Here is a 114,937-nt window from a genome sequence, read left to right as displayed (position 1 = left end):
GAAAATGCAGAACCCCTTAAAGTTTCTGAAAAGGACATAATCGAAAACAAGAAAAACTTAAAATTCCAGCCGCTAGAGTCAGGACAGCTACCTCGATCTATTGACAGTGCAGATTTATCAGCAGTACCAGGAAACTTCGCATTAGCTGCAGATATGGACTTATTAAGTGCATTAGCGCTTGAGAATATGCTTGATCCATATCGAAATTTAGTGGCTGTAAAGGCTAATAATGATGATTCACAGCTAGCTAAGGATATTTTATCAGTGGTAGAATCTGATGAATTCGAAAAAATAATCGATGAAGAATTTGTCGGCTTCGGCAAGCCTGAATGGATGAAATAATAAGAAAAAATGTCCTCAGTTCTCTCTTTGTTTTATGTATAAATACTAAGGCTGTATATCCCTTAGATTAAACAACTAATTCGTAAACAATACAAAACCATAGAAGGAGCATGGCGGGTGTAAGGTTAGACATACAGAATATATAAAGATAACACTTCCCACTTTATTAATGTTTTTAACAGCAAATAGAAATGAGTGATGAAAATGACTGTTTTTTCAGTTCATGGTGCTCCAAGTGAATATATTTTGAAAGATAACGCTTTAGATTTATTGGAAGCTAAGCTGCTGGAACGCAATCTCTACAGAGTTCTTGTGGTTCGTGGCAAAAAGTCCTGGGAGGCAGTAAAGCCGTATTGGCCGCAAATGGCAGAGGTAGAATTGGAAGAATATACGTACGGAGGCGAGTGCTCATTTGCCGAAATCGAGGCGGTTACTAAGCTGGTCAAGCATCATTCATTGGATGCGGTAATAGGTGTCGGAGGCGGAAAGATACTCGATCTTGTTAAGGCGGTTTGCGATGCGACTGAAAGGCAGTCCATTCTCATTCCGACATTGGCATCTAATTGTTCGCCATGGACGCCTTTAAGCGTTATATATGATGATTCCGGAGCTTTCATTCGTTATGATATATATCCGGTTTGTACCAGTCTGGTGCTAGTGGAGCCGCAAATTTTAGTTGATGCTCCAATAGAAATGTTAATTGCCGGTATTGGAGATACTCTTGCGAAATGGTACGAAGCGGATGTACAGATGGCTGTAATTGATAATAAGACTGTTCCACTGCAAATTGCTCATTTTGCTGCAAGAGAATGTAAGGATTTATTGCTAAAATTCGCCCGTGGAGCTGTTGAAGCTGCAAAGGCTGGGGAAGTAAATGATGATTTCGTCAAAGTAGTGGAAACGATTATTATGTTTGGTGGCATGGTTGGGGGCTATGGTGATTATTACGGTCGAATTGCTGGCGCTCATTCGATTCACAATGGTTTAACGGTACTTGAAGAAACTCATCACGCCTTGCATGGTGATAAGGTGGCATATGGCATTTTAGTTCAGCTAGTGCTGGAAGACAAATGGACAGAAATTGAAGAGCTTCGACTGTTTTATGAGGAGTTGGGCCTTCCATTATCCTTAACAGATTTAGGTGTGGAAGATATAACGGAAGCGCTGATTGCTGAGGTTGCTGAAAAAGCAACAGTTACGGGTGAGTCGATTCATGTAATGTCAATTGGATTGGTTACAGCTGAGAGGGTAGTGGAAGCAATTCAGAAGTTGGAGCAATTTGTTTGTGAGAGTGAGAAATCTTGCTAAAGTTGTTTACATAAACGGTCATCATCCACTCTAGGAATTAGAAGGTGTTTTAGGATTAGTTGAATGTGCAGGTTTCTTAGTAGACAGTTAAAAAGCTGTCTACTTTTTTTATTAGTCGTTAGCAATAATGTTTATGAAAACAGCCTTATCTTTACATGTAAATAAAGTTGTTTTTTCCTAATTAAAATGCTTATCTGGCTGCATAGTTTATTACCAAAATTATAAACTTGTTTATTTGTATAAATGAACCCTAAAATGGATAGGGAAATTTACTATTAAACGAAGGAAGTTGATTATGGAATTCACCAAGTATGCGAGTAAGAAACACACCGTACAGCAAATTGCAGAAGATCTGCTACATGTTACTCAACAGGCAGCTATTGCTTCATATCCCTGGATAGGAAAGGGAAATAAGATTGAAGCAGATGGTGCAGGGACAAGGGCTATGAGGCATCATTTAAATACAATCGATATGTGTGGAAGAGTCGTAATTGGTGAAGGAGAAATGGATGAAGCGCCAATGCTTTATATCAATGAAATGCTGGGAAATGGGAACGGTCCGGCAATTGATATAGCTGTTGATCCGGTGGAAGGTACTACGTTAATGTCTAAAGGGAAAAATCATTCAATGGCTGTGTTGGCTGCTGCGAAAAGTGGAAGCATGCTTCATGCTCCTGATATGTATATGAAAAAGATCGCAGTTGGGCCAAATGCAAAAGGATGTATTAATATAAATGCCTCCTTAAAAGAGAATATGCAATCAGTTGCGAAGGCCCTTGGAAAAGATGTAAGAGAATTGACCATTATGATTCAGGACCGCGACAGGCATAGTACTTTAATGGCACAGGTTCTCGAACTGGGAGCGAAGTTGAAGTTATTCTCTGATGTTGATATAACGGGCGCTATAGCAACTGGAATCGATGGAATGGATATTGATATGCTTGTCGGTACAGGCGGAGCTCCAGAGGGTGTCATCACTGCAACTGCACTAAAATGTCTGGGAGGAGATTTTCAGGGGCAGCTAGTTCCTATGAATCAGGAAGAATATAACCGATGTGTACAAATGGGTATTGAAAATCCAACTAAAATTTTCGAGCTGGATGAAATTATTCGTACAGATGATTGTTTATTTTCTGCAACGGCAATCACCGACGGTATGTTTTTGAATGGAGTCAGGAAGTTACCAAGCGGGAAAATGAGTACCCACTCCTTGTTACTGGTAGGCGCAAATACAAGAAATACAAAATTTATCCATACACACCACCATTAATGCTTTCTAAAAATAAAATCCTATAAAAGCAGTGATGATATGCTTTTATAGGATTTTTTTATTTCAAGGTTGATCAATACTTTCAAATCTTAATCCCGAATTAAATTAATCCTTTGCAAGAATCATTTTTGAGAGTAAAAAGGTAAAAGGAATCGCAATAATAGTAGCGATTATAGGTGCTATATTATCATGTATGGAAAGCAACTGGACTAAAATATAAATGGCAAGCGTGGACACTAAGATATTAACGACATAGGTTAATGGGAATTGAAGGAATTTTTTTAAAGTTGGTTTCGTTCGATAGGTAAAATAGGAATTCAGATAAAAGGAGCCAATCATACTGATAAAAAAACCAAGTAAATGGGCAGTCATATAGTTCATCTGAAACACTTCTTTAAAAAGTAAATACAAAATATAATAGTTGATTGTATTTACAATGCCAACCATATTAAATTTCCAAAATTCCTTTTCAAATAAAATCATCGAGTACAACCAGCTTTCTTCGCTTTTTTTCTAGGTTCTCTTATTATACTCAATTTAACAGTCAGCTAAAATATTCCATAAAAATGGATAAGGGTTATTAGTGATAGATGCGAAGTAAATGACTGATTACTATATGGATATAAAAAGAAGTAAGACCGGAAATGGTCATTCGCGGTCTTACTTAGTTACTGGTTAAATAGATGAAACTCTTTCCACCAATCCATTCCAATATCCCGATAAAAATTTAATTTTGTTAAGTTATAGGAGTTAGGTTGATTCAGTAAATATTTTTGAAACTCATCAGCTTGCTTTTTTTGTTCCTCCGTAACAGAACGATGGTTATCGAGTAATACGTGACCTAGTTGATGCAATAAATGGGAGTGGACATTTTTTATCGCATCTTTAGGTGTGTACTTAGCGGCATAGTGCAGGGACTTAAGATAATGGCTTGCTGATTTTTCAAAATCATTAAGTAAGTAATTCATCTTCCCGATTGATTCATGAACACGCATTTTATCCATGTCTGTTTTAGCCAGTGATAAGGCTGCTTCATATGTATCTCTAGCTTTTTGCAGGTTATTCACTTTTATATATTGATCAGCCAAAAGGATTGTAGCAGGAAACACCATTTTACTGACCCTCTTTGGCATTTTACCCGAGATGGATTGCAGGGCGGTTTCTAAAAGCTTAATAATTGTATCCGTTTCTGTGTTTTCATCAGCATTAAGTGCTTTATATAAAAGTTCTTCAGTTGGGTTGGTATGGTGAAACTTATTCAAGATACTCATATAGCATCACCTTTCAGAAAATTTATTATATTAATATAATTATAACATGTTATTCCTGTTTTCATCTTTCCTAATTTAATTAAAAATGCGAACTTCATTGTGCTGGAATGTAAGAAACACGATTTTAAAATAGCTATACTTAGAGCCATATGAATCGTTTCACAGCCAAACCGACAAGCAGGATAAGTTAGACACGATTCAATCTATTAACAAGGATACTGAAAAAAGAAAGGATACTGATAAAGAGTAAGGAATTAATGGAGATTACTCTACCCATTGCTATAGAACGGGTTTGCTCAAGAATAATGACAGGTAAAATTACGGAAGTTATAACACCTCCTATGTGGGAGAGGAGTTGTCCCGAAAATAAGGACTTAAAAACGTGATTGTAAAGGGATTGAAGTGCGTATTTTTTGGAAGCAATTTATGGATTAGAGACTATGAAAATATTCCCTTTACTTTAAATTACCATATAATTCAAATGAATAGGGGATAAAACAAAAAAAGCCCAATAGACTTTTCTATTGGGCTACTAATTTGCTATTCTTCTATTTTCCACCAAACATATCGAAAAGACCTTTTGCTACACTGCCTTCATCGCTTGACCCGCCTCTAGACGGCATAGCGGAAAACACTCTGCTTGCAAGGCGGCTGAAGGGGAGTGATTGAACCCAGACTGTTCCAGGACCCTGCAATGTAGCAAAAAACAGACCCTCTCCGCCAAATAACGCGGTTTTAATACCTTTGGCAAATTCAATATCGTAATCGACATTTCTGGTCATTGCAACGATACAGCCGGTATCTACTCGTATTTTTTCTCCTGGAGCTAATACTTTTTGATGTAATGTCCCTCCGGCATGCACGAAAGCCATCCCATCACCCTCGAGTTTTTGCATGATAAATCCCTCACCGCCAAAAAAGCCAGCCCCAATTTTTTTCTGGAATTCTATACCTACTGATACACCCTTCGCAGCTGCTAAAAAGGAGTCCTTCTGGCAGATTACCTTTCCATCCAATTCACTTAAATCCAAAGGAACGATCTTTCCCGGATATGGAGAAGCAAAAGATACATGCTTTTTTTGAGTTCCTTCATTTGTAAAGGTGGTCATAAATAAACTTTCTCCAGTCAGGACTCTTTTTCCGGCACTGAATAATTTGCCCATCATTCCAGATTGGGAAGAAGAACCGTCACCGAAAATGGTTTCCATTTGAATCTGCTCATCCATCATCATTAAGCTTCCGGCCTCGGCCACGACTGTTTCTTTCGGATCTAATTCCACTTCTACAAATTGCATATCGTCTCCGTATATCTTGTAATCAATTTCATGGTTGTTCATTGCCAAACACCTCCAAATTGATAAATCTCTTCAGTTAAAGTGTAATCCAAAACAATTGAGGATGCGAGTTTGGTATACAATCAATTATTGCTTTTTTTCGCCCTTTTTTGTCCAGGGAACCACCAATTCCATTTGCCCAGCAATTTCATTAGAGAAGGAACAAGGACCATACGGACAAGGGTGGCATCTATAAAAATAGCTAAGGCCACACCAACCCCGATTTGCTTTACCGGTACAATATCTGTAAAAGCAAAGGCACCTGTAACAGCAATCATTATGGCGGCTGCCGAGGTGATAATTTTGCTTGTTGTAGTTAAGCCTTCAAGGGTAGCTTTATCGTTATCTCCAGTTTCGAGATAAATCTCTTGGATACGGGAGATTAAGAAAACTTCATAATCCATACTTAATCCAAAAACAATTGCAAAGGTTAAGATAGGTATCATTAGTGCAATTGGGTTAGGATCAACTCCTAAATTCCCGTGCTGGAAAATCCATACAATGATACCAAAGGCAGCTCCAAGGGAAAGGATATTCATCAGAATAGCTTTCACCGGAATGAGTACAGACCGGAATGCAACTAATAAAATCAAATAAGTAGCCCCGATAATCAGTAATAAACCTTTTGGGACCTGCTCCAGGATTTCATCAAAAATTTCTTGTGTGAATTTTGCCTGACCGCCAATAGTGTGAGTCAGCTCTGGATGTATGTCTTGATTCTCAGCCTCTCGAACCCAATCTTTTGCTTTCGCGGTTTTGTATGCTGCATCGAGTTTAACCGTTATGTGGGTTGTATCTTCGTTCACTAGCTTTTCGAGGACAGGAGCCATTTTTTCTCTAGCCGCATCAGATTGTAAGGTTTGATATAACTCTTCAGCGGAGTTTGTGTTTGTATACGTAAATATTGAATCAACTTGATCGACAAGCTCATCTTCCTTAAGCTCATTTATAAATGCTTCTATGTTCTCAAGGGATTCCTTTGATAATATGTCCTCTTGATTTTTTGTTTCTAAAACAATCGGTACGTTTGACTGATTGCTTGGAAGGAAAGAGTCTTCAAATTTTTCATATGCAATTCTTGTTTGACTGTCAGCCGGCAAAGAATCAGCATTAGGTATTTCTAAATCAATATTGCGAATAGGGGTGGCTGCAATCATTAAAATGAGTAAAGCGGCTAAGGCCATAATTATAGGGCGTTTCATTACGAAGTTTGCGAAACTTCTCCATTTACTGTCCGAGTTTTCTTTAGTTTTTAGAATCATAGCTTTGTTAATGTTTTTACCGATAATGCCTAATAAGGCCGGCAGGAAGGTAAGGGCAGAAATGACAGAAATGAAAACAGCGACTATACCGCCGACAGCTATACTTCGGAATATATCAATATTAATGAAAAACATCCCTGCAAGACCAAGAACAACACAGGTTCCAGAAAAAGCAATTGCTTTCCCGGCAGTTTTGTTTGTAATGCTCACGGCTTTACTGACTTCATGATGCTGCAGTTCTTCTCTGAATCGATGGATGTAGAGAAGGGCAAAATCAATGCTGACTGCTAACCCAATCATGGGAACAACATTTAAAACAAACACGGAAAGATTAATACTCTGACCAATAAAATAAATAATCCCCATCGAGGATACAACGGCTACAATCCCGGTCATCAGGGGAATGGAAGCAGCAACCAATCCTCCAAAAGCTAATAACAATACAATCATGGCGATTGGAATCCCAATCATTTCGGCATTTTTTAAATCAGTTTGAGATGCTTTGCTCATATCTTCTTCAATGACATGGCTACCAGTCAGAGAAGCGGATATATCCTGGCCAGCAATCTCTTGGTTTAAAGCTTTAATATAATCTGCAGGTTCTTGTGTGTCTTCGTCAAAAGAGATAGAGGCATAGGCAATCTCCTTTTTATATTGTAAATCATTTTCTAAGGGGGATTCTACTGAGCTAAACCCGTCGATTTTTTTCACATCATTCAATACTGAGTTTATCTTTTGTTTAAAATCCTTTTCCTCTAAATTATCCTTATTTTCAAATAAAATGATATAAGGTGAGGCTGATTGACCGAACCGATCCTCTAATAGCTCATTTGTTTTATCATAGGAGGACTCTTCCATCTCAAAGCCGCTGCCTTGCAGAATACCAGGCATTTTTAGAGCGAAGAATCCCATTACCAATGTGAAAATAATCCAAATCACTAAGATTATTTTACGATATGTATACATCATTCAATAAACCTCCTCTTTTAGCTCTATGTGCCACAATTCTCTATACCCATGTATACAAGATATATCCTCCCGCTATATAACATTTTAAACTTTAAAAGCAGTTTATCATAGGTTTTACCCGGTAAGTATAATGAAATAATTATCACTATAAATATGAAAAGATAGTGTATTTAGAAGCTAAGTGGGGAAATACTAAAACAACAGTTACATAACAAACTTAGGAGGAGACATTATGAAGAAATTATCATTAATCATGTGTATGTGCGTTTTAACAGTATTTGCAGCAGGGTGCAATAATAATGATGATGCACAAAAAGATAATCAAGCAAATGACAATCAAACAACAGAAAATAACAATGCGAATGATACAGCGACAGACAATAACAACGCAAACAATCAAGCAACAGACAATAATACGGGTACTAATACAAATGATTCAGCTTATTCTTTTAGAGATTTTGATCTTGAAGTGAAATACGAAAATAATAAGGATTATGAGGTTAGCTACGAAAATGATAACGATGGAGTAGAAGCTTCGATTGAAGATGATCGAAATAATGAGCGAGTAAATGGTAATGATGCAGTTGACCGCTTAAATCCTATATTTAAAAAATTAGATATTGATTCTAATACATCACAGGATGATGTTATATCCAAAGTTATTTCAGCATTTGAATTAGATGATAATTATCAGGCGATTGATATAGATATTTCATTTAATGACGGAACAGAAAAAGAATATAGAAATAATAAGTAATTGATATACGCAATCAGAGCATCCCTTAAGATTAAAAGGGGATGCTTTGTTTTTATGTAGATTTTATTTTTTATTATTTAGGGTGTAAGAAATGCTTTTTCCAATCAGTTGGGATAAGTAAGGGGGTTAATTGTCTTTTTAGAGAACGAAAGAGCAAAGGCTATTATAAAAAAAGGGAGTATGACAGTCAGACTAAGGTAATCTTTTTATGAATAGTTAATTTCCCATTGCACAGCTTTGAATGTTAGGTATAAGATGTAAGAGGCAAAACTATCTTCAGGAGGAGTTGAGATTATTGAGTAGCTACGATTCGAGTGACCCAGACACGAGCTTGCCTGAGGAAACCAACAGTGCTTTTTATAAAAGGTGGGGAAAGATAATCGTCATTCCATTAAAAAGAGTTGTTGCTTCCTCATAATGAGAGGAGGTTAAATCAATGTTAGAATATTATATCTCAGATACAGATAGTAAATTACAGAAAATTGATGAACTAAAAAAAGGGTGCTGGGTCAATATGGTTGCGCCAAGTGAAGCTGAAATCAAGTTAATTTCGGATCGTTTGGATATACCGGAAGATTTCATTAAAGACCCATTGGATGATGAAGAACGGTCTCGGCTTGAAAGAGAAGATAATCATATATTGATCATTGTAGACTTTCCATACATTACGTATGATGATGGGGGATTCCCGCTTTATGAAACTCTTCCAATTGGTCTGATTGTAACAGACGAATGCTTTATTACAATCTCACTCATTGAAAATCCCATTATTACTGATTTTGTGAGTAAGAAAATGAAGGGATTTTTTACGTATAAAAAGACAAGATTTGCTCTTCAAATTCTGTTTAATATCTCTAGCTATTATTTAAGATATTTAAAACAGATCAATCGTAAAACAGATGATATCGAAAAAGAATTACACCAGTCTATGAAAAATGAAGAGCTTTATGCATTTCTTTCATTAGAAAAGAGTTTGGTGTATTTTACGACGTCGCTAAAATCCAATAAAATCGTATTACAAAAACTTTTGCGGTTAAATCACTTGAAGATGTATGAAGAGGATAAGGATCTTTTAGAAGATGTTATTATTGAAAACACGCAGGCGATTGAGATGGCTGAGACGTATCATTCCATTTTGACGAGTATGATGAACACATTTGCTTCAGTTATTTCGAATAACCTGAATATCGTGATGAAATTCTTAACTTCCATAACGATTATTTTATCATTCCCGACTATTGTAGCAAGCATATATGGGATGAATGTTAATTTACCTTTTCAAAATAACCCGTATGCGTTTATAGGTGTTATTTGTGTTGCCCTATTGTTATCATCCATTACAACTATAATATTTTGGAAAAAGAGATACTTTTGAAGATAGCAAAAGCTATCTCTTTTTTTTGGGTAAGCTAAATATGTTGAGTCTCTTTCGTGAAAAAGATAAAATATTGTTTTGTGTTCACAATTGATATGTTTCCGAAATCAGTTTTATACAGTTTGATTAAACAGTGGCATAACATTTTTTTTGCACCAACGTATGGAATCCATTTCATATAGGTGTAATAAGTATGGGGTGAATTTTCTTGGAACTTAGAGAGTCAATGGCAAAAAGGGTAGCCTGGATTAGTATTTGGAGCAATATAATTCTTACAGTTGGAAAAATCGTAATCGGAATAATCGCAAGCAGTGATGCGTTATTCGCAGATGGGATACACTCGGCAGCGGATGTTTTTGCGGCGGTCATCGTATTATTGGTACTTAAAGTTTCAAATAAACCTGCGGATCTTGAGCATCCATACGGACACGGCAAAGCTGAAGTAATTGTTTCCGGGGTAATTGGAATCTTATTATTATTAGTATCCCTTTATATTGTGTATGAAGGTGTAGCTGGATTTTTCCATCCTATTGAAACTCCAAGCATGATTGCCTTCTGGATTGCTTTATTTTCTTATGTAACGAAAGAATGCTTATTCCGTTATTCCATGAATGTCGGCAAACGGGTAAACAGTAAAGCGATTGAAGCGGTAGCATATGATCACCAGGCAGATATAGTGGCATCGCTGGCTGCAGCAATAGGTATACTTTTATCTTATCTTGGGGATAAATTAGGAATTACCTTTCTCTTATATGGGGATAAAGTCGCGAGTATATTTGTAGCCTATTTGATTTTTAAAATTGCAAGGGAAATGCTGACAGAAGCCTTCCATATTCTAATCGAACGCAATGTACAGCCGGAAATGATGGAGCAATTTGAGGCTGTTATCCTTAGTTTTGAGGAAGTCAGACGTATTGACCGAATAAGGGCAAGAGAACATGGTCACTACATAATAATGGATATTCGTATCTCCATTGACCAGGATAAAACAATTAAAGAAGGTCATGACCTATCAAGAGAGATTAAGAATTCTCTAAAGGAGAAATTTGACCATATTGAAGAAGTGCTCATTCATTTAAATCCATACTTTCCAGAATAAACGAAGGCCAATTTACATGTTAATTGTAAATTGGCCTTTTTTCGTTCTGTTTTACCGAAATTTTAGTTATCCACGTTCAAGATTTAATTAACATTAACAAACCGGACAGCCATCTAACACCTGTCCGGTTTGTTTCTTATATGGATGTATATTGAAAGACAAAATTGAGCGTAAATAATAGAGCAATAATATAAAGTGGTACTGAAACATCGCGTTTTTTTCCTAAAAATAGCTTAATTAATGGATAGGCTATGAATCCTATAGCCATTCCATTGGCAATGCTGAATGTTAATGGAATTAAAACAATCACCAATAAAGCAGGGAAACTCTCAGTTAAGTCATTCAGATCAATTTCCGTTATATTTTGAATCATTAATGCCCCAATTAAAATCAAAATAGGGGATATAGCTGCATTTGGAATGATTTTAATTATAGGTAATAAAAATAATGAAGCAAAAAAGAACAAGCCTGTAGTGACAGCTGTTAATCCTGTTCGTCCGCCTGCTGTAATCCCTGCTGCTGTTTCCACAGTGGCAACAGTCGGGCTTGACCCGAATATACCGCATGACAGGACAGATAGAGCGTTAGCTTTAAGGGCTTTATTATTTTTCTCGGGTTGTTTTATAGATACAGTATGTGCATGAATTAACCCAATATTTTCAAAGGTCACAACCATGGCCATTGAAAAAGAAGTTAACAGAAAACCGATTGAGAAGATATTGGTAAATGACATGGCTCCAAAAACTTCTCCATACGAGTTAAATGATGGTTGAGTCCATTCAAACCCATCAAGGTTTACCACTCCAAGAAAGATGGCCAGGATGGTGATGATAGCGACACTGATTAGGAGATTTCCAGGAATATTACGAGTAAATAGAATAAAGGTAATTATAAGACCAAGAATGGTTAACAAGGTTTCCGCATTTGTTAAGTCACCAAGAGCAACAATAGTTTCAGGTGAGGAAACGATAATTCCGCTTTGCTCAAACCCTATAAACATTAATAAAATTCCAATCCCAACTGTAATTCCTGCTTTTAAGGAATGCGGGATTGCTTCAGTAATTTTTTTAGCTAACGGTGTGAACGCAATAAGCATGAAAAGTACACCTGAAAGAAAAACAATTCCAAGTGCTTCCTGCCAGCTATAGTTACCATTGATAACGATTGTATATGTGAACATTGCGTTAATTCCCATGCCCGGGACGACGATGATGGGAGTATTACTCCAAAGTCCCATAATCATGCAACCGAATACACAGGTAAGTATAGTTCCAATCATAGCTGCGTCATATGGTATTCCGGCTTCTGATAGGATTTTGGAATTGACAATTACGATATAAACAATGGTGATAAAAGAAATAAAGCCAGCGAGGATTTCACGTTTTATGGTAGTACCGTGCGCATCCAATTTAAATAATTTTTCCATGATGTGTCGTTCTCCTTTTTAAAAAGCTACCTTCCCATGCTATCATTGTGTGTAATATATGAAAAATATTTATTTTGTATGATAAGTATATCTTTTTGATATAACGGAAATGAGGACAGGATATGGATATAAAACAGTTACGCTATTTTGTAGCCATTGCAGAAGAAAAACAAATTACTAGAGCGGCAAAACGATTGCATATGGCTCAGCCGCCGCTCAGTCAACAATTAAAGAGAATGGAAGATGAATTAGAAGTTGTCCTTTTTAATAGGAAAGGAAACACTCTTGAATTAACTCAGGCAGGAGCCTCTCTCTATCAAAAAGCAGTGGATATCATTAGAGTATTTGAAGAAATGATAACTGAAACGAAAGAAATGGTGGAAGGATTAAGTGGTAATCTCCGCATTGGAGTAAATACATTTTCTGATTATCAATTAGCAGGTTATCTAAATGACTTTCATCAAAAATATCCTAATGTTTATTACACCGTTTATCAAGGGAATTCAGTGGAATTGACGAAAATGATTAAGGAGGGGCTGCTTGACATTGGATATGTCATCTTTCCAATTGAGTCTCATGAGGTGAATATACTGCCCATTAAAACAGAGCCATTTGTTTATTTAACAAATGAAAAAATAGAGAGCTCTGAAACAATCGTTTCTTTAAAAAGCATTAGTAAAAAACCATTAATTCTACCAAGCAATGAAGGATTAGGAATCTACAAAATGATTGTCAGTGAATTCTCAAGGCTGCACATAAAACCGTTAGTGAAAAGCGAATGCTCAGACATCAAGCTATTACTTCAATTGGTAAAGCAGGGATTTGGGGTCACTGTTGTACCGGAATCAGTTGTAAAGACATATGATACACACCAATTATACAGTTATCAGCTTCAAGAAAAAGATTTAACATCTACGGTGGGTGTTATTTGGTCCAAAGAAAGATATCTGGCAAAGACAGTGGAAAATTTCCTGAGTATGATTAAACAAAGAACAGCGGGAAGTCCAGTTACTGAATCAAGTGATAATAACCAGTATTGATAAAGGTATTCTCTTTTTTTATAATTTTTAAAAAAACCAATTCGTTCAACTGTGTATTCCAACAAGGAGTGGTAAAATAGTAACGAATGGGAATGATGTTTTAAAGGAGCTGAAAGAATGAATTTTGAACAAAAATTAAACAAATATGCAGAATTGGTTGTTAAAGTGGGAGTCAATATTCAAGAAGGGCAAATTTTGGTAATCTCATCCTCAATTGAATCAGCATCGTTTACACGCCAAGTTGTTAAAAAAGCTTATGAAGCCGGTGCAAAGCATGTATACGTGGATTGGGCTGATGAAGAGGTTAGCAGAATCAAATATGAATTGGCTCCAGATGAAGCCTTTAATGAATTTCCGCAATGGATAGTGGCTCAACGAGAGGAGTTGGTAGAAAAAGGTGGTGCTTTCCTATCAATTGTTTCTCAGAGTCCTGACCTATTAAAAGGAATCGATCCGAATCGAATTGCTAGCTTTCAAAAAGCGGCAGGCACTGCATTAAATAAATTTAGACAAGCTACACAATCTGATAAAGTGAGCTGGTGTGTAACAGCTGCTGCAGGGAAGGCCTGGGCTGACAAGATTTTCCCTGATTCCGAAAACAGTGTGGAATTACTTTGGGATGCGATTTTTAAAGCAGTCCGAGTAGATAGTGAGGATCCAGTTGCTGCTTGGAAGGAACACGATGAAACCCTGCGTACAAAAGCAGACTATTTAAATTCAAAAAAATATAAAGTTCTTCATTATAAAGCGCCAGGAACAGATTTATCCATTGAGCTGTCTGATAAACATATATGGTGCGGAGCCGGTAGTGTGAATTCAAAAGGTATATCGTTTATGGCTAATATGCCAACAGAGGAAGTCTTTACGGTTCCTTATAAAGAAGGCGTGAATGGAACTGTTACAAGCACGAAGCCTTTAAGCTATGGCGGAAATGTCATTAACAATTTCACGTTAACATTTGAAAAAGGAAAAGTTGTAGATGTAAAGGCAGAAACAGGTGAGAATGTTCTTAAGAATCTTCTTGACTCTGATGAAGGATCTCGCTATCTTGGTGAAGTTGCCCTAGTACCTCATCAGTCACCAATCTCTGATACAAATATTTTATTCTATAATACTCTCTTTGATGAAAATGCATCCAATCACTTGGCTATTGGCTCAGGCTATGCTTTTTGTCTTGAAGGAGGCAAAGAGATGAATGAAGATCAATTAGCGAATGATGGTGTCAATATAAGTATTAATCATGTTGATTTTATGATTGGTTCTGCTGAAATGGACATTGATGGAGAATTGGCGGATGGAACAAAAGAACCTATTTTCCGAAAAGGGAATTGGGCGTTCTAAACAAAGCTGGAGATAGAGCCGGAACATAAAAGTTCCGGTTTATTTGTATTAGTTCTTTTCTAATAGTATATTGCTGATATCTCAATAAAAAAAGACAGCTTTTGTGCTGTCATTACTTTGTTTGAAGCCCCTAGCTAGCATACTAAAAAATATATTAAATTTTATTTAAGATTTTTTTCAATTCGGTCAAGACGTTGTTTAGTCTCCTGTATATCTGTTTCTATCAGCTTTAGTTTTTGCTCAACCATTTTACTGTTAGTTAGATAACGCTTAAAAATCTTAACAATATATATAATAGCGATAATAATTAAAATCATTACCGCCAATAGAAAAAAAGGTAAAACATTCGTAAAGATATCTACAAAATTCGATGTTTCCACCTCTGGCTTTACTGTTTCCACTATAGTGTCACTCCTTTACATAGTATTTTTCTATAAGTCCATTAATTCTACATTAAACATTGTTATGGATTAACCTCACTTCAACCTGAGTTACTCTTTCTATGATCCCAAAGGGTTAAAATTTCTTTCTCAATTTCCTGCGTAATATCATATGCACCTTTAGATTTGTTAGAACATATTACGGCTGTGATTGACATCTTAGGATAAAATGCCGAATGGAAACTAACTCCCGGGTCATAACTCATAATATGATATTTGAAAATCTCATCATTATGTTTCTCTATCCATACTCCGTAATAGCTGGTGAATTGTTATACCCTTTTCAAAGTTCGGGAATTGAATATTAAGACAATCTTCTAATTTCATCTCCCATTTCTGTGTTTTGGTTCTTATGGTTGTTTATGCTTAGTGAAAAAGCTGAACAAAGCAAAAATATGAATGCTAACCCAACTCCAACTAACATTGAATATCCGAAAATGTTTTTTAGCGCCATACCACCTGCGATACTTGCAACAAATAGCAACAGAAACATCACTGTGTAGTTCTTCAATTTAAACACCGCCTTACCAATATTATACAACAATCAGTAGGAAAACAGATTTTTATAAAAAGTATGACATCTAATGTATTAAAACATTATATTAATGGGAATGTTTTTTCTAACGAATAAATACGATATAATGGGGAATAACCGAATATGAGGAGAGGAGGATACAATTGAAATCAAAATTACATTTTTGGACATTGGAAATCTTGTTACTGTTATTGATTATATTCGTAAGTACAAAAATTTCCTTCTTATTTAATCCGATTGGGATCTTCATATCTACGCTTTTTTTCCCAATTTTGATTTCAGGATTTCTGTTTTATTTATTAAATCCACTTTTAAAATTTATGATAAAGCGGAAAGTACCAAAAATCATTGGAATCTTGATCGTATACATAGCCCTGATTGGTTTATTTATATTTGGTGGAGCAACAGTTGGGCCAATCGTTTCGAATCAAATAACAGATATAGTCGAGAATACGCCTAAAATCATTGATGATATTGGAAGAATCATTGAGGATGCATCTGATTCCCCTTTGGTTAATTATGTAATTCAACAGGATATAGTTAAAATAGACGAACTGAAGGACAGATTGCTTGAATTCACAACCACTGTGACAAAGAATATAACGACTGGAGTCTCGGTCGTCTTCTCCTTTATCACAAATCTGACATTAATTATCATAACAGTTCCGTTCATCCTGTTTTATATGTTGAAGGATGGGAATAAACTTCCCAATGCAATCATGAGATTTTTACCATCTTCTTTTAGGAAAGAAGGAATGGTTATTATTCAGGAAACCTCTGAGACATTGGCAAGCTATATACAGGGACAAATTATTGTCTGTATTTTTGTCGGTACGTGTTGTTTTATCGGTTTCTTAATACTGGATTTACCATATGCACTGACGCTGGGATTAGTAATTGCAATTACAAACATTATTCCTTATGTAGGCCCGTTTATTGGGGCTGCACCGGCAGTGGTAGTCGGTCTATTCCAATCGCCGCTAACAGCTATTTTGGTCATCTTAGTGATTGTAATAGTTCAACAAATTGATGGTAATCTGATTTCTCCGTTGATTATTGGGAAATCACTTAATATTCATCCATTGACCATTATCTTGATATTATTGGTTGCAGGAAGTTTAGCTGGTATAATGGGGATGATATTAGCCGTGCCGACCTATGCTGTTGTAAAAACGATCACCAAAAATATTGTAAGGCTCTATAGATTGTATAAGACGAAAACGACTGTTATAACCGAGTAATGATTGAGCAGGACCTGTTAAGGTTCTGCTTAATTTTGTTTTCCTGAAGTAAATAAGCTAGCTCGAAAGGATCTTGTAGCTAATCAGGAAAAGAGGCATACATTATAAAAACCGCTTCTCTAAGGAAATTAAATTCCAATTTGGAGAAGCGGTTTGTTGGTTGGTGTTCTATAAATAATTTAAATATTAAGAGAAGAGGACATTATCTTCTTCAGCGACGTTTTTTTGTGGTATACCGATTATCTGATATTCTTTAACCTTTTGCTTAATTTCAACATAATGGATATGATGGTCTTCCATATCGATGATGGTTACTTCATATCCTTCGAGGTCAATCGTATCCCCCAACTTGGCATCATAATTTTCGGTTAGAACCCATCCGCCGATTGTATCAATATCTGAGTCATCCAAATTAGTTCCAAGCAAGTCATTAATTTCACTGATAAGTACTTTTGAATCAACGATATAGGAGCCGTCTGGATTTTTACGAATCTCAGGTATCTCGTCAGCATCGAATTCGTCGCGGATTTCTCCAACAATTTCTTCAACTATATCTTCAATAGTGACTAAACCTGAAGTTCCGCCATACTCATCCATCAGAACAGCCATGTGAATGCGTTCAGTTTGCATCTTGACTAATAAGTCATGAATCGGCATGGTATCTAAGACACGGATTATCGGCCTAATGTAGGGATCAAGAGTGACAGTTGTCACCTGTTTATGCTGGACGATATCTGTCAGTATTTCTTTTACATTTACTAATCCAATGATGTGATCCTTATCTCCATCAATAATAGGATAACGAGTGAATTTCTCAGCATGAAATACATCAATAAATTCCTTTACGAGGTCATCTTTTGATAAGGAAATCATTTCTGTTCGTGGTACCATAATTTCTTTTGCAATTCGGTTATCAAATTCAAATATATTGTTCACATATTTAAACTCAGATTGATTAATTTCGCCGCTCTTCAAACTCTCAGACAAAATAATTTGCAGTTCTTCTTCTGTATGTGCAATCTCATATTTTGATGCGGGTTCAACTCCGACTGATTTGGCAATCAGCCTTGCTGACCCGTTAAGAGCCCATATAAAAGGATACATGATTTTATAGAAAGTCATAAGTGGCTTTGAAGTAAGAAGAGCAATTGATTCCGCTTTTTGAATGGCAACAGTCTTTGGTGCCAATTCACCAATGACTACGTGAATAAATGTAATTAACATAAAAGAGAGAATGATGGTCAGTGTTTTGGCAACAGCATCCGGTAATGTCAAGAATGATATTACTGGAGATATGATAGTGGCAAAGGTTTCTTCTCCGATCCAGCCAAGTGCCAGTGCTGTCATCGTTATGCCAAGCTGACAGGCAGACAAGTATTCATCCAGATTTGTGATGATTTTTTTTGTACTTATTGCCTTTTTATTTCCTTCTTCAAGTAATTGATCTATCCGTGAAGAACGAATTTTAACAATTGCGAACTCCGATGCAACAAAAAATGCGGTTAATGCAATCAAAATGGCTATAAAAACCAAATTCCATATGTCCAATAAATTTCCTTTAACCGTTTATGACGGTCAAGGAGTCACCTCCTGTAGTAATAAGCTGCTATCAGCTAAATGGTTTAAATATAAAAGATCGACTATATGAATGTTTTTGGTCATCAACTTCCCATGTGAATCACCCCTTGGATTATAAAAGAGAAGTATTTGAAAAAGAGTTATTACTATCCATTATATTAAATTTATAAATGAATAGCATTTGTTTTTATTCCTAATTTAATAATTTGACTATATTTTCAATAAATATGAAATTTGGGACTATCTTTTTTTCAGCAATTTAGTAAAATTTAAGTTGTGGAATTATTTACATAAGTAACATAATTATAGTGTTATTTACATAAAATCAGTTAGTAAATAAAACAGATATAAATGTCAAATAAAATGCTTGTATTTTGGTTTGAGGGATTAATATAAGGGTATATTTGTATGGATTAGTATAAATTAGAGGTGGAGATAGTGTGTATGGATATCGTATCTAAATTTAAGGTGCAGGGAATTATCATTGAAAAGACAAAATCACGTAATGAAATATTTTCAAATGTATTTATTTCAGGGTTCTCTGATTTGGGTCATGAATTAATGGCTGAGGAAGCATCTGAGTCCAAGAAGGAAGTAGAACTAAAAAGTCATTAATCAATCTCATACATACATATTAGTTAAAAATACGATCATTTCACAGAAGACGCATGTATGCGTCTTTTTTTGCTGTTGTATGAGGATATGCAGAAAAGACGGAAATATAAAAATTTATATTTATGTGATCAAGGGACAAAACGAGAAAAACAGGCCCTCACTCAAGCTAAGAGCAAGATTGTACACACCTCCCTGTAATTCTTTCCATTGTCATCTTAGGAATAATCTACTATTATTATATAGAAATAAGAAAAACCATTCTAATTTGTGGGGTGTTTTTTCGTTAAATTCTCCTTTTATGTGGAGTATAGTAGATTTTTTCTAATAGATAATTGAAGGAGGACATCTATGAACCTTACAGTTAAAATTATATTAGGATTGTTTTTTGGTGCGATTGTTGGATTGATGCTTAACATTTTTTCACCTCAATCATTTGAAATCTTAAATGCTTTAGTATTTTCACCAATCGGCAGTCTGTTCATTAACGCTATTACCATGCTGGTTGTTCCTATTGTACTTATCTCAATTACTCTAGGTACGGCGGGTTTAGGGGATCCTAAAAAACTCGGCAGAATTGGTGGTAAAACCATTCTTTATTTTCTTTCAACGACTGCATTTGCTATCACAATTGGTATATTCCTGGCCTTAGTCATTAAACCAGGGAACGGAGGTAATTTTGATATTGCCTCAGCTGAATATACAGCCACTACAGCCCCTTCTATAACTGAAACTCTCATTAATATCATTCCAAAGAATCCAATTCAGGCAATGGCGGATGGAAATATGCTTCAGGTAATTGTAATGTCTATTTTCTTTGGGATCGCAATTACGGCTCTTGGAGAAAAAACAAAAGGTATTATCAACCTTTTGGAGCAAGGTAATGAAGTACTGATGTATTTAGTTAACCTAATTATGAAGGCAGCACCTTATGCAACATTTGCCTTAATAGCAACTGCTGTCGGAAGCCAAGGTCTTCCGGCTATTAAAAATATGGGTCTTTATATGATCGTAGTTCTTTTGGCATTATTGGCTCATACAATTGTCATATACGGGGGAGCGATTGCAATATTCGCGAAACGTAATCCAATAGAGTTTTTCAAAAAGTTTTTCCCAGCTATGACAGTCGGGTTTAGTACTTCGTCGAGCAGTGCAACTTTGCCGGTAGCTATGGAGCTTACACAAAAAGAGCTGAATGTACCAAAAAGTATCAGCAGCTTTGTGCAGCCGCTTGGCGCTACCATTAATATGGATGGAACTGCTATTATGCAAGGGGTTGCTACTGTATTTATTGCCCAGGCATATAGTGTGGACCTTACAATGACGCAATTAATTACTGTCATCCTGACAGCTGTTCTTGCAAGTATTGGAACAGCAGGTGTGCCGGGTGTAGGATTAATCATGTTGACTATGGTTCTTGGCCAGGTTGGCCTTCCAGTTGAGGGTGTAGGTTTGATCCTCGGTATTGATCGCTTACTTGATATGACGAGAACAGCAGTTAATATTACTGGAGATGCATCTTGTGCTGTAATTATTGCCGAATCTGAAAAGAAACGTGAAGAAAAAGAAGATAAAGCAGATACAATAAAAATAGAAGAAATGACTGCTTAGTTAGATTTGGATTAATAATACTTGCTAATGTATGGAAAAATTAGTACGATGTAAGAAATGAATAGTATTCCACAAGGGGAGCCTATGGCTGAGAGTGAACGATCGAGTTCTGACCCTTCGAACCTGTTAGTTAGCACTAGCGTAGGAATGTGGCTGAATGAATGTAATGTAAGCAATGCGAGCCATTTTTGTGCGAGCATTGCTTTTTTGCATTTTTGGATGCCCGATCAAGATGGAGGTTACGATTCAGGAGCTCTTGATTAGAAAGGGGAAGTAAGATGAGAAACAAACGATTATTATTTATGGTGGAGATTGCTGTTTTTTCTGCTTTGGCATTTATTTTTGATTTGTTGGCCACTGTTGTATCTTTTAGTTTATGGCCGCAGGGTGGCAGCGTGTCAATCGCTATGGTACCTGTTTTTTTAATGGCTTATCGATGGGGTGTTAAAGGTGGCGTAACCACAGGATTACTGTTGGGTTTGCTACAAATTCTATCAGGAACTGCTTATATCATGCATCCTGTACAAGGTTTTCTCGATTATATTGTCGCTTATACGGTTGTTGGCTTAGCTGGGATTGTATTTAAATATGCAGATAGAGAACGAATTGGCAAAAAGGATATTAAAACATCAGGTATTATTGTTTTAGGAATACTACTGGGAAGTACGATGCGTTTTTTTGCACACTTTATTGCTGGAATGGTTTTCTTTGGAACTGGCGCAGCAGATGGCCAATCAGTCGCAGTTTTCTCGTTGTTTTATAATTTATCCTATATGCTGCCAAGTGTTGTTGTAAGCGGAATGGTAATGATGCTATTATTTGCAGCAGCACCACGGGTTATCTTGCGGAAATCTGTACATCATTCCTAAAAAGATTAATAATTTGAATTTAGGGCTCTCGACATAGTCGAAAGTCTTTTTGAGTTTTTCTCATTCCATGTACTTGAACCCGACCCATCTTGGCTTCGCTCCTGAAAGAGTTATAGTTCTATCGTCCTTTTTAATTAATAGAAAGCAGTTTTTTGTAAAAAGAAGAAGAGAAAATAAAAAAATTAGTAAATTTATACATAATAATACCTATCTTCCATTTATTTCTATTATAATGATAGTAGTGAACATTAAATTTGGAGTATAAATATTATATTTTATATTGATGGGAAGTGGGATGATTATGAGTAAGGATGAAATTATTCGTCTAATATCTGAACGTATGCGATTAATCCGTGTGGAAGTTGATTATACACAAGACAAGATGGCTGAAATAATCGGTATTTCTAAAAAAACATTGGTACAAATTGAAAAAGAGCGTAATGAAGCAAGCTGGACTACTGTCGTGGCTGTCGTTTCATTATTTCGTGAAACATTAACAGTGCAGACTTTATTTGGCGGGGACCCTCTCGAGGTCATTGAAACGGTTTCAAGAGAAAGAATTGATTACAGGAAAGAAAAAATGCTTGGCGGTAAGGTATGGTGGAAAGATATTCTTAATGATGGCGGGTATGTTCTGCAGCAAAATATGATTAGTGAGCACTATCGTATTTTAGATGGGGATCAGTATCGAATCTATAGTTCATTAAACGAGAATGATGCACATAATAAATATAAAGAATTGGTTAATAAAGTGTTGCAATAATACTCTGATATTGAGAGATTCCTGTTGAACGTACGTGTGTATGAAGTTGCCTGGAATGTCTCTTTTTTTAGTTTGATAATTTTTTTAGATTTGGATTTTCTAGCAAAATAAATGGCCTCCTTTTGCTCTCTATGAGGCAGGAGGCCTTATATAGTTAAGGAACAATTAATTATTTTGCCACTAACACAGGACATGAGGCATTTTTAATGATTTTTTCAGAGATATTGCCGAGAAACAATTTACGAAGACCGGTAGTGCTGCTATTGCCGACAATAATTAAATCGACTCCCTCTTTTTCAGCATATTGAAGAATCATATCATCAATTGTCCCTTCAAGTACTACAAAATGTGAATGGATAAGATTATTACCTTCCAAGCTGTTTACATAGCGTTCAATTTCCTCAAGTCGATTGTTATTCGCAGAGTTATTGTTTATTAAAGAATTAGTTTCTGGTACGATTGCCTGCCCCTGGCTGGAGTCTGCGTAAAATGTGCTGTTGGTTGAGGCTACAAATGTATTCTCAGGAATTAATCCTTCATTATTTTCTTCATAAACATAAACTACTGATAATAAGGAGTTCTCTTTACTCTTACAAAAATTTAATCCCATTGATAAACCCAATTTAGCCGAATCTGAGCCGTCGAACGCCACCAATATATGGTTAAACATATAACTCAGTCCCTTCATTTTATTTGCACTCGTTATTATTTATCCTTTATTTGACTTTTGGAAACATCAGGCAAGGGAACCTGTCAATCCAATATCCTATATAGTGACCTTATGCCTTAAAAGAGTAGGTATATTATCTTTTTTGATAATTTGGAAAATTAGTCTTAATTTGTTGTGAAATAGGGTCAAATCAAGATTACCTATTAAGAAGTTCGAAAAATAGATAAATATGCCAAAAGACCAATGGTCATACCAGCAAATATCTTGTATTCTTGTATTATAGAAAAAAGAGGTGATGAGGATGTTAGATGAAAAACAACCCCAGGATATTCACCCAATTATTAAAAAATGCTTAACTCACTTGGATGTTTTGGGAGCAGATGTAAAATTAAAGCAAATTGTTTATATGTATATGGAAACATTGCATAAAGAAATTGGAAACTCGAATAATGAGATTAACAAGTGAAAGATATAGGTAAACCTAAAACAACTGTCTATCAGTTGTTTTTTATTTTTTGTGTATAATATGTAACAATGGATAGAAATTTAGTTGATTTTTAGAGAGGATGAGAATTGGATGGGTTATAAGTTTTTAAAAATATTTGACCATTCTCGTTTAGTACACATTCTTCTGCTTGGTCTATCGTTCATAGCCCTTATCATAAGTTCATTCCTTTATCTGCTCTTAAATCAGGAAGTTGATTTGTCTCATCTGAAAACTGAGCTTATGCAGCCAACCATCATTTATGATATGGATGGAGAAGAGGCTAGTAAAATTTCAGCAAATAAGACAGAAGGGGTTTCAATTAATCAGACTCCAGAGCATGTGATTGATGCTGTTATATCAATAGAAGACCGACGTTTTTATGAACATAGTGGGATTGATTATATAGGGATTATTCGAGCAGCATATGAGAATTTCACTGCAGGAACTGTTGTTCAGGGTGGAAGTACTATCACGCAGCAACTGGCAAAAATAACACTTTTAACGCCTGAACAAACCTTGAAGAGAAAGCTGAAGGAGGTTTCGATAGCCAGCCAGATTGAACGTGAATACTCAAAAGATGAAATCATGGAGATGTATTTAAATCAAATTTATTTTGGGCATGGCGCTTGGGGAATTCAAAATGCCAGCAAAGTATATTTTGGAAAAGAAATCGAAAAGGTCAATCTATCTGAGGCCGCTTTGTTAGCTGGTTTAATACATGCTCCCTCTGTTCTGGATCCTTATAAAAACTTTGAGGCGGCAAAAAAAAGGCAAGAAGTAGTGTTGGTTCAGATGGAAAATAGTGGGTTTATTACGAGTGAAGAGAGGGAATCAGCAGCTGAAGAAGAAATAAGTTTCACAGAGTTAAGCGATCCCTTAAAAGGAATGTTTCCCTACTATGTTGACCAGGTGATTATGGAAGCTGACAAAACATATGGAATAAAGCAGGACGAGTTGTTAACAGGTGGATATAAAATATACACAGAACTAGATCAAGGTATGCAGGAAGATATGGAAGAAGTATATAAACAAGCTGATTTGTTTGCAAAAGGTTCAAATGCAGATGAATTAGTACAAAGCAGTGCCGTTTTGCTTGATCCAAAGACTGGCGGTGTCAGAGCCCTTATTGGGGGAAGGGGAGAGCATGTTTTTCTTGGATATAACAGAGCGACACAATTAAAAGCCCAGCCAGGTTCAGTGATGAAGCCGCTCGCAGTTTATACACCTGCCCTTGAAAAAGGATATAAACCTACAGATTTGATTAAAGATACGGAGATGGAATTTGCAGGAGGTTATTCACCGAAGAATTATAATGATCAGTATGAAGGAGAAGTTCCGATGTTCGAGGCTGTGTATAAATCGAAAAATATCCCTGCAGTCTGGCTTTTGAATGAAATAGGCATACAAGCTGGAATGGATTATGCAGAGAAATTTGGCATTAAACTTGGAAAGAATGACCGAACACTGAGTCTTGCTTTAGGTGGGCTAAACAAGGGAGTATCTCCACTGCAGATGGCTTCAGCCTATTCTGTATTTGCAAATGGAGGTGTACGTCAGGAAGCACACCTTATCCGGAAGATTGTAGATGCGAGCGGCAAAGAAGTTGCTGTCTTTAAAGGGAAAAAAATTAAAGTAACGACCAAGGAAGTAGCAAAAAATATGACTGCCATGCTAAAGGGTGTGGTTGATCATGAAGGTGGAACTGGAACAAATGCAAAGGTTGAAAATAGAGATATCGCTGGAAAAACAGGTTCAACTCAGGTAGATAATGTGTCTAGACAGGACGCGGTAAAGGACCAATGGTTTGTCGGTTATTCTCCCAACCTCGTTGGTGCCGTGTGGATGGGCTATGATAAAACAACAGCCAATCAGTATCTTTACAAAGATAAAATAAGCGGTGCAAATATTGTTTTTCAGGAAATCATGACAAAAGCCTTACAAAATGTCGAAAATCAAACATTTGATGTTCCAACAATAGATGATATGGAAAAGGAAGTAGAAAAGAACCGTTTTAAAAACTATTGGATTGAGCAAAAGGAAAAGATTCAGAAAAACTTTGATGAATGGATCAATCGCTGGAAAAATTAATTAAAAAATAAGTTGCCTTCCATATTCAATAGGAATGAAAAAAGCCCATTTGAAATCGTAAATTTTACGGTCTCAAATGGGCTTTTCTACTATGCTGTAATTAAGACATAGAGGGTGTTAACTCAGTATTTTCTGTCAGACATATTGTTTCGATTTGCTCAATTGCCCCTTGAGCATTTTCGCCTTTAACAAGGACTTTAACATGTGCATCCGTACCTAATGTTAGGAAAAAAGCTGTTAAAGAAGAAATATCCTTTACGTTAATTTCTTGTGTATTCCTTACCAATTTGATTGTTCCATTAAAGTTTTTCGCATATTGTGCTATACACATTAATTGTGGAAGTGTTATTTGTTTTTGAATGGAAAGTTCAGAAGAACCGATTTCATATTTTTGCATTTTGTCTCACCTTTTCCTCTGTTATTGAGCTAATTTATATACTATTTACCCTGTGTTAAATTAATTAAACAAAATATAGATAACGTGGGAAATTAATGATGGATTGGAATCAACATGAGTGATAGTCATAGAATTGTAAAATATTTTCATTTTTTAACCGGTCAGCCCAGAGTTAAATGTGCTATTTTTATCATTATAAGGATATGAGGAGGTAGGGAAAATGATTGATTACACTGTAACGCTTGCTATAGCTAGTATCATGACTTTAGGCTTTTTTATCGGGCACATGCTTTGGGATACGTAAACCTAATATCTCCTAAAAGCTAACAGTCAAGGGGGCTAGATTTAAGCGCTATCATTTGACCATCTGCTATAATAGAGAGTATGTTCTTAATAGTAAGATAATACTTTATAGGGGATGATGAAGGTGGAATATCGGATTGAAAAAGATACGATGGGAGAAGTGCGTGTTCCAGCTGATAGCTATTGGGGGGCTCAAACAGAGCGTAGCCGCAACAATTTTAAAATTGGACAAGAATTAATGCCAATTGAGATTGTATATGCCTTTGCCCACCTAAAAAAAGCAGCTGCTTATTCCAATTTTGATTTAGGTAATTTATCGGAAGAAAAAAAGAATGCGATATCATACGTATGTGATGAGATTATCGCAGGAAATTTAAATAGTCAATTTCCTCTAAAAGTTTGGCAAACTGGAAGTGGAACCCAAAGCAATATGAATGTGAATGAAGTAGTAGCACGTAAAGGGAATGAATGGCTGGAGAATAATGGGTTTGAAGCAACGCTGCACCCTAATGATGATGTAAACATGTCTCAAAGCTCCAATGATACATACCCAACGGCTTTACATATTGCAGCTTATGAAACTATACATAAAAATGTTTTGCCTGAAATTATTGCTTTTAGGAAAGTACTTCAAGAAAAAGAGCAGGAGTTTATGGGAATTGTTAAAATTGGACGTACTCACCTGCAGGATGCTACACCATTAACACTTGGCCAGGAAATAAGCGGATGGAGATTCAGTTTTGAACGTTCAGAACAGATGATTAGGGAAAGTGCCGAGAAGCTGCTTAGCCTTGCGATAGGAGGTACTGCTGTTGGTACAGGCATTAATGCCCATCTCGAATTTGGGGATAAAACAGCGGGATATATATCTGAACAAACCGGTTATAACTTCATTTCTTCACCAAACAAATTTCATGCATTGACCAGCCATGATGAGATTGTTTATGCGCATGGTGCATTAAAAGCTTTGGCTATGGATGCGATGAAGGTGGCCAATGATATACGCTGGTTGGCAAGCGGCCCTCGCAGTGGTATTGGGGAGATTACCATTCCTGCAAATGAACCTGGGAGTTCGATTATGCCTGGTAAAGTAAATCCGACGCAAAGTGAAGCTTTAACAATGGTAGCTGTTCAAGTATTGGGAAATGATACATCCATTGGATTTGCTGCAAGCCAGGGGAATTTCGAATTAAATGTATTTAAACCCGTGATTGCTTATAATTTCCTGCAATCATCCAGATTATTGTCAGATTCGCTTAAATCCTTCAGGGTTAATTGCCTGGTTGGACTTGAGGCTAATATTGAAAGCATTCAAAAAAATGTAGAGTCCTCCCTTATGCTCGTAACGGCACTAAACCCGCATATAGGCTATGAGAAAGCAGCTGAAATTGCTAAGCTTGCCTTTAAAGATAACAGTACGTTAAAAGAAACAGCCTTGAAATTGGGTTATTTAACTGAGGAAGAATTTGATCAATGGGTAAATCCAAAAGATATGGTCAAACAAAAATCCTAAAAACATTCGTAACCCCCTTCCGAATTGTTCGGAAGGGGGTTTTAGCCATTTTATATGAAATTTTTAATTAAGATTGAGATCTGCCGCTGATTTGTTGTTCACCCATACGAACAAGTCTTTTTGTGATTTCCCCTCCAACAGATCCGTTTGCGCGAGCTGTTGTTTCAGCACCAAGTTGTACTCCAAACTCAGTAGATATTTCGTATTTCATTTGATTGATTGCTTCTGCTGCACCTGGAGCAACCAATTGATTAGAGTTATTGTTTGAGCTGTTTTGAGCCATGATGTTAATCTCCTTTAAAAAAATGATTTATTTGGCTGGGTCAGTCGGATTTGAACCGACATACAGGAGATTATCGTATGAAATCTCCTAAGCCCTAAACGGCTTGACCCATTGATGTGAGTGCGTCTTTCTACTAGCTAGTATGGAAGGTCACACTTTAATTTATACATAGATATAAAAAGGTAAAAGCTGGAGTTGATAATATTCGTAAGGGTGTACAAGCAGGAAAATATTATCTGGATTCCATGAACATAAAAAATCTCATGGGTGAAACGCTAAGGAAAAGAAAAGGTTTGGAGAGGATAATATGGAATGTCCTTTATGTAATGGTCTAACTTCTATAGAATACTTATGTAAAAATTGTGATATAAATATGGAGGACTTTGGGAAGGTAATGGATTACTATGACGACTATAGTGCATACCTGGAGACCAATATACAAAAACAAACGGACGGAGATCCTCAATCGGTAAGACAAAATATATGCAAACATCTTTTATCCTGCAGTCAATGTGGAAACGACGAGGTAGTATCTATTCACGAAATGTATATTTGAGAATAATTATAATTCCTGAAAACTGAATTAAAGCCATATCAGGAAACAAAAAAGCCAAAATCCCGAGAGATTTGGCTTTGAGTTTTTATAATTAATTATGGGCGAATTCTTAACTCAGTGTCTTTATCAAAGAAGTGTGCTTTGTTGATATCTAATCCTAATTTAATGGTATCCATTGGACTGATATCAGAACGGGAATCGATACGTGCTACGATGGATTGACCTTCAATTTGAGTATAGAGCATCGTTTCAGCACCCATTAATTCTGCCACTTCAATTATGCAGCTGACTGTAGTTTCTGGGGATGCATCCATGAATATAGGTTCATCATGGATATCCTCAGGACGAATACCAAGGACAACGTCTTTACCTATATAGCCTTGTTTGCGCAAATAGCTTAATTTACCTTCAGGTACGGCAATGCGAGTGCTGCCGGTTACAAAATATCCATCTTCTAATTTCCCATTAATAAAGTTCATGGCAGGAGATCCGATAAATCCACCTACAAAGATGTTTTCTGGATTTTCATAAACGTCTTTCGGTGCACCGACTTGTTGGATGAAGCCGTCTTTCATAACTACCAGACGAGTAGCCATTGTCATTGCTTCTGTTTGGTCATGTGTTACATAAATTGTAGTTGTATTTAATCTTTGATGAAGCTTAGCGATTTCAGCACGCATTTGTACGCGCAATTTAGCATCCAGGTTAGACAAAGGCTCATCCATAAGGAAAACTTTTGCGTCACGAACGATAGCACGGCCCAATGCAACACGCTGACGTTGACCGCCGGAAAGAGCTTTTGGTTTACGATTTAAATATTCCTCGAGACCGAGAATACGTGCAGCATCTTTAACGCGGCGATCGATTTCAGCTTTATCAAATTTACGAAGCTTTAGTCCAAAAGCCATATTATCATATACACTCATATGAGGATATAATGCATAGTTTTGGAAAACCATTGCAATATCACGGTCTTTTGGAGGTACATCATTCACGCGTTTATCATCAATATAGAAGTCACCTTTAGAGATTTCTTCTAATCCGGCGATCATACGTAAGGTTGTGGATTTACCACATCCAGATGGACCTACGAAAACGATAAACTCTTTATCTTTTATGTGTAAATTAAAATCGGTTACTGCAGTTACCTTATTATCATAAACTTTATAAATATTTTCTAATTTTAACTGAGCCATCTTGAAATGTCCTCCTTGATAACTATGTAATAATGAAACCCTTTTCACAAATAATTTTACTAGTCTAATAGTTAAAAATATATGTTCAATTTGCACAAATATAATGATTATGAAATGGGCTGGTTGCACTTATAGTTAATTTGTATTCTCCAGTAACCGGATAGCTAAATAGGCACATAAGCTGTCTTCGAATTTTCGAACATCGAGATTGGTAATTTCATAAAATTTATCAAGACGATATTTTAGACTGTTACGGTGAAGAAAAAGCTGTTTTGCAGCAACAGTAGCATTGGCATTAGCTTTAATGTAAATCATAATAGTTTGGAGTAGATCTTTTTCATTTTCTAAAGTGCCGAGTAGATTTTTAGCTAGAGTTATACATAAAGTTTGATTTTTACCTAGTAATAAAAGATCCAAAAAAGCTGAAGAAAAAGTAATGACTTTATCTTTTGAGTTATACAGACGTATGGTTTTAAAGCAAGTATCTTCTGAAGAAAAATACGTTATGATTTCATTCGAAAGCGGATAATTATTTCCTATAAATAAACGGAAATGTGCGTATAAATCGCTTTCAAGGGTATGAATGACAGCATTAAAATCTTGATTTGTGAGCAAAGTGGATTTGGTGTTTTCTATAATGACTCCGCTAGATGGGTCCTTCCAGCAAATGACCGGGTCATGAAAAAAGCCATTTATAGCATCGGAGAAGTCTGTAATATTAATATCATTGTTTGGAAGATTATAATGAATAAAGCGGTATGACCCATCTTCAATTTTCGGCAATGGTGCAGAATCCTGTTGGTATAATAATTTGTGCCAATGCATTTGCTGGGCAGATCTATTAAGTTCTTCAGTATGAAGCAAAAAGGGTTCTAAAAAAATATTTAATAGAGCCAATTGATCAGATGATACAGACCTTTTTGGAATACCGATATATTGATTCGCATTTTCTATGTACCAATAATAGGATTGATCCTCCAACGGATATGAAACACGGATTGCGTTGGGAAAGAGTATAAGTAAGTCAGTGTTCATGAGTAATCCTCCAAATATTTTGTATCATAGTCTATTGATTATCATATACATGATAAAGCATCAATTCGTGTACTCTGGATTCTAATTCTGGTTTAGCATAGTCAGATGGCTGTGTTTCAATCCAAGTAATAGAACCATCTTTATGGTAAACTCCTTTATACCGTTTTTTTTCAAAGTAGAAGGAAAACTTCCAACCAGGTATTTTTTCTGTTTCATATAATGATTTCCATTCAAAATGATTAATCAATAGATTGCACCTCAAATCTAAATTTAATAGCAATAATCATAATTATACACTTTAAATAAGCATTTATATCCAATTACAACCTCGTATAAGGAAAGCTAGCATCAAAATCTTTGAAAAATGGACACCGATGGTTGCAATTTAATAGTAGAAAAGACTAAACTATTTCTTACAAACAGGAAGTTTTAAAAAGGAGTTACTTATGGGTACATTTATAACGATTATCACAGTGGTTGTAGTAGGGGCTTTAATAGGCGGTATTACAAACGCCTTGGCCATAAAAATGCTATTCCACCCCTACGAGGCTATTTATATCTTTGGTAAACGCTTGCCATTTACGCCTGGGTTAATACCGAAAAGACGAGACGAATTGGCTGAGCAGATGGGGAAGATGGTTGTAGAACACTTAATCACTCCAGAGAGTATTAAAAATAAACTGCTTACTGGTACTGTCAAAGTGGAAGCTAAGAGAATTGGAGAAAATATATTAGATAAAACAATTTTTTCTGAGATCTCTATAGAAAAGGCGCTTGAAAAAGCTGGGTTGGCTGACATTCCGGATTTAATCGTAAGAAAAATTGAATCGCATTCAACAAATTGGTTAGAGGATTGGTATTTGCAGCATAAAAATAAACCTATAGCAACCTTTATACCAGCAAGTGTTGAGGAGAAAATAGAGAACAAAATACCGGATGTATCTCATTATATCTTGGATAAGGGAATCGCTTTTTTTGCCAGCAATCAAGGTAAGGAAAGACTTCAAAAAATGGCAGATGATTTCATGAGGGAACGGGGAAAACTCGGTGGAATTATGCAGATGCTATTAGGAAATGTAAATCTTGGCGAGAAACTTCAGCCGGAGATTATTAAATTTCTCTCAAATCCTGGGACTAGGGATACGCTGACACAACTCCTGCATAGTGAGTGGCATAAAATAAAACATAAGCAGATTTCAGACGTGGAGGAATTCTATTCATTGGATGAAATGAGAAGTTTACTCCATAAAGGAATTATAACCGGCTATAAAAAAGTGGATTTATCTAATCTGACACTTAATCAGATAACTGGTGAATGGAATGAGACCATCAAGGGAAGATTGCTGCCAAATGTTATTGAAGAGGTTGCAGCGATTTTAATTGAAAAAGTACCAAGCATAATGGAAAAATTGAAACTAAAGGAAATTGTCCGTGATCAGGTTGCTTCTTTTCCGGTGGCTCGTCTGGAAGAAATGGTACTGTCTATCACAAAAAGTGAATTGAAAATGATTACGTATTTAGGAGCCCTATTAGGAGGCTTGATTGGAGTTTTCCAGGGAATCTTTATGATTTTGATGAATTAAAACCATTCCAGTAAACATACAATGGATGTATAATGCTTTCGATAATGGTATAGTAAGAGAGACTTCAGTGTAATAGAAAACAGGAGGTATATGATGTCAGTTAATTTATATGATTTAGCGTATACAGTAGAAAAAGGAATACGTGAAAGTGCAGAATACCAAGAACTAAAGAATCAATACAATGCGATAATGGCTGATGAGCAAGCAAGAACGATGTTTAACAATTTCAGAGATATTCAGCTAAATCTTCAGCAAAAACAAATGATGGGTCAGGAAATTACTGAAGAAGAAGTAATGCAGGCTCAAAAAACTGTTGCGCTTGTGCAACAACATGAAGCGATTTCTAAATTAATGGATGCTGAACAAAAAATGAGCGTCATCCTTACAGATCTCAATCGTATTATCACAAAACCATTGGAAGACTTGTACGGAACACAATCCTAAGCATATATGGAACCGATTAGTGTCGAAGCTTCTCTGCCAGTTAGATTTATTTAATTGGTGAAGGGAAGTTCAGGGCGCTAAATCGGTTCTTTTTTCTTTATAACTGTTCTATTTCTGCCAAAATCCTCATACAGAATGTATATGGGCATCATGAAAGGTGGATTGGACATCATGGTATATAAACTGTTAATGATTAATATGGATGGTGCACTATTATCTTCAAAAGGAAAACTCCACACTCATACAAGAGAATCAATTGAATACGTTGCTAAAAAGGGAGTAGAAGTAGCTCTGATGACCTCTGAAAATTATGACTATACACAAAGAACCGGAAAAGCTCTTAGATGTAATCCGCATATTATTGCGCATCAGGGTGGCTTTATTTTGGAGAATCTTCATAATCCTATTTTTGTTAAGCGAATACCTGAGAACACTACCCTCGATATCATTCGTTTTTTAGAAAAATTAAGCGGGCACATCCGTTTAATTCATGAGGATATGACAATCGGAAATAGAATGGATCTTCCAACACCGCTCTTTGCAAGAATCAAATGGACGCCGGGAGAGACCAATATATATGCCCAGCAATTTGTAGATTCTCTAGATGAGTATTTACGCACCCATCCGATGTCTCCATTGCAAATTGATATATATATAGATAAGAAACAGGACAGAATAGATGCAAAGTCTGGTCTTGAAGCGATGTTTGAAAACGTAATGATCCAGGAGAGTCATCCGAATAAACTTGTGATTTTACCAGAACAAGTCACAAAAGAGAAGGCTTTTAACTACTTATTAAAAAACAGGGGTATAGCAGCAAATGAAGTGGTCTTAATTGGCAGTGATCAAGATGAATCGGAGCTGGTAAGAAATGTGGGACTTGGTGTAGCTGTGGCAAATGCTGATGCAGCGGTAAAGCGCTCAGCCAAATGGATTACCCGCAGTAATGATGAACTGGGTGTGGCCTATCTCATTAAAGAGGTATTCAGAAGACAGCATCCAATTGGCTTCTTAAAAAAGATGAATATCAAAACTGACTAAATAGGTGTTGAAGGTGTTTTTTACCACCTACCAAAAGGATGGCTCCTCTGGGGTTATCCTTTTTTATTGGGCTTCGGTAATAAATATTGTCGGTTTAGGGTTTCGTTATGATGATAAAGGTGCTATGGAGGGCTGAAACAGTTTTCTTGGCAATTAAATTAATTTTGTGTACTTAATTCTTGGCAAGAGATGTAGGATATTCAGCCCAACGAGGATGAATCCAGCCGAATTGAGCATAGATTCAGCTTAACTTCGTAATAATCCGGCCGATTCAGCTGAAAATCCAGCCAAACTCCGTAATAATCCAACCGATTCAAACAATAATCCAGCCAAACGCCTAAATGGGGCCATTCCTTTACTCTTTTGATGGAATCCAGCTTCGGCTTCTAGGAACTCAAGTCATCAGTAAATACTCAGCGGAGGCCTGCAGGATTTAGTTCACAATGATCTTTCTACGCGATGTGGTGCTTCTTAGTCTTTGCTCAATAGGACCCTTCCTCTCAGTACTCTTCTTATGCTTGTCGCTCCTGGACAGTCTCCTAAGCTTTTTTATTGGCTGAATAGCTTCATTCCCAAATAGTCATGATAAGGAAGAGATGGTTTATTTGTGATTGACCGCTGTCTTGATGTTCAGTAAACTGATATGGATTGAATTTTTGAAAAGGGGATAGGCATGCGTATTTTAATAAATGGGATTGAGGATGAAAGGCTGTATCGGCCCTTATCTTTAATTGCGGACTTATTTTTTGAAGAGGCAACACTGCTTAATAGCGATGAATCACCATCGGATTTATCAATTACATTAAAACAAGAAATGATTAATCATACATTATATACAAAAGCGATACTAGAGGATTCTACATCTAATAAAGTACATGAATCCACATTTGAAAGAGATGTCTTGAATCAGGCGGATGAAAAGGCTCTTTTTAAGCAAAAAAAGCATTCCTATTCTTATGTTTTTTTAAAGGTTTTGGAACAACATACAGGAATGATTCAGAAGTGGGGATTGTTGACAGGTGTTCGTCCCACAAAATTGTGGCATCAATATGTGAAAAAGAATATAGATGCATCTGTTGCCAAGAGAGAGTTGAGCGCCTCCTACTCCATTACAGACGAGAAATTAAATTTACTGGAGGAAATTGCTGACCGTCAATTAGAAGTCATTCCAGATTTATATGATTTGAAAAGGGAAGTGAGCATTTATATAGGAATTCCTTTCTGCCCTACTAAATGCGCCTATTGTACATTCCCCGCTTATGCAATTAATGGACGTCAGGGAAATGTAACATCATTTCTGGGTGGACTGCATTATGAAATGCGAGAAATCGGTAAATGGCTGAAGGACAATCATATAAAAATTACTACTATTTACTTTGGCGGCGGTACACCTACGAGTATATCAGCTGAAGAAATGGACATTCTTTACGAGGAACTATATGAATCATTCCCTGATATTAAAAATGTACGGGAAATTACGGTGGAAGCAGGTCGGCCGGATACGATTACACCGGAAAAATTGAAGGTCTTAAAAAAATGGAATATTGATCGAATCAGTATTAATCCACAGTCCTATACACAGGAAACATTGAAGGCGATTGGGCGACATCACACGGTAGAGGAAACAATTGAAAAATATAAACTGGCTAAAGAGGCCGGTATGAATAATGTGAATATGGATTTAATTATAGGGCTTCCGGGTGAAGGTGTCCCTGAATTAAAGAATAGTTTACACGAAACAGAAAAATTGATGCCGGAATCATTGACTGTTCATACGTTATCCTTTAAACGGGCTTCTGAGATGACGAGAAATAAAATGCGCTATAAGGTTGCGGATCGTACGGAAGTAGAACAAATGATGAATGAAGTTGAAAAGTGGACTGCAGCCCATGGATACCATCCATACTATTTATACAGGCAAAAGAATATACTGGGTAACCTGGAGAATGTCGGATATTCATTACCTGGAATGGAGAGCTTGTATAATATCCTGATTATGGAGGAGCAGCAAACGATCATAGGACTTGGATGTGGGGCAGCAAGTAAATTCATTGATCCTGATACTGGAAAAATCACGCACTTTGCCAACCCAAAAGATCCAAAATCCTATAATGATAGTTATGAGCATTATACAACTAAAAAAATTGATTACTTAAAAGAATTATTTTTGCGCTGAAATTAACAAACCGAGTTCTTGTTTGGATGAAGAACTCGGTTATTTTTTCTTCTAATATACAAATAATTCTAATAAATTACACCTTTTTTGTGTTAAAACGCTTACATAAACCTTTATAATAAATATATATCAAATTTGAAAGGGGATTTTGCCAGTGAAACCTGCCTCTATTATCAAGAGCGTGCTTGTGGAAAAGGAAGGCACTGTAGCTACCGTGTCATTAAACCGTCCTGAAGTATTAAATGCTCTTAATAAAGAGATGCTTGTTGAATTAAACAAGGAATTAAAAGCATTGAGTCTTGATGAGGAAATTACAATTATTATTCTTAAAGGAAATGGCAACGGATTTTGCTCAGGCGGCGATATAAAATCGATGTTTAATTTAGGCAGTGAAAAAGATTTTTATGGAATAATGGATTGTATTAACGAACTAGCCATGGCCATGTATACGATGCCAAAATTAACAATTGCAGCAGTTCACGGGGCAGCAGCGGGACTTGGATTCAGCCTTGCCTTGGCCACTGACTGCATTATTGCAGAGCAGGAGAGTAAATTAGCCATGAATTTCATTGGGATCGGCTTGATTCCTGATGGCGGAGGGCACTTCTTTCTAGAACGAAGACTGGGAGAATTGAAAGCTCAGGAAGTAATCTGGGAAGGTAAAGTGATGAGCGCTGAGCAGGCATCAGAAATTGGATTGGTTGATCTGGTAACAACGAATAGCCTTGAGGATGAGGTTCAGAAAAAGGTAAAAGAATGGCAGGCAAAACCAATTTTGTCTATGATCCGGACGAAGAAAATTCTTGCTGAAACAAATCGTCCTAAGCTATTGAAGATGCTTGAATTGGAGAAATACTCGCAATATGTAATGAGACAAACAGAGGATCATGAAGAAGGTATCAAGGCGTTTGTTGAGAAAAGGAAGCCTAATTTTAAAGGGAAATAAAAAGGTTTGTATGATTCCGTTATAAACGGATCATACAAACCTTTTCTTATCTATGGAATAATAGTAGCTTGCCAAGCGGTGAGGTGAACCGATGTGTCTTTTCTTCGTATTCTTTTTCAGCTAAAAGCTTTTGTCCAAGTTCTTTTGCGCTTTCATCATTCTCTGCCTGAATCGATTCTTCTAAAATCTTTTCACCATCTGCTTCAAACACGGTTAATTTATAGATTTTCATCTTTATTCCTCCTAAATTCAGCTGATCAGCAGTTGATATTATTTTCGCATAAGAAGACAAAATTTGTAAAGTTTAGAATTACCTTTCAATTATCTGGGCGGATAGATTAGAATATATATAGACATAAAAATTGATAAAAGGGGGAAATGCTTTTGACTTTACTGGTAAATAACGTAGTAAAACAATTTGGAGAATTTACAGCAGTAAATCATCTTTCACTTGATGTGGGAGAGGGAACGATGTTTGGTATGCTCGGGGCAAACGGGGCTGGTAAGACTACTACTTTCAGAATGATTCTTGGTTTATTGGACCCTACAGAAGGGAGCATTAGTTGGAAGGGAAGGAAAATTGACTATTCCACAAGCTCGACGATAGGTTATCTTCCTGAAGAGTGATACCAGATACCCGAAATTGGTAAATTATACCAGTATAATGTTTTAGACATACAATCCTCTTTAAACCAACCTTTATCTCTAAGAAATACTACTTCAATATAATAACCTCAAAATCGCCTAAATTATCCCAAACGCTATAAGTATATTATATAACGCTAAGAGCGTTTTGTAAAATAATAGATAATTATACTATATTTGTATAGAAACTAGGTATGCTGAGATAATATAAGGTTCTCCAACAAAACAAGCATTTTATATTTTAGTATAGAAATCAGGTATACCAAAATAATGTGTAATTTTACATCAGAACAAGAGTTTTATATTTTACTATAACGATTCGCGTGAAAAACACGCTCTTTTATGAGAAGGTAGTGCATACTCTTTCTCTTTTTATTTTTACCCCCCCCCATATGGGTATGATTGTGAGGTGATTATATATGGGAAAATATATTATAGGGACAGACGGCGAACTCTACCATTACGGTGTCAAAGGTATGAAATGGGGTGTTCGTAGATACCAGCGAAAAGACGGTACGCTGACCAAAGCGGGAAAGAAACGTATTACAGAAACGGTTGCTGCTAGACATCGTTTGTTTGCCGACCGGCAGGGAATTAAGCAAAAAGAATCAACAAAACATAGAGATGCCCTACCGAGAGATGCTACCGGTATAGAGAAAACGATGCAGCGGGAACGCGAAAAATTACTGAAAGATCGAGAAACGTTGAAAAAAGCCGGTTATATATTCAAAAAGAACCTTGACTCAGATGAGCGAGAACATAACAACGACCTGCTCGCTTATTTACTGCCGCAGCAGCCGGGAGTAAAAGAGGCGCGTCGCAAACACGCAGAATGGTTCTTAGATACCCATGCAGACGCTACTCTGGCCGATTTATCTTTGACTAATACCGAGTCCGCGAAGACTTTTGTCAAAGAGTGCCTCATCAATGATGTGTTTACCCTTTCCGATTGGTTAAACGGGTAAGATTTGAAGGTAAAATATACAAAAGAGGCTCCGTCACTATGACAGGGCCTCTTCTTTTTCTTCTTCGGAGTGAGTATATGATAGCTCTTTGTATATAGTTTCTTTCAATATGTCGATTTTGTCGTTACCTTTTTCAAAGTCCTCGTCATTAAAATCAAGACCGACTAATTGAAAAGATGGATCTCGCCAGTTATCGTTCCTACGGTTTATGTCAAAAGCACATGTAATTTTACGCATAAAATCAGTTTGTGCATGTATGGTTGTCTCGAATGCCTCTGCTGTATTTTTTGATAGGTATAGCTCATTTTTACGAAAATAATCATTTGCATCAATGAGTTTAGTCGTAATTATATTTAATTTCGTATAAAAGAGTTCACGCAACTCGCGATCATCTAAATCCTGTTTAGAATACATAATATCTATATCGAATTTAAATCTAAACCTTGTTAGATCTTTCCAGGGTTCGAATGCTAGTCGATACAACTCGGGATAAATCTCATGCTTTTTACTCGCGTATGCTTCAAAATCATACAGCTTTTTACTTATGTCATATTTTGCATGCTCGGTTATAATAGCTAATTCTTGTTTATGAGTTTCTAACTTCTTATTAAAATATGAATTAACTTTCGTCTGAACGAGATAGCGGACTAAAAACCATAATCCTGTGATAATGGCAGTTGCACTAATGTACTTATAAATCCAATCCATAGAATAATAGACCTCCTTTCATAATGATATTCTATCATAAAAAGGGATTTTCTTCCATGTGTCGAATAGTACATAAGGAGGAGGTGTGTATAAAATGAACGAAAACTCGAAAGAAGTGCTTCCGCAATTAATTGATAACGTGACTATCTTAACAACAAGCGTTATCGATACAGAAATCCGGGTACAGGCCTTAACGAATTTATTGATAAGAAATAACGTTATTACGTGGGAAGAATTTAACGAAATGCGAGCTATTGTTGAGGGTCAAGGTCTCGCTAATATTCGAAAGGAATTACTAGACACCATTAATAAAATACCTAGGTAAGAAAAATAGGGCCGGTCATGACGACTAGCCCTCTTTTTAATAAAAGGATATTTCATAGCGAAGTCGAATATAAATAATACGACACTCTACAAGGAGGTCTTCTATGGACATAAGCATTTGGATCGCAATAGGACTTGGAGTGGCTGTCGCATTAGGTTTCTTTGGAACTAAAAAGAAAAAATAGAGAAGGAGCCCTTGCTACGGGGCTCTTTTTATTTCTTACTACAATATCATTTCATCCCAACCAGTTATTCTGGAAAGCCAACATCCCCAATATTGCTCCAACTACAGCGCCGATCAACGCAGCTATTACTATCGTTCTCTTGTTAGTATCCTTTTCCATTATCGATCGCCTCCTCGCTTGTTAAGAATATTTTACTATGCAAAGGAATTATATTTCGAGTCTTGAATAGTAGTTTATTAGAGGGGTGAATATTGTGATCGAATGGCAGTACATCGTATTATTTCTAATATCGTTATTACCATTCCTAGACGTGTTTTCTGTTATTCCAGTAAGTATCGCATTAGGAATGTCACCTATAGCAGTAGCAATTATTTCGTTTCTAGGCAATTTTATTATGATTATAGGTTATGCGAGATTCTTTAGCCAAATTACCGAATGGCTTAATAAACGTAGAGCAAAAAAGAAGAGAAAAATAGATCTTACAAAAATTGAAACAATGGCCAGAAATGTTTGGGAAAAACACTGTCTTCCAGTATTCGCTTTAGTGGTTCCTTTCATACTAGCGACAGATATAACTACTTTGCTGACTCTTAGGTTTGGTCCTTCTAAAATCAGAGTAGTTGCTTTTATGGGGCTTAGCTTGATCATTTGGACAGTTATAATGACAGCAATCTCTTTATACATATTACGATACATAAATTGGATTTAGGTATATACATAGTTAGAAAGAGGGCATGTCGTTGCGACAAACCCTCTTATTTTTGCTCGATTTAAAAGGAATTCTCCCCATATTGTCGAATTTAGTAATTATGGAGGAGGTAGATAGAAACAAAGGGGTTAACATATCACAAAGGGGGATTTAGATGGTTGAATGGGTTCAGCAAGCAGAGGGTATTTGGCAGTATTTCGTGTTATTTTTGGTAGCAATATTGCCGTTTTTGGATGTGTTTTATATTATTCCGGTGGGTGTCGCATTGGGGATGTCGCCTATAGCGGTTGGGATAATAGCATTTCTAGGCAATTTCCTTATGGTTATAGTCTTTGCGATGTTCTTCAGACAAATTGCAGCATGGCGTAACAATCGCAGAGCAAAGAAAGGTAAAACGGGACCGACAAAAAGAGAAACAAGAGCAAAACATATTTGGGAAAAATATGGTCTTCCTGCGTTTGCTCTAGTGTCTCCTTCTATACTCGGGACAGATATAGCTGCTTTAATGGCTCTTGTCTTTGGTTCTTCTAAAGCTAGAGTAGTTACTTTAATGGGGGTTAGTTTGGTCATTTGGTCGGTTGTAATGACATTGGGATCTGTTTATGGCTTGAAATACATAGATTGGATTTAGGTATATACATAAAAGAGGGCTAGTCGCTATGACTAACCCTTTTGTTTTAACACATATTTTTCAACTAATCATAAATAGGCAGCAGCCCTTTTTGTAACTTCGCTCCTGATAATACTTTGTGCATCATCATCCCACTCTTTGAGCTCCGCCTCAAATCTTTCTTTTCCATCTGATTTTGAGATTAGGTAATCCGCTAATCTTTCAATAAGAAACTCGTAAGCAGAAGCGAACACGGGTGGTGTAGTCGGTTTGTTTTTCAATTCCTCAAGATCACGTACAGTCTTCATTGTGTCACCTCCTTTTATTTTTTCTCTTACATGAGATCTATTTCATTTGTATCAACATCAATAAGACTAACTTCAACCTCCAACGCTTGGGCTATACGTTCTCTTAAATTCCCGACATCTACCAAAGCACCTTCCATATTATGCTTTTTTACTAACTTCTCAATACGTTCTTTTTCAACAACATCTTTTATATTTACTGTGACTCTATCAATCATAAAATAATCATCTTTGTAAGAATGATCTAAAAGAACTTCAATCACGTTAAAAACCCCTTTATTTTTATTGTATCAAATGGAAATCGCAAGCGCATTATTTTGCGCGTTTCCTTGCCGCCTCTTAATTATTAACTAATGCCTCGTTACTTTAAGTGCAATTATTCACAAACTTGTGATATTATACAGGCAAATAGACAGATAAAGCTTAGCAAGGTGGTGGAGGAATTGATAATGAAAAGAAAATCTGTAATTGTGTTAGTCGTTATAGTTGCTCTTATTTTTGGAATTGGTGGATATTTGATAGGGCTAACTAAAAATACCAATACTATAGTCGGGAATATAGAGAAACAAGAGCCTACCGAAGATTATAAAGATGCTTACAGAAAAGGTTGGTCGCATTGGTTTTCTGGTTATGGAATGAATGGTGAGGGAATGATATATATAGATTATTATGAATATGGCAGAAACTATGATGCTGTATTTACAAATGACAAAGATGCCTTTTTTGCTGGTTATAAAGATGGATTTTATTATGTAAATCGTAGCGAGCTTGGTGAAGATTCTAATACAAGAATAGAAAACGCATATGAGGAGTATTATTCCAATTAGTGTTATAAATTCTAATTTATTAGCGAGCTTGATTTGGGGAGGAAGCCTAACACGGACTTCCTCTTTTCTTTTGGTATCTTGTATATCCCCATGAGCGAGGGTTGTATCCAAAGATTAAAACGGGTGAACAATTAATTTATCTGGCTCGTTTGCGAGGGATGAACAAATTGGATGCAATGCAAGAAGCAAAAGTCTGGTTGGATCGCTTTAATGTCCCGGAATATTTCGATAAAAGAGTTGGTGACCTTTCTAAAGGAAATCAACAAAAAATACAATTTATTGCCTCTGTTATACATAAGCCAGAATTGTTAATTTTGGATGAACCATTTAGCGGTTTGGACCCTGTAAATGTTGAATTATTAAAAAAAGCGGTTCATGATTTAAGAAAAAACGGAACAACTATCGTCTTTTCCAGCCACCGTATGGAACACGTAGAGGAATTATGTGAACAGCTCTGCATACTTAAGCAAGGAGAGGCAGTCGTTAATGGTTCACTAAAGGATATCAAGCGTTCCTATGGCAAAAAGAATGTATCTATACATGCTGATTTTGATCTTAAATTCCTGACTGATTATCCTGGTGTGACAAAAGCAGTAGAAGTAACGGAAGGAATTCATTTGCAAATTGCGGATGAGAAGAATGCCGAATTAATCTTACAGGATACAGTTAAGCGTGGTTTCATACGTAAATTTGAATTGGAAGAACCATCCTTGAAGGATATCTTTATTGAAAAGGTTGGTGCTCAATATGAATAAGTTTTGGATTATGACATTTCAGACGTATATATCAAAGGTTAAAAGTAAGTCATTTGTCATTTCGACTGCAGTTATTTTATTAATGGTTCTCGCTTTTACGAACTTGGATCGAATTATCGGTTTGTTTGATGAAGGTGATACAACAATTGGAGTTGTGGAAAATTCAGGCAATTTCTATGCCGCACTGGAAAAGCAGCTTGATAGTAGTGGGAGCGAATTAAGCCTGAAAGCATATAAATCTGAAACTGAAGTAAAGAAAGCTGAAGAAGAGGGAGAATTGGAAGGATATTTATTGCTTGAAGAGCAAGACGGTATTCCAATAGGTGTCTATAAGGCCCAATCCATCGCCAATTCAAATGAAAGTACAGAAATTCAAAATGCTTTGCAGCAAATACAAACAAGTATTCTAACAAAGCAGGTTAACATAACAGATGAGCAGCTGGCAGCTATCTATAAGCCAGTTTCCTTTGAAGTCGTCCCATTAAATAATCAGGCTAAATCAGAGGAAGAGCTTAATCAGGCCCGCGGCCTAGTCTATGTGATGATCTTTGTCATTTATTTCTCTGTTATTGTGTATGCCGGTATGATTGCCAACGAAGTGGCCATTGAAAAATCATCACGTGTGATGGAGATCTTAATTTCAAGTGTGTCACCAATTCAGCAAATGTTCGCGAAAATCACTGGAATTGCTCTGCTGACATTGACACAGCTTGCCATATTTGTGCTGGTTGGATATTTATCATTTAAAAGCAGCAGTGGGATGGGAGAAATTTTCGAGGCTTTTGGCTTTGACAATATGAAAGCGAAGACGATTGTTTATGCGGTTATATTTACCTTCTTAGGCTATTTATTATATGCAACAATGGCAGCGTTTCTTGGTTCCTTAGTAAGTAAGATTGAAGACTTGCAACAAATGATCATGCCAATGACCATGCTGGTTATCCTGGCTTTCATGCTTGCCATGACCGGGCTTGGCAATCCGGAAGCAACCTTTATAAAGGTGTCATCCTATATTCCGTTCTTCACGCCTATGCTAATGTTTATGCGTATAGGAATGCTTGAAATATCCAATATCGAAATTGCGATAAGCATTGGTATTCTGCTTGTGACGATTGGACTATTAGCCTATTTTGGAGCTAAAGTCTATAAAGGCGGAGTTTTAATGTATGGAAATTCAAGTTCTTTTAAAGATATTAAAAAAGCACTTGATTTAACAAACAGCAATAAGTAAACAAGGACTCACTTCCAAATGGGAAGTGAGTTTTTTATGGTTCTTAGCAGTAAATTTAGTTTGCCTAAATAAAGGAATCCTTTGCAATCCCCTTGCTCATTACGGGGAGGTCATATTTATCTAATTGTATTTGTATATGAGATAATTAAATTTACGTTTTTTTTGATTAAAAGAACAATCGTTTGTAGTAAAATGGCATGGAAGGAGTGTGGTACAGTGCGAGGCGTAAAATTTATACATGCAGCTGATCTGCATTTGGGCAGCGTTTTTTCAGGATTTCAGCATATGCATAGTGCCATTTATGACAAAATAAAAAACAGCGGATATTCAGCATTAACAAGGCTTGTGGATACGGCAATTCAGGAAAGAATCGATTTTGTTATTTTTGCTGGAGATATTTATGATAATGAAGAACGAAACTTGAAGGCACAATTGAAATTTAAGGCTGAAATGGAAAGATTGGAAAACTATTCGATTCCTGTCTATTTAATTCATGGAAATCATGATTACATGAATGGGAATTACTTTGATATAAGCTTACCAGCGAATGTTCATCTGTATGGACGCGAAGTAGAAGTTAAACAATTTATTAAAGAAAATGATGCAACTACCGTAAATCTTTATGGATTCAGTTATGATAAGCGCCATATACATGATCGGGTTATTCAGGAGTATAAAAAGGCAGACGATGCTGATTATCATATTGGTATATTACACGGTAATTTAGATGGAGAGAGTGCTCATGGAAACTATGCTCCTTTTACCAGAAGTGAGCTGCTTAGTAAGCAATTTGATTACTGGGCTCTCGGGCATATCCATAAACGAATGGAAATTCTGCAGGAACCACCAGCCATTTATCCAGGCTGCTTGCAGGGGAGAAATAAAAAAGAGACAGGTGAAAAAGGCTTCTATCTAGTCTCCATGTCAGGGTCAGATACTTCTTTAGAATTTGTACCTGTATCGACAGTTGAATGGAAAACGGAAACCATTCAGGCAGATCATATTTCATCTGTAAACGAACTTATTGCTGAACTGGATAAAATAAAAGAGGGTGCGTATGAGCCGGATAAGTCTATTCTGCTGAATATCATGATCGATGCATCTGATTGCAAAATGAATCCTGAATGGCTGTTTGTGGATATGGATCATTTACTTGAAGGTCTACAGGATGAGGAGATGGATGAGATTTCTGTATGGATTCATTCCTGTACACTGATTCCACCCCGCTATGCAAGCGGAGGCGGAGAGCTGTCTGATACATTTATAGATGAACTTTTGAGGACAACTGTCAATATGAATTCTGAACAGTATCTGAAATACGGGGAAGCTCTCTTTACTCATTCTGCGGCAAGGAAATATATAGAGCCATGGGAGGAAAACGAGTGGCAGCAAATCTTGGACGAGGCAACGCTTGAATTAGTAAAGCGCCTGAATCGTTAAAAATGAGGAGAAAATGCTTTGATTATAAAGAAAATACATATATATGGATTTGGTAAATTTGTAGACTACAAACAAGAATTAACATCAGATATAAATGTATTCTACGGAGAAAATGAGGCTGGTAAATCAACGATTTTTTCCTTTATCCATGCCATGTTATTTGGATTCCCTGCTAAGAACCAAACAACAGCCTCCTACGAACCGTCGGGGAGCGGCCGGTATGGTGGAAAACTGGTCATTGAGCTCCCTGAAATAGGTGAAATAACGATTGAAAGAGTTAAAGGGCACCAGGGTACAGAATGTGGAGTTTATAACAGGTTTGGGAGAATAGGGGGGGAGGAGAAAATAAAAGAATGGTTGAAGGGAGTCGACCGAAACTTCTATGAATCTATATACTCCTTTAATCTAGACGGCTTGCAGGATATCTATCGTTTGGAAGAAGATCAATTGGGCAAATATCTCTTTTTTGCTGGCATGAGTGGCAGTGAAAGGCTTTGGGAGATGGAAGCAGGCTTGCAAAAGCAAATGGACAGTCTATTTAAGCCAGGTGGAAAGAAGCCTATTCTGAATCAAAAGCTGGCTGAATTAAAGCAAAGCTCCCAGGCAATTCAAAAAGCAAGGGAGAAAGAGAAAAGCTATAATACCTTTTTGAGCGAAGAAAGGGAACTAAGTAAAGAAATTTCGCTCACTCAAGAACAAATAGAGCGAATAAAAACGAACTTAATTCATTTAAAGGACTGGAAGAGACTGTTGCCATCCATTCAGGAGCTTGCTTCCATTGAAGTGCGCCTGTCAGAATTAGAAGAATCTCCTTTTCCGGTAAATGGGATGGGGCGCATGGGAAAGATAGAGGCTGAAAGGTCGGCAAAGGAAACATTTCTGCAAACTCAGTTAAATAAATTGAAAGTACTCCAAAATGAAAAGGATTCCCTCCAAGTCAATGAACAGTGGCTGGCAAGTGGGGAGAGGGTACGTCAAGCCGAGCTTTATAGTGATAAATTGATCATCCTACTCGAAGAAATTAGGACTCAATCGATCGAATTAAAGCATATAGAGGATAAAATCATTAAGCTTCAGGGAGAATTACATACACAATTTGATCCTGTTATGGTTGAAAGTTTTGATACAAGTATCTTTCGGAAAGAAGAAATTAAACAGATAGAATTAGAGAAGCATACACTTGCCAAGAAGAAGATGGAGCTTGATGCTCAGCTTGAAAAAGAACGAGTCAAATTGGAACAAATCGAGCAAATCACTGAAATTTATGAGAGAAAATTGCTGCCTGAAAATGAAAGAGAAAGGCTTAAAAGAATAGTAGAGCAGTATGAACATGCTGACAAGGCAGCACAGGAAGAGAAGTCAGCCAAGGAAGTCATCCAGCGATTAAAGCAACGAAGGAATCAAGCGTTGGAATCAGAGAAAAAGGGTAAGAAAAAACAGAAAGTTATTCTGGGCTCGGTCTTACTGGCTTCCATTTTGGCGGTTCTTTTATTAATCTTAGGCGGACAGCTTGGCGTTGCATTGATTGTGGCGGTTGTTGGTATCGTACTCGTTATATATATAAATTCGATGAATGGCAATCAATTGCAATCTGAGGAATTAGCGAAAGAAATTAACTACTATGAGGAAATTGTAAAAAAATCATCTTCGATTTCAATTGATGAACAAAGCTACAGAATGCAAAAAAGTATGCTTGAAGAGGATACGGCAAATCGAGAAAAATACAAGCTGGAATCACTGCGCAAAGAGCAACAGGAAGCAATATTTGACAGTTTAATTGATTCCTTTGAAGAATGGGAAAAAGAGTTGGCGCTTTGTAAACATAAATTGATTACGCTCGGAAATGAATGGTCATTGCCTAATGAGGTGTCATGTACGATGCTTTCAGATGCTTTTGAGCGAATTGAACAAATTAAAAACCTTATGTTGGAGAAGAGCAAACTCATTTCATTGCTTGCTTATACAGAGGAGAAAAAGGATGAGTATATCCGCTATATAGGGAAGCTTTCAGAGGAATTTGGTGTTACGGGCACTCAAAGTATCGAGCAAATAAACTACTCTATTGTTCAGAAGTACAAAGAGAATGAATTGGTCAATAGGCAAAAAAATAATATGCTCGAAAAAATACAGGAGCTCGAGGAAGAAATTATACCTTTAAAGGACTTGTGCAGACAGCTAAATCAAGAAAAGCAGCAATTGCTTCAGGAAGCAGATTGTCATGAAGTGGAAGGGTTCTATCAGCGCGGTAGAGATGCCGAAGAAAGAAGTCAGCTCAGCATAGCAAAGAGACAATTGATTGGGCAGCTGGGACGTTATGCAAATCTCGATCAGTACCATTCTGTTACAGACTTGGTTTTAAAGGATAGAAATGAAGAACAAGAGGCTGAGCAGTCTTCCTATGAATCAACATTAAATCGGTTACGAAAAAGACTTGCAGAGGTAAAGTACGAGATAAATAGGCTTGAGGAGGATGGAACAGTAGAGGCGTTGCTTCATAACCATCAGCTTTTAAAACAGGAATTTCAAGTGTTGGCTAAGAAGTGGACAACGCTCAGCCTCATGAAGGGGACTCTGGCTGAGTCTATAACGACGTATAAAGAAGAAAAACTGCCTGCAATTATTGAACAAGCTAATGGGTATCTACGTAACCTTACGAATGGAAGATATGAAAAAATCCTATTCTCAGAAAATGGTGAGGGACTCTCTTTATTGGACCATAGGGGATTAGAGGTTCATTCGAAAAATTTGAGCAGAGGGACGGCAGAACTTACTTATGTATCTATAAGGCTTGCTTTAGCGGGTACGATTGATGGAAGAAAAGAATGGCCGCTGATCATGGATGATACGTTTGTCAATTTTGATGATAAGCGAACGGAAAGAATGATTTCTCTATTAAAGCATATTAGTAAAGAGGGGAATCAGGTTCTCTTTTTTACCTGCCATGATCATATTGCTGCGATGTTTAATGGGCAGAATATCATCCAATTAACAAGATGATTTTTAATATTAATTTGCCTTCGCATGATATAATAAATATTGGAATGGACCGGGGAGGGATATACATGAAGGGAATTGCCCATCATGAAGTTGGAGATACGATAGATCTTCATCTATTCATAAAGAATGCTATAAAAGGAACAGCAAGTAATGGAAAACCTTTTTTATCTTTAATTTTCCAGGATAAAAGCGGAGAAATAGAAGCAAAGCTTTGGGATGTAAAACCTGAGGATGAACAGCTGTATATGCCGGAAGCAATCGTACGGGTAACAGGAGATATACAAAATTATAAAGGTAAGCTTCAGCTTCGGATTCGATCAATTCGCCTAAAGTACGATAATGAGACGGTTAATATTGCTGATTTATTGCCGACTGCTCCTCTTGGAAAAAATGAAATGTCTGAAACGATTACAAAATATATATTCGAGATGACGAATCCTAATATACAGCGGATTACTAGACATTTGGTTAAAAAATATTTTAATGAGTTTTTGGAATATCCTGCTGCCACGAAAAATCACCATGAATTTTTCTCTGGTCTGGCATATCATGTTGTATCGATGTTAAACTTAGCAAAATCAATTGCTGAGCTATACCCATCATTAAATAAAGATTTATTATATGCGGGAGTCATCCTTCATGATCTCGGAAAAGTGAAGGAACTATCAGGACCAATTGCGACTACTTACACAGTGGAGGGCAACTTGCTTGGCCATATTTCCATTATGGTGAATGAAATCGGTAAAGCTGCTGATGAATTAAATATTCAGGGGGAAGAAGTTCTTATTCTTCAGCATATCGTTTTAAGCCATCATGGAAAAGCGGAATGGGGAAGTCCGAAACCGCCATTGGTTAAAGAGGCAGAGGTTCTGCATTATATTGATAATTTGGATGCGAAAATGAATATGATGGATCGTGCGCTTGATCGGGTAAAACCGGGAGAATTTACAGAGCGAATCTTCCCTCTCGATAATCGCAGCCTTTATAAACCGAATATCAAATAGATTATCGATTTTAAAAATATGCTTTCCTTTAAGTGGAAAGCATATTTTTTTTTTAAAAGCATATAGTTTTAAAAAGGATGCTTAATCCTTAAGGAGGGGGAGGACAAGCTTGTCAATTTTTATTGGAGTAATCATAGCTGGTATCTTCTTTAGTGCCTTTATGACCATAAAATCAATCAGGGAAGAGCAAAAAGTTGATGAATCGTGGATTGAACAGGAGGGGAATGTTTATATAGAAAGAATGGAAGAAGAAAAAAGAAAAAGAGCAATGGCACAATAAAAACTCGACCAAACCGGTCGAGTTTTCTGTTTCACCTATTAGAATGCATCTTTTAAATCTTTATCTTTTACTTCAACATCAGCATCATCAATCACTTTTTGAATAGCTTCTTGAGCTTTTGCGGAATCTAGCTTGGTCATTTTAACGTTTCTAGTTACTTCATCTTTGGATTCTTCAAAAGAAGGATTGTCATTTTCTTTCTTCTCTGTTACTTGAATGATATGGAATCCATGCTCAGTTTGTACAGGATCAGAAATTTTGTTGACTTCAAGGCCGTATGCAGCATCTTCAAATGCAGTTACCATTTGTCCAACCCCAAACCAACCAAGGTCTCCACCTTTATCTTTATTGGCTGTATCTGTTGAATATTCTTTTGCCAAATCCTCGAATTTTTCACCTTTATCAAGCTTAGCCTTTACTTCTTTCGCTGTTTCCTCATCTGCTACAAGAATATGGCGAGCTTTTAAGTCGATTTTATATTTGTTATTATAGTAATCCTTAAGTTCTTTATCTGTTACTTTGATTGTATCAAGAGCGGCTTTTTCCTGTAAAAGATTGAATTTCACAGATTCTTTAAAAGCTTCTTCATCTTTAAAGCCAGACTGTGCCAAAGCTGCTTCAAAATTTTCGCCAAGATTTTCTTTGGCTTCTTCAACCTGTTTATTCACTTCTTTATCTGTTACTTTATATTTATCAGAGAGAACTTTTTTATATACGAGTTCTTTTACTGCTTGATCCCCGTATTGATCTTTTAGTTGTTGATAAAGCTCCTCTTTAGTAACATTTCCTGCTTTCGTTTCTACCACTGCTTCATCAGATTCATTATTGCAGGCTGCAAGACTGACAAGTAAAGCTGCTGATGCCAACGTAATTAACCATTTCTTCATCCATTACACTCCTTTTAGCGTGTTGCCAAGTAAAAGTATTTCATAACAAGCCTAACTATAACACAAAAATTCTGTTAAAAAAAGGATAAGCACAAATGTTATTTGATAATTATAATAATTGGAACAATCTTACTTAAATTCTAATCAGCGTTTTCATGGAATCTCATGTGTTTTTAAGTCTGTTTAGGGTCTTCATTAAAAATCATTTATTTAAGCAAAAGGCCCATTCCTTTTTGTGGAAATTGAATATGATACGGTAGCAGCTCAAAAGGAGGTGTGATCATGAGTCAAGGATTTGGTGGAGGATTTGCTTTCATCGTAGTTCTGTTTATTCTACTCGTGATTGTTGGTGCGTCATATGTGTACTAACTAAGTAAGTATGTAACTGAAGGGAGGATACAACATGTCTGGTGGATACGGCGGAGGTTTCGCTTTATTAGTAGTTTTATTTATCTTGTTGGTTATCATTGGAGCATCTTGGATTAACTAATTCAAGATTTGCAAAATCCTCATAAAGGTCACCTATGATCTATAGGTTGAACGAAAGACGAGTGTGAGTAACACTCGTCTTTTATATGGTGTAGAATATTTCAATATAAGTAGAGATTAACAGGATGGTAATAAGGATATTGATTGTTCGAAAAAATTTGGCCTGTTTAGCTTCTGGCAATTCCTTTTTAGTACAGAAGCTGTCTGATAATTTATTGATATAATACAAAATAAAAAGTGCAAATAATGAAAACCAAATGAGAGGTATCATCCTGTTATCCTCCTTGACGCTAGTATCTCTCTAACATTATCAAAAAAGTATCAATTCTGTAAAGAATATGAATCGTTAGAACATTAATTACTCAGGAAATTAAGAGGGGGAAGAAAACGAGGGATATATAAAACATTGTGATTAAATACACAAGCCCATTCAAGATAAAAGCGGAGGTATGATAGATTAGTGTCCGCTTTTATCTATTATTATTGAATGGGCTCTTTTTGATTTTCAATTTTTTCGAGAATTCCATTTTCGTCTGTGAATTCATTCTCAAGATTTGCAAATGATTTTTCGAATATATTCATAAAGTCGTCACCATAGATATTTTTAACAATCGCCATCATTTCCATCATATCAGGGAATTTTCCGTATAAGTCTTTTAAGGGTTGAGCACCTAAATAGACGGAGTTCTTGGATGAATCGAATACGCTTACGATTTCAAGCAATAGTTCGTTCCCTTCATCTGTAAGCTCAATATAGGTGTTACGTTTGTCATTTTCCTTTTTTGAAAATCTGAGAAGACCACGTTCTTCCAGCTTTTTTGAAAAGTTAAAGGCTGTAGATACATGCATAACACCGAACTTGGCCACATCAGATATGGATGCTCCCTTAAGATGATAAGCAATCCATAGAATATGATGTTCATTGATATTTAAATTATAGGGTTTAATCCACTGCTGCCAGTCTTTTTCAATTGCTTTCCAGAGAGCTTTGCTAAGCTGAGCAACCCGCTGGGTAAATAGCATGGCTTCTTTGATGGAATTTAAATTTTCAGTCATAATACGCTCACCTACTTTTCTCAATTTATCTTACTGATTTATTATCCTTATAAAATATTAAATAACAAAAATGGTAATTTGCCAAATTTTTAGTTTTTTTACCGAGATTTTCTTGGCGCTGAGTTATTTTGTAGTGAGCGGAGATATAGCTGTTTCAAGCTCCTGGATGGCTGTTTCAACATCATTAATTTGGACTTGAATAGCACTTGTGTGTGCCTGGCTGTCTTGTTTCCATTCTTCCAATGCTTCTTTTACACCTTTTACGAACACTTGAATCTGTGTCTTGCTGACCGCGGTTGCAGATACGGATTCGTTCTTTAACTGGACGATACTTCTTTTTACATCCTGAAGAAGGTCCATAGTCTCATCTTTCGATTGTTTAAGCTTCAATCTGAGCTCTTGTCCGGATGAAGGAGTGCTTAACAATACTGAGACTCCAGCTACTGTAAACCCGGAAATAAAACCAATTAATAATGATTTTCCTTTCATTGCTATTCACCTCAATTTTATCTTTCCATAACAGATTTCTACATAAAGTTAAAATACCCTTTAAAATTATTCCTTATATTTAACAATTCCTTTTTTTATATTATTTTAAACGTAAAAAGCTATTTTCGGAAACTATTTTTGGAAAAAAATTCATTTGTTTTTAGGTTATACCTTATTTTTCATCCAGTATTATGTTATTTCATATAAATATTGAATGTGCATACAATTAGATATGTAGATGAAAAGGAGGAGGAGGAAGTGTCATTATTTTTACTCATATTAATTCTCTTCAGTGGGTTTATAAGTATATTGTTTTACTCAATCATTTCTCTGGGAAAAGGAGGCGTATATCCAGCTAGACGTGTACTAAAGAAGAGGATTCATATGAGTGGAATATGGGCTTCAGTTCTTCTTTTGGTATTAATCTTAATATGGAAGTTGTAGATAGTAGAGGAACGTAAAAAGAGGATGTTAACCTTTTATGGTTTGCATCCTCTTGTTCTATTAGTTAACTGCTATATTCGAGCGTTTTAAAATGCCGCTGGCAATGGGGTGTATAAGGGCCATTACGACAGTATTAACAACTGTTGCAGGTAAGACTACGCCAGCTGCCAAAGCTAGAAATGGTCCAGGTAATCCAACGATCAGATAGGCCGATCCAAGAAATAGCATGCCGGATACCAGTGTACCTATAAAAGTCAGTACAAGTGAAAAGGCAAAGGTTTTGCCTAACTTTTGAACGATACTAAAAATAGCATATATAAGTAAAGCAGTGAAAAATTTATCAATCAGATTTGGAATTAATCCTCCAGGGAAAGTAGTGGTCAATCCGGATATGACCCCGGTTACGCTGCCTAACAGTACCGTGCTTTTCAAATCAGGGAATAAAAATATCCCTAGGAACATCATAATCAGCATAAGGTCTGGCTTCATCCCAAACACAATTCCCGGCATGACAGTGTGCAATACAGTACCAATTCCAACTAGCAGTGATAAAGTCACCAAATTCTTCGTATTCACTTCTCATCTCTCCTATTCTAAGCTTATCTCATTTTCTTCTCCGATTGTGCACTCGTTGCCAACCGCGAAAAGGTTATATAGAGTATATCACCCATTAGCAATATTTAACACATGTTAATGCTTATTTTTAAAATTATTCATGAAGTCGGCCAGCTTTTGGCAGTGCTCAATCGGAACTGCATTATAGATAGATGCCCTGCATCCTCCAATGGAACGGTGGCCCGCCAAACCGACGAAGCCAGCATTCTTGGACTCTTGAATGAATAGGTCGGATAATTCTTTAGTAGGAAGAGTAAAGGTGATGTTCATGGTTGAGCGGCTATCTTTCTCGGCATGGCCACTGTAAAATCCGTTACTCTCGTCTATTGTCTGATAAATGATCTGGGCTTTTTGTGAATTTATTTTTTCTATTTCGTCAACACCGCCTTTATCTTTTGTCCACTCAAGGACTAAGGCCAATAAATAGATGGCCAAAGTCGGCGGTGTGTTATATAAAGACTTTGAAGCCGCATAAGTATCATAAGAGAGCATGGTTGGTAATTGCTGATGTTCTTTAATTAAGTCATCCCGGATAATCACGACTGTGACGCCAGATGGACCTAGGTTTTTTTGAGCACCTGCATAAATCAGTCCAAAATCAGTTATGTTAATTCGCCTGCTTAAAATGTCGCTGGACATATCTGCAATCAGAGGAACTGTATTTGTTTTGGGGAATTCCTGCCACTGAGTGCCGTAAATGGTATTATTACTGGTGATATGCAGATAGGCAGCATCAGGTTTCAAAGAAATATTGTTATGTTCAGGAATACGCTTATAATTTATATCCTTAGTGGAAGCGGCAATTTCTGTGTGTCCAATTTTACGAGCCTCTTTTAAAGCTTTTTCAGACCAGGATCCAGTCAAAATATAGCTTGCGCATTTATCGGGTGAAAGAAGATTCATAGGTACCATAGAAAATTGAAGACTAGCTCCGCCTTGTAAAAATAGTACTTCATAATTATCAGGAATATCTAATAGCTCTTTCAATAAATGGGTAGCTTTTGAATGCACTTTGTCATATTCTTTGCTGCGATGGCTCAATTCCATAACAGACATATGGCTGCCTTCAAAGTTCATCCACTCCTGTTTAGCCTTCAATAATACTTCTTCCGGTAATGCAGCAGGACCGGCATTAAAATTGTAAGCACGTGTCATGATTATTCCCCTTCCGATATCGCGATTCTTTACTTAATTCCCTATAATACTTTTCAGTACTAAAGTGAGTGAATTCCACCATATTCTACAACAAAAGGAGATAAAAATAAATAAATAATCAGACTATTAGGTTAATTGCAGGGGGCGTGGAGATAACTTGTTAGGATCAACACAGGTTAATGGAATAAATTAAAACTCTAATATGGGAGATTCTATCTTGAGGGTTTTATGAAATTAGATGTAGAGTTTTATAAGGCTTAAGACTTATCTTAAAATACTTCTGAGGCTCATTTCTATTATCTTGTTGCTAACTTATGATAGATAAAAAGAAAGTGGGTCATAAAAAGTAATGAAGAAAACTAAAAAAAGATATCGAATTTGGATAGTTTTAAGAAATATTTTATTCTCCATTCTAGCAGCGTTTGTTATTTGGATTACCTTTAGTAATATTATGACAGTATATGAACAAACAAAATACCAACCCATAGGGGAAGTAGTTGAAGTGGATGGTGAAAATATACACATTTATACAAAGGGTGAGGGCGCTGACACAATCGTTTTATTAAGCGGGCTCGGAACAGCAGCACCAGCATTGGATTTTGACCCTTTAATAAATGAAATCTCAAAAAATAATAAAGTAGTAGTGGTAGAGCCGTTTGGATACGGATGGAGTGATATAACCAAAAAAGAACGGACAGTTGAAAACATTGTAGAGGAAATAAGAGTAGCCTTAAAAAAATCAAACATACAAGGCCCGTATATTCTGATGCCTCATTCAGTTTCAGGAATTTACAGTATGTATTTTGCTAATACATACCCAGAGGAAGTTAAAGGTATCATAGGAATCGACCCGACATTACCACATGCTTTAGAATATTTTAGTGAGGATGCACCTAAAATGCCTAAGTTTTTAAAATATCTGGCACCAACCGGAATCGCTAGATTAGCATTGTATATTAATTCTCAAGTTTTTTTACCTATTGCAGATGACGGCACCTATTCCGAAAAAAATTTAAAAATGACCAAGGCACTTTCCGCATGGAAGGGTTACAACAAAAACGTTGTTGCTGAAGCCAATGAAATAAAAGAAAATATTGATAAAACCGTTGATATGAAGTTACCATCTACTATTCCAGTCTTATTCTTTACAACGAAAGAAGAAAAGGGATTAGAGGATGGCAAGAATAACGTGTCTTTTTATCAGACACAATTAACTAATCATCCTGCTAGTAAAGTTGTAGTCTTACAGGGTCATCACTATCTTCATTGGACACGTTCTAAGGAAATGAACAAAGAAATTAATGAATTCACAAGTTCATTTTCTGTTGAGCAATAACAACATGCGAAGGCCATTGAAGGGGCTTTAACTGAATAAGGAATACAGTCGTTCTATATAGGGGTGGCTGTTTTTATACCTCGCGTAGGAAATTGATAGTAATGTTTGAATTTAGACAAGCAATGAGGAGCATTTGATTTCTTGTCCTTAAACTATCTGGGCATTTTAGTTCAATAACAAGTACAGCCACTTCCTGTATGGAGGTGGCTGTTTTCACACTCAGAAAAAATATTAAACAATAGCAACAATTCTTACGAAACAGCCTTTTAAATAACAGCCTTATATTGGCTTACTCCTTAGAGAAGGCTGCATGATTTCTTGACCAATAGCGTATGCTCCACGAAATGCCATTTTATCATAGTGTTTATATAAAGCATGGAATCTACCGTTGTAGTTTTGTTTCCATGGCTTTTTCTTTCCGCAAAAGTGGAGAAACACGGTGTGATGGATTACATAATCCATATCCATCTTATGATTGGACATTAATTTATAATAATTGTAGTATCTGGCGTCATAGTTATAAATCGTTTCTTCTAAATTTTTAATATATTTGGAGTAAAGTGCGTTTAATATATCCTGATCAGGCAAAATTAATTTTTTCTTATTTTCTTCTACAAATTTAAAAATCTCATCCTCGTTTATTACTTTTCGCTGTTCTTTTAAATTCATTAACAATACACCTGAATTGTAATAAGCATCTATTTCATAAGGGGATAAACGGATTTGATTAATTCCTTTTACTGATATTTTATTATGACAGGCAGCAGCAAATAAATTATTGCCTAGGTCCATCTCATAAAGGTCATCAACAGAGTTTAGAACAAGAATATCCGGATCCAGGTACAGGATTCGGTCCAAATTTTTCGGTAGGAACTTGAAGGCCAATAATCGATAGTACATTTCTTTTGTATAATGCATTAAAACCGGTGCATCTTGAAAATGTCCATCATCCACCTGAACACTTATAAGCTCACTTCCATTTCTATGGACAAATTGTTCTAAGGAATGAATCTCTTCTGTTTTAATATCAGTATGCATAATAAAAATTTTAAAGGTTTTATGTGAGTTATTTAGGAACAAGGACTGAAGCATTACTTTAAGTGGTTTTAAATAAGTGGAATTTAGCGTTACCAGTATATTAATCACTGTAAATCATCCTTCCAATTGCATTTATATAGGCTTGTAAGAAATACACCTTTTTTATCTGAACGATTATGTAACATCTACATCTAATAATAAATAAATAATATAAAAATAGTATAGTATATTTTTAAAATATTTCTCAAATCATTATTTCGACTTACTATACCGTTTTATTGTAATTCTAACAATTGAGTTAACAGTTATTTTCAAAAAACACCTGTATCTTAAAATGAACATTGGTTGTTTGAATGTATACTAATAAGACAGACAGCCTTCTTAGCTGTAAAATTAAAAAAAGGCTCCCCTATTGAAAGGAAGCCATTTTTCTTATTATTGTATATGCTGATTGATTGATGCAGCAATATTAGCGAGGTCTTCGCCCGTATATTCACTTGTATGTGTTTTCCAAACAGCGCCAAACCCATCGTTTTGTCCATAGCGTGGAATCAAGTGGATGTGGAAGTGGAATACGGATTGTCCAGCATGTTCACCATTATTATTTAGAACATTCATTCCGATCGGTTGATATTCCTGCTTCAAGGCACGAGTTATTTTTGGAACTACCTGGAACACATGGCTTGCTATTTCAGGAGTTAATTCATAAACATTTTCTTTATGTACTTTTGGGATGACGAGAGTATGTCCCTTAGTGACCTGGCTTATATCTAAAAATGCCATCACATGCTCATCTTCGTATACTTTTGCAGAGGGGATATCACCTTTAATAATTTTACAAAATATACAATCTTCCATGGTTAACATCCTTTCTATTTATTGATTCATTATGTATTAGTGTAGCACAGACAAAAACGGGAAAAAAGGAAAGGGACGCAACATATAATGTTACGCCCCTAAGTCCTCGAGGGGAAGCTTAATTCCTGGATATTCTTACAGAATCTTCTCTGACAATTACTCCAATCGTTTAGATGAAGCAATTTTGTCGTTTTCCCATGTTATGTCCAATGCAACCATCCCCTTAACACTTGGAATTATTGATCCCAATTTCAGGTTCTAGGCCTTTAGCGAACACCCCATTTTCGAAAGAAGTACACTGATCAAACCCTAGGTTAAAGCCTTACGTTATCGCGAACCAACACCCCATTTATCAATGAAGTAAAGTGAATGTTGTTCCCCTCTGATTATAGATTGCCCATGTTTTTTCCTAATATACATATTAAATGTCCAAAAAAGTTCCACATTTACTTTTAGCGTTTTCCGTTTTAGGAACCGTTTGTTACAATGATAGGGAGAAAAAGAAAAGGAGACTGTCTCTATGTCATTGCTTGAAATTAATCATATAACAGGCGGTTACACAAAAACACCTGTATTAAAAGACGTGAGTTTTGAAGTGAAACCCAATGAACTTGTCGCATTGATTGGATTAAATGGGGCAGGGAAATCAACGATCATCAAACATATTATTGGTTTAATGACACCGAAAAATGGCGAAATCAAGATAAATGGAAGCCAGTTTAAGGATGATAAAGACAACTATCGCAAACAATTTTCATTTGTGCCTGAAACCCCTATCTTATATGAAGAACTGACTTTGGAAGAGCATTTAAAATTGACTGCTATGGCCTATGGTATAGAAGAGTCTGTTTATCAAGAAAGAGTCGAAAAGCTATTAAAGGAATATCGAATGGAAAAAAGGCTGAAATGGTTTCCAGCTCACTTTTCCAAAGGGATGAAGCAAAAAGTAATGATCATGTGTGCATTTCTTGCTGAGCCTTCTTTATATATTGTTGACGAACCATTTGTTGGGCTTGATCCGATTGCCATCCAATCCTTATTGGATATGATGAAGGATATGAAAAATCAGGGGGCAGGAATCTTAATGTCTACCCACATCTTGGCTACGGCTGAAAAATATTGTGACTCCTTTATCATTCTTCATGAAGGTGAGGTACGGGCTAAAGGAAATATTGAAGATTTACGCAATCAATTTAACATGCCTGGAGCTTCCCTGGATGATATTTATCTGCAATTGACAAAGGAAGATCGCCATGAATAGGGAAACATTGTGGAAGGACCGTTTTAATAATTATCTGAAGGAGACAACTAAATACTTGCGGTTCATATTTAATGGACATCTGGTCTTTGTAATGATTATTCTGCTGGGAGGAGCGGGGTTCTATTACAGTGAATGGCTTAAAACATTAAGTCCTGATTTTCCAACCGTATGGATTATGGCGATTCTCTTAGGATTAGTTACAACAATTAGCCCGGTTTCAACGTTTTTCCGCGATCCGGACATAGTGTTCTTACTGCCAATCGAGTCAAAATTATCATCCTATATAAAAAAATCGATCATATTTAGCTTAGTCATGCAGGGCTATATTCTTATCATGGTTCTGGCTGTATTAATGCCAATGTATATGCAAACAATGCAAGAACAAACGGTATCCTTCTTGTGGATGCTCCTATCTTTGTTGATTGTAAAGGGGATTAATCTTTGTTCGCGCTGGTTCGTTTTGTACTATAGGGAAAAAAGTGCATCTTTCGTTGATGGATTAGTCCGTTTCGTCCTAAATGCGGCTTTTGTGTATTTTCTTGTTAAGAATGAGTCTTTTCTTTTTATGGGAATTGTCCTCCTTCTTTTAGGAGGGCTTTGCTTCTATTATTGGAAAAGCACAAGAGAGGAAAGTTTACATTGGGAAAAGCTGATTGAGCTAGAGAATGGAAGAATGGCTGCTTTTTATCGAGTAGCAAATTTGTTTACGGATGTTCCAAAATTACGTGAAAAAATCTCAGAGAGAAGATGGCTTGGTGGTGTTATGACTCTTCTTTCGGGTAAGTCTAACAATCCATTCAGCTATTTATATGCCAGAACATTTGTAAGAGCGAATGACTATCTAGGTTTATTTGTGAGGTTAACTTTCATTGCGGCTGTTTTATTCCTGTTTACAGATCTGGGATGGGGAACATTATTTATTGCGATTCTCTTTTTATATATAACAGGTTTACAGCTCCTGCCAATCTGGCATCATCATGATCAAAAAATGGTGATGGATCTTTATCCATTGCATACAGATTATAGAAGGAAGGCTGTTCTTAGACTGCTCATTACCGTTCTAGTTATTCAAAATTTAATTTTCTTTATGACGGTTCTGATTGGTGCAGGAGTTAAATTGGCAATTGTAACATTAGTGAGTGGTTTTGCGTTCATTTTCATTTTCAGACCGTATGCAATGAAAAAAATGTGAGTGGCATTGGAGGTTTTGTATGTCATCTGAACGGTACGAGGAAAGAGCCAAGCAGGATTTGATGTTATGGAAGAAGAAAATCAGCGCTAAGCCAAGTATGGCAATGCGTATCTCCAAACAGGCCCAAACGGCAATTAATCAAAAGATACCTCAAAAAGTACATGATATAATTAGCTCTTCTATTAAAACAATGGTGGACGGCGTATTATACGGTTCAACCTATTTTAAGAAAGTAGACCATGTTGGGAATACGCTCGAGGAAAAGGAAGAGCTGGCTCAATCTATGCTGAATATATATAGAAGAACAGCAGTCATTGAAGGAGCGGGAACAGGGGCAGGAGGAATATTGCTTGGTCTATCGGACTTTCCACTGCTTCTATCTATAAAAATAAAGTATCTATTTAATATCTCTCAGCTTTATGGTTTTGACCCAAGAAAATGGGAGGAAAGAGTATTTATCCTGTTAGTATTCCAGCTTGCTTTTTCTTCTTTAGAAAAAAGGAAAGAGCTTCTCCCAGTGATTGAAGACTGGGAAAACAAAAAAGGATTGTACCAGGAAATTGATTGGCAAAGCTTTCAGCAGGAGTACCGGGATTCGATTGACTTTATAAAAATGATGCAGTTGGTGCCGGGAATCGGCGCAATTGTAGGAGCCTGGGCCAATCATCAGCTGCTTGAACAATTGGGTGAAACGGCAAAACACGCTTATCAAATGAGATGGTTTACTGAAGAGGAAATGGGCTGAAAATAAAATTATTAGGCTTAAAAACTGGCATCGATTAAAGATATGCCAGTTTTTCTGTTTTTCATATTAAAATGTCGAAGATAAAATTTGCTGGTGGAAGTAAGGGGATTAGAAATAGCGCCATTCCTGAAAACCGATGGCTGCACTGCCCAAGGTCTTTGCGGCAATTAACATGGCTTTCTCATTAAAATCGAATAAAGGATGGTGGTGTGGATAAGGGTGATCTGTGTTCTCGGGAGCAGCGCCTGTAAAAAACATAGATCCCCTGACCTGTTGAAGATAGTACGAGAAATCCTCTCCTACCAACAGGGGTGTAAGTTTTTTTATGTTTTCGCATCCGACGATTTCGGTTGCCTTATATTCAATATAGTCAGTCTCTGATGGATGATTAATGGTTGGAGGATATCCTCTGAAGTATCTCAGTTCATATTGGCAGTTATTTGCCAGGCAGACACCTTGAACAATTCGTTCAATTTCCTCAATAATTTGTTCTTGAACTTCTGATTCAAAGGTTCGGACAGTACCTTCTAAAAAGGCTTTATCAGGTATGATATTAAATGCTTCCCCAGCTTTAAATTTCCCGATTGTTAAAACGGCTGCTTCCATTGGATCAATTCTTCTGCTCGTTATAGTTTGCAGGAGAGATACGATTTCTGACGCAATGACCAATGAGTCTTTTGAAGTATGAGGCTCTGCCCCATGACCACCCTGACCGTATATGGTCACTTTAAACCGATCGGCAGTGGCGGTTATTGGGCCAGGGCTTATATAAATAGATCCAGTAGGGAATGGAGACCAAAGATGTGTTCCAAAAATGGCATCTACACCATCAAGGCAGCCATCTTCAATCATAAATTTTGCCCCACCGGGAGCAAGTTCTTCTGCATGCTGATGTATAAAGACATATGTTCCTTCCAACAGATGCTGCATTTCTTTAATCGCTTTGGCCAATATTAGCAATAAAGCTGTGTGTCCGTCATGGCCACAGGCATGCATGACTCCAGGGACTGTTGAGCGGTAAGAGACATTTTTTCCATCCTGGATGGGGAGGGCATCAAAATCTGCACGCAGGGCAACTGTTCTGCCAGGGGATTTACCATGTATGGTCGCCACAATCCCGCCACCTCCAACATTGCTTCGGATAGGGACATTTAATTCTTTATAAAAATTTTTTATGAATTGTACTGTTTTCTTTTCATGAAAGGAAAGCTCAGGGTGCTTATGCAAATAACGGCGAATGGCCACCATTTCTTTGAAATCATCTTCTAATCTTTGAAATAGCTCCTTTTCCATATAATCCCCCTAATTAAATGACATGGTTTCCTAGTATCCTTATTTACATAATTAACCATTATTAAACTAAATTTAGTAAAACTTCTATAAGTTTAGTAGATTGACATTTTAAAAAAAGGATAAACAATGATTAAGGAGCCAAATAGATGATATGTCAGTATGGTTATCATTGTAGACGGTTTTCAAATATGATAATTGCATTCCCCTACTTGTTTTCTTCTTTGTAAGCATGAAAGGTGACAGTGTAAGGACTGCCTGTAAACAATACCTGTGTGTTAAAAAGGCTGGACTTATTTGGGACTAGTGCACTTGTATCCCCTTTTGCATAGGCCTGTTCGTTCTTCCAGTTTGTCAAAACAACATAGGTATCAGATTTGATAGGGCTAAGTATACGCATCGCATGGATCCCAGTTTCATTTTTGATGGACACTAATTTATTTTTAAGGTCAAATTCAAATGCAGGCCGATCTTCAATAGAAACAGGTATATTATGTAGAGCATAAAATCCTTCTTGTTTAAGTGGACCGAATCCATCCAAAACTTCGAACTTTCTTGCTGAAGAAAAGATTGTTTTCTGATCCGTTTCATGAATCAGAGCGGCAGTTTTAGGATTGTTCAATAAAATAAGAGGTAAATTTGCTCGTTTATCTTGTATCCTTTTTAAAAAGCTGAAGGTTCCTGTCGTTATATAGAAGTTCATTATTTGCCCCCTGATTAGATATTTTAGTATAATGGAGTCGTTAGTTAATAGTAATTATTCTAATTTGTAACATTTTATTTACCCATTATTAGTTAAGTCATAACCTACATTGCTGTTAGGTAAGGAGCATTTAACTATAATGGTTTAAATTAAGTCTATTTTTTGACAATTTTTTCACGATTATATACAAGGAAAGGCTGAAAGGATATAGTTGTTATTGATGCCTAAACGATGTAATTCAGGAAAAAAATATAAAATATATAGTAAAAAAGAGGGGCGGAGCGGCTTTGAGACAAAAATTCAATGATACCTTCCTAAAAGCAATTAATAAAGAGAAGGTAAATCACACTCCAGTATGGTATATGAGACAGGCGGGAAGATCTCAGCCTGAATACCGAAAAATTAAAGAAAAATATTCCTTATTTGAAATTACTCATCAACCTGAATTAGCAGCCTATGTAACTCGACTACCGGTTGAACAATACGATGTAGATGCAGCTATTCTATATAAAGATATTATGTCTCCGCTGCCTGGAATTGGTGTACAGGTTGACATTAAATCAGGAATTGGTCCGGTTATCGACAATCCAATTCAATCATTAGCCGATGTCGAAAAGCTTGGTGAATTAAATCCAGAAGAAGATGTTCCTTATATTCTCGATACGATTAAACTGTTGACTGAAGAACAATTATCCGTCCCGTTAATCGGATTTTCAGGAGCTCCTTTCACAATCGCAAGTTACATGATTGAAGGCGGTCCTTCTAAGAATTATACAAAAACAAAAGCATTTATGTATACCGAACCAAAGGCATGGTTTGCATTAATGGATAAGCTGGCAGATACCATTATTATCTATGTGAAAGCTCAAGTAAAAGCAGGCGCAAAAGCAATCCAAATATTTGATTCATGGGTCGGTGCCTTAAATGTTCAAGACTACCAATACTATATTAAACCAATTATGAATCGGATATTCACAGAACTTAGGGAAGTGCGAGTTCCTTTGATTATGTTCGGTGTGGGAGCAAGCCATTTGGCTAAGGAATGGAATAGCCTTCCACTTGATGTTGTCGGTCTTGACTGGAGGCTGTCCATTACTGAAGCAAGAAATATCGGAATAAACAAAACAGTAATGGGAAATCTTGATCCGGCATTGCTTACCTCATCCTGGGATGCCATTGAGAAGAAAGCAAAAGAGATTATTGAACAGGGATTACAGGAACCGGGTCATGTATTTAACCTTGGACATGGGGTCTTCCCAGAGGTGAATCCTGAAGTTCTAAAACGCCTGACTGCATTTATACATGAGTATTCTGCAACTATCATCACATCAAAAGGAGAGGCTGAATAATGGCACATACAAAGAAAAAAATCGGTTTATTAGTAATGGCATACGGTACACCTTATAAGGAAGAAGATATTGAGCGTTATTATACACATATTCGTCACGGAAGAAAGCCGTCTGAAGAAATGCTTGAAGACTTGACTTCAAGATATCGTGCGATTGGCGGGATTTCACCGCTTGGAAAGACAACGGAAGATCAGGCAGCTCATTTGGAAGCAGCGCTAAATAAAGTACAGGATCAATATGAATTTGTAGCTTATATAGGTTTGAAACATATTGAGCCATTTATTGAAGATACTGTTGAAAAAATGCATGCTGACGGAATCACGGAGGCAGTTAGCATTGTGCTTGCACCTCATTATTCCACTTTCAGCATTAAATCATACAATGGACGTGCAAAAGATGTTGCTGATAAATATGGCATGAAAATTACTTCAGTTGAAAGCTGGTACAAAGAACCAAACTTCATTAAATATTGGGTTGACCATGTAAAAGAAGCATTTAATCAAATGACTCCGGAGGAAAGATCAGCAGCGGTATTAATCGTATCTGCACATAGCTTACCTGAAAAAATTAAACAGCTAGGCGATCCATATGAACAGCAATTAGAAGAAACAGCAAAACTGGTTGCTGAAGGAGCAGGCGTTGAAAACTATGCGGTTGGTTGGCAAAGTGCCGGAAATACACCTGATCCATGGCTTGGACCGGATGTTCAGGATTTGACAAGAGATCTTTATGAACAACATGGATATAAAGCGTTTGTCTATACACCGGTTGGCTTTGTGGCTGAGCATTTGGAAGTTCTTTATGACAATGATTATGAATGTAAGGTGGTTACGGATGAGATAGGCGCAACATACTATCGCCCTGCCATGCCGAATACGCATCCTGATTTCATCAATGCCATGGTTGATGCAGTTATGAAAAAAATGGAGCTTAACTGATAACCAACAATGAAAAGAAGGCGATAAAATTGGATTCAACGAAACAAAATATTGCAATCATTGGTGGTGGAATCGCGGGTCTGACGGCAGCCTATTACCTTGATAAAAAAGTAAAGGAAGACAATCTTCCATATAATGTAATTCTAATAGAGTCTACAACTAGGCTTGGCGGTAAAATGCAAACGGTAGAACGTGACGGTTTTGTCATTGAAAGAGGCCCAGATTCATTCTTGGCTCGAAAGAAGAGCATGACAGAATTGGCGAAAGAAGTGGGTCTTGAAAGCACGATTGTTCCAAATTCAACAGGGAAATCTTATATTCTCGTAAAGGATAACCTTCATCCAATTCCGGGTGGATCGGTTATGGGGATTCCTACGGAGATAGGGCCGTTTATTACAACGGGGCTGTTTTCTCTATCAGGTAAAATGAGAGCAGCTATGGATTTTATCCTGCCGCGTTCTAAAGAGCCAGGCGATCAGCCATTAGGGAAATTTTTAAGGCGCCGTCTTGGGGATGAGATAGTGGAGAATCTGGTTGAGCCTCTTCTTTCAGGAATTTATGCAGGCGATCTCGACAAGTTAAGCACAATGTCCACGTTTCCTGATATGCTAAAATTGGAGAAGAAATACAGAAGCATTGTATTGGGTACAAAAAAGAACCGTCCTAAAAAACCAGTATCACAAGACAATAAATCAGCAGGAGATAGCAAAATTGGTATGTTCCGAACCTTTAATAAAGGGCTGCAATCATTGACGGATGCCATTGAAGCAAAGCTTCCAGCAAATCAAATCCTTAAAGGGACGAGAGTTGATGGGATTATTAAAACAGGTGAAGGATATATGCTGACATTAAATAATGGGGATCGGTTACCTGTCATTTCAGCTATATTGGCTACTCCCCATCAGGCTGTTCCGCAAATGCTGCCGGATTATGGGATGTTTGAGCCGTTTAAGGTAATACCTTCCACATCGGTTGCAACGGTATCAATGGCATTTGATGCAAGCGCGATTAAAGAGGATATTGATGGAACAGGATTCCTTGTATCAAGAAACAGTGATTATACGATTACGGCTTGTACATGGACTCATAAAAAATGGCCGCATACTACGCCTCATGGCAAGGTTTTACTGCGCTGTTATGTAGGAAGAGCCGGTGATGAGGTAGTCGTAGACTTATCAGACGGTGAAATTGAACAAATTGTATTGGATGATTTAAACAGAATCATGCAAATTACTGAAAAACCGGATTTCACCATCGTCACTCGTTGGAATGAAGGGATGCCTCAGTACGAAGTCGGTCATTTAGATCGTTTAAAAATGATTAAAGAAAGAATGGACAAGGAGCTTCCGGGAATTTATCTGGCCGGAGCATCCTATCATGGTATTGGAATGCCTGACTGTATTGATCAGGGGATTGCTGCCATGAATCAGGTCCTTACATTTATTAAAGAAAAAAATCTATAACTTTACAAAATAAACAAATCCGATTAATTCCTCTTATTATGGAGAAGAATTAATCGGATTTTTTATATCTTTTTATTGGGCTCTGTTCGTAGATATTGTTTTCTAATTAAACTTACTTCTTATTTAACTATCGGGGGAAGGATTAGCTGGATAGCTAGCTAATTGCAGGAATTTGCCTATAAGGAAACGAATTACCTATCTATTATAAATAATAAGTGAGGAATATTTATGCTGTTTCAAAATGGTAATCTAAAGGTTCGAAGATTAGAAAAAAAGGATAAATATCTATTGGTAAAATGGCTATCACACCCAACGGTTCTCGAATTTTATGAGGGTAGAGACAACCCATTTAATTTAGAAAAAGTTGAAAAAGCTTTTTATCCACCTGAAGATAGTGAAGTGAGATGTATTGTGGAAATCGATGATACCGAAATTGGATATATTCAATTTTACCAATTGGGTGATGACACAAAAAATGACTATGGATTTTTTCAAGAAAATGTTTTTGGTACTGACCAATTTATTGGGGAAATAGATTACTGGAATAAAGGGATTGGAACATTACTTGTATCATCTATGGTTTATTTTTTAACTGAAGAAAAAGGAGCTGAAAGAGTAGTGATGGACCCTCAATTAAGAAATACAAGGGCTATCAGATGCTATGAAAAATGTGGATTTAAAAAGGTTAAAATACTGCCTAAGAATGAATTGCACGAAGGGGAATTTCAGGACTGTTGGTTAATGGAGTACCATAAATAATTTTCCCCTTCAACTATGTGGGGTATTAACCCAAGACGGATTAACGCCCTTTTTATAATACGAAGGACAGTTTAGTTCAAAGGGAATTTTATTAATATCAGTGAATACATTAGATAATTCTATAGTGGTTAATTAAAATAGAGATAACGCAGGCGATTGCAAATAAGGTGTCGCACCCTAGGAGTTAGTTTTACTCTAACTTTTCGGATATGGCACCAAAATAGTCTCTTTTTATTAAGCTATTAGTAATAACCTCTACGAACAGCATTTTGTTTTATAAAAAAGAATCAGCTGAAAAATATTTAATTCTCTTTCAATGCTGCATCCTCAAGATCATGTGAAGATTGTATTAATTTTGTTAAATAGATATTACCTGCCGTTTCACCGATTATTAATAGTATGATAAAAAATATAAAGGCCAGCATCCAGGTTATCATATTCAATCACTCCTTAGCTTCTGAAGTATTATATATGAGTCCTATTACAGCTTTATACCCACATTCAGAAGGAGGCAATCACCTTGAATAATAAAATTGGAGATATGACGATGATTCAATCCCTAGCGGCAACGGGGGAGAACAGATAGCTGTGTAAAAACATAGGCTATCTATTATTTAGAAGGGATTGCATTTTAGAACCTAGTTATTTCTTATCTAAATACAATGAAGACAGTCTAATAACGAAGAAACGCTCAAATGATGTGAACCACCGTTTGAGCGTTTCTTTATAAAGACTGTTTTCATAGAGATTGCTGTTATTGTTACTATTAATCTGAGATGTAAAGGAAGGGCTATACTTGTTATCAACAAACGCTACATCCATGATAGGAATAAAAGATATAGAATTATTTCATTAATGTTTCCCCTGTTAAAATTTTATATAGGTCTGTTGAATCTTGCTTTGATAATTTTATATATTTATCGCTATCGGTAACTATCTCTATATTTTCATTATTAGAGCTAATCCATAGTAGATAGGATGCTAATTTTTCGGAGCTATGTTTATTATTCTTGGAGCGTTTTTAGGACTTATTACAATAGCAAATGGAATTCTTATAGTGTTGATTGGAATTATAAGATGGATTATTGTCTTTTTTCAAAGGGGAGATTAACAATTCTTTCTTCTATAGAACCGAAATTCGAATTGATAAAGGGTTTAAAGCAGAAGCAGACCATTGTTTAGCTATATGTTGAAAAGTTAACATCAATAAAGGATTTCTTACTATAGGAACTCTTATCAAGTGAATTTATAAATGAATGATTTATTTATGTTTTCTTTAAAAATAACCTAAAAAATAACCAGCCATATATAATTGGCTGGTTTTTTGCAAATCGCAAAATAGAGGGAATTTAAAAAATCAGGGACTGTATGAATACAGTCGATATGAGCACCCCAGGATTAAAGGGGATTGCTGCTAACATTATTTAAAGACTATTCAGATACATGACGCAGGCATTTATCACAGACGATTCCGTAGCATTCGTGCTGTTCTTCAATGTTTTCACCGCATTCTGAACATTTCTTAGGGGGCAAATTTCTGAAGAATTCCATAACGTTTCGTACCATGTTTAAAACCTCCGTTTTTTTAATTGATTTATAACAGATAATCCATTTTCGAATCTGTTATATAACTGCTTGATAATGTCATTGTATTATAACAGATATGGAAAGTCAACACTGTTTTAAGACAATTTTGAAAAAGATGAAAAAATAGGCTAATTGTTATATATTGAGTGTGAAGCTATATTAAATTTTGCGAAGTCATAACCATGAAATTGGTTATAATTGCATGCAATTAATGGAAAAGGACAGATTATGAGAAAGAACGATAGGAATTTTATAGCTTATAGATTTCGTTACAGCCATTTGCCAACAAACAATATAAAGTTAGATTGATTTTTAATGGGGGGATAAAATGCGTTTAACAGTTATCGGGTTTTGGGGCGGCTATCCTGGGAAGAAAGAAGCCAGTTCGGGTTATCTGATTGAGCATGAAGGATTTAAATTGCTGCTTGATTGTGGAAGCGGAGTATTATCTCAGTTACAGGAATACATAAGACCAGGCGATTTGGACGCCGTTCTTTTATCACATTTTCATACAGATCATATTGCAGATATAGGGGTCCTGCAGCATGCATTATTAATCGATCAAATGGTAGGAATTGAAAAAAAGCCATTGCCTATATATGCTCATACGGAAGATAAAGCTACAGCTGTTACTCTGACATATAAAAGCCAGACTGTATGGGAACCTATTGTGGAAGGGAAATCTGTTCAAATTGGTCCTTTCCATGTTAAGGCACTTAAGACGAAGCATTCCGTTCCATGCTATGCTTATGTTATTGAAGCAGGGGGCAAAAGATTGGCTTATACGGCAGATACAGCCTATTTTCCTGAACTCGTGTCTTTTTTCAGGGATGCGAATGTTTTACTATGCGAGTGCAATTTTTATGAGGGCATGGATATGGCTGAAAGGGCCGGTCATTTAACCAGCATTCAAGCCGGAGAAATAGCCAGGGATGCAGCAGTTCAAACCTTAATCTTGACCCATTTGCCGCACTTCGGGAATCAGAATGATCTGGTAAAGCAAGCCGCAAAAGTCTATAAGGGTGAGATTGATTTAGCCAAGACTGGTTTACAAATTTATATTTAATTTTAGGGGGATTGAGTAATGCTATTTTTAGATAATAGAGGAATAACAGATCCACGTATTAATTTGGCAATTGAGGAGTATGCATTAAAACATTTGGATATTGATGAATCATATTTATTATTTTATATTAATCAGCCATCCATTATTATTGGAAAGAACCAAAATACAATTGAGGAAATCAACAGTGATTATGTAGAAGAGAACGATATTATTGTTGTCCGCAGACTTTCCGGCGGCGGTGCGGTTTACCATGATCTCGGTAATTTGAACTATAGCTTTATCACTAAAGATGATGGTGAAAGCTTCCATAATTATAAGAAGTTCACTGAACCTGTGGTGGAAGCATTGAAGGAACTAGGCGTAAATGCTGAATTAAGTGGTCGTAATGATTTAGTAGTTGGAGAACGCAAAATTTCAGGAAATGCTCAATTTGCCACTAAGGGAAGAATGTTCAGCCATGGAACATTAATGCTTTCCAGTGAAATTGAAAATGTGGTTTCGGCCTTAAAGGTGAAAGAAGATAAAATTAAATCAAAAGGAATAAAATCCATTCGCTCAAGAGTTGCCAATATTTCCGAGTTCCTGTCTGAACCATTGACTATGGAAGAATTCCGCCAAAAGCTACTTGAACATATTTTTGGTGGAATGGAGAATGTACAAGAATATCAATGGACTGATGAAGACTGGAAAAAAATTATGGAAATCTCTGAAGAACGTTATCAACAATGGGATTGGAATTATGGAAAATCACCTAAGTTTAATATTCAGCATTCTCATCGTTTCCCAGTTGGACAAATAGATGTTCGCTTAGAGGTAGCTAAAGGTAAAATTGAGGAATGCAAAATATTTGGTGACTTCTTTGGAGTGGGTGATGTAGAAGAAATCCAAAAACGATTAGTTGGTGTTAGATTTTCAAAATCTGAACTAGAAAATGCATTGAAAGATGTGAATATCAGTCATTATTTTGGAAATATCACAAAAGAGGATTTTGTTAATCTTTTATATTAAATAAAAAGTGAAAATACTTTCTATCAAAAAGCTTCTAATGGGTTAAATCCGTTTGAAGCTTTTTATTTATACAAATAACTATATCAATAAAAATACGATATTTTTGTGAAAACATAAAGGTTATAGGTAAATTATCCTGTTTATGAATATTGTGAATGTAGGGATTGCTTAATCTATGATTTCGATTAAATAGTTGCTTATACCTAGTTCTTTTTCTATAATAAAAATTGGGTGTATTTAGAATATTTTAACAAAACTTACACCTTTCTAACAGGGGAGGGAATAATATGAATTTATCAACCCAACTTCTAGAAACGGCAGAAAAGTTTAAAACAAAACCAGCTTATATTTTTATGGATCAGGAAACGAGTTATGCTGAATTGAATGCAGTTGTTACACGGTTTGCTGATGGTCTTCAGAGTTTAGGGGTAAACAAAGGAGATAATGTTGCTCTATTATTAGGTAATTCACCGCATTTCATAATTGGTTTATATGGATTAATGAGATTGGGCGCAACGGCTATTCCGATTAATCCAACGTATACACCGGATGAAATAGCCTACATATTGAAAAATGGTGATGTAAAAGCAGTAATCACATTGGATTTGCTGATTCCTATGTTTGATAAGATGAGAAAGATACTGCCAGATATTAATCATGTGATTGTTTGTCCGTCCGGTACAGGACCAGATGAATTGCCTCAGAACCTATCTATCAGCGACAAAATGAAACCGTTTACAGATATACTCAAAATTGCTACCGGACAATTTTCTGCCCCGAAAGTGGAGGAAGATGACACCGCCCTTATTTTGTACACCTCAGGGACTACCGGTAAACCAAAGGGTGCTATGCTTACGCATAAAAATCTCTATAGTAATGCCCGGGATGTAGCAGATTACTTACAGATCAATGAAGATGACCGTGTTATTACGGTGCTGCCAATGTTCCATGTATTTTGTTTAACGGTTTCTTTAAATGCGCCACTAATAAATGGAGGTACATTAATCATCCTGCCTAAATTCAGTCCACAAGAAGTGTTCAGAGTGGCCGAGAAATATGAAGTAACCCTTTTCGCAGGTGTGCCTACTATGTTCAATTATCTATTGCAATATCCCGAGGCTAATCAAGATAGCTTTAAAACTCTCAGGTTCTGTATTTCCGGAGGTTCAGCTATGCCGGTTGCGTTATTAACAAATTTCGAGAAGAAATTTAATGTTATTGTGTCAGAGGGATATGGTCTTTCAGAAGCATCTCCAGTTACCTGTTTTAACCCAATTGATCGCCCTAGAAAACCTGGCTCTATTGGAAAATCCATCATTCATGTTGAGAATAAAGTCGTAAATGAATTGGGTGAAGAGGTTCCAGCGGGTGAAGTTGGGGAATTGATTGTTAAAGGTCCAAATGTCATGAAGGGCTATTATAAAATGCCAGAAGAAACTGCAGCTACCATTAAGGATGGTTGGTTATATACTGGTGACTTAGCTCGTGCAGATGATGAAGAATATTTTTATATTGTTGATCGGAAAAAAGACATGGTTATTGTCGGTGGCTTTAATGTTTATCCTAGGGAAGTTGAAGAAGTTTTATTTGCACACCCCGAAGTATCGGAGGTAGCTGTAATAGGGGCTCCGGATCCGAATCTTGGAGAAGTCATCCGATGTTTTGTAGTATCCAAAAGCCTAGATTTAACGGAAGAGCAATTAATCAACTATTGCCATGAGCATTTAGCAAAATATAAAGTACCTACATCGATTGAATTTATGGAGGAGCTTCCTAAAAATACGACAGGTAAGATTTTACGCAGAGCTTTAAGAAATACTGTGCTGCAGCAAACAAAATAGAAAAACGAACTTTGGACCCGCAGTGATGCGGGAATTTTTTTTGCTTAATCCGTATTTATCTATTATTTTTATGGGTCTTATCCTGCTAAAACTAATCAACCTACTCACCCAGCTAAAAAACAGCATATTATAGTTTAAGTTTCAATTTTTACAGATATGCCACTGCTTTATTGTCTGAATATTCTATATTATTTATTGCAATTCTAAAATTTTCAGGCTATAATTTAACGAATAAAAGCATAAAAGCGATAAAGGGCGGGGGAGCATATCATGAAATGGAAAAGTTTATTGGCAAGTATAGCTGTAATATCAACCATTGCACTTGCAGGCTGTGGTTCGGATGATAAATCGTCCGGCGAAGGTGAGAAAAATGGAGAAGGAAAACAGTATACAGTAGGGATTTCTCAATTTGTTGAACATCCATCGCTTGATGAGGCCACAAAGGGATTTAAAAAGGCTCTTGAGGATTCTGGGTTGTCCATTAAATATGATGAACAGAATGCTCAGGGGGAGTTAAATAATAATCAAACGATTGCTACTAATTTAGTGAGTGAAAAGGTCGATTTAATCTTTGCTAATGCTACTCCAAGTGCTCAAACTGCAGCCAATGCTACAAAGGATATACCGATTGTATTTACATCTGTTACAGATCCAGTAGGGGCAAAATTGGTATCCAGCATGGAAGCACCGGATAAAAATGTGACGGGAACAACAGATACTCACCCTGAAGCGATCCCTAATACAGTGAAGGTGATAAAAGAAATGGGCTATACGAAAATAGGAACGATTTATAATGCCGGTGAGCAAAATTCGGAGGTTCAGGTCAAAACTGTTGAAGATGAAGCAAAGAAAAATGGAGTGTCTGTTGAAAAGGTTTCTGTTGCAAACACTTCTGAAGTAAAGCAAGCTGCAGATTCTTTGGTGGGTAGAGTAGATGCTATTTATATCATTACAGATAATACAGTTGTATCCGCACTTGAGTCTGTGATCCAGGTTGCAGAAAAAGAAAGTATTCCTTTATTTGTTGGAGAATTGGATTCAGTTAAAAGAGGCGGCTTTGCAGCATATGGCTTCAATTATTATGATATCGGCTATCAGGCGGGGGAACAAGCTGTGCAATTACTGAAGGGTGAAAAAGAGGTGAAGGACTTGCCTGTTGAAGCACCGAATGATTTGAAATTAGTTATTAATAAATCAGCCGCTGAAAAAATGAAGATAGATCTTACTAAAATTAAAGAGGAAGCTGAATTTCTGGAATAAGGTTCTTCAGCCGTAATTAATCCAAACAGAAAGGAAGGTTAATACGTGTTTGCATCTGTTTTTGGTTCGGTGGAAGCCGGCATTATTTATAGCATTATGGCCTTAGGTGTTTACTTATCATTTCGAATTCTTAACTTTCCTGATATGACAGTGGACGGAAGCTTTGTAACAGGGGCGGCCGTCGCTTCCATTTTAATTACAGGCGGAACAAGTCCTATCCTTGCTACGTTTTCGGCGATATTTGTAGGGTTCTTTGTAGGAATAATTACGGGGTTACTGCACACAAAAGGGAAGATTAATCCACTGTTATCGGGAATTTTAATGATGATTGCCTTATATTCTATTAATCTAAGAATTCTAGGTAAGCCAAATGTATCCTTATTATCAGAGGATACAATTTTTACTCAGCTTGGTACATGGTGGGCGAGTCTTGGAATTGATAACTGGATTGCATCACTTTTCACAAACATTGGATTAGAAGGCTATATTCCGCATACATGGTCCATTGTATTGCCGATGATTTTATTTGTTATCGTAGGCAAGATGTTACTGGATGCATTTTTGAAAACAGAAATAGGCCTTGCCATTCGAGGAACTGGAGATAATGAGCAAATGGTGCGCAGCTTTTCGGTTCATACAGATATGACGAAAATGCTGGGACTTGGAATCGCCAATGCGCTGGTCGCTTTATCAGGAGCTTTTGTCGCACAGTATATTGGGTCTGCTGATGTCGGAATGGGGATTGGAATGATCGTCATTGGGCTTGCATCCGTTATTATCGGGGAAGCAGTCTTCGGTTCTAAATCCATTGCCAGAGCGACCTTAGCGGTTATTGGCGGAGCGATTTTATATCGATTGGTTGTAGCCTTTGCGCTTAAAGTGGAGTTTCTTGAAGCGGGAGATATGAAACTAATTACGGCTGTAATTGTTATTATTGCTTTGCTTATTCCAAAATGGATAGACAGTACGAAAAAATCCCGGAAAAGACGCAATCGAATGAAAGAATTGAATACAGAAACGGTTAAACCTAGTATAAATGAGAATGGAGGAGAGCAGCTTGCTGCAACTAAGTCAGATATTAAAAGTGTTTAATGAAGGCTCTCCTGATGAAAAAATGGCATTAAATCAGATTAATCTTGAATTGAAGCAGGGAGATTTTGTGACGGTAATTGGAAGTAATGGAGCGGGTAAATCCACACTTATGAATTTAATTTCAGGAAAAATCCTGCCCGATTCAGGAAAAATCATCCTTAACGGAACCGATTTGACGTATGCGGGAGAACACCGCCGTGCCCGAAAAATAGGAAGGGTTTTTCAGGATCCGCTGGCAGGTACTGCTCCGACGATGACAATCGAAGAAAACCTGGCCATTGCCTATGCAAGAACAAAAAGAGCAGGGCTCAGTTTCGGGGTTACAAATAAGCGCAGACTGTTTTTTAAAGAAAAACTAGAGGAGCTTCATTTAGGTCTGGAGAACCGATTATCTGCGAAGGTCGGCTTGTTATCAGGAGGGGAAAGACAGGCGCTATCCTTATTAATGGCTACTTTTACAGAGCCGGATATACTCCTCCTTGATGAGCATACTGCAGCACTCGATCCATCACGGGCTCAGCTTATAACCGAACTTACGAAAAAAATCGTAAAAGAACATAAATTGACAACCTTAATGGTAACCCACAATATGCAGCAGGCCCTTGATTTGGGCAATCGATTAATCATGATGGATAGCGGTGAAATTATTTATGAAGCAGATCAAAACTCTAAACAAACGTTAACCATTGATCAGTTATTGAATGAATTCCAAAAACTAAAACGGAATACGCAAATTTCTGATAGGAGCTTGTTGGGATAATAGATGTATAGGAGTAAACAAACAGAAACAGCAAGCATTATGCTTGCTGTTTCCATCTATTTTAGCCAACCTTTCTTGTTGGAACAAATGTTTCTTTGTATGTATCTTCCCACAAATCAATTCGGCTCTGGATATGGATTTCATCGCGCATGCTTTCATGATGCTTTTCGATTTTTTTGGTGATTCTCTCTCTCCAGAAGCTTTTGAAATTTGGTTGAATCGTCATAGAATGCTCTACACATACATGGTTATTGTTTTCGTGGAATACGACTAAAACCTGGCAATCTTTATAGGAATGGCCCATTTTAGAGAAAACTTCATCTAAGTGATTAACTGAAATTATTTTTTGTAAACGTTCTTGTTCGTCTGGATCAGGATGATGCAGAGTGTTTGGACAAATATGTGCTACTTTGCCAACTTCATCAATAACTACTCGTACGTATCCTAATGTTTTTTCATTACCTTGCATAAGTATCCCTACTTTCATCTTCATCATAAATCCATTATATGAGGGATGAATGTAATTCTACAATATTCAAAAAATTCCAATACAAAAGATAAGTTCGATAAGACAGACTTTTGGTATAACCATTAAAAGAATAAGTAAAATACGTAAATCTCTTACAGAAGCTTGGTAGATAAGAGTAAAAACCCTTGAATTATTAGGAATAGCTTATTTTATCTTGACGTAAGAGACTAAGAAAGGAGTATGTCATGGAGGTGCAGGTTGCCGAGCGCAGTGTATCGGATTTTAAGGAGGGGATTCAGGCAGGAATCAGTATTGCGATAGGATATTTTCCAATCGCGCTAACATTTGGTCTGCTTGCCAAATCATCGGGACTAACATTTGGGGAAGCCTTAGCTATGAGTATATTGGTATATGCAGGTGCTTCTCAGTACACAGCATTAAATTTGCTGTCACTCGGTACAGGTGTAATTGGTATTATTGTCGCTACATTTATTTTAAATATACGGCATTTATTAATGGCGACATCCATTCAGTTAAAATCTGTGAATGATCCTTTATGGAAAAAGATTATTTATTCATTTGGTATTACAGATGAAACGTTTTCGGTCGCATCCTTTAAAAAGGGGAAAATAACAGCGGGCTATATGTTCGGCCTTGGAGGAATTGCTTATGTAAGCTGGGTTCTCTGTACGGGAGTTGGTTATTTGTTCGGAGCCAGTTTGCCCCATGCCTTACAGGAAAGTATGAGTATTGCCCTCTATGCGATGTTTATTGCTCTGTTAATGCCAGCATTGGCGAAAAGCCGTAAAATCCTCCTCCTTGCTGGTATGGGAGCAATCTTTAACACAATATTATCTGTAACGGGTCTTTTATCCACCGGCTGGTCAATTATTGTGGCAACGCTTTTATCAGCCTTTCTGGTTGAATGGATGTATACGTTGATTGGCAAAAGGAGGACAAGTGAATGACGGCATCTAGTTTTATACTTATATTAGGGATGGCCCTCGTTACATACATACCAAGAATGCTGCCTTTTGTTTTGTTTAAAGAAATGAAGCTCTCTCCATTTTGGGAAGGTTTTTTACAAAACATCCCCTACGCAACGCTGGGTGCATTGATTTTTCCTGGTGTGCTTTTTATACAGGAAAACATTTGGATAGGATTAATCGGTGGGATGTCAGCTATCATTCTTTCTTTGCTTGGAGCCAATGTCATGCTTGTAGTGGTGGGATCGATTAGTATTTTAACAGTCTTGTCTATCTTTTTATAATTTTATTCGCGTACCTAAAAGGGGGACTCTCTCTCCCCTTTTTTTCTTTATTTTCAATTATTAGTTTGTCAGATTTAGATTTATTCCAGTATATATATGGTTGGTTTTTTATTGTTAAATTATGGGTTTTTAATTATGATTAATCACAATACCTAGTATAAATATCAAATTGCTTTAGGGAAGGGAAAATACATGACTTTTTTGCATGGGAAAATAGCTTTAGTAACAGGTGCGAGTGGTTCAAGGGATATTGGGACGGCCATTTGCAGAAAACTAGCTTCACAGGGAGCTGATATATTTTTTACATACTGGAAAGCAGAACAAGAATGGCCTGAAATCTTTTTTAATGAAATACAAACTAACGGAGTCCGTTGCAAAAGCATGGAAATTGACCTGTCAGATGCAAATGCAGCCTCCGAAACAATTAAGCGTATTTCAGAGGAATTAGGTGTACCTTCCATATTGATTAATAATGCAGCTCATTCAACAAGAGATGGGTATCTAAATCTGGACGCTAAAACTTTGGATGACCATTATGCCGTTAATATGAGGACTACTTTTCTGTTATGTACAGAATTTGCTCGATGTTTTAAGAATGCTGGATATAAATCAGGCAGAATTATTAATATGACATCAGGTCAGGACTTGGGTGCGATGCCTGACGAATTAGCTTATGCAGCCACAAAAGGAGCTATTTCAGCGTTCACTCGGTCATTGTCCGCTGAACTGGCATCATTAGGAATTACAGTCAATGCTGTAAACCCTGGTCCTACTGATTCAACATGGATGACAGATGAGATTCGGGAACATCTTTTACCTAAGTTTCCAATGGGACGTATAGGTGTACCTGAAGATGTAGCCCGTATGATTGGCTTCCTTGCTTCTCAAGAAGGAGAGTGGATAACAGGTCAGATTATACATTCAGAGGGAGGATTTATACGAGATTGAAAAGAAATAGCAGATTCATATTGGAGATATAGATGAAAATAAATAAACAGGAATACCATTCAAATAGCTTAATCTTATTAAGTTTTAAAAAGAGAAAGGGGCTCAATTATACATATGTATAAGAATCATGAGTTAATTATTCGGCCAATCAGAGAAGAAGATTTATATTCTTTATGGGAATTAGTTTATAAAGAAGAATCTCCTGAATGGAAAAAGTGGGATGCCCCCTATTTTGAACATAAGTCTATATCGTATGATGATTACTTGAAGAAAAGGGATAAGATTATCAATCAAGATTACTACTGGGGAATAGAAGTAGATGGAAAAATAATTGGTACAGTCAGTTATTACTGGGAGCATGAGCCGTCAAAGTGGCTAGAAATGGGCATTGGTATATATAATCCTCAATATTGGAATGGGGGATATGGTACGAGAGCTTTAAAATTATGGATTGACCATTTATTTAAAACGATGCCTTTAGTTCGTGTAGGGTACACAACCTGGTCTGGTAATCAGCGAATGATCAAAGTTGGAGAAAAATTAGGTATGCAAATGGAAGCAAGGTTAAGAAAATGCCGTTTCTATGATAACGAATATTACGATTCAATTAGAATGGGCTTATTGCGAGAAGAATGGGAAACTATTAAATAAAATCAAGAGCTGTCAACCAGTTCTTTTTTGTTTTCGATAAAGCTTTGGTTTTTGGAAGGTATTTCATATCTCAATGTAGAATCAAATAATTAAGAAATTTGTCGAATCAGAGGTGAGTCAATGGGTGGATTTAATAAAATAAGTCCAATTGAAGCCGGGCAACGGTTTATTAAAATTTATTTTCCAAACTGTCAGGGTGCTCTATTGGCAGGGAGCGTTGTTCGGGGTGAAGCAACTGAAACATCTGACTTGGATATCGTTATTTTCGATAAAAATATCAGTTCATCCTATCGAGAGTCATTAGTTGAATTTGGATGGCCTATTGAAATGTTCGTATATAATTTAACCTCTTATAAACTGTTTGTTGAAAGTGACTGTGAAAGGGCAAGACCTTCACTGTCAAGAATGATTTCTGAAGGGATAATCTTAAAAGATTGCGGAATAATCGGTTCGATTAAAAAAGAGGCTAAAGAAATACTGGCTAAAGGTCCAGAAGAATGGACAGCCGAAATAATCAATACGAAGCGTTATTTTATTACGGATGCACTCGATGATTTTAAAGGCTGTACGAATCGGGCAGAGGAACTCTTTATAGCCAATACACTTGCTGAATTGGTAAGTGAATTTATCTTAAGAGCAAACCGTCAATGGATTGGCACATCAAAATGGGTAGTTCGTTCTCTCAAGCAATATGATGAATCATTTGCAAACCAATTTGTAGAAGCATTTGATTGTTTTTATAAGACAGGAGAAAAGGATCAAGTAATCCATTTAGTTGAAAATATATTAGAACCTTTTGGAGGGGAGTTATTCCATGGCTTTTTACTGGGGGAAAAATAAAGGAAGTCGGAATTACTAAAGAATAGAGTAGAACAGGCAAATTGCAAGATAAAATGACTAAATATTCAGAAATAAGAGGTGGATTATGGATCCGTTCACGATTAAAGAAATTAAATCAGTAAATGAAATAGTTGAAGCATTCCCTGTGATGAAGCAGCTGCGTACTCATCTCGATGAAAACTCCTATCTTGAACTCGTCTTGGATGCACAAGAAAGCGATAGATACAAAATGTTTGCTTTGGTTGATGCGGGTGAAATAGTTGCGGTAATTGGTTTTAAAACGATGATCACTCTTTATTATGGACGATTTGTTTGGGTATGTGATTTGGTTACGGATATAAATAAACGTTCCAAAGGATATGGTGAACAATTACTTACATATGTTCATCAATGGGCTAAGGAAAACAATTATGAAACGATATCCTTATCATCAGGATTGCAGCGTAAAGATGCCCATCGTTTTTATGAAGAGCGGATGAACTATGACAAAGTAAGTTATGTATTTAAGAAGTCTTTAAATTAGAGATGTTCTATATATCTAGACCAGTATTAAGGGGAGGTGGTAATCATGATAGAACTAAAGTATTTTGAACGCTCTGATTTTAAACAGCTTATCAATTGGATTGATTCGCCTGCATTTTTACTTCAATGGGGTGGCCCTGGGTTTAACTATCCCTTGAATGATACTCAATTAGAAAAGTACATGGAGAATGCCAATCATGCTAACTCAGAAGCTCTGATTTATAAAGTGGTTGATCAAGAAACAGGCAACGTTATTGGACATATCTCTTTGGGGAGAATTGATAGAAAAAACGAATCTGCAAGAGTTGGAAAAGTCCTAATCGGTGATAAAAACACAAGAGGTAAAGGGATCGGTCAGCAAATGATTAAAGAAATACTTAAAATCGCATTTGAAGAACTTCACTTACATAGGGTTAGTCTTGGAGTATTTGACTTTAATGACTCTGCCATTGATTGTTACGAAAAGGCAGGATTTGTAAAAGAGGGTTTACATAGAGATGCAAGTAAAAATGGCGATGAATACTGGAGTTTATGGGAAATGAGTATTTTAGAAAATGAATGGCTGGAGATTAAAAACGTATAGTAGAAGAGATAGTTTATACTTTAGATGAATACAAAATGGCAATTTGTGGTGTAATCGGTAATGAGATTGTAATTAAATCTATTAGAAAATGACCAACCAGCTGTTCATTCATAAGTTGAGGAATGAACAGTCAAAAAAGTCATACCTCGTCTTAGCTGAAGATGATTTTTAATAATCCTATTTTTGTAGACGGAGGTATTTTCAAAATGAAACAAAGTTTACTCGGAGCTGTTTGTTTATCCTTGGCCGCCAGTTTGTGGGGCGGTATGTACGTAGTGAGCAAATATGTTTTGGATTTTATTCCGCCATTGACGCTAGTATGGCTAAGGTATGTAGTTGCATTTGTTGTTTTGTACGCTATTTTAAAGACCATTCAAGTCAAAAGTAAAACTCGTGAAACGATACAGATGAAAGATTGGCTGCTGCTGGGGTGGATTGGGTTTATAGGTTACTTTGTATCAATTGCTTTTCAATTCATTGGTACTAAATTATCCGATGCCCATACGGGATCTTTAATAACATCAGCTACACCAGCTTTTATGGTTGTTTTTGCAACGCTTATTCTGAAGGAAAAGCTAACGGGCAGAAAAGTTATCTCGGTCATACTCGCATCAATCGGAGTCACCATTGTTATTGGATGGGATACAAAGGCTGGAGATTATTTTTTAGGTAGCATGATATTAGTGGGAGCTGCCATTACCTGGGCTTTATTATCCGTCTATGTAAAAATTGCCTCTGCGCGTTTTACGTCATTAACAATCACTACCTATGCGGTCATGTTTGCGCTTGTGTTTACAACACCTGTAATGATATGGGAACTTCAATCAAATGCTGCTGACTATGATAGTGCTTTAGTTATCATGGGGGTTATCTATCTGGGGGTAGTTTCAACTGCGGGAGCGTTTTTCCTTTGGAACAAAGGATTAGAAATGATGGATGCAGGAATCGGCTCATTATTTTTCTTTTTTCAGCCACTGGTTGGTTCTTTCTTAGGGTGGTTCATACTAAATGAAAAGTTGGGCATTAATTTCTTTGTAGGTGCCATTTTAATTATTGCTGGTGTTGTAATAGTTACTTTTCAAAAGGAAAAACAGGTGTAAATTCTTTCAAGAGGGCAAGTTATCTTGCTTTCTTTTTTACAGCTAAGGTGAATAAAAATAATGAGGAGTGAAAGATAGAATGTCATTTGAAATATATAGTATGGCACAAGAACAAGCAGAAACAATTGCTTTCACCTGGCATTATGATAGTGAATATTCTTTTTATGATTTGGAAGCGGATAAAGATGATTTAGAGGAATTTTTAGATGTTGATAAACGAGGTAACTCTATGTTCGCTGTATCAAAAGATGAAGAATTAATAGCTTTCTTGAGTATTCACAGAATTGACGATAACACGGTTGATATCGGTTTAGGGATGAGGCCTGATTTAACTGGAAAAGGGATGGGATTAGAATTTTTAAAGGAAGGTATGGAGTTTATTAAATTTGAAGCGAACCCTCAAAAAATCACCTTATCAGTTGCTACATTTAATCAAAGAGCAATTAATGTATATAGAAAAGTTGGATTTAAAGATGTTGAGATTTTTATGCAAGATACAAATGGCAGCACTTTCGAGTTTTTAAAGATGGAATACATATGTTAAATTTTGTTGTTTTATATTGAGAAACGAGTATCGTAAAGAGCGTTGTCTTTGAGCTTTCAGATAGAGTAAGTTCGATGAGGAGGAGATTTTTATTATAAAACGTATCATTGAACATTTTGGATTGCAGGTAATATCAATGAATGAAGTTGAAGATTCCTTTAGTTCAAACGTCTATAAATGTGAGTTGCTTAGGGGAGCGACGGTTTTTATTAAAATTCCTTATACAAAGTTAAAGTTTCAGCGGGAATTGGAAGCTTATGAGATTTTAAAAGGAAGAATTGCGATTCCTGATATGCTAGATTGTTGGTTTGGAGATGAGGAGTGCCCTAGTGCTTTTTTGCTTTCCGAATTAAAAGGACAACCTTTAACACCTGTGGCTTCACCCAAAGCAGTATATCATGTTGGAGTTATACATGCTTCAATGCATTCTATTCAGCTGCCGATAACGAACGAGTTGATTGCCATACAAAATGAATTCCCGAATTGGTCCGACTTTCTTGAATCAAAATTCTATAGTTTTGCTGTGGATGTAAGAGATGTATTGGATGAACATTTATATGAACAGGCTATAGAAAAGTTTGAAATCATGAAACGGCAACTCCCTGCCCCAGACGGACCAAGCTTAGTACATATGGATTTTCGCCCCGCCAATATTATAGTGGACGACAATCAAGTCTCAGGAATCATCGATTTTGAATCCGTACGATTTGGTTCAACAGAAATCGATTTCACTAAAATTTATCGTGATATTTTAAGCTGCGATCATACCCTCTACCAGGCATATAAAGAGGGCTATAAAAGTATCCGACCTTTAATTGATTTAGATATTGTATTGCCCTTTTATCGATTTACAGATGCCTTCAATAGCATTGGGTGGTGTAAGAAGCGTGGAATGGAAAAAAACGCTGCATTTCTTGAAGAAAATTTAGCGATTTTGAAAAAACTTTTACCATCAAATAGAAGTGAAGGTAAGTAATAAAAAGCTGCCCTATGGACAGCTTTGCTTTTACCGAAGTACATCTCCCTCATTATTAAAAAACGTAGAGCCAGTAGAGGTATGTCCATTAATCCATTCCTGTGAGATTTTTGATACATTAGCCCAATTAGGGATTTTTGCATTATGCTCTGCGATCCAGCTTAAGCAATATTGGGGATCGATATTTTCTTCATAGCATTGGGTTAAAAAAGTCTGGATATTGGTTTCTGTACAATTTTCAAAGGAGCCGCAGGTATGAGATAAAATTTGCTCCATTTTTATTTGAATAGAATCCTTGCTAGAGTTAGTCATCCAATTGCTCCTTTCATTTGGCTGATATCATTAGATCACTCATCATTCGTCTTGATATTTGAACCGTGACGGCTATTTACAGTGGGTATATGTTTTAAGGGAGTATCACCGTTTTTTGATGTCGTTTCCTGATTTCGTACCCGGAATTGATTAGATTGATTTTGATTATTCTTCATTTACTCTCACCTCCATTGTCTAACATTTGAAGAAATACAGAAAAATATTCAATTTCAAGCGCAAAATGTTAAGATACCTCACCAGAAATGAGAATGCTACACCTAATTTGAAAATAAATATTAGATAGTAAAAACACAATTAGTAGATAAAGGGCTATAAAATAAGCGGATTAAAATAATAATGCGTTAGTAAAGGGACTGATTAAATGGATGTGAAATTAAAGGAACAATTAAAGGAATTAGAAGAAAGCCATATTGGATTTGAAGTTCGTAAAAGTCGGGACAAGCTGGATAACATACTGGCAGACGATTTCTTTGAGATTGGCAGTTCAGGGTTTATGTTTGATAAAAAAGCCTGTCTGGAAGATGGAGTGGTTTTAACTGAGATGTCACTCTATAACTATAATATTTATCCGTTAGCGCAAGATGTTGTTTTATCTACTTATTTCATTGTTGATAGCACTCGTAATCGTAACACCTATCGAAGTTCAATATGGAAATTGATTGGTGGCAGATGGCAATTATATTTTCATCAAGGAACTATCTCTCCTTTACAATTAAGTGAGGTTCTTAAAAACCCTAATCCGAATTAGGATAGTTGCTTCTCAATAGAATAACTTAGTTTTCTCTTTAAACCTAAAAGGATTTTTAAAAACTTGATTGGAGGTAAATTGTGAGGTACTGTAATAAGCCGTTTCATTAACACTGTATTCTATGCTTCTCTACAAGAGCTCCTCCTTATATAGGAAGTAGATAATCTAATCATTGAATATAAGGAGGATAACTAAATGGAGAATGGACAATTAATTGATATTAAAGGGAAAAAGATATATGTGGAAATCAGCCATAAAAAATGTGATAAAGCGATTTTATATTTACACGGAGGCCCCGGAGAAGGCTGCTTCGATTTCACCTATCACCAAAAGACTCGTTTAGGAGATAAATTCAAACTAATAGCATTTGATCAAAGAGGGGTATGCAGGTCTGAAGGCATAAGTATTGGAGAAACATTTTGTCTTGATGACTTGGTTGACGATTGTGAGGGGCTTCGGCAATTACTTAGAATAAAGAAATGGTCTATAATAGGGCATTCTTTTGGAGGTTACCTGGCAGTACTTTATGCATCACGGTATCCTAACTCCGTAGAAAAAGTAATTTTTGAAGGACCAACATTTGATTTTAGACTAACAGCTAAAGCACTTCTTAAAAAAACGGCTAGTTTATTTGAAAAATATAAGATGGTCGAGCATGAATTAAAGTGTATAAAACTTTATAATGACGCCACTCTTTCAGCACGAGAACTGGTAGAGGGATATATGGAGATTGGTGAACTTCTAGAAGAAAATAGGATGGAAATCTATACTCATAATTTTACTAATCCAACTGATACAGGCGTATATTCAGATGATCAGTGGGATAACTTCTATAATAAATCAGCAATCCATTTCGACCGCTTAAGAGATGAAGGAAAGATATTTGAGTCAGTTTTGCCTCTGTTGAAAAAAATCAATATCCCCTGTCTCTTAATTTTAGGAGAGCATGATGTTGTGACCTGCCCGATTCAAGTTCAAACGTATATAACCGTGGTTAAACAAGGTGAAATATATACAATGAAAAATAGCGGTCATACACCTCATTATGAAGCTGCAGATGAATTCTGTGATGTGGTAACAGACTATCTAACATAAATAAGATGTAATGAAAAGGCTGCTAAATTGAAGGTGACCCCAAAAGTTGCCTTTTGACTCTAACTTTTAGGGTGCACATCCATTGCGGTCTTTTTCATCATACATTTTGTTGCATATACAACAAAATGTACTATAATAATTATAATAGCATAATTTAAGTGCTTAAAGTAATGGAGATGTATTTATGAAGGAAATTCTACGGGAAATAGGCATGATTGCCAGGGCTTTAGATTCGATTAGTAATATAGAATTTAAGGAATATGACCTTACTAAAGGGCAATATTTGTACCTGGTCCGCATTTGTGAGAATCCTGGTATCATTCAAGAGAAGATAGCTGAGATGATAAAAGTGGATCGAACCACGGCTGCACGAGCTATAAAAAAACTTGAACTGAATGGTTTTATTGAAAAGAAAGCTGATCATCAAAACAAAAAAATAAAAAAGCTCTTTCCAACGGAAAAAGGGGCAAAGGTTTACCCATTTATAAAACGAGAGAATGATTATTCTAATAAAGTAGCATTAGCTGGATTATCTGAAACAGAGATAGATATTATTTTTGATCTCCTTCAAAGAGTTAGAAAAAATATTGAAGTAGATTGGGAATTTGTGAAAAAAGGAAATAAGAGAACGTATTGATTACATAAAGGAGACATCCATAAAATGAATGTAAATATACAAAAGTGCAATCATGAAGATATACAGATCCTCCAAGAAATTAGTATTCAGACATTCACTGATACATTTAAGGATCAGAATTCGCCTGAAAATTTAAAGGCCTATTTAGAAAGGGCATTTAATCGCGAACAGTTAGAGACGGAATTATCCAATGCTTCCTCTGAATTTTATTTCATCTATTTCTGTGAAGAACTCGCAGGCTATTTAAAGGTCAATTTCAATGATGCTCAAACTGAAAGAATAGCTGATGAGGCACTAGAAATTGAGCGGATTTATATAAAGTCAAAATTTAAAAGAAGCGGATTGGGCAACTATCTGATGGATAAGGCAGAGGAAATAGCCATTGGACAAAAGAAGAAGCTTATGTGGCTGGGCGTTTGGGAAAAGAATGAGATTGCTCTTAATTTTTATAAAAAAAGAGGATTTGTTCAAATAGGAGCTCACTCCTTCTATATGGGTGATGAAGAACAAGTCGACTTTATCATGAGTAAATCATTGATATAACTATTTATAGATCCTTTCATGATTAAAAACGATGAAGTGGAGTGTTGTGTGATGGTGAAATTTATTGTCGATACTGAATTTTGGGATGTTTTCCCGGATGCTCAAATTAATATGTTAATTGTTAGAAATATTAATAATCGAGGTTCGGAAGAAAACCATGATGATTTCTCTGAACTACTTAACAGAGCGGCTAAGGAGGCTACTCAGTTTCTGACAGAAGATACATTTAGCCAAAATCAAGTTGTTGATGAATGGCGTAAAGCATTTGGCAAATTTAAAACGAAAAAGGGTACTCGTTCATCGATTGAAGCATTGCTAAAGAGAGCCAATCAAGGTAGAGAGTTTACACCAATTAATCCTTTGGTGGACATCTATAATAGTGTTTCTCTAAAATATGCTGTTCCCTGTGGCGGAGAAGATTTAAATTGTATCACTGGGGACTTACGTCTTGGGAAAGCAAAAGGAGGAGAACCATTCTTGGCACTTGGTGCTGATCAAGATTCCCCTGCTTTACCGGAGGAAATCATCTATTATGATCAGGACGGAGCTATTTGCAGATGCTTAAACTGGAGAGAAGCTCAAAGAACGATGCTAACTGATGACACAACGGATGCTGTCCTATTCATTGAATCCATTAACAAAGAACAAGCTGAACGTGCTAATCTAGCCATGAATGAATTGAAGCAATTGATTGATTCGTATTTCAACACTATAAGTACGGATATGATATTGACGGCAAAAGATTCAGCTTTTGAATTTTAATATTTTTACATATCTTGAATCATATCTTTTTAACTCTTCTTTGTTCTTTTCTTAGACGAACTTAAGGAGGAATATCACGATGTTCATACCTGAGTGCTTTACTATCGATGACAAAGAAACCATTTATGATTTTATTGAAAAATACAGCTTCGCTACTCTTTTTTCACAGCATAACGGCGAACCATATGCTACGCATTTACCCCTAATATTAGATAAAGATCAATTTGCCTTATATGGCCATATGGCGCGTGCAAACAAACAGTGGGAAGAAGCAGGAAAACAGCAGGTCCTTGCTGTTTTCCATGGCCCTCATTGTTATATTTCTCCTATTTATTATGAAACTATTAAATCAGTACCTACTTGGGATTATGTTTCTATTCATGTATATGGCAGAATGGAGATTGTGAGTGAAAAGAATGTCATCCATCACACCTTAAATAGCCTGGTTAATAAGTATGAAAAGGCAGATAGCTCATACCATTATCTAGACTTAGATTCCAGTATAATCGAAGGTATGATAAGAGAGCTTGTCGCCTTTAAGATTATTATTACCAAAATAGAGGCACAGGCTAAGCTGAGTCAAAATCATCCTGTGGAGAGACAAGAGTTAATTATTAAACATTTGGAAAACAATCCGGATCAAAATGATAAACAAATCGCAGCTTTAATAAAGAGAAATTTAATTAACAATTGACTGAAGGTAATAGTGGGAAAATTTGATTTTCTTAGAGAGCATTAGTCCATATGGATTAGTGCTTTTTATTTGGACAAAAGATTTCTCTTATTAATAATGATTTGATAGGATCTTTAATTTTTGGTTCTAATATAAGCTACAATAATTGCTGATAGGAACAAGGAAATACTAGGAAATATGATGTTCCATTCTGAAAATGAAATATCAGGATATTGATAATAGTATTTAGAATGCCAAACTTCAAAGATCAGGTTGGCTATTAAAGTCACTAGCGGGCCAATAAAAATTTTATTGGTTATGGCTGAGACTAATACGCCTAATCCAATCACAATGGTTGGGACAATAACTAGCTGCAATAAAAAAGGATCCATAGTGTCAAGAAAACTCATATTTATATTCTCCTCAAGACAACGGTGTATATGAATCTCATAAACGCTAAGAATAGATTGTATTAGGTAAAGAGATACAAATATACAATAGAATTATAAATAAATGAAAATCGTTACAATAAGTGAGGTTAAAAAGTATGCAAGAGAGCCAAAGAAAACATAGGAAGGATTAAACTTACTTTGAGTTCCTTCTGGTCGTAGGCCAGTACTGCCTTGAATTTGAACATCAAGACTGCGACTTGTGTAGCCGCCAGTTGAAGTAAAAAAATAAATAATTATTGTAGAAAAGAAGCCAACAAACACACTGTAATCAAAGAAAGAAGCATCAAGCGATGAGGTTAATGCAAAGTTAATAATTCCAATGATTAAAAAGGTACCTATAAAAATAATATATTTTCTGATTATATTCACCTCCATAATTTAATTATATATTATTTGGGAAATTATGTTACTTCATACTTTCTACAGTATGTAAACAAATAGTAATAATATGAAGTTTAAGGCTGAATGATTCAATTTTGTTGCTTGAGGTTAATATAGGTTCAAATAGATGGCTAGAGACACTAATTCAACACTTAGGAGTGTGTTGAGTTAGTGTCTTTTTGTTTGTTTGCAGGAAGGATTTTTATGTGATTTATATATCTAATGGTCCAGGTTAATACAAGAAGGATATTGCGTGTAATTGAAGAATTATTTAATCATCACACATTTGAAGGATAATGATATGAAAGAAATTAATACCGAAAAAATCCATCCATTAATACGGAATCTTCTTTCCTATGCGACATCAGAATTTAGGATTGACGAGGAATACAATAAATATTTAAAATCTCCAAATCGAAAATTATTTGGTTTAGAATGCAATGGGAAATATGTTGGGTGCATAGGATTTGAAATGATTAGTCCAAAAGAATGTGTCATTTCACATATTGCTGTATTTCCGGAACAAAGAGAAAAAGGGATTGGCAGCAAAATGATAAATTTCCTGTCCAATCAATTCTGTCTTATCTCTGCTGAAACGGATAAGGATGGGGTGGATTTTTATCGTAAATATGGCTTCATGATAACAAGTTTAGGAGAAAAATATCCGGGTGTGGAACGATTTCAATGTGAATTTAGAAATGAAAGTATTTGTTAAACTTGCTTGGTATGAATCTAAGAGAGATTGATAATTTTTTTGAAATGAACGAAAAGGAACCGCAATGTTCCCATAAGTTACAATTGAAGAGGAGTTTATGATGGAAACACTATCAGACCGTTTATTGCTGAGATCATATAATAATCATGATTTAGATTTTCTTGAATCACTTTTAACGAATCCTAATATTGTGCGATATATAGGAAACGGACAAATAAGAGATCAAGAAGGAATTCAAAAATTTTTGAATTGGATTATTGATACATATGCCATTAATCCTAATTATGGATTGAAGCTCATTTTAGAAAAAGAAAGCAACAACAGAATAGGTCATGCAGGATTGGTACCCCAATTGATAGATGGAAAAAAAGAGATTGAAATTGGTTACTGGATTTCACAGGAATATTGGGGTAGGGGATTTGCAACTGAAGCAGCCAGAGGGGTAATGGAATATGGGAAGAATAAGCTGAAGCTTGAAAAAATGATTGCCCTTATTCAAAAAGACAACACTGCCTCTCAAAAAGTTGCTCAAAAGATTGGTATGCGAATAGAAAAAGAACTACTATTAAATGGAAAAGATGTTTTTGTGTACTATTGCTAATTTTCTTTTTTGGTCTGAAGCCGATGCAGATTTTATTGTGGATGATTTATCTGAAATTCCTGTGATTATTAAAAAGATGAACAATGTGTATTGTTGATTCAACATGAATTTAGTGCATAGGTTAATAAATGAAGATATATTATTTTAACGATATGTAGTTAACTACTATCAGGTTCTGATTAAAGATAGAGAACAATGGTGAGACACGCTATATTGATACCAGACTAAATCAGGCGCTCACTGTGCTAAAACTTTATACATAAGCGAATAATGGAGGACTGCTTTTTGCGGAAGATAATTTTTATATTTATCATCTATGCCACTTATATTAGTTTAGGGTTACCCGATCCCCTTTTAGGGATAGCTTGGCCTGAGATGGTGGGAGAATTTAATGTAGCACATAGTGCGGCAGGCTTAATCTCAATGACTATTGCAATTTGTACGGTTATTTCTAGCTTGTCGACTATGCGAATTAATAAAAAAATCGGAACGGGAAGACTAGTTCTAGGTAGTGTATTGCTTACTGTGATTGGATTGATAGGGTTTGCGTTTACACAAAATTTCTTATTATTAATTGTCTGTGCATTACCTTTAGGTTTTGGAGCTGGCGCTATTGACACCTCTGTAAATGACTACGTGGCTGCTAACTTCAAAGCACATCATATGAATTGGTTACATGCTTTTTGGGGAGTAGGAGCAACTCTCGGCCCAGTTATTATGGGTGTCGTTTTAAATAATCAATTTTCCTGGAGAAACGGTTATTTTATTATTGGCGGTATTCAAATTGTATTAGCTATTATTCTCTTCCTATCTATTCCTCTCTGGAAGACAAATCAACAAAAGGGATCCGAAAAGTCTGAAGAGAGTCCCGTGTCCAATGGCTCGGTTTTGAAAGAAAAGGGAGTTGTTTTTGCGCTATTATCTTTTGTATTTTATGTTGGTTTAGAAGGTACAATATTTTTGTGGGGAAGTAGTTATTTAATAGAAATGAAGTCATTATCAGTAGCTACTGCTAGTTTCATAATATCAGTATTCTTTGCAAGTTTAACCATGGGAAGGTTTATTTCTGGTTTTATTACGTTTTGGCTATCTAATCAGAAATTGTTACTGTTTAGCGAAATTGCACTACTCATAGGAATTATTACGGTTGCTTTTGGAACAGGCAGCGTTTTGTACGGTGGATTCATATTAATTGGTCTTGGATGTGCGGCAATTTTTCCAACCATGATACATGAAACTCCAAGAAGGTTTGGGAAAAGGAGTGCAAGTGCAATTATTGGGCTTCAAGTAGCTTTTGGCTCTGTTGGGGTAACCATTTTACCTCCGTTAGTAGGAATCCTGTTTCAGAATTATACAATGAATCTATTTCCGGTCGTTTTAGTAATTTTTGCTCTTACGTTACTTGGGGCAACCATTATTATTGAAAAGAGGAAAGGAGCAACTGAGTTTGATACTTTATCTAAACAGTTGTAAAAAACTCTGGGGTGTATGAGTGCTTACTGATCTGAACATTAAGGAGAATCTTTACAACCTTGCGGGGTTATCATTTCTTTTGATTTACTTACAGAAAGTCCAAGCAACTTTTACCTTTTAAAGAATTATAAAGAAACAGGATTAATCATCATGACAAACACAGATATAGGTGTCCGCCAGCTGAAAGGAATTATTGGAGAAGTATTTCATTCATTCAATTTCAAGCTCTGAAGGAGATACCCAAAATAGGCGCAGATTTCATCTTTAAATGAATGAAATCCGTGCCTATTTTTATTGCCGGGCCAATTTCTAGTTAGTAAAATGAGCCAGTTTAGCGAAAGAAGGATTACTTCTTATCGTTATAGAATAAAGGACATAGAGAAAATAATACTAAACGAGGTGTTTGGCTTGGTAGGAGTTTTAGAATTGGTTCTAGATGTAAAAGCGACACTGGGAGAAGGTCCATGCTGGGATAGGCAAAGACAATTGTTATATTGGATTGATATTTTAGAAAAAAAGATATACATCTTTAATCCAAATACAAATGAAAACCACGGAATTCAGTTAGAACAATATATTGGGGCAATAGTACCTCGAAATATAGACGAAGCAGTAGTGGCATTAGAAAATGGTTTTTATTTTTTGAATTACTCCACGGAAAAAGTAACCCTGATAAATGAACCGGAGAGTCACTTGATTAATAATCGGTTTAATGATGGAAAATGTGATGCTTATGGACGCTTTTGGGCAGGTACAATGGACAAATCTTATATTAAAGAACAAGGTTCCCTTTATTGCTTAGATACAAATAGAAAAGTAGAGAAGAAGCTGAGTAAGATTGGCTTATCCAATGGCATGGCATGGTCACCTGATAATAAATTTATGTATCACATAGATACTCTATCTAAAAAGGTTAGTTGTTTTAATTTTAATCTTGTTACGGGTGATATTGAAAATCCCGTGGAAATTATCAGTTTCAAAGAAGAAGAAGGAATGCCTGATGGTATGACTATAGATGAAGAAGGAATGTTGTGGATTGCCCATTGGGGTGGTTCAAAAGTATCTAGGTGGAACCCTAAAACAGGTGAACAGATAGGCTCCATAGAGGTCCCAGCACTAAATGTTACATCTTGTACTTTCGGAGGGAAAGATTTAAATGAATTATATATAACTACAGCAAAATCGGGACTTAGTGAAGAACAACTTAAGAATTACCCATTATCAGGAGGACTTTTCAGGATCAAAATGGATGTAAAGGGAAGTCCATCTTATTCGTTTAAAGGGTAATAAACCTGATTGTTGAAAGAACATCTCTAGGCTGTTTTTTTATAAATATAAAAAGGGTGAGAATCGATGATAGGATTCTAACCCTTTTTAATTTGCATAATAATATTTATCCTTTGTATAAGTTTACTTTACTTTTATAAAAGTGTAGTTTATTATATATTTATGGTAAAAAAAGGAAGGTGTTGACCTTGAAAGAAAAAATGGAGGATTACGTTGAAAATAAAGTATATGAGCATCGAGTTTTAAAAAGATTGTCCCAAAAAGAGCTGGCTGACGCTGTGGGAGTATCCAAACAAACCATATATGTGATGGAGAAGAATAATTACTCTCCTTCCCTTGTTTTAGCTTTTCGAATTGCTGAGTTCTTTAACGTAGATATTAACCATATTTTTACTTATGTGAAAGGGTGCGATCAAAATGAAAAGTGAGGAAATATCAAATACAACTTTTTATCCATTAAAAACTTGGGCGGAAGCATCAACTGGTAATTGGAATATGCTTATTGGCATCGGTATTTTATTGCTTATAGTCGGAGTAATTCTGTTGTACGTATTTTATAGAAAAATAGGTAAGGCTGACGAAAGAACAAATCAAATACACTTAAAAAGTACCTTCATTATGTTAAGCGTAGTAATTTTATGTGACGTAATTTTCCCGAAAGAATATATGTGGCAAATTTTCTTCTTATTTAAATATTCTCTTGCATTCATTGCTTCAGGAATATTTCTAGCTGTTCAATATAAAAAGGATTTTTTAAACTAAGTAGGAAACAGAAGATCATTTAATTCATACAAATTTAAAAAACGGGATATTACAATACTATCCAGAGCTGTGAACAGCTCTATTTTTTATGCAGCAAAAAGGGGATGTTTTGTAATAATATGTATATAACAGATATAATCATAGTATTGTATATTTGCAAGCTTCATTTATAAAGTTGAAATGGGGATTAACTAATGATTTGGAAACAAAATAGAAATTGCAACCATACTTCATATAAATTTGAAGCTGATTTTATGAGTGACCCAATTTGGTGTAATGATTGTGGAGTAAATTTGGAGATAGATAATTTCCCTATATCAGATAAATTACAGGAAGAACTATTGGAATGGATATCGGAATATGGCAATTGGATTGAGTTAGAAACCGACCTATTAAAGGAAAATGGAGTAAAGCTAGAGGAATGGCACAATGAAAAAGGATTGCGGCTGTTCCAGGAAGTGAAGAAACAATTACGCGGAAAATATCCAATCGTATTTGTCCCATCTAGTTCAGCACAACAATATAACGAGTTAGAAAATGGTTGAAGCAGTTAAAAGTTGAAGACCAAGACTGCTACTGAGTAGTAATTATGGAGGCTAATGGGACAGATTCTCTATTAGCGAAATAATAAGTTTTTATGGATAAAAGTATTTAAACAAATGAAGTCTTTCTAGAAATAACAAAGGACATAATCTATTATCCTAATAGGTTATGTCCTTAATTTATATATCTATTTTAAATTTGGTGATGATAAATTAAAGCTAACTGTAAGGACAGTAGATATTTTAAGGTTTAACAGATTTTACTTTCTTTGGCAATGATATAAATGAATATGAACTTCATTGATAACCATTATCATTTATGATAATATTATTCAGAAATAATTTTGTTGATCTTTATCACTTCTAATTAGAAAGGAGAAGGAAGTGAAAAAATATATTTGGCTAAATCCTGTTGTTTTAAAAATGTATGAACAGGAAGAATTATATTCTACCTTAGAATGCTTAGATTTTCAGGTTGTTACTTGTGAGGAAAATCACTTGATGACTGTGAAAAATAAATACAAAGAGCGATACGAAGGATGTAATCAGCTCCTTTGTGATAATAGATGTCCTAAAGCAATTTCCTATGTAAAAACTCATTATGATCAAATTGGCCAGGAGTACGCTACTATCCAACCAATCTTAATTCATTGTGCTGAAGAACTGGCTAATAGATATAAAGATGATGATGCAGAACTATATATCATCACTCCTTGTACAGATTTAAAAGACCTAGGAACTAGCTTGGCATTGAAAAATACGATATTTCAAACATGGACTGAATTTTGCAGAGATCACCAAATCAAGCTTAATAGTAAACCAACTGAAAACAGTCCGATTCCACCAGGCTTTTTTGATAATATCCCTAATGTAGTCAGCCTTGCATCGAAGGATGATATTGATTGCTTTTTCCAGAGTACTCCTAAGCAAGAAAAACAATTAATAGAAATGTTATATTGCCAAGGTGGCTGCCATAATGGAGATGGAGTTAGGATAACAAATGAATAATCTTATAAAAAGATTTATACCGATTGCTTGTATTTTAATCGCATGGTATTTATGCAGCTATTTCGAAGTTTGGAGTGCCTATATTCTGCCTAGTCCAATGCAAGTATGGAATACCTTTGTATCAATGGTACAAAACGGAGAATTATTTATTCATATCTTTGCAAGTTTATATAGAGTACTAGTCGGCTTTTCGATTGCCTTTGTATTCGCCTTTTTTCTAGGCATCATTGCTGGTTTAAAGCCTGCCCTTTCTCCTTATTACAATCATATTGTGGAGTTCTTCAGAAATGTACCTCCACTTAGCCTGATTCCCTTGCTAATTTTATGGGTTGGTATCGGAGAAGAATCCAAAACAATCATAATCATTTTAGCTTCCTTTTTTCCAATGTTTTTAAATATAAAAAAGGGCTTTGGTTCTTGTGATTATAAGCTTTTGGAGGTCGGAAAAGTTTTAGGATTAAATCCAAGGCAACGTTTTCTGAAAATAATTCTTCCGTCTGCTGTCCCAGATATTCTTTTAGGAATGAAGGTTGGCCTGGGATATAGCTGGAGAGCTATTATTGGTGCTGAAATGATTGCCGCTGCAAGCGGTTTGGGGTACTTCATATTGGATGCGCAGACGATGTCTCGCTCTGATAAAGTGATTGTGGGAATTCTGGTGATCGGCCTCCTGGGAGTCATCTGCGATAAAATTTTCTCGTTCTTTAGCAAGAAATTCACTCGTATTGGAGGTATAGACAATAGCTGGGATTAAAATAAATCAACTTTATAAAAGTTTTATGGTAGATGGAAAAAAGCATGATGTTTTAAAAAATGTTAATGTCGAATTCCCTCAGAATAGCATCAGTGTCATTCTCGGAAAAAGCGGATGTGGGAAGACGACACTCCTGCGCATATTAGCCAATCTGGAGCAATGCGATGCAGGAGAAGTGTCCATTAATAGCAATGAAAAAATTAGCTTTGTATTTCAAGAACCCCGTTTGATGCCATGGTTACCCGTATCTAAGAACATTACATTCGGTTTAGAAAAACAAAAGATTAATGATGTGGAAATAGAAGAGTTAATGAATTTGATAGGATTAAAAAAGTTTGAAAAAGCCTATCCACACCAATTATCCGGAGGCATGCAACAAAGAGTCGCATTAGCAAGAGCATTAGCCTATGACCCATCCATTATCTTAATGGATGAACCATTTGCTGCACTCGATTATTTCACACGTGAGGCAATGCAGAAAGAATTAATAAGAATTAACCAACTAAAAAAGAAAAGTATAATCTTTGTTACCCATAGTATCGAAGAAGCCATAGCAATAGGACAAAATATCTTTGTAGTTAATGAAGGAAGGATTCATGCTCAATTTAACTTAGAGCAATATGAATATCCAAGAGATGTATTATCGCCTTCTCTAATAGAAATAAAGAAAAACATCATAGAAAAACTAGCGTGAGAGTGGGACATAAAATGAAAAAATGGTTATTATCTTTACTTGCTTTACTGAGCATATCAGTTATCGTTGCTTGTGGAAAAGATACCGATTCTGATAAGAACAGTACAAAAAATAACGAGGAGAACACGTATACTGTTGATAAGGTGCAGACAACTTATGTGCAATCTCCTTTAAATATTCCTTCTATTGTAGAAAAGGAAAAAGGATTGTTGGCCAATTCTTTTGCGGAAGAAGGGATTGAATTCGGCTATTCCAATTTAACAACCGGCCCTGAACAAACTCAGGCTTTGGCTTCAGGTGATATCCAATTCCTGAATGCAGTCGGTGCCACATCTGTCATTTTATCTGCATCGAATGGAGCGGATATCAAAATTATGAGCATGTATAGCCGTTCTCCTGAGGCTTTCATGTTATTTACAAACCTGAAAGATATTAAATCACCTGAAGATCTAGCAGGGAAAAAAGTTGCTGGTCCAAAGGGAACAATTTTACATGAACTGCTTATCAATTATTTAGCAACTGAAGGCTTAACAGAAAAGGATATTGAATTTGTTCAAATGGATATACCTTCTGCACAAGCAGCGTTAGTAGCAGAGGAAGTCGACTTTGCGTTACTAGCTGGCCCTACCGCATATAATATGATTCAAGATGGGTACCAGGTGGTTACAAATGGTGAAGGGCTGGTCGATGGAACAATTGTAGTTGCAACTAGTGAAGATTTCTACTCGAAGAATCCTGGCTTAGTAAAGAAATTTTTACAAGTACAAGAAGAGACACTGCAATATATCGATGAAAATTATGAGGAAGTCATGGAAATTACAGCAAAGGAAACCGAACTACCTCTAGATGGTGTAAAAGAAATGTATGAAATGTATGACTTCAATATGGAAATCAAACCATCAGATATCGAGAGTATGGAAAAAACAGTGAAATTCATGAAAGAGAATAATATGATCGAAAATGATGTAGATATTGAGTCCTTAATTTTAGATGTAGAATAATAGTAAAAAGCATGTTTCTGTATCAAGAAGCATGCTTTTTTTGATTAAAAGATATGGCAATACTAAACGGCCTCAATTTGATAGTGTAGAGGTGTTTTATTGTAAAATATAAAGATAAAATCAAAAAAGATTCTTTTTTAAAGAACTATTTGCAAGATCATTAATAGAATATTGGCTCAAGACATCTTTTATTTTATGTTGTGCTTCTAGTAGAATATCTAAAATATTTTTGTCCATTTCATCGATTTCTTTATCCATTTTAGTCGGATGTGCGTCTTTCACAATGGCAACATACACATCATAAAGAGTTGTCTTTTCGGGATTAACAACCAGCTTATAACCACCGTAGCGCCCTTCAAAACCTTCAACCATTTTTTCCTGCATTAATTTAGCTAATACCTTCCTAATAAAGCTCGATTCAACATTTAGTTTTTCAGTTAAAGTGCTGCTAGTTACAAGCTTTTTTTCGTTTGCAAGTATTGCTAAGGACTTAATGGCAACGATGAAGTTCGTTTTACCTAAGTAGCTTAATTGTAAGAGGTCTTCCATACATTCACGTCCAATCTGTTACTATTTTAGCAATGAATTGTTTGAAATTAAAGATAAAATGATTGACCTTAAATGGATGGATTGTTAAGTTTTAAGTGTGATAAAAAATCACATTTAATCGAATGGAGGGATTTTGATGGGACGTTTAGATAATAAAGTAGCAATTATCACGGGTGCTGCGTCAGGTATGGGGTTAGCTGCAGTTCAATTATTCATAAGTGAAGGCGCAAAGGTTGTAGCAACAGATATCGCATTTGATAAGTTAGAAGAAGTAACTGCTGTAATAGAAGGCGATATACTATGTGCTCGTTTAGATGTCACTTCTGATGAAGATTGGAAAACTGTAATGGAACAAACAAAAGAGGCATTTGGTAAAATTGATATTTTAATTAATAATGCCGGTGTATCGTTTCATAAAACACTTTTGGAAGAAACATTAGATGGATGGAATCGTACTATTAACTTAAATTTAACCTCCGTGTTCCTAGGAATGCAATCCGTTATTCCTTATATGCAGGAAAATAGCGGTGGATCAATCGTCAATTGTGTATCTTTAGCAGCGATTATTGGAAGCGTTGACAATGGTGCAGCTGCGTATGCTGCAGCAAAAGGTGGTGTCCGTGCCCTATCAAAACATGCAGCTATCAACTTTGCTAAAGATAATATCCGAGTAAATTCTATTTATCCAGGAGCCATTTTAACAGGTGCTGCCGAGCGTCATGGTGTGACATCCCGAGAAGTATTGGGGAAAGCATTTGAAGGTACAATACCATTACCACCATTCGCAGGTGAAGCGATTGATATTGCTAACGGTTATTTATATTTAGCCTCTGATGAATCCAAATTTGTTACTGGTGAAGAATTAATCATTGATGGTGGATGGAGTTCTAAATAGTTTTATTTACCTTACTGAATTTACGGGGTAAAAACGGTAAATAAAAAGAGATATTTTACATTACTGGTGCTTAGACTTTGAATATGTATAATGAACCAAATGTTGCGTTGATTCAAAAGGATTAACGCTTTTTTCTGTTGAACCTCTTATGTGGTGGAGAAACAGTTAGCTGAAGAAGGATTTCTTAAACCTAATAGAGAATTTACTTGTTTAGAGTGACTTTTTGGAAGAGTATGCTCGTGATAAAGGGGGAAATATGATGCGTTTCACTGTCACAGGTCATGAGTTGAATACGGTACATGATATGAAAAAAATAACTTTATTATTAACTCAAGCAACCTTAGATGAGCTACATAAAGAAGAAAATAAAAAAATCCAAATAACGACTTCTCATTGTTTAATCATTGCCGACAAAATCAATACAAAAGAACCTATTATGGGGGAGATGTCTTTATTGGAACAATCAATCCTTGAAGCAGAAGATGATATACACAGCATTATTAATGAAGGCAATACTACCAATTTATCTGGAATGATATTGCTTAGAAATGTAAAAATAATTCCATTTTCAGCACCTGATAACATCATTGAATTAGAATCCTATGCACTTTATACGGATCATATTATGGGCTTTAGTCTTACTGATTGATATGTATAGGTGAGAGTGATACTCCGAGCAGTCCGCTTCATATGATGTGACCAGCTCTTTTTTTCTAATTCTATAAACTGGGCAAGAAGGCCATGGAACGAATTATAGAGAATATTGAATGTAGGATTTACTGCTTAGAAATGAGGTTAATAGGATGCCATATTGCAAAGTCTGCCAGGCAGAAATATATTATGAAGACATAGGTGAAGGTAAACCCATTTTAATGTTACACGGGTATTCCCTCGATCATCGATTAATGAAAGGGTGTATGGAACCCATATTTACTGATAGAAATGGGTATCGCCGTATTTATTTTGACCTTCCTGGCATGGGTTTGACGAAAAACTATGATGACATTACAAATGCTGATGATATGCTGAATACCGTTCAAGATTTTATTCAAGCCATCCTGCCTGACCAAGAATATATCATTGCAGGTGAGTCCTATGGGGGATATATAGCAAGAGGAGTTATTCAAAATCAATATGATAGTTTATTAGGTGCTGCTTTTATCTGTCCGGTTATCTTCCCCTATTTAGAAAACAGAAGAGTGGAGAAACATCAAATATTTAAGACGGATGAAGAATTTTTAGCCACATTAACAACGGAAGATGTAGAGAATTTCAGCAAAAATAATGTCATACTTGATGAATACACATGGTTGAGGTATAAACGAGAGATTGTAAGCGGCAGTAAACTAGGTGATGAAAAATTTTTGATGGCGTACATAGACCAATATGGATTTTCCTTCGAGATTGACCAAACAAATTTTATTAAGCCAAGCGTTTTCCTGCTGAGCAGACAAGATTCGTCTGTTGGCTATCAGGACGCACTCGAATTAATTAAAAAGTATCCTAGAGCAACTTTCGCTATTTTGGATAAAGCAGGCCATAATTTACAAATTGAACAGCCCGAAATTTTTAACGTTCTAATAAATGAATGGTTGGATCGAATTGAAGGATTATGATAGATTATTAAATAATACAAAAAACAGGTACTTTCTCTTTTCTAGAAAGTACCTGTATTATTATTGTTTTTTATACTTGAATATAATAACTTCTTTTCGAATGATCAGATATAACAAAATTAATGACCAGCCCCAACAGGAAAAAAATAAAGGAACCCATGATATAAACAGGGCGAATATCAAATAGTTCGGCAGATAATCCAATTAAGGCTGTACATATGATGATTAAAACTGCCTCTAGCATCCCTAAGACACTGGAGAATCTGCCCATAATATCTACAGGCACATTGTTTTGGTAGAAGGTTAAAAAGCCTGTATTTGCAAATGATAAAGAAAATGTTAAAACGAAAAATCCTATTGAAGCCCATATAAAATCGTTTGAAAAGGCAAAGATTAGATAACCAATCGGAGTGAAAAACGCTCCAAGTCCCATTAGTACATTTATTTTCAATTGATTCGCAAAGATTGTATTTACTAGTGAACCCCCAATGATTCCTGCACCGGCAATACTAACAAGAAATCCATAGGTACTTTCGGATAAAAAGAGAACTTTGGTTGCAAATGCAGCCTCTAATGAATCTAAGGCAGACATACATACAGAAATTCCGCTAAACAGAATATATATTAATGTTATATGTTTATTTGTTTTATTGAATTGAAGGATGATTCTCCAATCATTCACCATTAATGAAGGTTTAATTTTTTCATATATACGATCTTCACTCCCAAATTCTACATTTGGAAGAAACAAAATAATGATTACTGAAAAGAACAAAGCGAAAGAATTTATTTGGATTGCTAAATTAGGAGAACCAATGATAAAAAGGAAGCCCGCTATGGAAGGCCCTAGTATAAAACCACAGGAATTAATAAAATTTCGCATGGCATTAAATCGTTGTCGATTTGTTTTTGGAATTAATTTTGTCATGTAGACCATTGAGGTTGGTTCAAAAATAGACCTGGCAATATTGATGATAAATACAATGAAGTAAATAAATGGAAGTGAATCTAAAAACGGTAAGATAAAAATAAAAATGGCTCTTATAATATCTAGATAAATCATGAGCTTTCTTTTATTGAACCGATCAATTAAAGTCCCAGACCAGAAATTTGTACATAAGGATGCAATAGGCAATAGGATATATAGGATAGAAACGGCTAAGGGTGATTCTGTCTTATCCAAAATAATTAAATTTAATGCAATCAAATAAATCCATGCACCAACATTCGATACTCCAATTCCAAGTAAGAGTAAAAGGGGGTATTTCCACTTCATTTAATCCACTCCCAGACATTGATTTTTAGGCCAATAAAAAAGTCTCACCTCCAAGGTTAACAACCTTGGGGACGAGACTTTTGGAATTTAGTAGTTCGCGGTGCCACCCCAGTTTATTCCTGTGTCGCCACAGAAATCTTTTCGAGTACGCAGGACAAGGCCGGGTTATACTCTATCTCTTTAACGGGAGAAACCGACGCATAATCAATATCAGATGAAATATCCTATACGAAGCTCCGAGACTTGGTTCGGCGGGCTATTACATCCTCCATTCTCAGCTACTGGAGTTCTCTGTTATGCTTAAGCGCGCTTACTCTTCTCTTCATCGCTTTTTCCTTATTATGGATTTATAACATTATATATTGTTTTGGATAATATGGAAATACTAAAATAAAAATAAAAATGGGAATGTACTTCCTGATTTATAATTTTGTATTTACTAAGATTGAAATAGTATTTTTTTCAGTCACCACTTTGGCAGTCATTACAGTTAGAAAAATATATATTATTTGCCTTATAATAAATGTAAAGGGTCATAGTATAACTTCCTTGTTGAGGATTAGTTGTTCAACTTATTTAGTGGTATCAATAGATATATCAACAACGTCCTTGTATTATGGTGTTATGTGACCGGATTGTAGTGGAAGAATAAGTTTATTACTATCCTACCATTTAAATAGAATGTAAGAGCTGTCCTCTTATTAGCCATACTTCCCTGGCTTTCGGGACAGCTCCTTTTTACTAGGAAAAATAGTATAGATTAACCAGCGTTATAGAAGTTTTGATACGTTACAATTGATTGTGGATGAAGAGAGGCTTATGGCTTAAACAACATCTATAAACATCTATAATGAGCATGAATAAAGGAGACTTTTTGATGATTCCTATCAATATAAAAAATACGAGCTTGATCTTAGAGGGCGGAACATTCCGCATGGTATATACAGCGGGTGTCTTAGACGGTTTTTTAGAGAAAGAGATGATGTTTCCTTACATATTGGGAATCTCTGCGGGTGCTATTAGTGCTTGTTCCTATATTTCTGAGCAAAAAAACAGGACGATTCGCTTTATATCTACTTACCGGAATGATAAGCGCTATGTCGGAGTGCGCAATTTTCTAACGGAGCGAAGTCTGTTTGGGCTGACGTTTGCCTATGATACGGTTCCTAATCAGTTGGATTTCTTTGATTGGGAGACATATCAAAACTATCAAGGTCAAGTTTTGTTTGGCGTGACAAATGCCTATACCGGACAGGTAGAATACATGGATGGTAAAACAATGGACAAAGGGGCTACAATTTTGCGGGCCACATGTGCTATTCCAGTCCTGTTTCCTGAAATTAAAATAAATAATGTTCCTTATTATGATGGAGGATTAGCTGATTCGGTACCAATCCAAAAGGCGATAGCAGATGGCTATGAAAAGCATGTCATCATCTTGACCAGGCCGCCGGGCTACAGGAAGAAGCTCGACAGTCAGACAAAATGGGCAGTGAAACTATTGCGTAAGAAATATCCGCAACTGGTTCAAGCCATGGAGAACCGTGCACATCATTATAATCAAACCATGGATTTGATAGAAAAGCTGGAGCAAGAAGGGAAAGCATTCGTTTATCGACCGCCGTTTGAACTTAAGAGTTTTGAAAAAAACACAGAGATTATGTGGAAATCACATAATAAAGGGTTAGAACAATTTCATGACCGAAATCAGGAATTACTAGATTTTCTTGGAGCTGATTATGCAGGCTGCAAAGCTGAAGCTTCTCTCATGGAAATTAGGTTTCTCTAATTGTGCGAGGGATAGTATTTCCGCATAAGAACAAGACTGTCAATGGACAGTCTTTTCTTATACTCTTAGAGTGGATGGAGAAGGTTGATTGGTTTGATAATTAAAAGAGCTGTCTTTTTTTGCCTACACCTTTATATACAAATCTTCTGGAATCAGCTACATCTTTTCAGCATTCTTAACAATTTTCTTGTAAACTTCTTCTCGGTCAAAATCCTTTTCTCCCATTCCAAATACTTCAATGACACGGTTTTTTTCATTAATAAGATAAGTGGCATTTGTGTGGATTAGGAATCCTGAACCGGGGTCTTTATATTGGAAACGGAATGCATCTGCGAGCTTTCTTGTATCCTCTGCATCTCCACGCAATACATACCATCCGTCTGCAGCAGTTGTTTTAAAGGTCTCACCGTACTCTTTCATAATCGGGAGTGTATCCCGAGCTGGATCAATTGTGACTGTCAGGAATTCGACTTTATCGCCAAACAGACCGTCTTTCACAAGCCGATCGCGTATATCGACCATTTGATAGGTTGTATTTGGACAGACATCAGGACAGTTTGTATACATAAATTCCAATAGGCGTATTTTTTGTGGAATTTCCTTGAATGAATAATCCGTACCGGTAGTGGATTCCATTGTAACTTCATTAGGAAACTCCATTTGTGACTGCCTATAACCAGTGAAGTAGTATATACCAGCACCGATACTTAAAATTAATAAGATAGTAAAACCTATATATAACTTTTTCATATCGTTTAACAGTTCCCCTCTGTTTGTTATTCCTCCCCTATTTTACCATTATATAGATAGTGGTTATGGTAAAGTTGTTGGAAACTTGTGAGAAATGAGTGTCTATTTTGTGTCGTATGGAGAAAGAATGAATTAAGGTTCTAACTTGTACAAATGCCGGTAAACTATATAGATGGAATGTTTGAGGAGGGGTATATTTGCGGAGAAAATGGATTTTAATCATATTAGGCCTATTTCTAATTTATGCATTGGCGATATATGTTTATCTTTTTCATGGTGCCAATACAGCTATTCCTGAATCGATGAGGGGAACCAATGCAGATCCCTCTACGTTTATGAATAATGAATTGTTAGAAAAGAGTGAAACGTATTCTAAAATACGAAACTTTTTCTTTTTTATCAGTACACCGCTTGAGTGGCTATTCTATGCGATTGTTCTGATATCTGGATTGTCCAAAGGGCTAGAGAAATGGGGGAAGCAATCCTGGAAAAGACATTCCGTTCAAATTAGCGCCTATGTCTTTTGGCTTTCACTCCTTTTATTTATTGTCTTCCTGCCGCTTTCATACATTCGATATAAAATATCGCTTGCCTATGGCATATCCTCTCAGGTTTTCTCCTCCTGGATGAAGGATAATTTTATTGAGTTTTGGGTGGATCTAGGAATGACATTAATTGTTGTTCTTGTCTTGTATTGGCTCATTCGGAAAAGTCCCGCTCGCTGGTGGCTGTATAGCTGGCTTTTATGCATTCCATTCACGATATTCGTCATGTTTATTCAGCCGGTTGTCATCGATCCGCTTTACAATGATTTTTACCCACTGAAAGATAAAGTATTGGAAGAACAAATCCTTGATTTGGCAGCAAAAGCCAATATTCCGGCTGAGCATGTGTATGAAGTAAATATGTCAGAGAAAACCAATTCTTTAAATGCTTATGTAACAGGGGTTGGCTCAAATTCCAGAATTGTACTCTGGGACACCACATTGAACAGCCTAGAGGATGATGAGATTTTATTTATCATGGCTCATGAAATGGCTCATTATGTGGAAAAACATATATACCTCGGTATTGCCGGGTATTTGGTTCTCATGTTGGTTGGTTTATGGCTGACAGATAAATGGATGAAAAGAGCCATACGGAACAGAGGGGAATTGTATCACTTAGAATCCATGAGTGATATTCGGTCATTGCCGCTCTTTTTACTGATTACGTCCATTCTGTTGTTCGCAGCAAGTCCCGTTACAAATTATGTATCCCGTGTGCAGGAAACAAGAGCAGACACCTATGCATTAAACATGACCGATAATCCTGAAGCAGCTATTTCCTCCTTTCAGAAACTTTCTGAAAAGGGGCTAAGCCAAGTGAATCCGCCTTTACTGATTAAAATATTCCGGAACAGTCATCCAACCATGCTTGAACGGATTGAAATGGCAGAGAAGTATAAAAAATAAAAAGTTATAATGAATAAAATGAAGAGCCCTTCGTTAGACGGAGTGGCTCTGTTTTTGCTATCGTGCAATAAAGGAATTTAAGCAATGAAGGTGGAATAAATAGAGGAAATACATAAAAGGAGAGGGAATATGCGAAAACAATTAAAACAAAATGAATATACCCCTTATTATCAACCATATGTAGAATTAGTTCCGGAAGGTGATTTGATTCAACTTTTATCCGAACAAATAAAACAGACGATTGCCGCTTTGGAAAAAATAACTGATACTCAGGCGGAATTCCGTTATGCCGAAGGGAAATGGAGTATCAAGGAAGTTATCGGACATATGATTGATACAGAGAGAATCATGGCATACAGGCTTCTTGCAATCGCGCGAGGAGAACGCAGAAACTTGCCAGGTTTTAATGAAGAAGAATATGTTCAGCAAGCATCCTTTACAAAACAAACAGTAGAAGAGCTTCTGCAAAATTTGTCTATCGTCCGTCAGTCAACGATTGTATTATTGAAAAGTCTTTGCAGTGAAGAGTGGCTGCGCCGGGGTTCAGCTAATGATTATGATATTACGGTTCGTGCTCTGGCTGTTATCATTGCCGGGCATGAAGTGCACCATCGTAATATCATCAGTGAACGTTATATGAACGCTGACTCAATTCTAAATCAATCATAACCATATGAGCTGAATTTTCAGCTCTTTTTGTCATTAAAAATATATAAATAAAAGGATGAACGATAATGCCAATTCGAAACTCTGCTAAAGCCATTATTATTCAGGATGATCAATTACTCGCGATAAAAAAGGAAGACCATGAAGGTGTTTATTATATATTGCCTGGTGGCGGGCAGGAGCATGGAGAAACCTTTCATCAAGCGTTAATAAGAGAATGTATAGAAGAAATAGGACAGGAGGTTGAAATTGGTGATTTAATCCTGATTCGTGAATATATCGGACAAAATCATGAACATGCTGCTTTTGATATGGAAACCCATCAAATTGAATATATGTTTTTATGTACGATTAAAGGAAGGAATACAGTGATTCAAAATGGACTAAATCCTGATGAGGGACAAATCGGAGTAGAATGGCTGCCGTTAAGTGATTTATTAGCATACAGACTCTATCCTTGTGCAATGAGAAAACAGGTAATCAACTATCACAAAGGTGATAAGGTTCCCGTCTATTTAGGAGACATAAATTAAAGATTTGTATATTCTTTTGGGGGCGTCAAAGGTGAGGGATGATTGAATGAAGATTAAATTGGATGATTTAAGAGGAACTGAAGTGGCTGCTTTAATTAATAGCCATCTTTACAGTATGGCCGAGCATTCTTCACCTGAGAGTATACATGCTTTAAATTTGGAAGAGTTGAAAAAAACAAATATCACGGTTTGGAGTGTCTGGGAGAATGAGGAGTTAGTTGGCTGTGGGGCCCTGAAAGAACTTGATATGACTCATGGAGAGATTAAATCGATGAAAACTTCACTGAATCATTTAAGAAAAGGGGTAGCTAGAAAGCTGCTAGAGGACATTATCAATATAGCGAAGGAACGTAACTATAAGAAACTAAGTCTGGAAACTGGATCAATGGCTGCCTTTAAACCAGCCCAAAGGCTTTAGAGAGTGTTGGATTTCAATATTGTAAGCCGTTTGCAGATTACAAAGAGAACCCGAACAGTGTGTTTATGACAATAGAATTATACTAACTATAGTAATAGAGGGATAGGTATGTTGAAAATACCAAAAATCGTAGAAACTATTTTGAATGAATACGAAGGATTATTCAATGAATATCTGCCAAATGAGTTGGAGGGCTTGTATTTACATGGCTCCATTGCACTGGATGCCTTTGAAAAAGGTAAAAGTGATATCGATTTTATTTCTGTCACAAGTCGGCATTTCACAGAAGATGAAGCTGGTATTCTCTCAAAGATTCATAGAATGATCGCTCAAAAATATAAGACTCCAGAGATGGACGGTGTCTATATTACTTGGGAGACTTAGGGAAAGTGAACAATGATCATCAAAATCATTTTTATTATAATAGCGGAAATTTAAGCTTTGGCCCCTATTTTAATTTCAATCCTGTGACATGGACACTTTTTGCTAAAAAAGGAATTACTGTTCTTGGGCCTGCTTCCTCGGATTTTGAACTGGAATTCCGCTCGAAACAATTACAATCCTATGTATTCGCGAATATGAATACATACTGGGGCGATCGAGTTCAGTGGTTGGAATCCTCATTCGATGAATTGCTGAACATGCCTGCTCACGATATACGGGAGGAAATAGAATGGACAGTTCTTGGGCTGCTTTGTCAATACTATACGTTAGCGGAAGACGATATCATTTCCAAGACAGGGGCAGGGAGATATGGTTTAAGCCATATGCCAAAAGAGTATCATCAGATTATTAATGAAGCTGTTCTTGCTCGCACAACTGATAAGGAGACTTTATATAGTTCAAACAAGGAACGTTTGGATTCGACCCTAACATTTTCAAAGTATTTGATTAAATACTGTCAACGTTTTCATTTTATTTAGGGAAATACCGTGATTAAAGAGTGAAAACAAGAAAATCACAGGGCGGGATTAAATGATCCTCGCTCTGTGATTTTGTTTATACACCGTATTTATTCGTTACAAGTTGTTTGAATTAATTCCCAAAGTTTTTCTCCAATTCAATTAGCTCGGCGGAAAGTTTCATAAATGCTTCTTTGTCCTTATTGTCCAAGGCATGATCGATTTCTTCTTTCAGTTTCCTATGTGCATGGGTTAGTTGAGCTTCGTAAATCATCATATCCATCAGTAGATCTTCCATGGTCCCCTGGTCAACAGTCACATCAACAGCTTTTACGATATCTGTATTTGCTTTTTCGTGATTCATGGATATCCCCCCGTTGCTTTTTTTTATTATAAGTCAGATGAAAAGAAAAATCAACTAAATATTTAAATTATTCAGAAAATTTACTTTGGTAGTTTGAAATAGTTATTTATCATATACCCAGAATATAAAATGAATTAACCGTAACAATCATGGGGGTTCTGGGTTAAAATTGAAATTTTGGTGAATAAACCAATTATTTTGAAATATTATGTTATATTGAAATTGTAGTAATATTGTAGGATCTATAAGGAGGAAGCCATGGAAAAGAACGTGATTAGCAGGAGAGAGGATTACGAAATAAGTCCATTTACATTTGCTGTTGTTCCAGTAGAATATGGATCGAAAACGTATTCTAAAGTAATTGAATTTGATGAAGAAATTTTAGTACCTTTTAGACCATCTGAAGTAGTAAAATCAAGCTGTGATTATTTTGGAGCTGATTATCCTGGTAGATGTCAGTCGACGAAAAAGCTCCTCGGTATCTCGCATAAAGTGCCGATATCGTTAGAACCGGCTAATCGCCTATTCTTTTTTCCTACTACATCTCCTGCAAAAGAATCGTGTATTTGGCTTTCTTATGAGCACATTGTATCCAGAGTTAAGATTGATGCGACTAAAACACAAATCAATTTTCATAATAAACAATCTATCGTTGTTCCGGTTTCCTATAGTATTATTGAAAACCAGATGCTCAGAACGGCGATGTTGAAGTCGAAGCTGCTTCAAACCTTAGCAGAGACGGAGCGTAAGACACATTATTTATATAATGCCATGCAAGTTAATGATAGGAATTCAGATTTCCAAACAAAGTATGGTTTAATGCATTCATCAAATAGTTATAAGGAAAGTTGATGTATACTTATTGCTGTTAATTTTTCAGTTGGTCAGTCCACTGCTTCAAAAAATAATACTCCAGTAATTCCTGTACTTTATTTCGAATACGGGGATTGAAATAATTATGATATTCCTCATAGCCTTTATACAGAAATAAAAAGGAGGTAAATGATTCGTCTCTTTTTGTTTCTTCCACTTTGAGTTGATGTGTCCTCATATAGTGGCTTGCATGTTTCAATTCCGCTTGGACCTGTTTCATGGTTTCATCAATTAATAATATGTATGGTTGTTTTAATTTAAGGGGCGATGCTTTTACCACTTGAAGGTCTCGGGCAAGTACGGTGAGGACCATGGGTAGATAGATCGCTTTTTCCATTATATTGCGCTCTTCTGTAGGGATGCGGGTCATGTAATCGCGTCCTTTCAATGTCTGTAAAAAACGAACATACGTTCCTATATAGAATAATCGCTTTTCACATTTTTGACAAGTTTATTTTCTAACTAATTCTCTCCTTACAGCAATCTGATATAATAGGGGTAAGGATTGTTTCAATCTAATGTATATGGGGATATTTATATAGTATGGACTGAATTTGTTATTTGTTTGTGAGGAGAGACTATGGATCTTAATTGGTTAACAGAATGGCTAACATTGGAGCATTTAGCCGAATTAATAAGTGATTATAGAAACTTAGGTCCCATTCCGGGATTGTTGCTCCCGTTTGTTGAAGCGTTCCTTCCTTTTTTGCCTTTGTTTGTTTTTGTGACGGCTAATGCCAATGCTTTTGGCTTATGGATTGGATTTCTTCTCTCCTGGACAGGTGCTGTCGCTGGTGCGATGGTTGTGTTTTATTTGTCCAGAAAATATGGAAAGAAAAAAGCCCTTTCATTTTTACATAGACATTCGGCTGTGCAAAAAGCGATGCTCTGGATCAATCATCATGGATTTGGCCCGTTGTTTATCTTGCTTTGTTTCCCATTCACTCCTTCCGCGATCGTAAATATAGTTTGCGGATTATCTGACATTAGTCCAAAACAATATATGCTTGCTGTCTTTGCAGGGAAATTGGTCATGATCTTTACTATTAGTTATATTGGCCATGACATTATGTCTTTAATTCGCGAACCAGTAAAAAGTATTATTGTTGGTATCGTCATTTTCCTTTTATGGCTAGTAGGCAAACAAGTAGAAATCCGTTTGAATCGGGTGGAACAGAAGGACCATTCGTAGAATGGAAGGATATCTGTGAAGAGTGAAAAAAGCAGTTGTTAATAATTGACTGAAAGTTTATAATTATAACTAAATTATTCCATTAAAGGAGGTGTAGAGATGAATCGTTCTGTGAAGGTATGTTTGCAATGGCTTGAAAACTTGTCATTGATCCGTGCCATTTTTCATGTGCAATTTCGCCAAGGGGGTAGTCTGCCCTTTTCAGGAAATTTCATATGAAAAAGAACGATAATAAGTCTCTATACCCTTGATAAAATAGGAATTCAAAAGCCATGGGGAAGTCTTATATCGACTTTCCTATGGCTTTTTTTCATGTACAGGGTATGAGCATGAGAGGGGTTCATACACATGATTGTATGCAGTGTACAGCAAATTGAAAAAAACTATGGCGGAACAAAGCTACTTGAAAATATTACGTTTGAGATCAAGGAAGGAGAACGAGTTGGATTCGTCGGGCGGAATGGCTGTGGGAAATCAATAATTCTAAAAATGATAGCAGGCGTCGAAACAATTGATGAGGGGGCTATTCACATTAAAAAGGGTGCAGCAATAGGTTTGCTGTCACAGATCCCTGACTTTACTGACGGTATCACGGTATATGAATGCTTGCAATCTGCTTTTAGCCATATGGTTGAGCTGAAGGAGAGACTGGATAAACTGGAACATAGTATGGCAACTGATATTAATGAAAGCTCATTGGCTCGTAGTATAGAACAGTATGGAGAAGTTCAGGAGCAGTTTGAACGGCTTGGTGGCTATGAGATGGACAGCACGATTATGAAGATAGCCAATGGGCTGATGCTCGATTTGATGCTCGATAAACGTTTTGTTTCCTTAAGCGGAGGTGAGAAAACAAAAGTTTGTTTAGGAGTGCTGCTTCTGCAAAAGCCAGATCTCCTATTGTTGGATGAACCAACCAATCATCTGGATATTGGTGCAGTTGAATGGCTTGAAGGATTCCTCGAAGACTATGATGGGACAGTTCTGATTGTCTCGCATGATCGATTTTTCCTGGATCGAACGGTTAAGAGGATTTTAGATTTGGACGATGGAGAGATATTCGTATACGAAGGAAACTACTCTGAATTCGTGCAAGCAAAAGAAAAGCGGCTTCTGGAAGAATTTAATCAATATAAGGAACAGCAGAAGAAAATCAAAAAAATGAAGGAAGCGATAAAACGATTGCGGGAATGGGCCAATCAGGCGAATCCGCCGAGTGAAGGATTGCATAAACGTGCCCGCAATATGGAACGTGCCTTAGAGAGAATGGAGAAAATTAAGCGGCCTATTTTAGAAAGACGTAAAATGGACCTAGACTTCGACCTATCTGAGCGAAGCGGTAAAGATGTCCTGCAGCTCCATGGAATTACGAAGCGATTTGGTACGCAAACACTGTTTGAGAATATGGACCTGCTTGTTCAATACGGTGAACGAATTGCGATTGTTGGTGCTAACGGTACCGGGAAATCAACCATTCTTAAACTGGTTCTGAATGAGTTTACACCTGACGTTGGAGAGGTCAAACTGGGCAGCAATGTGAAGATTGGATACTTGTCTCAACAGCTATTTCAAGAAGGAAAAGACATGACCGTTCTGGAGGCCTTCCGCCAGGAGGTCCATGTTACAGAAGGGGAAGCCCGTCATATTCTGGCCCGGTTCCTTTTCTATGGTTTTCAAGTCTTTCAAAAGGTAGAAAAATTAAGCGGGGGTGAGCGTATGAGATTACGACTCGCTCAGCTAATGTACCAGGATATTAATTTAGTGATACTGGATGAACCAACGAATCATTTGGATATTGATTCGAGAGAAGTGCTGGAAGAAGCATTAAGTGAATTTCCGGGGACCATTATTGTGGTCAGCCATGATCGATACTTGCTGAATAAGCTGTTTCAAAAAACATATTGGCTACAAAATCGGACATTACAGGTTTATTTAGGAAATTACTCTTGGGCGAGAGAGCATATGCTTGCAGATATGTTACAAGTAAAGCAAGCAAGTCAATTGGTGACTCAGAGTCAGAGTAATGTGAAGCTTGTACACCATGTAATTTCGAATGAGACTTACGAATCACTGGAGAAAAAAATTGATAAAGTGGAACATCGCTTATCAGAAATCATTCGTGATATGGAGAAGGAGACAGCGGTAGAAGCACTTCAACTACTATATGTAAAAAAGAAAGAAGCAGAAGATTTACGTGAAGATCTTTATGAAGAATTGGATAGGTTGGATTGTGGAGAGTAGATGATCTAAAATAAATCAAATATGGGCTGAAGAGACGGCAAACTAATGATTGCCGTCTTTTTCTTGCTTTTGAAAAAGAAATTGTGCAGGGAAAAAGTGGAATTTGTCGAATGAGATTGTTGTAGGCGAAGTGATTGATATTTTTATTTTTGGCTCTTTTCGTATAGATTGTTGCTTTTAGGTACAAAAAGGAATTATTTTCTTTTTATGGTATATTATAATATAAAT

General features: G+C 36.2%; 129 protein-coding genes, 4 pseudogenes, 1 riboswitch and 1 other annotated feature (1 of these 135 cut by a window edge). Of the genes and pseudogenes, 92 read left to right on the top strand and 41 right to left on the bottom strand.

The genetic code is table 11. The annotated features are described in order from the left end of the window. The 3 genes from AC4BHP_RS10670 to glpX form a co-directional block, all read left to right on the top strand. Positions 1-342, top strand: the end of a protein-coding gene (locus tag AC4BHP_RS10670; protein ID WP_077247973.1) for a MetQ/NlpA family ABC transporter substrate-binding protein. It extends 483 nt beyond the left edge of the window; the window shows 342 of its 825 coding nt (coding positions 484-825); its start codon lies off the left edge, out of view; the stop codon is at positions 340-342. Between the two features lie 204 nt (positions 343-546). Continuing rightward, positions 547-1,650, top strand: coding sequence for an iron-containing alcohol dehydrogenase family protein (locus AC4BHP_RS10665; RefSeq protein WP_490552162.1), 1,104 nt, complete (start codon positions 547-549; stop codon positions 1,648-1,650). A 295-nt stretch (positions 1,651-1,945) separates the two neighbouring features. Next, on the top strand, positions 1,946-2,920 hold the full coding sequence (glpX, locus tag AC4BHP_RS10660) for a class II fructose-bisphosphatase (protein WP_066102008.1): 975 nt from the start codon (positions 1,946-1,948) through the stop codon (positions 2,918-2,920). 105 nt (positions 2,921-3,025) lie between these two features. On the opposite strand, the gene AC4BHP_RS10655 is transcribed toward glpX, so the two are convergent. The 4 genes from AC4BHP_RS10655 to AC4BHP_RS10640 all read right to left on the bottom strand — a co-directional run bounded on the left by AC4BHP_RS10655 (position 3,026) and on the right by AC4BHP_RS10640 (position 7,756). Continuing rightward, on the bottom strand, positions 3,026-3,403 hold the full coding sequence (locus AC4BHP_RS10655; protein ID WP_066102005.1) for a GtrA family protein: 378 nt from the start codon (positions 3,401-3,403) through the stop codon (positions 3,026-3,028). Positions 3,404-3,588: 185 nt separating this feature from the next. Beyond that, positions 3,589-4,191, bottom strand: a complete 603-nt coding sequence (locus tag AC4BHP_RS10650; protein ID WP_066102001.1) for a tetratricopeptide repeat protein — start codon at positions 4,189-4,191, stop codon at positions 3,589-3,591. A 548-nt stretch (positions 4,192-4,739) separates the two neighbouring features. After that, the gene (locus tag AC4BHP_RS10645) at positions 4,740-5,528 is read right to left on the bottom strand and encodes a TIGR00266 family protein (protein ID WP_066101999.1); all 789 of its coding nucleotides are present in this window, start codon (positions 5,526-5,528) and stop codon (positions 4,740-4,742) included. 80 nt (positions 5,529-5,608) lie between these two features. Further along, the gene (locus AC4BHP_RS10640; protein WP_139891511.1) at positions 5,609-7,756 is read right to left on the bottom strand and encodes an MMPL family transporter; all 2,148 of its coding nucleotides are present in this window, start codon (positions 7,754-7,756) and stop codon (positions 5,609-5,611) included. 232 nt (positions 7,757-7,988) lie between these two features. On the opposite strand from AC4BHP_RS10640, the gene AC4BHP_RS10635 reads away from it, so the two are divergent. From AC4BHP_RS10635 to AC4BHP_RS10620, 4 genes are all read left to right on the top strand, one after another. Further along, on the top strand, positions 7,989-8,513 hold the full coding sequence (locus AC4BHP_RS10635; RefSeq protein WP_066101994.1) for a YusW family protein: 525 nt from the start codon (positions 7,989-7,991) through the stop codon (positions 8,511-8,513). A gap of 295 nt (positions 8,514-8,808) precedes the next feature. Next, a complete protein-coding gene (locus AC4BHP_RS10630; protein WP_257468979.1) occupies positions 8,809-8,931 on the top strand; it encodes a hypothetical protein in 123 nt (40 codons plus the stop codon). Between the two features lie 18 nt (positions 8,932-8,949). Beyond that, positions 8,950-9,888: a magnesium transporter CorA family protein gene (locus tag AC4BHP_RS10625; RefSeq protein ID WP_066101990.1), complete on the top strand. Its 939-nt coding sequence runs from the start codon at positions 8,950-8,952 to the stop codon at positions 9,886-9,888. A gap of 226 nt (positions 9,889-10,114) precedes the next feature. Continuing rightward, positions 10,115-10,987: a cation diffusion facilitator family transporter gene (locus AC4BHP_RS10620; RefSeq protein WP_139891579.1), complete on the top strand. Its 873-nt coding sequence runs from the start codon at positions 10,115-10,117 to the stop codon at positions 10,985-10,987. Between the two features lie 136 nt (positions 10,988-11,123). On the opposite strand, the gene AC4BHP_RS10615 is transcribed toward AC4BHP_RS10620, so the two are convergent. Then, positions 11,124-12,413: an NCS2 family permease gene (locus AC4BHP_RS10615; RefSeq protein ID WP_139891510.1), complete on the bottom strand. Its 1,290-nt coding sequence runs from the start codon at positions 12,411-12,413 to the stop codon at positions 11,124-11,126. Between the two features lie 122 nt (positions 12,414-12,535). Between AC4BHP_RS10615 and AC4BHP_RS10610 the strand changes: the two genes are divergently transcribed. Then, positions 12,536-13,453, top strand: a complete 918-nt coding sequence (locus AC4BHP_RS10610; protein WP_066101984.1) for a LysR family transcriptional regulator — start codon at positions 12,536-12,538, stop codon at positions 13,451-13,453. A 117-nt stretch (positions 13,454-13,570) separates the two neighbouring features. Beyond that, the gene (locus AC4BHP_RS10605; RefSeq protein ID WP_066101980.1) at positions 13,571-14,794 is read left to right on the top strand and encodes an aminopeptidase; all 1,224 of its coding nucleotides are present in this window, start codon (positions 13,571-13,573) and stop codon (positions 14,792-14,794) included. Between the two features lie 161 nt (positions 14,795-14,955). On the opposite strand, the gene AC4BHP_RS10600 is transcribed toward AC4BHP_RS10605, so the two are convergent. The 3 genes and pseudogenes from AC4BHP_RS10600 to AC4BHP_RS10590 form a co-directional block, all read right to left on the bottom strand. After that, positions 14,956-15,195, bottom strand: a complete 240-nt coding sequence (locus AC4BHP_RS10600) for a hypothetical protein (protein WP_148630822.1) — start codon at positions 15,193-15,195, stop codon at positions 14,956-14,958. An 80-nt stretch (positions 15,196-15,275) separates the two neighbouring features. Beyond that, positions 15,276-15,491, bottom strand: a pseudogene (locus tag AC4BHP_RS10595) (hypothetical protein); the annotation flags it as partial. Between the two features lie 47 nt (positions 15,492-15,538). Continuing rightward, positions 15,539-15,745, bottom strand: a complete 207-nt coding sequence (locus AC4BHP_RS10590) for a hypothetical protein (protein WP_066101973.1) — start codon at positions 15,743-15,745, stop codon at positions 15,539-15,541. 167 nt (positions 15,746-15,912) lie between these two features. Here AC4BHP_RS10590 and AC4BHP_RS10585 point away from each other — a divergent pair, with 167 nt between their 5' ends. Continuing rightward, positions 15,913-17,010 carry an AI-2E family transporter gene (locus AC4BHP_RS10585; protein ID WP_148630824.1) on the top strand — a complete coding sequence of 366 codons (1,098 nt, stop codon included), beginning with the start codon at positions 15,913-15,915 and terminating at the stop codon, positions 17,008-17,010. Between the two features lie 186 nt (positions 17,011-17,196). On the opposite strand, the gene AC4BHP_RS10580 is transcribed toward AC4BHP_RS10585, so the two are convergent. Beyond that, on the bottom strand, positions 17,197-18,558 hold the full coding sequence (locus AC4BHP_RS10580; protein WP_077247972.1) for a hemolysin family protein: 1,362 nt from the start codon (positions 18,556-18,558) through the stop codon (positions 17,197-17,199). A gap of 474 nt (positions 18,559-19,032) precedes the next feature. On the opposite strand from AC4BHP_RS10580, the gene AC4BHP_RS10575 reads away from it, so the two are divergent. The 4 genes from AC4BHP_RS10575 (at position 19,033) to AC4BHP_RS10560 (ending at position 22,443) form a co-directional block, all read left to right on the top strand. Continuing rightward, the gene (locus AC4BHP_RS10575; RefSeq protein ID WP_180349928.1) at positions 19,033-19,203 is read left to right on the top strand and encodes a hypothetical protein; all 171 of its coding nucleotides are present in this window, start codon (positions 19,033-19,035) and stop codon (positions 19,201-19,203) included. Between the two features lie 348 nt (positions 19,204-19,551). Continuing rightward, positions 19,552-20,811, top strand: coding sequence for a dicarboxylate/amino acid:cation symporter (locus AC4BHP_RS10570; protein ID WP_066101967.1), 1,260 nt, complete (start codon positions 19,552-19,554; stop codon positions 20,809-20,811). Positions 20,812-20,875: 64 nt separating this feature from the next. Further along, positions 20,876-20,976, top strand: a riboswitch (TPP riboswitch). Between the two features lie 113 nt (positions 20,977-21,089). Further along, complete coding sequence (gene thiT / locus AC4BHP_RS10565) at positions 21,090-21,680, top strand: energy-coupled thiamine transporter ThiT (protein ID WP_490552144.1); 591 nt, start codon at positions 21,090-21,092, stop codon at positions 21,678-21,680. Positions 21,681-21,981: 301 nt separating this feature from the next. Next, the gene (locus AC4BHP_RS10560) at positions 21,982-22,443 is read left to right on the top strand and encodes a helix-turn-helix domain-containing protein (protein ID WP_066101963.1); all 462 of its coding nucleotides are present in this window, start codon (positions 21,982-21,984) and stop codon (positions 22,441-22,443) included. A gap of 169 nt (positions 22,444-22,612) precedes the next feature. Here the strand turns inward: AC4BHP_RS10560 and AC4BHP_RS10555 are convergent, their stop codons facing one another. Then, positions 22,613-23,113, bottom strand: a complete 501-nt coding sequence (locus tag AC4BHP_RS10555; RefSeq protein WP_066101960.1) for a universal stress protein — start codon at positions 23,111-23,113, stop codon at positions 22,613-22,615. 301 nt (positions 23,114-23,414) lie between these two features. Between AC4BHP_RS10555 and AC4BHP_RS10550 the strand changes: the two genes are divergently transcribed. Together AC4BHP_RS10550 and AC4BHP_RS10545 are read left to right on the top strand one after the other, a co-directional pair. Continuing rightward, complete coding sequence (locus AC4BHP_RS10550; RefSeq protein WP_175354229.1) at positions 23,415-23,579, top strand: hypothetical protein; 165 nt, start codon at positions 23,415-23,417, stop codon at positions 23,577-23,579. A gap of 111 nt (positions 23,580-23,690) precedes the next feature. Continuing rightward, positions 23,691-25,688, top strand: coding sequence for a transglycosylase domain-containing protein (locus AC4BHP_RS10545; protein ID WP_490552136.1), 1,998 nt, complete (start codon positions 23,691-23,693; stop codon positions 25,686-25,688). 100 nt (positions 25,689-25,788) lie between these two features. On the opposite strand, the gene AC4BHP_RS10540 is transcribed toward AC4BHP_RS10545, so the two are convergent. Continuing rightward, on the bottom strand, positions 25,789-26,085 hold the full coding sequence (locus AC4BHP_RS10540) for an HPr family phosphocarrier protein (RefSeq protein ID WP_066101953.1): 297 nt from the start codon (positions 26,083-26,085) through the stop codon (positions 25,789-25,791). Between the two features lie 427 nt (positions 26,086-26,512). On the opposite strand from AC4BHP_RS10540, the gene fumC reads away from it, so the two are divergent. After that, positions 26,513-27,901, top strand: coding sequence for a class II fumarate hydratase (fumC, locus tag AC4BHP_RS10535; protein WP_139891508.1), 1,389 nt, complete (start codon positions 26,513-26,515; stop codon positions 27,899-27,901). A 67-nt stretch (positions 27,902-27,968) separates the two neighbouring features. On the opposite strand, the gene AC4BHP_RS10530 is transcribed toward fumC, so the two are convergent. The 4 genes from AC4BHP_RS10530 to AC4BHP_RS10515 form a co-directional block, all read right to left on the bottom strand. Next, positions 27,969-28,184 (bottom strand): alpha/beta-type small acid-soluble spore protein, encoded by a 216-nt coding sequence (locus AC4BHP_RS10530; protein ID WP_066101945.1) that lies wholly within the window; start codon positions 28,182-28,184, stop codon positions 27,969-27,971. A gap of 651 nt (positions 28,185-28,835) precedes the next feature. Then, positions 28,836-29,936 (bottom strand): ABC transporter ATP-binding protein, encoded by a 1,101-nt coding sequence (locus AC4BHP_RS10525; RefSeq protein ID WP_490552132.1) that lies wholly within the window; start codon positions 29,934-29,936, stop codon positions 28,836-28,838. 135 nt (positions 29,937-30,071) lie between these two features. Further along, complete coding sequence (locus AC4BHP_RS10520) at positions 30,072-30,971, bottom strand: PucR family transcriptional regulator (protein WP_066101938.1); 900 nt, start codon at positions 30,969-30,971, stop codon at positions 30,072-30,074. Between the two features lie 31 nt (positions 30,972-31,002). Next, entirely contained in the window at positions 31,003-31,218 is a 216-nt protein-coding gene (locus AC4BHP_RS10515; protein WP_490552129.1) for a YheE family protein, read from the bottom strand. A gap of 199 nt (positions 31,219-31,417) precedes the next feature. Between AC4BHP_RS10515 and AC4BHP_RS10510 the strand changes: the two genes are divergently transcribed. The 5 genes from AC4BHP_RS10510 (at position 31,418) to AC4BHP_RS10490 (ending at position 37,161) form a co-directional block, all read left to right on the top strand. Further along, entirely contained in the window at positions 31,418-32,554 is a 1,137-nt protein-coding gene (locus AC4BHP_RS10510) for a DUF445 domain-containing protein (RefSeq protein WP_139891507.1), read from the top strand. A gap of 93 nt (positions 32,555-32,647) precedes the next feature. Continuing rightward, positions 32,648-32,998 carry a YlbF/YmcA family competence regulator gene (locus tag AC4BHP_RS10505; protein WP_066101929.1) on the top strand — a complete coding sequence of 117 codons (351 nt, stop codon included), beginning with the start codon at positions 32,648-32,650 and terminating at the stop codon, positions 32,996-32,998. 171 nt (positions 32,999-33,169) lie between these two features. Next, complete coding sequence (locus tag AC4BHP_RS10500; RefSeq protein WP_066101926.1) at positions 33,170-34,039, top strand: HAD hydrolase family protein; 870 nt, start codon at positions 33,170-33,172, stop codon at positions 34,037-34,039. A gap of 673 nt (positions 34,040-34,712) precedes the next feature. Beyond that, the gene (locus tag AC4BHP_RS10495; protein WP_490552123.1) at positions 34,713-36,215 is read left to right on the top strand and encodes a coproporphyrinogen III oxidase; all 1,503 of its coding nucleotides are present in this window, start codon (positions 34,713-34,715) and stop codon (positions 36,213-36,215) included. A gap of 154 nt (positions 36,216-36,369) precedes the next feature. Continuing rightward, complete coding sequence (locus AC4BHP_RS10490) at positions 36,370-37,161, top strand: enoyl-CoA hydratase (protein WP_139891505.1); 792 nt, start codon at positions 36,370-36,372, stop codon at positions 37,159-37,161. 46 nt (positions 37,162-37,207) lie between these two features. Here the strand turns inward: AC4BHP_RS10490 and AC4BHP_RS10485 are convergent, their stop codons facing one another. Beyond that, positions 37,208-37,393, bottom strand: a complete 186-nt coding sequence (locus AC4BHP_RS10485; RefSeq protein ID WP_139891504.1) for a YhzD family protein — start codon at positions 37,391-37,393, stop codon at positions 37,208-37,210. 146 nt (positions 37,394-37,539) lie between these two features. On the opposite strand from AC4BHP_RS10485, the pseudogene AC4BHP_RS10480 reads away from it, so the two are divergent. Together AC4BHP_RS10480 and AC4BHP_RS10475 are read left to right on the top strand one after the other, a co-directional pair. After that, a pseudogene (locus AC4BHP_RS10480) lies at positions 37,540-37,785 on the top strand (ATP-binding cassette domain-containing protein); the annotation flags it as partial. A 440-nt stretch (positions 37,786-38,225) separates the two neighbouring features. Continuing rightward, positions 38,226-38,771: a DUF7211 domain-containing protein gene (locus tag AC4BHP_RS10475; protein ID WP_490552118.1), complete on the top strand. Its 546-nt coding sequence runs from the start codon at positions 38,226-38,228 to the stop codon at positions 38,769-38,771. A 36-nt stretch (positions 38,772-38,807) separates the two neighbouring features. Here the strand turns inward: AC4BHP_RS10475 and AC4BHP_RS10470 are convergent, their stop codons facing one another. Next, positions 38,808-39,479 (bottom strand): hypothetical protein, encoded by a 672-nt coding sequence (locus tag AC4BHP_RS10470; protein WP_490552115.1) that lies wholly within the window; start codon positions 39,477-39,479, stop codon positions 38,808-38,810. 94 nt (positions 39,480-39,573) lie between these two features. Between AC4BHP_RS10470 and AC4BHP_RS10465 the strand changes: the two genes are divergently transcribed. From AC4BHP_RS10465 to AC4BHP_RS10455, 3 genes are all read left to right on the top strand, one after another. Next, positions 39,574-39,804 carry a hypothetical protein gene (locus AC4BHP_RS10465; RefSeq protein WP_490552114.1) on the top strand — a complete coding sequence of 77 codons (231 nt, stop codon included), beginning with the start codon at positions 39,574-39,576 and terminating at the stop codon, positions 39,802-39,804. A 437-nt stretch (positions 39,805-40,241) separates the two neighbouring features. Beyond that, a complete protein-coding gene (locus AC4BHP_RS10460; RefSeq protein WP_490552112.1) occupies positions 40,242-40,697 on the top strand; it encodes a small multi-drug export protein in 456 nt (151 codons plus the stop codon). 154 nt (positions 40,698-40,851) lie between these two features. Further along, the gene (locus AC4BHP_RS10455) at positions 40,852-41,328 is read left to right on the top strand and encodes a small multi-drug export protein (RefSeq protein WP_490552111.1); all 477 of its coding nucleotides are present in this window, start codon (positions 40,852-40,854) and stop codon (positions 41,326-41,328) included. A gap of 68 nt (positions 41,329-41,396) precedes the next feature. Here AC4BHP_RS10455 and AC4BHP_RS10450 read toward each other — a convergent pair whose 3' ends face one another. Together AC4BHP_RS10450 and AC4BHP_RS10445 are read right to left on the bottom strand one after the other, a co-directional pair. After that, positions 41,397-41,615: a hypothetical protein gene (locus AC4BHP_RS10450; RefSeq protein WP_490552109.1), complete on the bottom strand. Its 219-nt coding sequence runs from the start codon at positions 41,613-41,615 to the stop codon at positions 41,397-41,399. A gap of 26 nt (positions 41,616-41,641) precedes the next feature. Then, entirely contained in the window at positions 41,642-41,875 is a 234-nt protein-coding gene (locus AC4BHP_RS10445) for a hypothetical protein (protein ID WP_490552107.1), read from the bottom strand. A gap of 186 nt (positions 41,876-42,061) precedes the next feature. On the opposite strand from AC4BHP_RS10445, the gene AC4BHP_RS10440 reads away from it, so the two are divergent. From AC4BHP_RS10440 to AC4BHP_RS10410, 7 genes and pseudogenes are all read left to right on the top strand, one after another. Beyond that, positions 42,062-42,439, top strand: a complete 378-nt coding sequence (locus AC4BHP_RS10440; RefSeq protein WP_490552105.1) for a hypothetical protein — start codon at positions 42,062-42,064, stop codon at positions 42,437-42,439. An 86-nt stretch (positions 42,440-42,525) separates the two neighbouring features. Continuing rightward, positions 42,526-43,194: pseudogene (locus AC4BHP_RS10435) on the top strand (ABC transporter ATP-binding protein); the annotation flags it as partial. Beyond that, positions 43,187-44,425: an ABC transporter permease gene (locus AC4BHP_RS10430; RefSeq protein WP_139891502.1), complete on the top strand. Its 1,239-nt coding sequence runs from the start codon at positions 43,187-43,189 to the stop codon at positions 44,423-44,425. The pseudogene AC4BHP_RS10435 and the gene AC4BHP_RS10430, both read left to right, overlap by 8 nt. Positions 44,426-44,641: 216 nt before the next feature. Then, positions 44,642-45,865 carry a metallophosphoesterase family protein gene (locus AC4BHP_RS10425; RefSeq protein WP_180349927.1) on the top strand — a complete coding sequence of 408 codons (1,224 nt, stop codon included), beginning with the start codon at positions 44,642-44,644 and terminating at the stop codon, positions 45,863-45,865. Between the two features lie 18 nt (positions 45,866-45,883). Continuing rightward, positions 45,884-48,862 carry an ATP-binding protein gene (locus AC4BHP_RS10420; protein ID WP_490552101.1) on the top strand — a complete coding sequence of 993 codons (2,979 nt, stop codon included), beginning with the start codon at positions 45,884-45,886 and terminating at the stop codon, positions 48,860-48,862. A 65-nt stretch (positions 48,863-48,927) separates the two neighbouring features. Beyond that, entirely contained in the window at positions 48,928-49,866 is a 939-nt protein-coding gene (yhaM, locus tag AC4BHP_RS10415) for a 3'-5' exoribonuclease YhaM (protein WP_066101894.1), read from the top strand. 109 nt (positions 49,867-49,975) lie between these two features. Next, positions 49,976-50,146, top strand: coding sequence for a sporulation YhaL family protein (locus tag AC4BHP_RS10410; RefSeq protein ID WP_066101891.1), 171 nt, complete (start codon positions 49,976-49,978; stop codon positions 50,144-50,146). Positions 50,147-50,184: 38 nt separating this feature from the next. Here the strand turns inward: AC4BHP_RS10410 and AC4BHP_RS10405 are convergent, their stop codons facing one another. Continuing rightward, positions 50,185-51,033 (bottom strand): peptidylprolyl isomerase, encoded by an 849-nt coding sequence (locus tag AC4BHP_RS10405; protein WP_066101888.1) that lies wholly within the window; start codon positions 51,031-51,033, stop codon positions 50,185-50,187. Positions 51,034-51,315: 282 nt separating this feature from the next. Here AC4BHP_RS10405 and AC4BHP_RS10400 point away from each other — a divergent pair, with 282 nt between their 5' ends. Next, positions 51,316-51,402, top strand: coding sequence for a YjcZ family sporulation protein (locus tag AC4BHP_RS10400; protein WP_066101885.1), 87 nt, complete (start codon positions 51,316-51,318; stop codon positions 51,400-51,402). Positions 51,403-51,436: 34 nt separating this feature from the next. After that, the gene (locus AC4BHP_RS10395) at positions 51,437-51,523 is read left to right on the top strand and encodes a YjcZ family sporulation protein (protein ID WP_066101882.1); all 87 of its coding nucleotides are present in this window, start codon (positions 51,437-51,439) and stop codon (positions 51,521-51,523) included. Positions 51,524-51,604: 81 nt separating this feature from the next. Here the strand turns inward: AC4BHP_RS10395 and AC4BHP_RS10390 are convergent, their stop codons facing one another. The 3 genes from AC4BHP_RS10390 to AC4BHP_RS10380 all read right to left on the bottom strand — a co-directional run bounded on the left by AC4BHP_RS10390 (position 51,605) and on the right by AC4BHP_RS10380 (position 53,067). Continuing rightward, positions 51,605-51,793, bottom strand: a complete 189-nt coding sequence (locus AC4BHP_RS10390) for a hypothetical protein (RefSeq protein ID WP_066101879.1) — start codon at positions 51,791-51,793, stop codon at positions 51,605-51,607. A 209-nt stretch (positions 51,794-52,002) separates the two neighbouring features. Then, positions 52,003-52,578, bottom strand: coding sequence for an HTH-type transcriptional regulator Hpr (locus AC4BHP_RS10385; protein WP_066101876.1), 576 nt, complete (start codon positions 52,576-52,578; stop codon positions 52,003-52,005). Positions 52,579-52,701: 123 nt separating this feature from the next. Continuing rightward, entirely contained in the window at positions 52,702-53,067 is a 366-nt protein-coding gene (locus AC4BHP_RS10380) for a YtxH domain-containing protein (protein WP_139891499.1), read from the bottom strand. Between the two features lie 216 nt (positions 53,068-53,283). On the opposite strand from AC4BHP_RS10380, the gene yhzF reads away from it, so the two are divergent. Further along, positions 53,284-53,511: a membrane protein YhzF gene (gene yhzF, locus AC4BHP_RS10375; RefSeq protein WP_483861443.1), complete on the top strand. Its 228-nt coding sequence runs from the start codon at positions 53,284-53,286 to the stop codon at positions 53,509-53,511. A 60-nt stretch (positions 53,512-53,571) separates the two neighbouring features. On the opposite strand, the gene AC4BHP_RS10370 is transcribed toward yhzF, so the two are convergent. Together AC4BHP_RS10370 and serC are read right to left on the bottom strand one after the other, a co-directional pair. After that, entirely contained in the window at positions 53,572-54,087 is a 516-nt protein-coding gene (locus tag AC4BHP_RS10370) for a tryptophan transporter (RefSeq protein ID WP_066101867.1), read from the bottom strand. A gap of 114 nt (positions 54,088-54,201) precedes the next feature. Then, a complete protein-coding gene (serC, locus tag AC4BHP_RS10365; protein ID WP_066101865.1) occupies positions 54,202-55,281 on the bottom strand; it encodes a 3-phosphoserine/phosphohydroxythreonine transaminase in 1,080 nt (359 codons plus the stop codon). Between the two features lie 349 nt (positions 55,282-55,630). On the opposite strand from serC, the gene AC4BHP_RS10360 reads away from it, so the two are divergent. Further along, positions 55,631-56,617: an alpha/beta fold hydrolase gene (locus AC4BHP_RS10360; protein WP_257468977.1), complete on the top strand. Its 987-nt coding sequence runs from the start codon at positions 55,631-55,633 to the stop codon at positions 56,615-56,617. Between the two features lie 279 nt (positions 56,618-56,896). Here AC4BHP_RS10360 and AC4BHP_RS10355 read toward each other — a convergent pair whose 3' ends face one another. Continuing rightward, complete coding sequence (locus AC4BHP_RS10355; RefSeq protein WP_139891498.1) at positions 56,897-57,763, bottom strand: glycosyltransferase family 8 protein; 867 nt, start codon at positions 57,761-57,763, stop codon at positions 56,897-56,899. Between the two features lie 327 nt (positions 57,764-58,090). Further along, positions 58,091-58,513, bottom strand: a complete 423-nt coding sequence (locus AC4BHP_RS10350) for an HIT family protein (protein WP_066101859.1) — start codon at positions 58,511-58,513, stop codon at positions 58,091-58,093. 520 nt (positions 58,514-59,033) lie between these two features. On the opposite strand from AC4BHP_RS10350, the gene AC4BHP_RS10345 reads away from it, so the two are divergent. Genes AC4BHP_RS10345 through AC4BHP_RS10335 form a run of 3 tightly spaced genes read left to right on the top strand, consistent with a single transcriptional unit; the run spans position 59,034 to position 61,711 of the window. Then, a complete protein-coding gene (locus AC4BHP_RS10345; RefSeq protein WP_066101856.1) occupies positions 59,034-59,774 on the top strand; it encodes an ABC transporter ATP-binding protein in 741 nt (246 codons plus the stop codon). Further along, positions 59,767-60,966, top strand: a complete 1,200-nt coding sequence (locus tag AC4BHP_RS10340) for an ABC transporter permease (protein WP_066101853.1) — start codon at positions 59,767-59,769, stop codon at positions 60,964-60,966. Before AC4BHP_RS10345 ends, AC4BHP_RS10340 begins: the two co-directional genes overlap by 8 nt. 19 nt (positions 60,967-60,985) lie before the next feature. Then, positions 60,986-61,711 carry an EcsC family protein gene (locus AC4BHP_RS10335; RefSeq protein WP_139891497.1) on the top strand — a complete coding sequence of 242 codons (726 nt, stop codon included), beginning with the start codon at positions 60,986-60,988 and terminating at the stop codon, positions 61,709-61,711. Between the two features lie 108 nt (positions 61,712-61,819). Here AC4BHP_RS10335 and AC4BHP_RS10330 read toward each other — a convergent pair whose 3' ends face one another. Then, positions 61,820-63,004, bottom strand: a complete 1,185-nt coding sequence (locus AC4BHP_RS10330) for a M20 metallopeptidase family protein (protein ID WP_139891496.1) — start codon at positions 63,002-63,004, stop codon at positions 61,820-61,822. A gap of 205 nt (positions 63,005-63,209) precedes the next feature. Next, positions 63,210-63,704, bottom strand: a complete 495-nt coding sequence (locus AC4BHP_RS10325) for a hypothetical protein (protein ID WP_066101844.1) — start codon at positions 63,702-63,704, stop codon at positions 63,210-63,212. Positions 63,705-63,991: 287 nt separating this feature from the next. Between AC4BHP_RS10325 and hemE the strand changes: the two genes are divergently transcribed. From hemE to AC4BHP_RS10305, 4 genes are all read left to right on the top strand, one after another. Next, complete coding sequence (gene hemE, locus AC4BHP_RS10320; RefSeq protein WP_066101841.1) at positions 63,992-65,053, top strand: uroporphyrinogen decarboxylase; 1,062 nt, start codon at positions 63,992-63,994, stop codon at positions 65,051-65,053. After that, positions 65,053-65,991 carry a ferrochelatase gene (gene hemH / locus AC4BHP_RS10315; protein ID WP_139891495.1) on the top strand — a complete coding sequence of 313 codons (939 nt, stop codon included), beginning with the start codon at positions 65,053-65,055 and terminating at the stop codon, positions 65,989-65,991. The genes hemE and hemH overlap by 1 nt, the downstream gene beginning before the upstream one ends. A 29-nt stretch (positions 65,992-66,020) precedes the next feature. After that, positions 66,021-67,454 (top strand): protoporphyrinogen oxidase, encoded by a 1,434-nt coding sequence (gene hemY / locus AC4BHP_RS10310; RefSeq protein ID WP_140461129.1) that lies wholly within the window; start codon positions 66,021-66,023, stop codon positions 67,452-67,454. 228 nt (positions 67,455-67,682) lie between these two features. Continuing rightward, positions 67,683-68,213, top strand: coding sequence for a GNAT family N-acetyltransferase (locus tag AC4BHP_RS10305; protein WP_490552087.1), 531 nt, complete (start codon positions 67,683-67,685; stop codon positions 68,211-68,213). 302 nt (positions 68,214-68,515) lie between these two features. Here the strand turns inward: AC4BHP_RS10305 and AC4BHP_RS10300 are convergent, their stop codons facing one another. Both AC4BHP_RS10300 and yhfH read right to left on the bottom strand, forming a co-directional pair. Next, positions 68,516-68,650 (bottom strand): hypothetical protein, encoded by a 135-nt coding sequence (locus AC4BHP_RS10300; protein ID WP_257468976.1) that lies wholly within the window; start codon positions 68,648-68,650, stop codon positions 68,516-68,518. Positions 68,651-69,644: 994 nt separating this feature from the next. Further along, positions 69,645-69,779, bottom strand: coding sequence for a protein YhfH (yhfH, locus tag AC4BHP_RS10295; RefSeq protein ID WP_077247967.1), 135 nt, complete (start codon positions 69,777-69,779; stop codon positions 69,645-69,647). Positions 69,780-70,128: 349 nt separating this feature from the next. Here yhfH and AC4BHP_RS10290 point away from each other — a divergent pair, with 349 nt between their 5' ends. From AC4BHP_RS10290 to AC4BHP_RS10265, 6 genes are all read left to right on the top strand, one after another. Then, positions 70,129-70,866 carry an MBL fold metallo-hydrolase gene (locus AC4BHP_RS10290; protein ID WP_490552084.1) on the top strand — a complete coding sequence of 246 codons (738 nt, stop codon included), beginning with the start codon at positions 70,129-70,131 and terminating at the stop codon, positions 70,864-70,866. A gap of 18 nt (positions 70,867-70,884) precedes the next feature. Further along, complete coding sequence (lplA, locus tag AC4BHP_RS10285; protein WP_066101822.1) at positions 70,885-71,874, top strand: lipoate--protein ligase; 990 nt, start codon at positions 70,885-70,887, stop codon at positions 71,872-71,874. A 287-nt stretch (positions 71,875-72,161) separates the two neighbouring features. Beyond that, positions 72,162-73,715, top strand: a complete 1,554-nt coding sequence (locus AC4BHP_RS10280) for a fatty acid--CoA ligase family protein (protein WP_490552082.1) — start codon at positions 72,162-72,164, stop codon at positions 73,713-73,715. 270 nt (positions 73,716-73,985) lie between these two features. Continuing rightward, the gene (locus tag AC4BHP_RS10275) at positions 73,986-74,975 is read left to right on the top strand and encodes an ABC transporter substrate-binding protein (protein WP_490552080.1); all 990 of its coding nucleotides are present in this window, start codon (positions 73,986-73,988) and stop codon (positions 74,973-74,975) included. A 45-nt stretch (positions 74,976-75,020) separates the two neighbouring features. Beyond that, entirely contained in the window at positions 75,021-76,067 is a 1,047-nt protein-coding gene (locus tag AC4BHP_RS10270; RefSeq protein WP_490552078.1) for an ABC transporter permease, read from the top strand. Next, a complete protein-coding gene (locus AC4BHP_RS10265; RefSeq protein ID WP_066101815.1) occupies positions 76,033-76,827 on the top strand; it encodes an ABC transporter ATP-binding protein in 795 nt (264 codons plus the stop codon). Before AC4BHP_RS10270 ends, AC4BHP_RS10265 begins: the two co-directional genes overlap by 35 nt. Positions 76,828-76,888: 61 nt before the next feature. Here AC4BHP_RS10265 and AC4BHP_RS10260 read toward each other — a convergent pair whose 3' ends face one another. Continuing rightward, the gene (locus AC4BHP_RS10260; RefSeq protein WP_066101814.1) at positions 76,889-77,296 is read right to left on the bottom strand and encodes a hypothetical protein; all 408 of its coding nucleotides are present in this window, start codon (positions 77,294-77,296) and stop codon (positions 76,889-76,891) included. 245 nt (positions 77,297-77,541) lie between these two features. Here AC4BHP_RS10260 and AC4BHP_RS10255 point away from each other — a divergent pair, with 245 nt between their 5' ends. The 10 genes from AC4BHP_RS10255 (at position 77,542) to AC4BHP_RS10210 (ending at position 84,730) form a co-directional block, all read left to right on the top strand. Further along, positions 77,542-78,264, top strand: a complete 723-nt coding sequence (locus AC4BHP_RS10255; RefSeq protein WP_066101810.1) for an AzlC family ABC transporter permease — start codon at positions 77,542-77,544, stop codon at positions 78,262-78,264. Next, entirely contained in the window at positions 78,261-78,566 is a 306-nt protein-coding gene (locus AC4BHP_RS10250; RefSeq protein WP_066101807.1) for an AzlD domain-containing protein, read from the top strand. The genes AC4BHP_RS10255 and AC4BHP_RS10250 overlap by 4 nt, the downstream gene beginning before the upstream one ends. Before the next feature lie 192 nt (positions 78,567-78,758). Further along, positions 78,759-79,514 carry an SDR family oxidoreductase gene (locus AC4BHP_RS10245; protein ID WP_490552073.1) on the top strand — a complete coding sequence of 252 codons (756 nt, stop codon included), beginning with the start codon at positions 78,759-78,761 and terminating at the stop codon, positions 79,512-79,514. Between the two features lie 114 nt (positions 79,515-79,628). After that, on the top strand, positions 79,629-80,165 hold the full coding sequence (locus AC4BHP_RS10240; protein WP_066101801.1) for a GNAT family N-acetyltransferase: 537 nt from the start codon (positions 79,629-79,631) through the stop codon (positions 80,163-80,165). A 120-nt stretch (positions 80,166-80,285) separates the two neighbouring features. Continuing rightward, positions 80,286-81,005 (top strand): nucleotidyltransferase domain-containing protein, encoded by a 720-nt coding sequence (locus AC4BHP_RS10235; protein ID WP_490552072.1) that lies wholly within the window; start codon positions 80,286-80,288, stop codon positions 81,003-81,005. A gap of 85 nt (positions 81,006-81,090) precedes the next feature. Then, positions 81,091-81,528, top strand: a complete 438-nt coding sequence (locus AC4BHP_RS10230; protein ID WP_490552070.1) for a GNAT family N-acetyltransferase — start codon at positions 81,091-81,093, stop codon at positions 81,526-81,528. 45 nt (positions 81,529-81,573) lie between these two features. Next, entirely contained in the window at positions 81,574-82,110 is a 537-nt protein-coding gene (locus tag AC4BHP_RS10225) for a GNAT family N-acetyltransferase (RefSeq protein ID WP_066101794.1), read from the top strand. 206 nt (positions 82,111-82,316) lie between these two features. Further along, on the top strand, positions 82,317-83,210 hold the full coding sequence (locus AC4BHP_RS10220; protein WP_490552067.1) for a DMT family transporter: 894 nt from the start codon (positions 82,317-82,319) through the stop codon (positions 83,208-83,210). Positions 83,211-83,289: 79 nt separating this feature from the next. After that, positions 83,290-83,754, top strand: coding sequence for a GNAT family N-acetyltransferase (locus AC4BHP_RS10215; protein WP_066101788.1), 465 nt, complete (start codon positions 83,290-83,292; stop codon positions 83,752-83,754). Positions 83,755-83,890: 136 nt separating this feature from the next. Beyond that, complete coding sequence (locus AC4BHP_RS10210) at positions 83,891-84,730, top strand: phosphotransferase family protein (RefSeq protein ID WP_175354228.1); 840 nt, start codon at positions 83,891-83,893, stop codon at positions 84,728-84,730. A 30-nt stretch (positions 84,731-84,760) separates the two neighbouring features. Here the strand turns inward: AC4BHP_RS10210 and AC4BHP_RS10205 are convergent, their stop codons facing one another. Both AC4BHP_RS10205 and AC4BHP_RS10200 read right to left on the bottom strand, forming a co-directional pair. After that, positions 84,761-85,042 carry a hypothetical protein gene (locus AC4BHP_RS10205; protein WP_066101781.1) on the bottom strand — a complete coding sequence of 94 codons (282 nt, stop codon included), beginning with the start codon at positions 85,040-85,042 and terminating at the stop codon, positions 84,761-84,763. 35 nt (positions 85,043-85,077) lie between these two features. After that, positions 85,078-85,218: a hypothetical protein gene (locus tag AC4BHP_RS10200; RefSeq protein WP_490552064.1), complete on the bottom strand. Its 141-nt coding sequence runs from the start codon at positions 85,216-85,218 to the stop codon at positions 85,078-85,080. A gap of 206 nt (positions 85,219-85,424) precedes the next feature. Between AC4BHP_RS10200 and AC4BHP_RS10195 the strand changes: the two genes are divergently transcribed. The 6 genes from AC4BHP_RS10195 (at position 85,425) to AC4BHP_RS10170 (ending at position 89,542) form a co-directional block, all read left to right on the top strand. Then, a complete protein-coding gene (locus AC4BHP_RS10195; protein WP_140461135.1) occupies positions 85,425-85,811 on the top strand; it encodes a nuclear transport factor 2 family protein in 387 nt (128 codons plus the stop codon). Positions 85,812-86,006: 195 nt separating this feature from the next. Next, the gene (locus AC4BHP_RS10190; RefSeq protein ID WP_490552062.1) at positions 86,007-86,906 is read left to right on the top strand and encodes an alpha/beta fold hydrolase; all 900 of its coding nucleotides are present in this window, start codon (positions 86,007-86,009) and stop codon (positions 86,904-86,906) included. Positions 86,907-87,090: 184 nt separating this feature from the next. Then, positions 87,091-87,543: a MarR family winged helix-turn-helix transcriptional regulator gene (locus tag AC4BHP_RS10185; protein WP_490552060.1), complete on the top strand. Its 453-nt coding sequence runs from the start codon at positions 87,091-87,093 to the stop codon at positions 87,541-87,543. A 24-nt stretch (positions 87,544-87,567) separates the two neighbouring features. After that, positions 87,568-88,086, top strand: a complete 519-nt coding sequence (gene paiA, locus AC4BHP_RS10180) for a spermidine/spermine N(1)-acetyltransferase (RefSeq protein WP_066101763.1) — start codon at positions 87,568-87,570, stop codon at positions 88,084-88,086. Positions 88,087-88,137: 51 nt separating this feature from the next. After that, complete coding sequence (locus AC4BHP_RS10175; RefSeq protein ID WP_490552059.1) at positions 88,138-88,848, top strand: B3/B4 domain-containing protein; 711 nt, start codon at positions 88,138-88,140, stop codon at positions 88,846-88,848. A gap of 79 nt (positions 88,849-88,927) precedes the next feature. Continuing rightward, positions 88,928-89,542 carry an FMN-binding negative transcriptional regulator gene (locus tag AC4BHP_RS10170; protein ID WP_066101757.1) on the top strand — a complete coding sequence of 205 codons (615 nt, stop codon included), beginning with the start codon at positions 88,928-88,930 and terminating at the stop codon, positions 89,540-89,542. A 113-nt stretch (positions 89,543-89,655) separates the two neighbouring features. Here AC4BHP_RS10170 and AC4BHP_RS10165 read toward each other — a convergent pair whose 3' ends face one another. Beyond that, a complete protein-coding gene (locus tag AC4BHP_RS10165) occupies positions 89,656-89,931 on the bottom strand; it encodes a DUF2651 family protein (RefSeq protein ID WP_066101756.1) in 276 nt (91 codons plus the stop codon). Between the two features lie 93 nt (positions 89,932-90,024). Next, positions 90,025-90,342 carry a hypothetical protein gene (locus tag AC4BHP_RS10160; protein WP_139063794.1) on the bottom strand — a complete coding sequence of 106 codons (318 nt, stop codon included), beginning with the start codon at positions 90,340-90,342 and terminating at the stop codon, positions 90,025-90,027. A 271-nt stretch (positions 90,343-90,613) separates the two neighbouring features. Between AC4BHP_RS10160 and AC4BHP_RS10155 the strand changes: the two genes are divergently transcribed. The 11 genes from AC4BHP_RS10155 to AC4BHP_RS10105 all read left to right on the top strand — a co-directional run bounded on the left by AC4BHP_RS10155 (position 90,614) and on the right by AC4BHP_RS10105 (position 99,191). Then, positions 90,614-91,069: a GNAT family N-acetyltransferase gene (locus AC4BHP_RS10155; protein ID WP_306821539.1), complete on the top strand. Its 456-nt coding sequence runs from the start codon at positions 90,614-90,616 to the stop codon at positions 91,067-91,069. Positions 91,070-91,169: 100 nt separating this feature from the next. Continuing rightward, a complete protein-coding gene (locus AC4BHP_RS10150; RefSeq protein ID WP_490552057.1) occupies positions 91,170-91,670 on the top strand; it encodes a GNAT family N-acetyltransferase in 501 nt (166 codons plus the stop codon). Positions 91,671-91,955: 285 nt separating this feature from the next. Then, on the top strand, positions 91,956-93,143 hold the full coding sequence (locus tag AC4BHP_RS10145) for an MFS transporter (RefSeq protein ID WP_490552054.1): 1,188 nt from the start codon (positions 91,956-91,958) through the stop codon (positions 93,141-93,143). A gap of 408 nt (positions 93,144-93,551) precedes the next feature. Further along, positions 93,552-94,430: an SMP-30/gluconolactonase/LRE family protein gene (locus AC4BHP_RS10140; RefSeq protein WP_139891480.1), complete on the top strand. Its 879-nt coding sequence runs from the start codon at positions 93,552-93,554 to the stop codon at positions 94,428-94,430. 188 nt (positions 94,431-94,618) lie between these two features. Then, positions 94,619-94,858 (top strand): helix-turn-helix transcriptional regulator, encoded by a 240-nt coding sequence (locus AC4BHP_RS10135; protein ID WP_077247964.1) that lies wholly within the window; start codon positions 94,619-94,621, stop codon positions 94,856-94,858. Continuing rightward, positions 94,848-95,192: a DUF2178 domain-containing protein gene (locus AC4BHP_RS10130; RefSeq protein ID WP_066101743.1), complete on the top strand. Its 345-nt coding sequence runs from the start codon at positions 94,848-94,850 to the stop codon at positions 95,190-95,192. Before AC4BHP_RS10135 ends, AC4BHP_RS10130 begins: the two co-directional genes overlap by 11 nt. 194 nt (positions 95,193-95,386) lie before the next feature. Next, positions 95,387-95,737, top strand: coding sequence for an immunity protein CdiI family protein (locus tag AC4BHP_RS10125; protein WP_066101738.1), 351 nt, complete (start codon positions 95,387-95,389; stop codon positions 95,735-95,737). Between the two features lie 381 nt (positions 95,738-96,118). Further along, a complete protein-coding gene (locus AC4BHP_RS10120; protein ID WP_066101735.1) occupies positions 96,119-96,742 on the top strand; it encodes a hypothetical protein in 624 nt (207 codons plus the stop codon). Continuing rightward, complete coding sequence (locus AC4BHP_RS10115) at positions 96,735-97,496, top strand: ABC transporter permease (protein WP_139891478.1); 762 nt, start codon at positions 96,735-96,737, stop codon at positions 97,494-97,496. Before AC4BHP_RS10120 ends, AC4BHP_RS10115 begins: the two co-directional genes overlap by 8 nt. A 25-nt stretch (positions 97,497-97,521) precedes the next feature. After that, entirely contained in the window at positions 97,522-98,190 is a 669-nt protein-coding gene (locus tag AC4BHP_RS10110; RefSeq protein ID WP_187393492.1) for an ABC transporter ATP-binding protein, read from the top strand. A gap of 14 nt (positions 98,191-98,204) precedes the next feature. Then, positions 98,205-99,191 (top strand): ABC transporter substrate-binding protein, encoded by a 987-nt coding sequence (locus tag AC4BHP_RS10105; RefSeq protein ID WP_139891476.1) that lies wholly within the window; start codon positions 98,205-98,207, stop codon positions 99,189-99,191. 120 nt (positions 99,192-99,311) lie between these two features. Here the strand turns inward: AC4BHP_RS10105 and AC4BHP_RS10100 are convergent, their stop codons facing one another. Continuing rightward, the gene (locus tag AC4BHP_RS10100) at positions 99,312-99,740 is read right to left on the bottom strand and encodes an RrF2 family transcriptional regulator (RefSeq protein WP_066101725.1); all 429 of its coding nucleotides are present in this window, start codon (positions 99,738-99,740) and stop codon (positions 99,312-99,314) included. A gap of 136 nt (positions 99,741-99,876) precedes the next feature. On the opposite strand from AC4BHP_RS10100, the gene AC4BHP_RS10095 reads away from it, so the two are divergent. From AC4BHP_RS10095 to AC4BHP_RS10085, 3 genes are all read left to right on the top strand, one after another. Further along, positions 99,877-100,635, top strand: coding sequence for an SDR family NAD(P)-dependent oxidoreductase (locus tag AC4BHP_RS10095; RefSeq protein WP_490552049.1), 759 nt, complete (start codon positions 99,877-99,879; stop codon positions 100,633-100,635). 259 nt (positions 100,636-100,894) lie between these two features. Continuing rightward, the gene (locus AC4BHP_RS10090) at positions 100,895-101,284 is read left to right on the top strand and encodes a hypothetical protein (protein ID WP_148630856.1); all 390 of its coding nucleotides are present in this window, start codon (positions 100,895-100,897) and stop codon (positions 101,282-101,284) included. A gap of 154 nt (positions 101,285-101,438) precedes the next feature. Further along, positions 101,439-102,251, top strand: coding sequence for an alpha/beta fold hydrolase (locus AC4BHP_RS10085; RefSeq protein WP_066101718.1), 813 nt, complete (start codon positions 101,439-101,441; stop codon positions 102,249-102,251). Between the two features lie 70 nt (positions 102,252-102,321). Here the strand turns inward: AC4BHP_RS10085 and AC4BHP_RS10080 are convergent, their stop codons facing one another. Then, positions 102,322-103,527 (bottom strand): MFS transporter, encoded by a 1,206-nt coding sequence (locus AC4BHP_RS10080; RefSeq protein WP_490552047.1) that lies wholly within the window; start codon positions 103,525-103,527, stop codon positions 102,322-102,324. Between the two features lie 64 nt (positions 103,528-103,591). After that, positions 103,592-103,862: a binding site (T-box leader), on the bottom strand. Positions 103,863-104,404: 542 nt separating this feature from the next. Here AC4BHP_RS10080 and AC4BHP_RS10075 point away from each other — a divergent pair. Beyond that, positions 104,405-105,316 carry a patatin-like phospholipase family protein gene (locus AC4BHP_RS10075; RefSeq protein WP_490552046.1) on the top strand — a complete coding sequence of 304 codons (912 nt, stop codon included), beginning with the start codon at positions 104,405-104,407 and terminating at the stop codon, positions 105,314-105,316. Positions 105,317-105,472: 156 nt separating this feature from the next. On the opposite strand, the gene AC4BHP_RS10070 is transcribed toward AC4BHP_RS10075, so the two are convergent. Next, the gene (locus AC4BHP_RS10070; RefSeq protein WP_139891472.1) at positions 105,473-106,066 is read right to left on the bottom strand and encodes an SCO family protein; all 594 of its coding nucleotides are present in this window, start codon (positions 106,064-106,066) and stop codon (positions 105,473-105,475) included. Between the two features lie 197 nt (positions 106,067-106,263). Between AC4BHP_RS10070 and AC4BHP_RS10065 the strand changes: the two genes are divergently transcribed. The 6 genes and pseudogenes from AC4BHP_RS10065 to AC4BHP_RS10040 all read left to right on the top strand — a co-directional run bounded on the left by AC4BHP_RS10065 (position 106,264) and on the right by AC4BHP_RS10040 (position 110,060). Continuing rightward, positions 106,264-107,520 carry a M48 family metallopeptidase gene (locus tag AC4BHP_RS10065; protein ID WP_490552044.1) on the top strand — a complete coding sequence of 419 codons (1,257 nt, stop codon included), beginning with the start codon at positions 106,264-106,266 and terminating at the stop codon, positions 107,518-107,520. 129 nt (positions 107,521-107,649) lie between these two features. Beyond that, complete coding sequence (locus tag AC4BHP_RS10060) at positions 107,650-108,189, top strand: DinB family protein (RefSeq protein ID WP_139891470.1); 540 nt, start codon at positions 107,650-107,652, stop codon at positions 108,187-108,189. A gap of 65 nt (positions 108,190-108,254) precedes the next feature. Then, the gene (locus AC4BHP_RS10055) at positions 108,255-108,719 is read left to right on the top strand and encodes an NUDIX domain-containing protein (protein ID WP_139891469.1); all 465 of its coding nucleotides are present in this window, start codon (positions 108,255-108,257) and stop codon (positions 108,717-108,719) included. Positions 108,720-108,765: 46 nt separating this feature from the next. Beyond that, positions 108,766-109,223: pseudogene (locus AC4BHP_RS10050) on the top strand (GNAT family N-acetyltransferase). 22 nt (positions 109,224-109,245) lie between these two features. Continuing rightward, positions 109,246-109,521 (top strand): nucleotidyltransferase domain-containing protein, encoded by a 276-nt coding sequence (locus tag AC4BHP_RS10045; protein WP_257468974.1) that lies wholly within the window; start codon positions 109,246-109,248, stop codon positions 109,519-109,521. A gap of 5 nt (positions 109,522-109,526) precedes the next feature. Next, positions 109,527-110,060 (top strand): DUF4111 domain-containing protein, encoded by a 534-nt coding sequence (locus AC4BHP_RS10040; protein WP_257468973.1) that lies wholly within the window; start codon positions 109,527-109,529, stop codon positions 110,058-110,060. Positions 110,061-110,172: 112 nt separating this feature from the next. Here the strand turns inward: AC4BHP_RS10040 and AC4BHP_RS10035 are convergent, their stop codons facing one another. Next, positions 110,173-110,403, bottom strand: coding sequence for an IDEAL domain-containing protein (locus AC4BHP_RS10035; RefSeq protein ID WP_066101689.1), 231 nt, complete (start codon positions 110,401-110,403; stop codon positions 110,173-110,175). 258 nt (positions 110,404-110,661) lie between these two features. Between AC4BHP_RS10035 and AC4BHP_RS10030 the strand changes: the two genes are divergently transcribed. Beyond that, positions 110,662-111,255, top strand: a complete 594-nt coding sequence (locus AC4BHP_RS10030; protein WP_490552039.1) for a competence protein ComK — start codon at positions 110,662-110,664, stop codon at positions 111,253-111,255. A 16-nt stretch (positions 111,256-111,271) separates the two neighbouring features. On the opposite strand, the gene AC4BHP_RS10025 is transcribed toward AC4BHP_RS10030, so the two are convergent. Next, entirely contained in the window at positions 111,272-111,646 is a 375-nt protein-coding gene (locus AC4BHP_RS10025; RefSeq protein WP_490552038.1) for a YhjD family protein, read from the bottom strand. 210 nt (positions 111,647-111,856) lie between these two features. Between AC4BHP_RS10025 and AC4BHP_RS10020 the strand changes: the two genes are divergently transcribed. From AC4BHP_RS10020 to abc-f, 3 genes are all read left to right on the top strand, one after another. Then, positions 111,857-112,468: a TVP38/TMEM64 family protein gene (locus tag AC4BHP_RS10020; RefSeq protein WP_066101678.1), complete on the top strand. Its 612-nt coding sequence runs from the start codon at positions 111,857-111,859 to the stop codon at positions 112,466-112,468. A gap of 99 nt (positions 112,469-112,567) precedes the next feature. Further along, positions 112,568-112,687, top strand: a complete 120-nt coding sequence (locus AC4BHP_RS10015) for an RAxF-45 family protein (RefSeq protein ID WP_368072416.1) — start codon at positions 112,568-112,570, stop codon at positions 112,685-112,687. 129 nt (positions 112,688-112,816) lie between these two features. Further along, positions 112,817-114,709 (top strand): ribosomal protection-like ABC-F family protein, encoded by a 1,893-nt coding sequence (gene abc-f / locus AC4BHP_RS10010; protein WP_490552036.1) that lies wholly within the window; start codon positions 112,817-112,819, stop codon positions 114,707-114,709. The last annotated feature ends 228 nt before the right edge of the window (positions 114,710-114,937 follow it).

The sequence above is a fragment of the Pradoshia sp. Z4_20 genome, from assembly GCF_058216035.1.
Note: the sequence above shows the minus strand (reverse complement) of the source record. Positions and strands in the feature narration are given on the sequence as shown.

Bases quoted from the DNA above. Each gene is read 5' to 3' on its own strand.
- glpX (WP_066102008.1), top strand. From the start codon at position 1,946: ATGGAATTCACCAAGTATGCGAGTAAGAAACACACCGTACAGCAAATT.
- AC4BHP_RS10615 (WP_139891510.1), bottom strand. From the start codon at position 12,413: ATGGAAAAATTATTTAAATTGGATGCGCACGGTACTACCATAAAACGT.
- AC4BHP_RS10220 (WP_490552067.1), top strand. From the start codon at position 82,317: ATGAAACAAAGTTTACTCGGAGCTGTTTGTTTATCCTTGGCCGCCAGT.
- AC4BHP_RS10195 (WP_140461135.1), top strand. From the start codon at position 85,425: ATGGATGTGAAATTAAAGGAACAATTAAAGGAATTAGAAGAAAGCCAT.
- AC4BHP_RS10555 (WP_066101960.1), bottom strand. From the start codon at position 23,113: ATGTTTAACCATATATTGGTGGCGTTCGACGGCTCAGATTCGGCTAAA.
- AC4BHP_RS10440 (WP_490552105.1), top strand. From the start codon at position 42,062: ATGAAAAGAAAATCTGTAATTGTGTTAGTCGTTATAGTTGCTCTTATT.
- AC4BHP_RS10020 (WP_066101678.1), top strand. From the start codon at position 111,857: ATGGATCTTAATTGGTTAACAGAATGGCTAACATTGGAGCATTTAGCC.
- AC4BHP_RS10550 (WP_175354229.1), top strand. From the start codon at position 23,415: ATGTTAGATGAAAAACAACCCCAGGATATTCACCCAATTATTAAAAAA.
- AC4BHP_RS10025 (WP_490552038.1), bottom strand. From the start codon at position 111,646: ATGACCCGCATCCCTACAGAAGAGCGCAATATAATGGAAAAAGCGATC.
- AC4BHP_RS10095 (WP_490552049.1), top strand. From the start codon at position 99,877: ATGGGACGTTTAGATAATAAAGTAGCAATTATCACGGGTGCTGCGTCA.
- AC4BHP_RS10545 (WP_490552136.1), top strand. From the start codon at position 23,691: ATGGGTTATAAGTTTTTAAAAATATTTGACCATTCTCGTTTAGTACAC.
- AC4BHP_RS10575 (WP_180349928.1), top strand. From the start codon at position 19,033: ATGGATATCGTATCTAAATTTAAGGTGCAGGGAATTATCATTGAAAAG.
- AC4BHP_RS10450 (WP_490552109.1), bottom strand. From the start codon at position 41,615: ATGAAGACTGTACGTGATCTTGAGGAATTGAAAAACAAACCGACTACA.
- AC4BHP_RS10395 (WP_066101882.1), top strand. From the start codon at position 51,437: ATGTCTGGTGGATACGGCGGAGGTTTCGCTTTATTAGTAGTTTTATTT.
- AC4BHP_RS10640 (WP_139891511.1), bottom strand. From the start codon at position 7,756: ATGATGTATACATATCGTAAAATAATCTTAGTGATTTGGATTATTTTC.
- AC4BHP_RS10385 (WP_066101876.1), bottom strand. From the start codon at position 52,578: ATGACTGAAAATTTAAATTCCATCAAAGAAGCCATGCTATTTACCCAG.
- yhfH (WP_077247967.1), bottom strand. From the start codon at position 69,779: ATGGTACGAAACGTTATGGAATTCTTCAGAAATTTGCCCCCTAAGAAA.
- AC4BHP_RS10405 (WP_066101888.1), bottom strand. From the start codon at position 51,033: ATGAAGAAATGGTTAATTACGTTGGCATCAGCAGCTTTACTTGTCAGT.
- AC4BHP_RS10520 (WP_066101938.1), bottom strand. From the start codon at position 30,971: ATGAACACTGACTTACTTATACTCTTTCCCAACGCAATCCGTGTTTCA.
- AC4BHP_RS10655 (WP_066102005.1), bottom strand. From the start codon at position 3,403: ATGATTTTATTTGAAAAGGAATTTTGGAAATTTAATATGGTTGGCATT.
- AC4BHP_RS10105 (WP_139891476.1), top strand. From the start codon at position 98,205: ATGAAAAAATGGTTATTATCTTTACTTGCTTTACTGAGCATATCAGTT.
- AC4BHP_RS10500 (WP_066101926.1), top strand. From the start codon at position 33,170: ATGGTATATAAACTGTTAATGATTAATATGGATGGTGCACTATTATCT.
- AC4BHP_RS10340 (WP_066101853.1), top strand. From the start codon at position 59,767: ATGAATAGGGAAACATTGTGGAAGGACCGTTTTAATAATTATCTGAAG.
- AC4BHP_RS10305 (WP_490552087.1), top strand. From the start codon at position 67,683: ATGCTGTTTCAAAATGGTAATCTAAAGGTTCGAAGATTAGAAAAAAAG.
- AC4BHP_RS10505 (WP_066101929.1), top strand. From the start codon at position 32,648: ATGTCAGTTAATTTATATGATTTAGCGTATACAGTAGAAAAAGGAATA.
- AC4BHP_RS10250 (WP_066101807.1), top strand. From the start codon at position 78,261: ATGACGGCATCTAGTTTTATACTTATATTAGGGATGGCCCTCGTTACA.
- AC4BHP_RS10495 (WP_490552123.1), top strand. From the start codon at position 34,713: ATGCGTATTTTAATAAATGGGATTGAGGATGAAAGGCTGTATCGGCCC.
- AC4BHP_RS10300 (WP_257468976.1), bottom strand. From the start codon at position 68,650: ATGATAACCTGGATGCTGGCCTTTATATTTTTTATCATACTATTAATA.
- AC4BHP_RS10215 (WP_066101788.1), top strand. From the start codon at position 83,290: ATGTCATTTGAAATATATAGTATGGCACAAGAACAAGCAGAAACAATT.
- AC4BHP_RS10360 (WP_257468977.1), top strand. From the start codon at position 55,631: ATGAAGAAAACTAAAAAAAGATATCGAATTTGGATAGTTTTAAGAAAT.
- AC4BHP_RS10620 (WP_139891579.1), top strand. From the start codon at position 10,115: ATGGCAAAAAGGGTAGCCTGGATTAGTATTTGGAGCAATATAATTCTT.
- AC4BHP_RS10510 (WP_139891507.1), top strand. From the start codon at position 31,418: ATGGGTACATTTATAACGATTATCACAGTGGTTGTAGTAGGGGCTTTA.
- AC4BHP_RS10200 (WP_490552064.1), bottom strand. From the start codon at position 85,218: ATGAAGAATAATCAAAATCAATCTAATCAATTCCGGGTACGAAATCAG.
- AC4BHP_RS10455 (WP_490552111.1), top strand. From the start codon at position 40,852: ATGGTTGAATGGGTTCAGCAAGCAGAGGGTATTTGGCAGTATTTCGTG.
- thiT (WP_490552144.1), top strand. From the start codon at position 21,090: ATGAGAAACAAACGATTATTATTTATGGTGGAGATTGCTGTTTTTTCT.
- AC4BHP_RS10335 (WP_139891497.1), top strand. From the start codon at position 60,986: ATGTCATCTGAACGGTACGAGGAAAGAGCCAAGCAGGATTTGATGTTA.
- abc-f (WP_490552036.1), top strand. From the start codon at position 112,817: ATGATTGTATGCAGTGTACAGCAAATTGAAAAAAACTATGGCGGAACA.
- AC4BHP_RS10165 (WP_066101756.1), bottom strand. From the start codon at position 89,931: ATGAGTTTTCTTGACACTATGGATCCTTTTTTATTGCAGCTAGTTATT.
- AC4BHP_RS10345 (WP_066101856.1), top strand. From the start codon at position 59,034: ATGTCATTGCTTGAAATTAATCATATAACAGGCGGTTACACAAAAACA.
- AC4BHP_RS10150 (WP_490552057.1), top strand. From the start codon at position 91,170: ATGGAAACACTATCAGACCGTTTATTGCTGAGATCATATAATAATCAT.
- AC4BHP_RS10175 (WP_490552059.1), top strand. From the start codon at position 88,138: ATGGTGAAATTTATTGTCGATACTGAATTTTGGGATGTTTTCCCGGAT.
- paiA (WP_066101763.1), top strand. From the start codon at position 87,568: ATGAATGTAAATATACAAAAGTGCAATCATGAAGATATACAGATCCTC.
- AC4BHP_RS10525 (WP_490552132.1), bottom strand. From the start codon at position 29,936: ATGGCTCAGTTAAAATTAGAAAATATTTATAAAGTTTATGATAATAAG.
- AC4BHP_RS10625 (WP_066101990.1), top strand. From the start codon at position 8,950: ATGTTAGAATATTATATCTCAGATACAGATAGTAAATTACAGAAAATT.
- AC4BHP_RS10485 (WP_139891504.1), bottom strand. From the start codon at position 37,393: ATGAAAATCTATAAATTAACCGTGTTTGAAGCAGATGGTGAAAAGATT.
- AC4BHP_RS10115 (WP_139891478.1), top strand. From the start codon at position 96,735: ATGAATAATCTTATAAAAAGATTTATACCGATTGCTTGTATTTTAATC.
- AC4BHP_RS10560 (WP_066101963.1), top strand. From the start codon at position 21,982: ATGAGTAAGGATGAAATTATTCGTCTAATATCTGAACGTATGCGATTA.
- AC4BHP_RS10330 (WP_139891496.1), bottom strand. From the start codon at position 63,004: ATGGAAAAGGAGCTATTTCAAAGATTAGAAGATGATTTCAAAGAAATG.
- AC4BHP_RS10085 (WP_066101718.1), top strand. From the start codon at position 101,439: ATGCCATATTGCAAAGTCTGCCAGGCAGAAATATATTATGAAGACATA.
- AC4BHP_RS10075 (WP_490552046.1), top strand. From the start codon at position 104,405: ATGATTCCTATCAATATAAAAAATACGAGCTTGATCTTAGAGGGCGGA.
- AC4BHP_RS10350 (WP_066101859.1), bottom strand. From the start codon at position 58,513: ATGGAAGATTGTATATTTTGTAAAATTATTAAAGGTGATATCCCCTCT.
- AC4BHP_RS10170 (WP_066101757.1), top strand. From the start codon at position 88,928: ATGTTCATACCTGAGTGCTTTACTATCGATGACAAAGAAACCATTTAT.
- AC4BHP_RS10125 (WP_066101738.1), top strand. From the start codon at position 95,387: ATGATTTGGAAACAAAATAGAAATTGCAACCATACTTCATATAAATTT.
- AC4BHP_RS10130 (WP_066101743.1), top strand. From the start codon at position 94,848: ATGAAAAGTGAGGAAATATCAAATACAACTTTTTATCCATTAAAAACT.
- AC4BHP_RS10400 (WP_066101885.1), top strand. From the start codon at position 51,316: ATGAGTCAAGGATTTGGTGGAGGATTTGCTTTCATCGTAGTTCTGTTT.
- AC4BHP_RS10240 (WP_066101801.1), top strand. From the start codon at position 79,629: ATGTATAAGAATCATGAGTTAATTATTCGGCCAATCAGAGAAGAAGAT.
- hemH (WP_139891495.1), top strand. From the start codon at position 65,053: ATGGCACATACAAAGAAAAAAATCGGTTTATTAGTAATGGCATACGGT.
- AC4BHP_RS10190 (WP_490552062.1), top strand. From the start codon at position 86,007: ATGGAGAATGGACAATTAATTGATATTAAAGGGAAAAAGATATATGTG.
- AC4BHP_RS10210 (WP_175354228.1), top strand. From the start codon at position 83,891: ATGAATGAAGTTGAAGATTCCTTTAGTTCAAACGTCTATAAATGTGAG.
- AC4BHP_RS10470 (WP_490552115.1), bottom strand. From the start codon at position 39,479: ATGGATTGGATTTATAAGTACATTAGTGCAACTGCCATTATCACAGGA.
- AC4BHP_RS10475 (WP_490552118.1), top strand. From the start codon at position 38,226: ATGGGAAAATATATTATAGGGACAGACGGCGAACTCTACCATTACGGT.
- AC4BHP_RS10325 (WP_066101844.1), bottom strand. From the start codon at position 63,704: ATGAACTTCTATATAACGACAGGAACCTTCAGCTTTTTAAAAAGGATA.
- lplA (WP_066101822.1), top strand. From the start codon at position 70,885: ATGCTATTTTTAGATAATAGAGGAATAACAGATCCACGTATTAATTTG.
- AC4BHP_RS10015 (WP_368072416.1), top strand. From the start codon at position 112,568: ATGAATCGTTCTGTGAAGGTATGTTTGCAATGGCTTGAAAACTTGTCA.
- AC4BHP_RS10205 (WP_066101781.1), bottom strand. From the start codon at position 85,042: ATGACTAACTCTAGCAAGGATTCTATTCAAATAAAAATGGAGCAAATT.
- AC4BHP_RS10070 (WP_139891472.1), bottom strand. From the start codon at position 106,066: ATGAAAAAGTTATATATAGGTTTTACTATCTTATTAATTTTAAGTATC.
- AC4BHP_RS10110 (WP_187393492.1), top strand. From the start codon at position 97,522: ATGGTAGATGGAAAAAAGCATGATGTTTTAAAAAATGTTAATGTCGAA.
- AC4BHP_RS10245 (WP_490552073.1), top strand. From the start codon at position 78,759: ATGACTTTTTTGCATGGGAAAATAGCTTTAGTAACAGGTGCGAGTGGT.
- AC4BHP_RS10430 (WP_139891502.1), top strand. From the start codon at position 43,187: ATGAATAAGTTTTGGATTATGACATTTCAGACGTATATATCAAAGGTT.
- AC4BHP_RS10540 (WP_066101953.1), bottom strand. From the start codon at position 26,085: ATGCAAAAATATGAAATCGGTTCTTCTGAACTTTCCATTCAAAAACAA.
- AC4BHP_RS10100 (WP_066101725.1), bottom strand. From the start codon at position 99,740: ATGGAAGACCTCTTACAATTAAGCTACTTAGGTAAAACGAACTTCATC.
- AC4BHP_RS10185 (WP_490552060.1), top strand. From the start codon at position 87,091: ATGAAGGAAATTCTACGGGAAATAGGCATGATTGCCAGGGCTTTAGAT.
- AC4BHP_RS10665 (WP_490552162.1), top strand. From the start codon at position 547: ATGACTGTTTTTTCAGTTCATGGTGCTCCAAGTGAATATATTTTGAAA.
- AC4BHP_RS10255 (WP_066101810.1), top strand. From the start codon at position 77,542: ATGGAGGTGCAGGTTGCCGAGCGCAGTGTATCGGATTTTAAGGAGGGG.
- AC4BHP_RS10465 (WP_490552114.1), top strand. From the start codon at position 39,574: ATGAACGAAAACTCGAAAGAAGTGCTTCCGCAATTAATTGATAACGTG.
- AC4BHP_RS10035 (WP_066101689.1), bottom strand. From the start codon at position 110,403: ATGAATCACGAAAAAGCAAATACAGATATCGTAAAAGCTGTTGATGTG.
- AC4BHP_RS10650 (WP_066102001.1), bottom strand. From the start codon at position 4,191: ATGAGTATCTTGAATAAGTTTCACCATACCAACCCAACTGAAGAACTT.
- AC4BHP_RS10645 (WP_066101999.1), bottom strand. From the start codon at position 5,528: ATGAACAACCATGAAATTGATTACAAGATATACGGAGACGATATGCAA.
- AC4BHP_RS10290 (WP_490552084.1), top strand. From the start codon at position 70,129: ATGCGTTTAACAGTTATCGGGTTTTGGGGCGGCTATCCTGGGAAGAAA.
- AC4BHP_RS10275 (WP_490552080.1), top strand. From the start codon at position 73,986: ATGAAATGGAAAAGTTTATTGGCAAGTATAGCTGTAATATCAACCATT.
- AC4BHP_RS10055 (WP_139891469.1), top strand. From the start codon at position 108,255: ATGCCAATTCGAAACTCTGCTAAAGCCATTATTATTCAGGATGATCAA.
- AC4BHP_RS10030 (WP_490552039.1), top strand. From the start codon at position 110,662: ATGGAAAAGAACGTGATTAGCAGGAGAGAGGATTACGAAATAAGTCCA.
- AC4BHP_RS10530 (WP_066101945.1), bottom strand. From the start codon at position 28,184: ATGGCTCAAAACAGCTCAAACAATAACTCTAATCAATTGGTTGCTCCA.
- AC4BHP_RS10235 (WP_490552072.1), top strand. From the start codon at position 80,286: ATGGGTGGATTTAATAAAATAAGTCCAATTGAAGCCGGGCAACGGTTT.
- AC4BHP_RS10230 (WP_490552070.1), top strand. From the start codon at position 81,091: ATGGATCCGTTCACGATTAAAGAAATTAAATCAGTAAATGAAATAGTT.
- AC4BHP_RS10635 (WP_066101994.1), top strand. From the start codon at position 7,989: ATGAAGAAATTATCATTAATCATGTGTATGTGCGTTTTAACAGTATTT.
- yhaM (WP_066101894.1), top strand. From the start codon at position 48,928: ATGAAGGGAATTGCCCATCATGAAGTTGGAGATACGATAGATCTTCAT.
- AC4BHP_RS10605 (WP_066101980.1), top strand. From the start codon at position 13,571: ATGAATTTTGAACAAAAATTAAACAAATATGCAGAATTGGTTGTTAAA.
- AC4BHP_RS10280 (WP_490552082.1), top strand. From the start codon at position 72,162: ATGAATTTATCAACCCAACTTCTAGAAACGGCAGAAAAGTTTAAAACA.
- AC4BHP_RS10225 (WP_066101794.1), top strand. From the start codon at position 81,574: ATGATAGAACTAAAGTATTTTGAACGCTCTGATTTTAAACAGCTTATC.
- AC4BHP_RS10045 (WP_257468974.1), top strand. From the start codon at position 109,246: ATGTTGAAAATACCAAAAATCGTAGAAACTATTTTGAATGAATACGAA.
- AC4BHP_RS10570 (WP_066101967.1), top strand. From the start codon at position 19,552: ATGAACCTTACAGTTAAAATTATATTAGGATTGTTTTTTGGTGCGATT.
- AC4BHP_RS10090 (WP_148630856.1), top strand. From the start codon at position 100,895: ATGCGTTTCACTGTCACAGGTCATGAGTTGAATACGGTACATGATATG.
- AC4BHP_RS10610 (WP_066101984.1), top strand. From the start codon at position 12,536: ATGGATATAAAACAGTTACGCTATTTTGTAGCCATTGCAGAAGAAAAA.
- AC4BHP_RS10260 (WP_066101814.1), bottom strand. From the start codon at position 77,296: ATGCAAGGTAATGAAAAAACATTAGGATACGTACGAGTAGTTATTGAT.
- serC (WP_066101865.1), bottom strand. From the start codon at position 55,281: ATGACACGTGCTTACAATTTTAATGCCGGTCCTGCTGCATTACCGGAA.
- AC4BHP_RS10390 (WP_066101879.1), bottom strand. From the start codon at position 51,793: ATGATACCTCTCATTTGGTTTTCATTATTTGCACTTTTTATTTTGTAT.
- AC4BHP_RS10080 (WP_490552047.1), bottom strand. From the start codon at position 103,527: ATGAAGTGGAAATACCCCCTTTTACTCTTACTTGGAATTGGAGTATCG.
- AC4BHP_RS10060 (WP_139891470.1), top strand. From the start codon at position 107,650: ATGCGAAAACAATTAAAACAAAATGAATATACCCCTTATTATCAACCA.
- AC4BHP_RS10380 (WP_139891499.1), bottom strand. From the start codon at position 53,067: ATGAAAGGAAAATCATTATTAATTGGTTTTATTTCCGGGTTTACAGTA.